General features: G+C 56.0%; 101 protein-coding genes and 7 tRNA genes (2 of these 108 cut by a window edge). 51 read left to right on the top strand and 57 right to left on the bottom strand.

The window, feature by feature from the left end:
- The 6 genes from E0L35_RS05830 to E0L35_RS05805 form a co-directional block, all read right to left on the bottom strand.
- On the bottom strand, window positions 1-852 hold the 5' portion of the coding sequence (locus tag E0L35_RS05830) for a CoA transferase (protein ID WP_027958125.1). It extends 336 nt beyond the left edge of the window; only the first 852 of its 1,188 coding nucleotides appear in the window; its start codon is at window positions 850-852; its stop codon lies beyond the left edge, outside the window.
- A 41-nt stretch (window positions 853-893) separates the two neighbouring features.
- Window positions 894-1,700, bottom strand: coding sequence for an enoyl-CoA hydratase/isomerase family protein (locus E0L35_RS05825; protein ID WP_027958126.1), 807 nt, complete (start codon window positions 1,698-1,700; stop codon window positions 894-896).
- Window positions 1,701-1,769: 69 nt separating this feature from the next.
- Entirely contained in the window at window positions 1,770-3,053 is a 1,284-nt protein-coding gene (locus tag E0L35_RS05820; protein ID WP_027958127.1) for a TRAP transporter large permease, read from the bottom strand.
- Window positions 3,054-3,062: 9 nt separating this feature from the next.
- Window positions 3,063-3,623: a TRAP transporter small permease gene (locus tag E0L35_RS05815; protein ID WP_027958128.1), complete on the bottom strand. Its 561-nt coding sequence runs from the start codon at window positions 3,621-3,623 to the stop codon at window positions 3,063-3,065.
- Window positions 3,624-3,689: 66 nt separating this feature from the next.
- Window positions 3,690-4,667, bottom strand: coding sequence for a TRAP transporter substrate-binding protein (locus E0L35_RS05810; protein WP_027958129.1), 978 nt, complete (start codon window positions 4,665-4,667; stop codon window positions 3,690-3,692).
- Window positions 4,668-4,980: 313 nt separating this feature from the next.
- Window positions 4,981-5,442 (bottom strand): heme-binding protein, encoded by a 462-nt coding sequence (locus tag E0L35_RS05805; RefSeq protein ID WP_027958130.1) that lies wholly within the window; start codon window positions 5,440-5,442, stop codon window positions 4,981-4,983.
- A 193-nt stretch (window positions 5,443-5,635) separates the two neighbouring features.
- Between E0L35_RS05805 and E0L35_RS05800 the strand changes: the two genes are divergently transcribed.
- Complete coding sequence (locus tag E0L35_RS05800) at window positions 5,636-6,319, top strand: GntR family transcriptional regulator (protein ID WP_027958131.1); 684 nt, start codon at window positions 5,636-5,638, stop codon at window positions 6,317-6,319.
- A gap of 2 nt (window positions 6,320-6,321) precedes the next feature.
- On the opposite strand, the gene glcC is transcribed toward E0L35_RS05800, so the two are convergent.
- The gene (gene glcC / locus E0L35_RS05795) at window positions 6,322-7,101 is read right to left on the bottom strand and encodes a transcriptional regulator GlcC (protein ID WP_035537821.1); all 780 of its coding nucleotides are present in this window, start codon (window positions 7,099-7,101) and stop codon (window positions 6,322-6,324) included.
- Between the two features lie 205 nt (window positions 7,102-7,306).
- Between glcC and glcD the strand changes: the two genes are divergently transcribed.
- The 4 genes from glcD to E0L35_RS05775 all read left to right on the top strand — a co-directional run bounded on the left by glcD (window position 7,307) and on the right by E0L35_RS05775 (window position 11,712).
- The gene (gene glcD, locus E0L35_RS05790) at window positions 7,307-8,806 is read left to right on the top strand and encodes a glycolate oxidase subunit GlcD (protein ID WP_027958133.1); all 1,500 of its coding nucleotides are present in this window, start codon (window positions 7,307-7,309) and stop codon (window positions 8,804-8,806) included.
- 74 nt (window positions 8,807-8,880) lie between these two features.
- The gene (gene glcE / locus E0L35_RS05785; protein WP_022522233.1) at window positions 8,881-9,975 is read left to right on the top strand and encodes a glycolate oxidase subunit GlcE; all 1,095 of its coding nucleotides are present in this window, start codon (window positions 8,881-8,883) and stop codon (window positions 9,973-9,975) included.
- A 14-nt stretch (window positions 9,976-9,989) separates the two neighbouring features.
- Window positions 9,990-11,222 carry a glycolate oxidase subunit GlcF gene (gene glcF / locus E0L35_RS05780; RefSeq protein ID WP_027958135.1) on the top strand — a complete coding sequence of 411 codons (1,233 nt, stop codon included), beginning with the start codon at window positions 9,990-9,992 and terminating at the stop codon, window positions 11,220-11,222.
- Window positions 11,223-11,307: 85 nt separating this feature from the next.
- Entirely contained in the window at window positions 11,308-11,712 is a 405-nt protein-coding gene (locus E0L35_RS05775) for a heme-binding protein (protein ID WP_022522231.1), read from the top strand.
- 110 nt (window positions 11,713-11,822) lie between these two features.
- Here the strand turns inward: E0L35_RS05775 and E0L35_RS05770 are convergent.
- From E0L35_RS05770 to E0L35_RS05745, 6 genes are all read right to left on the bottom strand, one after another.
- Window positions 11,823-11,899 (bottom strand) — tRNA-Asp (locus E0L35_RS05770).
- Between the two features lie 77 nt (window positions 11,900-11,976).
- A tRNA-Val gene (locus E0L35_RS05765) sits at window positions 11,977-12,052 on the bottom strand.
- Between the two features lie 66 nt (window positions 12,053-12,118).
- A tRNA-Asp gene (locus E0L35_RS05760) sits at window positions 12,119-12,195 on the bottom strand.
- 40 nt (window positions 12,196-12,235) lie between these two features.
- Window positions 12,236-12,312 (bottom strand) — tRNA-Asp (locus E0L35_RS05755).
- 73 nt (window positions 12,313-12,385) lie between these two features.
- A tRNA-Val gene (locus tag E0L35_RS05750) sits at window positions 12,386-12,461 on the bottom strand.
- Window positions 12,462-12,532: 71 nt separating this feature from the next.
- Window positions 12,533-13,300 (bottom strand): alpha/beta fold hydrolase, encoded by a 768-nt coding sequence (locus E0L35_RS05745; RefSeq protein WP_027958136.1) that lies wholly within the window; start codon window positions 13,298-13,300, stop codon window positions 12,533-12,535.
- Window positions 13,301-13,464: 164 nt separating this feature from the next.
- Between E0L35_RS05745 and ccoN the strand changes: the two genes are divergently transcribed.
- The 11 genes from ccoN (at window position 13,465) to fnr (ending at window position 24,623) form a co-directional block, all read left to right on the top strand.
- Window positions 13,465-14,889, top strand: a complete 1,425-nt coding sequence (gene ccoN / locus E0L35_RS05740; protein ID WP_022522229.1) for a cytochrome-c oxidase, cbb3-type subunit I — start codon at window positions 13,465-13,467, stop codon at window positions 14,887-14,889.
- 19 nt (window positions 14,890-14,908) lie between these two features.
- The gene (ccoO, locus tag E0L35_RS05735) at window positions 14,909-15,517 is read left to right on the top strand and encodes a cytochrome-c oxidase, cbb3-type subunit II (protein WP_022522228.1); all 609 of its coding nucleotides are present in this window, start codon (window positions 14,909-14,911) and stop codon (window positions 15,515-15,517) included.
- A 3-nt stretch (window positions 15,518-15,520) separates the two neighbouring features.
- Window positions 15,521-15,745 (top strand): CcoQ/FixQ family Cbb3-type cytochrome c oxidase assembly chaperone, encoded by a 225-nt coding sequence (locus E0L35_RS05730; RefSeq protein ID WP_022522227.1) that lies wholly within the window; start codon window positions 15,521-15,523, stop codon window positions 15,743-15,745.
- Window positions 15,742-16,671: a cytochrome-c oxidase, cbb3-type subunit III gene (gene ccoP / locus E0L35_RS05725; protein WP_027958137.1), complete on the top strand. Its 930-nt coding sequence runs from the start codon at window positions 15,742-15,744 to the stop codon at window positions 16,669-16,671. The genes E0L35_RS05730 and ccoP overlap by 4 nt, the downstream gene beginning before the upstream one ends.
- A gap of 221 nt (window positions 16,672-16,892) precedes the next feature.
- Window positions 16,893-18,329, top strand: coding sequence for a cytochrome c oxidase accessory protein CcoG (gene ccoG / locus E0L35_RS05720; protein WP_009287409.1), 1,437 nt, complete (start codon window positions 16,893-16,895; stop codon window positions 18,327-18,329).
- A 6-nt stretch (window positions 18,330-18,335) separates the two neighbouring features.
- Window positions 18,336-18,869 (top strand): FixH family protein, encoded by a 534-nt coding sequence (locus tag E0L35_RS05715; RefSeq protein ID WP_009287410.1) that lies wholly within the window; start codon window positions 18,336-18,338, stop codon window positions 18,867-18,869.
- Window positions 18,866-21,349, top strand: a complete 2,484-nt coding sequence (locus E0L35_RS05710) for a heavy metal translocating P-type ATPase (RefSeq protein ID WP_138799869.1) — start codon at window positions 18,866-18,868, stop codon at window positions 21,347-21,349. Before E0L35_RS05715 ends, E0L35_RS05710 begins: the two co-directional genes overlap by 4 nt.
- Window positions 21,346-21,591, top strand: coding sequence for a cbb3-type cytochrome oxidase assembly protein CcoS (gene ccoS / locus E0L35_RS05705; protein ID WP_027958139.1), 246 nt, complete (start codon window positions 21,346-21,348; stop codon window positions 21,589-21,591). The genes E0L35_RS05710 and ccoS overlap by 4 nt, the downstream gene beginning before the upstream one ends.
- Window positions 21,588-22,280, top strand: coding sequence for a sulfite exporter TauE/SafE family protein (locus E0L35_RS05700; RefSeq protein ID WP_027958140.1), 693 nt, complete (start codon window positions 21,588-21,590; stop codon window positions 22,278-22,280). The genes ccoS and E0L35_RS05700 overlap by 4 nt, the downstream gene beginning before the upstream one ends.
- Window positions 22,281-22,358: 78 nt before the next feature.
- Window positions 22,359-23,792: an oxygen-independent coproporphyrinogen III oxidase gene (gene hemN, locus E0L35_RS05695; protein WP_027958141.1), complete on the top strand. Its 1,434-nt coding sequence runs from the start codon at window positions 22,359-22,361 to the stop codon at window positions 23,790-23,792.
- Between the two features lie 84 nt (window positions 23,793-23,876).
- Window positions 23,877-24,623 (top strand): fumarate/nitrate reduction transcriptional regulator Fnr, encoded by a 747-nt coding sequence (gene fnr / locus E0L35_RS05690; RefSeq protein ID WP_022522221.1) that lies wholly within the window; start codon window positions 23,877-23,879, stop codon window positions 24,621-24,623.
- Here fnr and ttcA read toward each other — a convergent pair.
- The 3 genes from ttcA to E0L35_RS05675 form a co-directional block, all read right to left on the bottom strand.
- The gene (gene ttcA, locus E0L35_RS05685; protein WP_027958142.1) at window positions 24,616-25,536 is read right to left on the bottom strand and encodes a tRNA 2-thiocytidine(32) synthetase TtcA; all 921 of its coding nucleotides are present in this window, start codon (window positions 25,534-25,536) and stop codon (window positions 24,616-24,618) included. The genes fnr and ttcA overlap by 8 nt on opposite strands.
- 262 nt (window positions 25,537-25,798) lie before the next feature.
- A complete protein-coding gene (locus E0L35_RS05680; protein WP_035537845.1) occupies window positions 25,799-26,452 on the bottom strand; it encodes a DNA polymerase III subunit epsilon in 654 nt (217 codons plus the stop codon).
- 5 nt (window positions 26,453-26,457) lie between these two features.
- Window positions 26,458-28,305 (bottom strand): DUF294 nucleotidyltransferase-like domain-containing protein, encoded by a 1,848-nt coding sequence (locus E0L35_RS05675; RefSeq protein ID WP_138799868.1) that lies wholly within the window; start codon window positions 28,303-28,305, stop codon window positions 26,458-26,460.
- 709 nt (window positions 28,306-29,014) lie between these two features.
- Between E0L35_RS05675 and E0L35_RS05670 the strand changes: the two genes are divergently transcribed.
- From E0L35_RS05670 to E0L35_RS05655, 4 genes are all read left to right on the top strand, one after another.
- The gene (locus tag E0L35_RS05670; protein ID WP_007113808.1) at window positions 29,015-29,275 is read left to right on the top strand and encodes a DUF4212 domain-containing protein; all 261 of its coding nucleotides are present in this window, start codon (window positions 29,015-29,017) and stop codon (window positions 29,273-29,275) included.
- A gap of 6 nt (window positions 29,276-29,281) precedes the next feature.
- Window positions 29,282-31,063 carry a sodium:solute symporter family protein gene (locus E0L35_RS05665; protein WP_009287414.1) on the top strand — a complete coding sequence of 594 codons (1,782 nt, stop codon included), beginning with the start codon at window positions 29,282-29,284 and terminating at the stop codon, window positions 31,061-31,063.
- 135 nt (window positions 31,064-31,198) lie between these two features.
- On the top strand, window positions 31,199-31,708 hold the full coding sequence (locus tag E0L35_RS05660) for a hypothetical protein (protein ID WP_022522135.1): 510 nt from the start codon (window positions 31,199-31,201) through the stop codon (window positions 31,706-31,708).
- Between the two features lie 106 nt (window positions 31,709-31,814).
- Complete coding sequence (locus E0L35_RS05655; protein ID WP_027958145.1) at window positions 31,815-35,756, top strand: NahK/ErcS family hybrid sensor histidine kinase/response regulator; 3,942 nt, start codon at window positions 31,815-31,817, stop codon at window positions 35,754-35,756.
- A gap of 38 nt (window positions 35,757-35,794) precedes the next feature.
- Here the strand turns inward: E0L35_RS05655 and E0L35_RS05650 are convergent, their stop codons facing one another.
- The 3 genes from E0L35_RS05650 to E0L35_RS05640 form a co-directional block, all read right to left on the bottom strand.
- Window positions 35,795-36,457, bottom strand: a complete 663-nt coding sequence (locus E0L35_RS05650) for a response regulator transcription factor (protein WP_007113812.1) — start codon at window positions 36,455-36,457, stop codon at window positions 35,795-35,797.
- 276 nt (window positions 36,458-36,733) lie between these two features.
- Window positions 36,734-38,683, bottom strand: coding sequence for an acetate--CoA ligase (gene acs / locus E0L35_RS05645; protein ID WP_009287416.1), 1,950 nt, complete (start codon window positions 38,681-38,683; stop codon window positions 36,734-36,736).
- Window positions 38,684-38,876: 193 nt separating this feature from the next.
- On the bottom strand, window positions 38,877-39,425 hold the full coding sequence (locus E0L35_RS05640) for a SprT-like domain-containing protein (RefSeq protein WP_027958146.1): 549 nt from the start codon (window positions 39,423-39,425) through the stop codon (window positions 38,877-38,879).
- A gap of 63 nt (window positions 39,426-39,488) precedes the next feature.
- Here E0L35_RS05640 and E0L35_RS05635 point away from each other — a divergent pair, with 63 nt between their 5' ends.
- Window positions 39,489-40,148 carry a YecA family protein gene (locus E0L35_RS05635; protein ID WP_022522130.1) on the top strand — a complete coding sequence of 220 codons (660 nt, stop codon included), beginning with the start codon at window positions 39,489-39,491 and terminating at the stop codon, window positions 40,146-40,148.
- Between the two features lie 49 nt (window positions 40,149-40,197).
- Here the strand turns inward: E0L35_RS05635 and E0L35_RS05630 are convergent, their stop codons facing one another.
- The 7 genes from E0L35_RS05630 to ampD all read right to left on the bottom strand — a co-directional run bounded on the left by E0L35_RS05630 (window position 40,198) and on the right by ampD (window position 49,597).
- Window positions 40,198-41,319 carry a phospholipase D-like domain-containing protein gene (locus E0L35_RS05630; protein ID WP_138799867.1) on the bottom strand — a complete coding sequence of 374 codons (1,122 nt, stop codon included), beginning with the start codon at window positions 41,317-41,319 and terminating at the stop codon, window positions 40,198-40,200.
- Between the two features lie 40 nt (window positions 41,320-41,359).
- Complete coding sequence (locus tag E0L35_RS05625) at window positions 41,360-42,079, bottom strand: class I SAM-dependent methyltransferase (RefSeq protein ID WP_009287419.1); 720 nt, start codon at window positions 42,077-42,079, stop codon at window positions 41,360-41,362.
- On the bottom strand, window positions 42,076-42,774 hold the full coding sequence (gene tsaB, locus E0L35_RS05620) for a tRNA (adenosine(37)-N6)-threonylcarbamoyltransferase complex dimerization subunit type 1 TsaB (protein WP_027958148.1): 699 nt from the start codon (window positions 42,772-42,774) through the stop codon (window positions 42,076-42,078). The genes E0L35_RS05625 and tsaB overlap by 4 nt, the downstream gene beginning before the upstream one ends.
- Window positions 42,775-42,907: 133 nt before the next feature.
- Complete coding sequence (gene adk / locus E0L35_RS05615; RefSeq protein ID WP_009287421.1) at window positions 42,908-43,561, bottom strand: adenylate kinase; 654 nt, start codon at window positions 43,559-43,561, stop codon at window positions 42,908-42,910.
- 272 nt (window positions 43,562-43,833) lie between these two features.
- Window positions 43,834-45,879 (bottom strand): pyruvate dehydrogenase complex dihydrolipoyllysine-residue acetyltransferase, encoded by a 2,046-nt coding sequence (gene aceF / locus E0L35_RS05610; protein WP_138799866.1) that lies wholly within the window; start codon window positions 45,877-45,879, stop codon window positions 43,834-43,836.
- Window positions 45,880-45,937: 58 nt separating this feature from the next.
- Window positions 45,938-48,610 carry a pyruvate dehydrogenase (acetyl-transferring), homodimeric type gene (gene aceE, locus E0L35_RS05605; RefSeq protein ID WP_009287423.1) on the bottom strand — a complete coding sequence of 891 codons (2,673 nt, stop codon included), beginning with the start codon at window positions 48,608-48,610 and terminating at the stop codon, window positions 45,938-45,940.
- A 405-nt stretch (window positions 48,611-49,015) separates the two neighbouring features.
- Complete coding sequence (gene ampD / locus E0L35_RS05600) at window positions 49,016-49,597, bottom strand: 1,6-anhydro-N-acetylmuramyl-L-alanine amidase AmpD (protein WP_022522123.1); 582 nt, start codon at window positions 49,595-49,597, stop codon at window positions 49,016-49,018.
- Window positions 49,598-49,709: 112 nt separating this feature from the next.
- Between ampD and nadC the strand changes: the two genes are divergently transcribed.
- On the top strand, window positions 49,710-50,564 hold the full coding sequence (gene nadC / locus E0L35_RS05595; RefSeq protein WP_041159389.1) for a carboxylating nicotinate-nucleotide diphosphorylase: 855 nt from the start codon (window positions 49,710-49,712) through the stop codon (window positions 50,562-50,564).
- 3 nt (window positions 50,565-50,567) lie between these two features.
- Here nadC and E0L35_RS05590 read toward each other — a convergent pair whose 3' ends face one another.
- Entirely contained in the window at window positions 50,568-51,092 is a 525-nt protein-coding gene (locus tag E0L35_RS05590; RefSeq protein WP_022522121.1) for a GNAT family N-acetyltransferase, read from the bottom strand.
- 140 nt (window positions 51,093-51,232) lie between these two features.
- On the opposite strand from E0L35_RS05590, the gene tsaA reads away from it, so the two are divergent.
- The gene (gene tsaA, locus E0L35_RS05585) at window positions 51,233-51,970 is read left to right on the top strand and encodes a tRNA (N6-threonylcarbamoyladenosine(37)-N6)-methyltransferase TrmO (RefSeq protein WP_138799865.1); all 738 of its coding nucleotides are present in this window, start codon (window positions 51,233-51,235) and stop codon (window positions 51,968-51,970) included.
- A 15-nt stretch (window positions 51,971-51,985) separates the two neighbouring features.
- Here tsaA and purC read toward each other — a convergent pair whose 3' ends face one another.
- The 3 genes from purC to dapA form a co-directional block, all read right to left on the bottom strand.
- On the bottom strand, window positions 51,986-52,702 hold the full coding sequence (gene purC / locus E0L35_RS05580) for a phosphoribosylaminoimidazolesuccinocarboxamide synthase (RefSeq protein ID WP_022522119.1): 717 nt from the start codon (window positions 52,700-52,702) through the stop codon (window positions 51,986-51,988).
- A gap of 32 nt (window positions 52,703-52,734) precedes the next feature.
- Window positions 52,735-53,718 (bottom strand): outer membrane protein assembly factor BamC, encoded by a 984-nt coding sequence (bamC, locus tag E0L35_RS05575; RefSeq protein ID WP_027958659.1) that lies wholly within the window; start codon window positions 53,716-53,718, stop codon window positions 52,735-52,737.
- A 77-nt stretch (window positions 53,719-53,795) separates the two neighbouring features.
- Window positions 53,796-54,680 (bottom strand): 4-hydroxy-tetrahydrodipicolinate synthase, encoded by an 885-nt coding sequence (dapA, locus tag E0L35_RS05570; protein WP_138799864.1) that lies wholly within the window; start codon window positions 54,678-54,680, stop codon window positions 53,796-53,798.
- A gap of 270 nt (window positions 54,681-54,950) precedes the next feature.
- Between dapA and E0L35_RS05565 the strand changes: the two genes are divergently transcribed.
- Complete coding sequence (locus E0L35_RS05565) at window positions 54,951-55,427, top strand: peroxiredoxin (RefSeq protein WP_022522116.1); 477 nt, start codon at window positions 54,951-54,953, stop codon at window positions 55,425-55,427.
- Between the two features lie 87 nt (window positions 55,428-55,514).
- Here E0L35_RS05565 and E0L35_RS05560 read toward each other — a convergent pair whose 3' ends face one another.
- Both E0L35_RS05560 and E0L35_RS05555 read right to left on the bottom strand, forming a co-directional pair.
- Window positions 55,515-56,624: an AI-2E family transporter gene (locus E0L35_RS05560; protein ID WP_022522115.1), complete on the bottom strand. Its 1,110-nt coding sequence runs from the start codon at window positions 56,622-56,624 to the stop codon at window positions 55,515-55,517.
- Window positions 56,621-56,884, bottom strand: a complete 264-nt coding sequence (locus E0L35_RS05555; protein ID WP_138799863.1) for a sulfurtransferase TusA family protein — start codon at window positions 56,882-56,884, stop codon at window positions 56,621-56,623. Before E0L35_RS05555 ends, E0L35_RS05560 begins: the two co-directional genes overlap by 4 nt.
- Window positions 56,885-57,060: 176 nt before the next feature.
- On the opposite strand from E0L35_RS05555, the gene E0L35_RS05550 reads away from it, so the two are divergent.
- Window positions 57,061-58,524, top strand: a complete 1,464-nt coding sequence (locus tag E0L35_RS05550) for a M48 family metalloprotease (protein ID WP_138799862.1) — start codon at window positions 57,061-57,063, stop codon at window positions 58,522-58,524.
- A gap of 575 nt (window positions 58,525-59,099) precedes the next feature.
- Here the strand turns inward: E0L35_RS05550 and nadA are convergent.
- The 7 genes from nadA to E0L35_RS05515 all read right to left on the bottom strand — a co-directional run bounded on the left by nadA (window position 59,100) and on the right by E0L35_RS05515 (window position 65,381).
- Window positions 59,100-60,128 carry a quinolinate synthase NadA gene (gene nadA, locus E0L35_RS05545; protein ID WP_027958657.1) on the bottom strand — a complete coding sequence of 343 codons (1,029 nt, stop codon included), beginning with the start codon at window positions 60,126-60,128 and terminating at the stop codon, window positions 59,100-59,102.
- A gap of 267 nt (window positions 60,129-60,395) precedes the next feature.
- Window positions 60,396-60,471: transfer RNA gene (locus tag E0L35_RS05540), tRNA-Lys, on the bottom strand.
- Between the two features lie 100 nt (window positions 60,472-60,571).
- Window positions 60,572-60,647: transfer RNA gene (locus E0L35_RS05535), tRNA-Lys, on the bottom strand.
- Window positions 60,648-60,829: 182 nt separating this feature from the next.
- The gene (gene rluB, locus E0L35_RS05530; RefSeq protein WP_009287431.1) at window positions 60,830-61,705 is read right to left on the bottom strand and encodes a 23S rRNA pseudouridine(2605) synthase RluB; all 876 of its coding nucleotides are present in this window, start codon (window positions 61,703-61,705) and stop codon (window positions 60,830-60,832) included.
- Entirely contained in the window at window positions 61,692-62,543 is an 852-nt protein-coding gene (gene scpB, locus E0L35_RS05525) for an SMC-Scp complex subunit ScpB (protein WP_009287432.1), read from the bottom strand. The genes rluB and scpB overlap by 14 nt, the downstream gene beginning before the upstream one ends.
- Window positions 62,540-63,490 (bottom strand): ScpA family protein, encoded by a 951-nt coding sequence (locus E0L35_RS05520; protein WP_009287433.1) that lies wholly within the window; start codon window positions 63,488-63,490, stop codon window positions 62,540-62,542. The genes scpB and E0L35_RS05520 overlap by 4 nt, the downstream gene beginning before the upstream one ends.
- Window positions 63,491-63,590: 100 nt before the next feature.
- The gene (locus tag E0L35_RS05515; protein ID WP_027958655.1) at window positions 63,591-65,381 is read right to left on the bottom strand and encodes a DEAD/DEAH box helicase; all 1,791 of its coding nucleotides are present in this window, start codon (window positions 65,379-65,381) and stop codon (window positions 63,591-63,593) included.
- Between the two features lie 115 nt (window positions 65,382-65,496).
- On the opposite strand from E0L35_RS05515, the gene E0L35_RS05510 reads away from it, so the two are divergent.
- Entirely contained in the window at window positions 65,497-65,736 is a 240-nt protein-coding gene (locus tag E0L35_RS05510) for a hypothetical protein (protein ID WP_138799861.1), read from the top strand.
- 98 nt (window positions 65,737-65,834) lie between these two features.
- Here E0L35_RS05510 and purL read toward each other — a convergent pair whose 3' ends face one another.
- Window positions 65,835-69,785, bottom strand: a complete 3,951-nt coding sequence (gene purL / locus E0L35_RS05505) for a phosphoribosylformylglycinamidine synthase (protein WP_009287435.1) — start codon at window positions 69,783-69,785, stop codon at window positions 65,835-65,837.
- 208 nt (window positions 69,786-69,993) lie between these two features.
- On the opposite strand from purL, the gene mltF reads away from it, so the two are divergent.
- Complete coding sequence (gene mltF, locus E0L35_RS05500) at window positions 69,994-71,457, top strand: membrane-bound lytic murein transglycosylase MltF (protein WP_009287436.1); 1,464 nt, start codon at window positions 69,994-69,996, stop codon at window positions 71,455-71,457.
- 10 nt (window positions 71,458-71,467) lie between these two features.
- Here mltF and tadA read toward each other — a convergent pair whose 3' ends face one another.
- Window positions 71,468-71,938, bottom strand: coding sequence for a tRNA adenosine(34) deaminase TadA (gene tadA / locus E0L35_RS05495; RefSeq protein ID WP_022522109.1), 471 nt, complete (start codon window positions 71,936-71,938; stop codon window positions 71,468-71,470).
- A 113-nt stretch (window positions 71,939-72,051) separates the two neighbouring features.
- Between tadA and E0L35_RS05490 the strand changes: the two genes are divergently transcribed.
- On the top strand, window positions 72,052-72,870 hold the full coding sequence (locus tag E0L35_RS05490; protein WP_022522108.1) for an acyl-CoA thioesterase II: 819 nt from the start codon (window positions 72,052-72,054) through the stop codon (window positions 72,868-72,870).
- A gap of 71 nt (window positions 72,871-72,941) precedes the next feature.
- On the opposite strand, the gene E0L35_RS05485 is transcribed toward E0L35_RS05490, so the two are convergent.
- Both E0L35_RS05485 and rpmE read right to left on the bottom strand, forming a co-directional pair.
- Complete coding sequence (locus E0L35_RS05485; RefSeq protein ID WP_022522107.1) at window positions 72,942-74,213, bottom strand: malic enzyme-like NAD(P)-binding protein; 1,272 nt, start codon at window positions 74,211-74,213, stop codon at window positions 72,942-72,944.
- 356 nt (window positions 74,214-74,569) lie between these two features.
- Window positions 74,570-74,785 (bottom strand): 50S ribosomal protein L31, encoded by a 216-nt coding sequence (gene rpmE, locus E0L35_RS05480; protein ID WP_081742600.1) that lies wholly within the window; start codon window positions 74,783-74,785, stop codon window positions 74,570-74,572.
- Between the two features lie 280 nt (window positions 74,786-75,065).
- Here rpmE and E0L35_RS05475 point away from each other — a divergent pair, with 280 nt between their 5' ends.
- The 13 genes from E0L35_RS05475 (at window position 75,066) to tatC (ending at window position 87,926) form a co-directional block, all read left to right on the top strand.
- Window positions 75,066-77,264: a primosomal protein N' gene (locus E0L35_RS05475; RefSeq protein ID WP_138799899.1), complete on the top strand. Its 2,199-nt coding sequence runs from the start codon at window positions 75,066-75,068 to the stop codon at window positions 77,262-77,264.
- Between the two features lie 277 nt (window positions 77,265-77,541).
- Window positions 77,542-79,227 (top strand): arginine--tRNA ligase, encoded by a 1,686-nt coding sequence (gene argS, locus E0L35_RS05470; protein ID WP_009287439.1) that lies wholly within the window; start codon window positions 77,542-77,544, stop codon window positions 79,225-79,227.
- 3 nt (window positions 79,228-79,230) lie between these two features.
- Window positions 79,231-79,965: an SPOR domain-containing protein gene (locus E0L35_RS05465; RefSeq protein WP_022522105.1), complete on the top strand. Its 735-nt coding sequence runs from the start codon at window positions 79,231-79,233 to the stop codon at window positions 79,963-79,965.
- Window positions 79,966-80,103: 138 nt separating this feature from the next.
- Entirely contained in the window at window positions 80,104-80,637 is a 534-nt protein-coding gene (gene hslV, locus E0L35_RS05460; protein ID WP_007113850.1) for an ATP-dependent protease subunit HslV, read from the top strand.
- Window positions 80,638-80,688: 51 nt separating this feature from the next.
- A complete protein-coding gene (gene hslU, locus E0L35_RS05455; RefSeq protein ID WP_009287441.1) occupies window positions 80,689-82,011 on the top strand; it encodes an ATP-dependent protease ATPase subunit HslU in 1,323 nt (440 codons plus the stop codon).
- Window positions 82,012-82,123: 112 nt separating this feature from the next.
- Window positions 82,124-82,507, top strand: a complete 384-nt coding sequence (locus E0L35_RS05450) for a DUF971 domain-containing protein (RefSeq protein ID WP_027958645.1) — start codon at window positions 82,124-82,126, stop codon at window positions 82,505-82,507.
- Window positions 82,508-82,656: 149 nt separating this feature from the next.
- Window positions 82,657-83,412 carry a bifunctional demethylmenaquinone methyltransferase/2-methoxy-6-polyprenyl-1,4-benzoquinol methylase UbiE gene (ubiE, locus tag E0L35_RS05445; protein WP_009287442.1) on the top strand — a complete coding sequence of 252 codons (756 nt, stop codon included), beginning with the start codon at window positions 82,657-82,659 and terminating at the stop codon, window positions 83,410-83,412.
- A 94-nt stretch (window positions 83,413-83,506) separates the two neighbouring features.
- Complete coding sequence (locus tag E0L35_RS05440; RefSeq protein ID WP_027958644.1) at window positions 83,507-84,163, top strand: SCP2 sterol-binding domain-containing protein; 657 nt, start codon at window positions 83,507-83,509, stop codon at window positions 84,161-84,163.
- Window positions 84,160-85,782 carry a ubiquinone biosynthesis regulatory protein kinase UbiB gene (ubiB, locus tag E0L35_RS05435; RefSeq protein WP_138799860.1) on the top strand — a complete coding sequence of 541 codons (1,623 nt, stop codon included), beginning with the start codon at window positions 84,160-84,162 and terminating at the stop codon, window positions 85,780-85,782. The genes E0L35_RS05440 and ubiB overlap by 4 nt, the downstream gene beginning before the upstream one ends.
- Window positions 85,783-85,813: 31 nt before the next feature.
- Window positions 85,814-86,188, top strand: a complete 375-nt coding sequence (locus tag E0L35_RS05430; protein WP_027958642.1) for a phosphoribosyl-ATP diphosphatase — start codon at window positions 85,814-85,816, stop codon at window positions 86,186-86,188.
- 173 nt (window positions 86,189-86,361) lie between these two features.
- On the top strand, window positions 86,362-86,640 hold the full coding sequence (gene tatA, locus E0L35_RS05425; protein WP_022522099.1) for a Sec-independent protein translocase subunit TatA: 279 nt from the start codon (window positions 86,362-86,364) through the stop codon (window positions 86,638-86,640).
- Between the two features lie 3 nt (window positions 86,641-86,643).
- Window positions 86,644-87,138, top strand: coding sequence for a Sec-independent protein translocase protein TatB (gene tatB, locus E0L35_RS05420; RefSeq protein WP_138799859.1), 495 nt, complete (start codon window positions 86,644-86,646; stop codon window positions 87,136-87,138).
- Window positions 87,135-87,926, top strand: coding sequence for a twin-arginine translocase subunit TatC (gene tatC / locus E0L35_RS05415; RefSeq protein WP_009287443.1), 792 nt, complete (start codon window positions 87,135-87,137; stop codon window positions 87,924-87,926). Before tatB ends, tatC begins: the two co-directional genes overlap by 4 nt.
- Window positions 87,927-88,007: 81 nt before the next feature.
- Here tatC and elbB read toward each other — a convergent pair whose 3' ends face one another.
- Entirely contained in the window at window positions 88,008-88,667 is a 660-nt protein-coding gene (elbB, locus tag E0L35_RS05410) for an isoprenoid biosynthesis glyoxalase ElbB (protein WP_138799858.1), read from the bottom strand.
- 200 nt (window positions 88,668-88,867) lie between these two features.
- Between elbB and hemB the strand changes: the two genes are divergently transcribed.
- Together hemB and ppk1 are read left to right on the top strand one after the other, a co-directional pair.
- Window positions 88,868-89,878, top strand: a complete 1,011-nt coding sequence (gene hemB, locus E0L35_RS05405) for a porphobilinogen synthase (RefSeq protein WP_022522097.1) — start codon at window positions 88,868-88,870, stop codon at window positions 89,876-89,878.
- 107 nt (window positions 89,879-89,985) lie between these two features.
- The gene (ppk1, locus tag E0L35_RS05400; RefSeq protein WP_138799857.1) at window positions 89,986-92,175 is read left to right on the top strand and encodes a polyphosphate kinase 1; all 2,190 of its coding nucleotides are present in this window, start codon (window positions 89,986-89,988) and stop codon (window positions 92,173-92,175) included.
- A 64-nt stretch (window positions 92,176-92,239) separates the two neighbouring features.
- Here the strand turns inward: ppk1 and metE are convergent, their stop codons facing one another.
- Window positions 92,240-94,537, bottom strand: coding sequence for a 5-methyltetrahydropteroyltriglutamate--homocysteine S-methyltransferase (gene metE, locus E0L35_RS05395; RefSeq protein ID WP_138799856.1), 2,298 nt, complete (start codon window positions 94,535-94,537; stop codon window positions 92,240-92,242).
- A 115-nt stretch (window positions 94,538-94,652) separates the two neighbouring features.
- Here metE and E0L35_RS05390 point away from each other — a divergent pair, with 115 nt between their 5' ends.
- Window positions 94,653-95,591: a LysR family transcriptional regulator gene (locus E0L35_RS05390; RefSeq protein ID WP_022522094.1), complete on the top strand. Its 939-nt coding sequence runs from the start codon at window positions 94,653-94,655 to the stop codon at window positions 95,589-95,591.
- Here the strand turns inward: E0L35_RS05390 and E0L35_RS05385 are convergent.
- Together E0L35_RS05385 and E0L35_RS05380 are read right to left on the bottom strand one after the other, a co-directional pair.
- Complete coding sequence (locus tag E0L35_RS05385) at window positions 95,554-97,149, bottom strand: ATP-binding protein (RefSeq protein WP_138799855.1); 1,596 nt, start codon at window positions 97,147-97,149, stop codon at window positions 95,554-95,556. The two genes, E0L35_RS05390 and E0L35_RS05385, sit on opposite strands and share 38 nt — an antisense overlap.
- 20 nt (window positions 97,150-97,169) lie before the next feature.
- On the bottom strand, window positions 97,170-97,928 hold the full coding sequence (locus E0L35_RS05380) for a winged helix-turn-helix domain-containing protein (RefSeq protein WP_007113866.1): 759 nt from the start codon (window positions 97,926-97,928) through the stop codon (window positions 97,170-97,172).
- Window positions 97,929-98,158: 230 nt separating this feature from the next.
- On the opposite strand from E0L35_RS05380, the gene E0L35_RS26235 reads away from it, so the two are divergent.
- Window positions 98,159-98,299, top strand: a complete 141-nt coding sequence (locus tag E0L35_RS26235) for a hypothetical protein (RefSeq protein WP_162836279.1) — start codon at window positions 98,159-98,161, stop codon at window positions 98,297-98,299.
- A gap of 162 nt (window positions 98,300-98,461) precedes the next feature.
- Here E0L35_RS26235 and E0L35_RS05375 read toward each other — a convergent pair whose 3' ends face one another.
- The 3 genes from E0L35_RS05375 to E0L35_RS05365 form a co-directional block, all read right to left on the bottom strand.
- Complete coding sequence (locus tag E0L35_RS05375; protein ID WP_022522092.1) at window positions 98,462-98,641, bottom strand: PLDc N-terminal domain-containing protein; 180 nt, start codon at window positions 98,639-98,641, stop codon at window positions 98,462-98,464.
- A 72-nt stretch (window positions 98,642-98,713) separates the two neighbouring features.
- Window positions 98,714-99,241 (bottom strand): retropepsin-like aspartic protease, encoded by a 528-nt coding sequence (locus E0L35_RS05370; protein ID WP_022522091.1) that lies wholly within the window; start codon window positions 99,239-99,241, stop codon window positions 98,714-98,716.
- Between the two features lie 8 nt (window positions 99,242-99,249).
- Complete coding sequence (locus tag E0L35_RS05365) at window positions 99,250-100,641, bottom strand: MFS transporter (RefSeq protein WP_022522090.1); 1,392 nt, start codon at window positions 100,639-100,641, stop codon at window positions 99,250-99,252.
- Window positions 100,642-100,841: 200 nt separating this feature from the next.
- Between E0L35_RS05365 and E0L35_RS05360 the strand changes: the two genes are divergently transcribed.
- Genes E0L35_RS05360 through E0L35_RS05350 form a run of 3 tightly spaced genes read left to right on the top strand, consistent with a single transcriptional unit; the run spans window position 100,842 to window position 103,576 of the window.
- Complete coding sequence (locus tag E0L35_RS05360) at window positions 100,842-101,567, top strand: transporter substrate-binding domain-containing protein (protein WP_223828111.1); 726 nt, start codon at window positions 100,842-100,844, stop codon at window positions 101,565-101,567.
- A 6-nt stretch (window positions 101,568-101,573) separates the two neighbouring features.
- Window positions 101,574-102,287, top strand: coding sequence for a transporter substrate-binding domain-containing protein (locus E0L35_RS05355; RefSeq protein ID WP_022522088.1), 714 nt, complete (start codon window positions 101,574-101,576; stop codon window positions 102,285-102,287).
- Window positions 102,284-103,576 (top strand): sensor domain-containing diguanylate cyclase, encoded by a 1,293-nt coding sequence (locus tag E0L35_RS05350; protein ID WP_138799854.1) that lies wholly within the window; start codon window positions 102,284-102,286, stop codon window positions 103,574-103,576. The genes E0L35_RS05355 and E0L35_RS05350 overlap by 4 nt, the downstream gene beginning before the upstream one ends.
- A gap of 278 nt (window positions 103,577-103,854) precedes the next feature.
- Here the strand turns inward: E0L35_RS05350 and E0L35_RS05345 are convergent, their stop codons facing one another.
- The gene (locus E0L35_RS05345; RefSeq protein ID WP_009287453.1) at window positions 103,855-105,480 is read right to left on the bottom strand and encodes a BCCT family transporter; all 1,626 of its coding nucleotides are present in this window, start codon (window positions 105,478-105,480) and stop codon (window positions 103,855-103,857) included.
- A gap of 186 nt (window positions 105,481-105,666) precedes the next feature.
- Here E0L35_RS05345 and E0L35_RS05340 point away from each other — a divergent pair, with 186 nt between their 5' ends.
- Window positions 105,667-106,050, top strand: a complete 384-nt coding sequence (locus E0L35_RS05340; RefSeq protein WP_041159402.1) for a hypothetical protein — start codon at window positions 105,667-105,669, stop codon at window positions 106,048-106,050.
- Window positions 106,051-106,097: 47 nt separating this feature from the next.
- Here E0L35_RS05340 and E0L35_RS05335 read toward each other — a convergent pair whose 3' ends face one another.
- From E0L35_RS05335 to E0L35_RS05310, 6 genes are read right to left on the bottom strand one after another with little or no spacing between them, the layout of a single operon-like run.
- Window positions 106,098-106,991, bottom strand: a complete 894-nt coding sequence (locus E0L35_RS05335; RefSeq protein WP_022522084.1) for an AEC family transporter — start codon at window positions 106,989-106,991, stop codon at window positions 106,098-106,100.
- Window positions 106,992-107,047: 56 nt separating this feature from the next.
- Window positions 107,048-110,020: a bifunctional [glutamate--ammonia ligase]-adenylyl-L-tyrosine phosphorylase/[glutamate--ammonia-ligase] adenylyltransferase gene (gene glnE, locus E0L35_RS05330; protein ID WP_138799853.1), complete on the bottom strand. Its 2,973-nt coding sequence runs from the start codon at window positions 110,018-110,020 to the stop codon at window positions 107,048-107,050.
- A 49-nt stretch (window positions 110,021-110,069) separates the two neighbouring features.
- Window positions 110,070-110,441: a diacylglycerol kinase gene (locus tag E0L35_RS05325; RefSeq protein ID WP_022522083.1), complete on the bottom strand. Its 372-nt coding sequence runs from the start codon at window positions 110,439-110,441 to the stop codon at window positions 110,070-110,072.
- 34 nt (window positions 110,442-110,475) lie between these two features.
- Window positions 110,476-111,951: a D-alanyl-D-alanine carboxypeptidase/D-alanyl-D-alanine-endopeptidase gene (gene dacB / locus E0L35_RS05320; RefSeq protein ID WP_138799852.1), complete on the bottom strand. Its 1,476-nt coding sequence runs from the start codon at window positions 111,949-111,951 to the stop codon at window positions 110,476-110,478.
- A gap of 9 nt (window positions 111,952-111,960) precedes the next feature.
- A complete protein-coding gene (locus tag E0L35_RS05315) occupies window positions 111,961-112,290 on the bottom strand; it encodes a multidrug efflux SMR transporter (protein WP_022522081.1) in 330 nt (109 codons plus the stop codon).
- Complete coding sequence (locus E0L35_RS05310) at window positions 112,287-112,952, bottom strand: tRNA (Guanine-N(7)-)-methyltransferase (protein ID WP_022522080.1); 666 nt, start codon at window positions 112,950-112,952, stop codon at window positions 112,287-112,289. The genes E0L35_RS05315 and E0L35_RS05310 overlap by 4 nt, the downstream gene beginning before the upstream one ends.
- A 221-nt stretch (window positions 112,953-113,173) precedes the next feature.
- Here E0L35_RS05310 and E0L35_RS05305 point away from each other — a divergent pair, with 221 nt between their 5' ends.
- Together E0L35_RS05305 and coaD are read left to right on the top strand one after the other, a co-directional pair.
- Window positions 113,174-115,057 carry a beta-ketoacyl synthase gene (locus tag E0L35_RS05305; protein WP_138799897.1) on the top strand — a complete coding sequence of 628 codons (1,884 nt, stop codon included), beginning with the start codon at window positions 113,174-113,176 and terminating at the stop codon, window positions 115,055-115,057.
- Window positions 115,054-115,343, top strand: the 5' portion of a protein-coding gene (gene coaD / locus E0L35_RS05300; protein ID WP_027958630.1) for a pantetheine-phosphate adenylyltransferase. Its footprint extends 205 nt past the window's final position; only the first 290 of its 495 coding nucleotides appear in the window; the start codon lies at window positions 115,054-115,056; the stop codon falls past the right edge of the window. The genes E0L35_RS05305 and coaD overlap by 4 nt, the downstream gene beginning before the upstream one ends.

The raw sequence follows: 115,343 nt of genomic DNA, 5'->3' as shown, positions 1-115,343 counted from the left end.
CTCTTCAACGTGCTGACCGCGATCCTGATTGGTAATAAAGCGGGGATCCTGCATTAGCTCATCGCGCTTTAGTACTTCCTGGCAGAAGCGCTCCCAGGTGCGTTGGTTGGCGCAGCCGAGCATTAAATAACCATCGCTGGCTTTAACGGCCTGATAAGGCGCGGAAACACGATGGCGCCAGCCCGTTGGCCCAGGCACGGTGCCTTCAGAGAAATAGGCCGCAGCTTCCCAGGTAAACCAGGGCAAACCACACTCGGTGATGGCGATATCGATATGCTGGCCGGCGCCGGTTTTCATCTTGTGGATACACGCCGCCAGAATCGAGTAGACCGCCGTCAGCCCACCGCCAATATCGTAAACCGCAATACCGGTTTTCAGCGGGCGTTTGCCCTCTTCCCCGGTCATCGACATCAGGCCTGTCATCCCTTGCGCCACCAGGTCAAAGCCCCCTTTGTGGCTATAGGGCCCGGTTTGACCATAGCCTGAAATGGAGCAGTAGACGATGCCAGGATTGATTGCCTTGATGGTGTCATAGTCGATCTCAAGCGACTTGGTCACCCCAGGCCGATAGTTCTCAACGATGACATCGGCATCAGCGGCTAAGCGGTAGAAGATCTGTCGCGCCCGTTCGTCTTTAAGATTCAGCGAGATACTTTTTTTGTTGCGGTTAATCTGTGAAAAGCAGGTCGATTCGCCATTCACGTAAGGGCCCATTTGGCGGCTGTCGTCTCCGCCATTAAGCTTCTCAACTTTGATAACTTCTGCGCCCATGTCGGCCAGTACCATGGTGCAGTATGGGCCAGCCATTATTTGCGACACGTCCAGTACTTTTATGTCTTGTAGGGGAAGCATGCGCTTTCCTCCCAATTAGTAGTTTTAGGCTATGTCCGAAACTAGTGGCCAGACCACTCAAACGGCGTTTTATTGACGAACTTATCCACCGCCGCGGCAAAATCTCGACTCATATAGCAAGAGGTTACCCAGTCGTCGCTGGCATCCGCTGGAAGGCGACGCTGCTCAATCGCACGGCCAATCAGGGCCTTGCTGGCCTGAAGCGTCAGTGGCGCTCGTTTAGCAAAGGCCTCAGCCAGCGCAGCCACTTCGGCGTAAATTGCATCAGCGTCAAACAGCTGATTTATCAGGCCTGCCGCATGGGCTTCTTCAGCACCAAACAGCCGCGCCATCATCAGCGCTTCCTTGGTACGTGCAACGCCAAGCATGTCGATCATGCGTGAGACGTTGCTAATCGAGAGTGTATTGCCCAGCGTTTTGGCAATCGGCACACCAAACTTCAGCGTTGGGGTCGCATAGCGAAAGTCGCACACCAGCGCAATCGCAGCACCGCCCCCCACGCAGGCCCCTTCAATCAGCGCCAGGGTTGGCTTGGGAAAGGTTTCCAGCTTGCCCACCACGCGATCAATGCGCCGTTCATAGCCAATCGCGTCTTCAGGCTGAGCAAAACCCGAAAACTGGCTGATATCGGTTCCTGCCACAAAGGCTTCACCACCGACACCGTGCAAAACCACGGCATACACAGTGTCATCCTCTGCCAATTGATCGCAGTACTTTTCCAGGGCGTCATACATCTCCCAGGTCATGGCATTGCGGCTCTGGGGCCGGTTAAAACCAATCCAGGCCACACCGTTGCGAACCTCATAAGTGACGCTGTCGATAGACGGTATTACGTTTGTGTTGCTCATCAGCTTCTCCTTTATGGTGCGCTATACCGGAGGACATCTTCCGACGAAAAACGCACACATCTCGCATACTTAGCCATAAACAAAGTTCACTAATGCCAGCGCAAACGCGGGAATATAGGTGTTAATCATTAACACGGCGAACAGAACGGCAATAAACCACAGGTTGGTTTTAGATGTGGCCCATACATCTGACTTAGCGATTGAGCAAGACGCAATGAGTACGCTGGCCACCGGTGGCGTTTGCTGACCGATTGCCAGGTTCAGGGTCACGATCAAACCGAAGTGAAGAGGGTCAATACCTACCTCTATAACCAGCGGCAACACAATGGGGACTACCAGAATAATCGCCGCTGCTGAATGCAGAAAAATACCCAAAATCAGGAAGATGACATTGAGGAGCGCCAAAATAAGATATTTATTGTTGGTTAGCTCACTGATCTGCATGGCGATTTCTTGAGGCACTCGGGTTTCAGTAAGGTAGCCACCTACCACTGCAGAGGCAGCCACCAGCAGCATAACCACCGCTGTTTGCACACCAGCACTTTTACAAGAATCAATAAAATTCCTGAGAGTGAATTCGCGATAAACCACCGCACTGATAAAGATAGCGACGCACACGGCCAGCGCCGCACCTTCGGTCGCCGTGACGAAACCACCAAAGATCCCGCCTAGAATAATGACTGGAATCAACAGCGCCCAGATCGCCTCTTTAAAGGCTACCCAAAGCTGCGATGCCCGGAAGCGCCCCTCTGAAGGGAAGTTGTGCTTGCGTGCTAGGTAGTAGCACATCGCGGCTAAACCCATCGCACCCAACAAGCCTGGCAAAATACCAGCCACAAACATCTGTACTACCGACTCACCCGACATCACCGCATAAAGAATCATCGGTATAGAGGGCGGGAGAATGATCGCAAGACTTGCCGCAGAGGATGAGATGGAGGCCGAAAACTCTTTTGAGTAGCCTTTCTTGCGCATAGCGGGGATCAGGATACTACCGATCGCCGATACACCCGCCACTGCCGACCCAGAGATTTCAGCAAAAAATACCGATGCACCAATCGTAACCATGGCGAGGCCACCCTTGATGAACCCCACCATTGCCATGGCCAGGTCGATCAAGCGCCGCGATATACTCGAGGCGTTCATTATGGCGCCAGCTAAAATAAACAGCGGTATGGCGATGAGCGGAAAATTAGTCGCCCCTTCAAACATGGTCATGCCCACCGTAGGCATTGCCATGTTGCCGTATGTCATAAAGGTGGCAATCGTTCCGACCAGCGCTAAGGCAACAGCTACCGGTACGTTAATCAGAATAAGCAGTATCAGCGCTAGAAATATGTAGAGTATGACCATGATATTTACTTATCCTCGCTGATGCGTGCTAACGGTGGCGACTTCTTCAGCGTCGATACCGGCTTCTTCAAGCTCATGGTCAATAAAGCCCCTACCCCGGGCGCTTTTGATAACGTCAGGGAGCCGCAACAGTTCAGCAATAATGAACAGTACGGAGGCAACAGGAATCGCAGAGTGAACAAGCTGCATGGAAACCTCTGGGAGGCTGACCATGCCAACGTCTTGGAGAATCAACATGACTTGGTAGCTGGCAAGCCCCAAGAAAACGAAGAACCCGATAGTGATAGCTTCAGCTAACAGTGCGAGCGGCACCCGAATAGTGGGAGGGCACATGTTCAATACACTTGGACAAGTAATGTGTGCCCCTTTGGCGGCGGCTAAAGCCGTTCCGTAGTAGGTCACCCAGGCGAGTAAAGCGGCGGCAAGCTCGTCATACCAGCTTAACGGTGAGCCCAAGTAGCGGGTCACAAAACCAAGTGTGACGACGACGGCAAGCGCGATGACCAGAAAGACCACGATGCCTTCAAGAAACGCGAAATACGCGTTCTTGAACTTTGTAAAAGTACTCATTGAGACCTCCGAAAGTCGAGGCGCCTCGCCATACAGCGACGCACCTCTGTTAGAGCGACGCTTTGCTTACTCGCGTAGAGCAGCCACGGCGTCAATCATTTCCTGGCCACCATCCACTTCGTCAGCGAACTTGTTATAAATGGTCTCAGAGGCCTCAACAAAGGCTTCGAAGTCGACTTCATTAACTTCCATGCCTTCATCGCGCATTTTCACGAGAGTTTCATCATCCAATCGCTGACCTTCTTCTAGCACGAAGTCCTCCATTTCGACGGCGACTTCTTCAAGTACCTGCTGCACTTCCTCGGGTAGGCGATTCCAGCTAGCACCTGCGGTCAGGTATGCCGGGGTATAAACGTGGTTGGAGATGGAGAGGTAGTCCTGCACTTCATGAAAACGTGAAGAGTAGGTTTGGATAAAGGGGTTTTCCTGGCCGTCCATTGCGCCTGTTTGCAGAGCAACAAACACTTCCGACAGCGACATTGGGGAAGGTGCCGCGCCATAGCTGCGGAACATATCAATGCGCCATGTGCCACCAGGAACGCGCAGTTTTATACCGTTGAGATCCTCAGGTGTGACAATGGGGCGTACGTTGTTGGTAATCTGGCGAAAGCCGTTTTCCCACACACCAATGATCTTAAAACCACGCGCTTCCGCGGCGTCATATAGGGGGCCACGAACGATTTCTTCACGCACGCGCTTCATATGCTCACGGTTTTCGATCAAATAAGGCATCTCGAACAGCGCAAACTGATCTGACTCAGAGCTCATCACCGTTGAAGGCAGCGAGAGGTCTAGAGACCCTAAGCGTAAGCGACGCATCATCGATTCATCGCCACCCAGTTGACTATTTCCATAGACGTTAACTTCCGCCACGCCTTCCAGGCGTTCGTTGGCCAGCTCAGCAAAGCGGTTTGCACTAATTTCGAACAGTGAACCAGGACCACCCACATGGCCTAGTCGAATTTCAGTGTTTGCATTAGCAGCGGCGGCCTGCAAACCAAACGCCACAACGGCGGTTGCGAGTACTGTTTTGAGCAATTTCATAGTGAACTCCAGGTGAAGCATTTGTTGTTGTTAGCAATGTCACCACCGTGGCTCTGGCACCCGATGGCACCTGCAAAAGGAGCCGCTTGAGCAGGCCTACTTATTATTAACGGGCGCTTACTCTAGGGTTATCCTCCACTTCAATTTGAATTCAAAATTCAAAATTAGGTATTAAACTTTCGTCTCGTCGTACAAATTACTTTTCAAGCAACTGATTATTAAAGAAGTTATTAAAATTTTGCCGTAAATAAAAAAACGGGCAGTGGCTGAATAAGCCAACTGCCCGCTTTTATCGGCACTTCCTGCTCATTACCTAGCTCGGCTCAAGCCCCCAGAGCAATCCAGCCAACTCAATACCAGCAATGGCTGCCTGCTGATCTTCTTCTGACGAAGCGCCGCTAACCCCCACTGCACCAATCAAGCAGCTTTGTTCATTAAGAATGGGCACCCCGCCTGCCACTGCCACAAAATGCCCTTGGGAGGCTGCTGCAACACTGGCAACAAACGCTGTACGTTCAGCGTTACGTGCGCCAATCACCCCACTGGCAATGCCTATGCCCAGTGCGGCGTAGGCCTTACCCTGGGCAACGGGGAAACGCAACGGAGCACAGCCATCTTCGCGTTCAGCGGCAACCAAGTTCCCACCGCCGTCCAGCACAACGATCGTCAGCGGAGGCAACTCCAAATCACGTGCTTGTTGCATGGCGCCATCGATTATCTTTCTGCTCTGCTCTCTGGCGAGCTGCACGCTGCAATGAAATACTTGTCCGGCCATCGGTGTTTCCTTTGTCATTGTTGTAGGCAGTGGTTGGCAAAAGTGCCACCAAAGGAATATTGAATTCATAATTACTTTTGCAGATCATATACACAATAGCCACTATACGAATACGGCATCGTGCTCAAATCGATCCAGGCGGTCTGGGTAGCTTGGCAGTAAACCGAGCGCACCACTGACAAGGAACTAACTAATGACAAAGATACTGCAACGCAATTTGTATCGTGAAGTGGCCGATAGAATTGGCGACCTGATTGAGCACGGAGAGCTTGCCCCCGGTGAACGCATTTCTGAAAAGCAGCTGTGTGACCGCTTTGGCGTATCGCGCACCCCGCTGCGCGAAGCACTGAAAGTGCTCGCCACCGAAGGGCTAATTGAGCTGCTTCCCAATCGTGGCGCACGCGTGGTACGGCTAACCCTGAAAAACGTTAAAGATACTTATGACCTGATGGCGGCACTGGAAGGCCTGTCGGGTGAGCTTGCCTGTCAGCATATTAGCGACGCTGAAATTGCTGCCATTCGGCAACTGCACAATACGATGCTAGAGCACTACCGCAACCGCGATTTAATGCCTTATTTCCAGGTTAACCGACAAATTCACGAAAGCATTCTGGCAGCCTCCAATAACGATGTACTGCAAGAAATGTATAGCAATTTAAGCCAGCGCGTTAAGCGCGTTCGTTACTCCAAGAAAATGACCGAGCGCTACTGGAGCCAGGCGGTAAAAGACCACGAAAATATGATGGCGGCACTGGAGAAGCGCGATAGCCAATTGCTCGGCCAAATTCTCCGTGACCATCTGTGCAACAAGATTGAAGCGGCCACCTTAGCGGGCGTGATTGACACAGAAGACGATAAGAGTGTGGCCAATAGCTAAAACTACTGCCACTCTTCAAGGCGCATGGAGGAGCGTTCTAGCCGTTCATGCTCCTCTTCTAAATCGCGCAGCAGTTGGCTAATGCTGGAGAGGTGCTCTAGTGCCACCTGTTCTGCCTGCTCCGCCTCGCCGTTGACTACGGCCTCATGCAACTGCGCATGCTGCTGATTGATCATCGTCCTGGGGGCAGGCAAGTGATAAAGGTGCTTGACCGAGGCAAACACCGAGCTGAGCAGTAAATCGGTCAGGCTCTGCAGTGTATGCACCAACACCGGGTTGTGGGACGCCTGGGAGACCGCCAGGTGAAAGGCGTGATCAAGTCGCGCTAGACGCTCGACATCAATGCTTTCTGCACTTTCCGCGTAGTCGGCCATTTCGCGATAGCGTCGAGTGATCAGCACCCGATCGGCGGATGTGCCGCGGCTCGCGGCTAACCGCGCCGACTCCCCTTCCAGCAGGGCGCGCACTTCTAACAGATCAAACAGCGTGCGCGGGTGATCTTTAAACAGATGCATCAATGGGCTTTGGTTACCCACCGGCAACAGCGTCGCGACCGTCGAGCCGTGGCCCTGGCGGGTATCGATAATTCCTTTACTGCGCAGAATTCTCAACCCCTCACGCAGCGAAGCACGTGAGACGCCCAGCCGATCACACAGCCGCCTCTCAGAAGGAAGCAGTTGGCCGGGCCGAAAAACGCCATCAAGAATTAAACGCTCAAGCCGGGTAGCCACCTGATCCGGCATTCGCAGCCCGGGTGACAAGGCTTGATTCTCCTCTGGCATGTTAGCTCTCCTGATGGGCTTTATGTCCAGCTTGCCAGTACTTAACCCAGTACTAAACAAAGAAGACAACACAGTCGACTAATTACTGGTCAGACCAATGCACCACAGCCTAGACAGGCGGGTAAAAAAAGCCCAAATTGAGGCCATGTTATCTACAGACCGTTTTAGCATTTACCTTTAACGATAATAAGCATGGGATGTCTTAATGAATATCCTCTTTGATGAGCGCCTGGACGGTGCACTGGTTCGGCGCGATAAAAGCGAAGTCTTAACCGACCTGCAGCAAGCCGTTCCTGATATGACGCTGCTGCATCGCGAAGAAGACCTGCGCCCCTTTGAGTGCGATGGGCTGGCGGCCTATCGCGTGCTGCCGATGCTGGTGGCGCTGCCTGAAACCTTTGATCAGGTGAAAGAGCTGCTCAAGCGCTGCCATGCGCTTGGCGTGCCTGTGGTCACTCGCGGCGCGGGTACTGGACTTTCCGGCGGTGCGCTGCCGCTGGAACAGGGCGTACTTTTAGTAATGTCGCGTTTTAACCAAATTCTCAAAGTCGACCCTGAGGCCCGCTTGGCGCGAGTTCAACCCGGTGTGCGCAACCTGGCGATTTCCGAAGCAGCTGCGCCTTATGGCCTTTACTACGCGCCGGATCCCTCCTCACAAATTGCCTGCTCTATCGGTGGTAACGTGGCCGAAAACGCCGGCGGCGTACACTGCTTAAAATATGGCCTAACGGTGCATAACGTGATGCGCGTCGATGTGCTCACGATCGAGGGCGAGCACATGACGCTGGGCGCTGAGTCTTTTGATGCGCCAGGCTTTGACCTACTGGCATTGATGAACGGCTCTGAGGGCATGCTCGGCGTGGTCACCGAAATTACCGTCAAGCTACTGCCCAAGCCGGAAACCGCCAAAGTACTGATGGCAAGCTTCGACGATGTCGAGAAAGCCGGTCGCGCCGTCGGTGATATCATTGCCGCAGGCATTATTCCTGGTGGCCTGGAGATGATGGACAAACTCGCCATCAAAGCCGCCGAGGATTTTGTCAAAGCTGGCTACCCCCTCGATGCCGAGGCGATTCTACTCTGCGAACTGGATGGCGTTGAAGCCGACGTGGACGACGACTGCGACACCGTTCGCCGCGTACTGGAAGCCGCCGGGGCCACCAATATCCAACAGGCCCGGGATGAAGCCGAGCGCGCCAAGTTCTGGGCTGGGCGTAAGAATGCCTTCCCTGCAGTGGGCCGTATGTCACCGGATTACTACTGCATGGATGGCACCATCCCCCGCCGAGAGCTCCCCCGCGTGCTGAAAGGCATTGCCGCACTTTCAGAAGAGAGTGGCCTGGCGGTGGCCAACGTGTTCCACGCCGGCGATGGCAATATGCACCCGCTGATCCTGTTTGATGCCAATAAAGAAGGCCAGTTGGCGCTTGCCGAAGAGGTGGGCGGCAAGATTCTTGAGCTATGCGTGGCCGCGGGCGGTTCGATCACCGGCGAACATGGCGTTGGGCGCGAAAAGATCAATCAAATGTGCAGCCAATTCCAGGCGGATGAAATCAGCGTTTTTCATGCCTTGAAGGCTGCCTTTGATCCACAGCGACTGCTTAACCCCGGAAAGAATATTCCGACGCTGGCCCGCTGCGCCGAGTTTGGTGCTATGCATGTGCATAATAACGAACTACCGCATCCGGAGCTACCGCGCTTCTAGCAGCGAGCCAAGCCGAAGCTAAGACAATAATTAGCCAAAACGAATAATGGAAAAGACCAATAGTGGGAAAGACCATGACCGAACGAGCGATTGCTGACCGCGATATCGCTGATGCCCTGTGTGAACAGGTACGCAGCGCCTATGACGCACGCACACCGCTTCGCATTGTAGGCGGAGATACCCGCGCCTTTTATGGCCGACCGGTGGAAGGCCAAGCACTGCAGATGGCCGAACATAGTGGCATTGTGAGCTATGACCCAGTGGAACTGGTAGTGACCGTGCGCGCTGGCACTCGGCTTAGCGACCTGCAGGAAGTACTGGCAGAGAAACACCAAATGCTGGGCTTTGAGCCGCCCATGTTTGGTGAAGCGTCTACCATTGGTGGTGCCGTGGCCACCGGCCTCTCTGGCCCACGCCGTCCCTGGGCAGGCGCAGTCCGTGACTTTGTGCTGGGCACGCGAATAATCACCCAAGAGGGTAAACTCCTCCGCTTTGGCGGCGAAGTGATGAAAAATGTCGCCGGTTACGACCTGTCGCGCCTGATGGCAGGCGCTCAGGGCACGCTCGGCGTATTGACCGACATCTCCTTTAAAGTGCTGCCTATTCCCACCGCGACTCACAGCCTGCGCTTAACCATTGGGCTGGATGAGGCGCTTAAAAAACTCGCCGAACTGGGCCGAAAACCGCTACCGATTACCGCCGCCGCTTGGCACCACGGCGAACTGTTTTTGCGCTTGGAAGGCGGCAAAAGCTCTGTGGCCGCAACCCAGGCAAGTCTAGGTGGCGAGCCACTTGATGCCAACTTCTGGCAAGAACTACGCGACCATACTCACGCATTTTTCACCTGTAGCGCCGACCAATCGCTGTGGCGGCTGTCACTACCGCCCAACACCGCGCCGCTGGCGCTGGATATTCCCGAGGCCGATATTTTTTACGACTGGGCGGGCAGCCAGCGCTGGCTGAAAACCACCTTGGATGCCAGTACCCTGCGCGATGCCTGTAGCGCAGTAGGCGGCCACGCCACTTGCTACACACCTCAGCTCCAGGGCGGCGCCGCAGATCCATTCACACCGCTCAATGCAGTGGTCGAGAAATATCATCGCAATCTAAAGGCGGAGCTGGATGCCCATGGCATTTTTAACCCCGGTCGTCTTTATGCGGCGTTTTAATCAGGAGAGCTGACATGCAGACGCACTTTACCGATGCCGACCTTCAGAAGCCGCATATTCAAGAAGCAGATCGCATACTGCGCACCTGCGTGCACTGCGGTTTTTGTAACGCCACCTGCCCGACGTACCAGTTGTTAGGCGATGAGCGCGATGGCCCTCGTGGGCGTATCTATCTAATGAAAGAGCTGCTGGAGAGCCGCGACGATGACGATCAGGTAACCGATGAGACGCGCCTTCATCTTGATCGCTGCCTTACCTGTCTTAACTGTGAAACCACCTGCCCTTCCGGCGTGGAGTACCACAAGCTGCTCAACATTGGCCGTGCCGAAATTGAGCGGCGCGTTCCTCGCCCGGCAGGTGAGCGGGCCCAGCGCTATGCGCTGCGAAAAATGATGGTCGAGCCCAAACGTTTCCAAGCGCTGCTAAAGCTGGGGCAAACCTTTAAACCACTGGTGCCTAGCAAGCTGCGTAATAAAATGCCCGCAGCGCCGATAGATGCAGGCGCACGCCCGGATGCCAACCGCCATACCCGGCGGGTATTGATACTGGAAGGCTGCGTTCAGCCGGGGCTATCACCCAATACCAATGCTGCCACCACGCGGATTCTTGATCGGCTTGGTATAAGCGTAACGCCGGTGGCTGAAGCGGGCTGCTGTGGCGCCGTTGATTTCCACCTTAATGCCCAGAACGATGGCCGTGCACGCATGCGCGCCAATATTGATGCCTGGTGGCCGTACATTGAGCAAGGCACCGAAGCCATCGTTCAAACCGCCAGTGGCTGCGGCGCCTTTGTCAAAGAGTATGGTTACATGCTCAAGGATGACCCTGACTACGCCGTTAAAGCGCAAAAGGTGAGCACTCTAGCCAAAGATATTGTCGAAATCCTGCGAGATGAGCCGCTGGACGCCTTGAACGTTAACGCATCGCAACGACTGGCGTTCCACTGCCCCTGTACGCTGCAGCATGCCCAAAAACTTAACGGTGCGGTCGAAGGCGTGCTGGGCAAGCTTGGCTTCGCGCTAACCCCGGTGCAGGATGCGCATCTTTGCTGCGGTTCGGCGGGTACCTATTCGATCACCCAACCCGAACTGGCCACCCAACTGCGCGACAATAAGCTCAATGCGCTGGAGGCCGGAGACCCAGAGATGATCGTGACGGCTAATATCGGTTGCCAAACCCACTTGGCGGGCGCCAATCGCACTCCGGTACGCCACTGGGTTGAGATCGTCGATGCAGCGCTCACTTAACGCTTCACCACTAACCCTTAACCCCAAGCCGCGCAGGTTTTAACAGCGCGGCTATTTTCACTCCTCCCTTAACAAGGATTCAAACATGCAAACAAAAGCCATTCTCGCTCAGAGCGATGTGATCAACGTACTCGACGCCGCTCAGAAAGAGGCTGACAGCAACAGCTGGCCGGTGACCATCGCAGTAACCGACGACGGCGGCCACCTGTTAGCGCTGCGGCGTTTGGATGGCGCAGCCCCTTTCAGCGCCGAAGTCGCTACGCAAAAAGCGCGCAGTGCGGCGCTAGGTCGTAAAGAGACCCAGGTGTTTGAAGAGATGATTAATGGCGGCCGCACTGCGTTCGTCACCGCACCGCTGCAAGGCCTGCTTTCAGGTGGCGTGCCGATTACTGTTGACGGTCATGTGGTAGGTGCCGTGGGCATTTCCGGCGTAAAACCCGACCAGGATGTGCAGGTTGCCAAAGCAGGCGTTGCCGCGATTACGGGCTAACAGCTGCAACTTAAGATGCAGACATACGAAAAAGCCCGGATCAATGATCCGGGCTTTTTTTGAATTCGTTCGGCCAATGCCGATATATTGCTAACAACTCAAATGCTTAATGGCGGACCGGACGAGACTCGAACTCGCGACCTCCGGCGTGACAGGCCGGCATTCTAACCGACTGAACTACCGGTCCACGTTAAAGCACTTTTAAAACAACCATCGAAGCTAACATTTATAAGCGGTTCAGAGGCGCTTCCAAAGGGTAGACGATGGTGGGTGGTACTGGGTTCGAACCAGTGACCCCCAGCTTGTAAGGCTGGTGCTCTCCCAACTGAGCTAACCACCCAATCCATTGGTAAATAATTGCTGTGCTTACCAACTTTTTCTTACCAGCTTAGCTTAGCAGTTATCGTGGCGGACCGGACGAGACTCGAACTCGCGACCTCCGGCGTGACAGGCCGGCATTCTAACCGACTGAACTACCGGTCCGAATTGCGATAACAACTATTAGCAGACGTTGATTTGATGATGGCGGACCGGACGAGACTCGAACTCGCGACCTCCGGCGTGACAGGCCGGCATTCTAACCGACTGAACTACCGGTCCGTTATGCACATCAAATACAGGTCGTACTAGGTACTACTTTCACACTTCCAGACCATCTTTCAAAAACTTAAGATGGTGGGTGGTACTGGGTTCGAACCAGTGACCCCCAGCTTGTAAGGCTGGTGCTCTCCCAACTGAGCTAACCACCCGCTGGTCACGTGGCGCTGCATTCTACAGAAGGCTTACCGAATGTCAACATGCCGCGTTTAAAAATCGTATTCTAAACCAGCGCGTTACTCTCTTGCGTAAGGCCTGTGCCATGAGCGCGGACGAAGGATGCCGCAACTTGGGTAGCCTCGTCAATCAAAACCGTTTGGGTCAGGCCAGAAAATCGCCGCGGCTTAAAGTCATGGTCGCCATCCGTCAGCCAAGCAAGCTGCGCGTTTGGCGGCAGTATATAGCCGGCTACCTCGTCTCGAGTACCGAAAGGATCACGCTCACCCTGTAAAATCAGCATGGGGCAGGCAATCTTGGGCCAGTGATCCAAACGAAGCTTGTCAGGCGCTTTAGTAGGATGAAATGGGTAACCTGCTATCACTACACCCGGCGCAGTGCCCTTGCATGGCTGTTCACTGGCAAATAGGGTCGCCACTCGGCCGCCCATCGATTTGCCTCCAATCCATAGCGGTTCGTCAAATAGGTCAGCAAGTAGCGCATACCATTGGGCAAACTGATCAAGGGTCTGGGCGATAGGCGGCGGCGGTCGACGTTTGCCGGTTTCCTGCATCTGCTGCATATAGGGGAAATCAATACATAAAACCTGAACACCCTGAGCCGCCAGCGAGGTGACAAATTGACGCATGAAGGGTGACTGCTGACCAGCCCCTGCGCCATGGGCAAACAGCAACCGACCTAGCTTGGCGTGACCATGAACAGTTAACGGCCCCATGCCCTGCACCAGAAAGGCGCCATTTGGCTGGCGCTTAAGCGTCTCTTTTAACCCCTTGGGAGGCACCTCGATATACCCAGACAAAACGTAATGTGACACCTATCGCTCCTGATAATTCAGTCTTTAACCAATTGGTGTGTTCAGGTTAAGCCCTGGCTGCGCTAGAATCTTGGTCGGATCTTGACCTGCATCATCAAGCGGGTGGTCGCACCCGTGCAAAATGCCACGGGTTACCCCCTAACCGCGTTCGATGGGAACATGACATGAGCACAGCATTTGAACACCCGACCTACAACTACAAGGTGGTTCGGCAGTTCGCGATTATGACCGTTGTGTGGGGCATTGTGGGAATGACAGTGGGTGTCATCCTCGCCTCGCAACTGGTTTGGCCGCAACTGAACCTTGGCCTACCTTGGACTAGCTTTGGGCGCCTGCGTCCGTTACACACTAACGCCGTAATTTTCGCCTTTGGCGGTTCGGCGCTCTTTGCCACGTCGTACTACGTTGTCCAGCGTACCTGTCAGACACGGCTTTTCTCTGACAAATTAGCGGCCTTTACCTTTTGGGGCTGGCAAGCGGTCATTATCTCAGCGGTAGTGTCCCTGCCCATGGGCTACACCACGACCAAGGAGTACGCTGAGCTTGAGTGGCCGATCAATATTTTGATCGCGGTCGTATGGATCAGCTACGCCATTGTGTTCCTAATGACGATCAAAAAACGCACCACGTCGCACATTTATGTGGCGAACTGGTTCTTCGCGGCGTTTATTTTGACCGTTGCGGTGCTGCATATCGTCAACAACGCGGCCATCCCAGTGACCCCCATGTACTCCACCTCGATCTATGCCGGAGCAGTGGATGCGATGGTGCAGTGGTGGTATGGACACAACGCGGTAGGCTTCTTCCTAACTGCAGGCTTCCTGGGCATGATGTACTACTTCGTGCCGAAGCAGGCTGAGCGTCCGATCTACTCCTACCGTCTTTCAATCGTCCACTTCTGGGCATTGATCATGATCTACATGTGGGCAGGCCCTCACCACCTGCACTACACAGCGCTGCCGAACTGGGCACAGTCGCTGGGCATGGTTATGTCGATCATCCTGCTGGCTCCCTCCTGGGGTGGCATGATCAACGGCATGATGACCCTGTCAGGAGCTTGGCATAAGCTGCGCACGGACCCCACGCTACGCTTCTTGGTGGTTGCTCTGTCGTTCTACGGCATGTCTACCTTTGAAGGCCCTATGATGGCGATTAAGACCGTCAACGCGCTTTCGCACTACACTGACTGGACCATTGGTCACGTTCACTCTGGTGCGCTCGGTTGGGTAGCGATGATCACCATCGGCTCGATGTATCACCTGATTCCGCGCGTCTTTGGTCGCACTGAAATGTACTCGATCAACCTGATCGCCGTGCACTTCTGGCTGGCCACGATCGGCACCGTGCTATACATCGCCTCCATGTGGGTTAACGGTATTCTGCAAGGCTTGATGTGGCGTGCGATCAACCCTGACGGCACCTTGATGTACACCTTTGTTGAAGCCGTTGAAGCCAGCGCACCGGGCTACTTTGTTCGCTTAATCGGCGGCCTCTTCTGGGTCACCGGCATGCTGATCATGGCGTTCAACGTTTACATGACCGTTAAGCGTCGTGAGGCCATCAGCCATTCAGCGCCACAAGCTGCTTAAACCGGGGAAGTTGAGACCAATGAAACACGAGATTGTCGAAAAGAACGTTGGCCTGCTTGCCGTGTTGATCCTTGTCGTGATCAGTTTCGGCGGCTTGGCGGAGGTGGTTCCACTGTTTTTCCAGAAGCAGACCACCGAGCCGGTTGAAGGCCTGGAGCCGCTGTCAGCCCTGGAGCTGGAAGGCCGTGACATCTATCGCCGCGAAGGTTGCGTGGGCTGTCACTCGCAAATGGTGCGCCCGTTCCGTGCGGAAACCGAGCGCTATGGCCACTACAATGTGGCGGGCGAGCAGGTATATGAGCACAACTTCCTATGGGGCTCCAAGCGCACCGGTCCAGACCTGGCGCGTGTTGGCGGCCGCTATAGCGATGACTGGCACCGTGCTCACCTCTACAACCCCCGGGATGTAGTCCCTGAATCGGTAATGCCGGCTTACCCCTGGCTGTTTGAAAACACCCTCGATGGTGATGCCACTCCCCAAAAGATGCGTACGCTGCGTCAACTGGGCGTGCCCTATACCGACGAAGATATCGCCAACGCTACTGACGACGTACGCGGCACCCAGGAAATCACGGCCCTGGTCGCGTACTTACAGCAGCTCGGAACCGTGCTCGAGGGCACTCGCTAAGTTATGGATACGGGAACTTTTCGCGGTCTCATCACGCTGATCTTGATTTTCGCGTTTATCGGTATTGCCCTCTGGGCGTACTCCAAGCGACGCAAGCCAGATTTCGACGAAGCGGCTAATTTGCCCTTTGCAGACGACGATGAGCAACCGACCAGTGACAAGCACGCTTCGCGTGAACGCGACAGCGAAGCGCATTCCCGCGACGACAGGGGAGATAAGAATATATGAGTAATCTATGGGGTGACTCCCTATCCGGCTTCTGGAGCGCCTGGATCATTATCATTACGCTGGGCACGATTGCGCTGAGCGTATGGATACTGCTGGCCAACCGTCGTACCGATAAAACGCCTGACACGGACGGTAACGTTGAAACCACCGGCCACGCCGCCGATGGCATCGAAGAGTATGACAACCCGCTGCCAAAGTGGTGGTTCCAGCTTTTCGTCATAACAGTAATTTTTGCACTGGTCTATTTGGTACTCTATCCCGGCCTGGGCAACTACGCAGGTATCTTTGGTTGGTCGCAGGAGGGTCAATGGGAAGAGGAAGTGGCTCAAGCCGAAGAGCGCTTCACACCTATTTTTGCCCAGTACCAGGAAGTACCCATTCCTGAGCTTGCCGAAGATCCGGAGGCGATGCAGGTTGCCGAGCGTGTTTACCAGAACAACTGTGCGGTGTGTCACGGCTCCAACGCTCAGGGCGGTTATGGCTTTCCCAACCTGACCGACGACGATTGGCTATACGGCGGTGAGCCAGAAAATATTTTGACCACTCTCAATAATGGCCGTAACGGCCTAATGCCCTCCTGGCAGCAACTGGGTCAGGAGAATATTGAGAACCTGACGCAATACGTACTTTCGCTGTCTAATGAAGAACATGACGAGGCGCAGGCTGAACAGGGCGAAAGCACCTTTATGGCGGTGTGTGCTGCCTGCCACGGCCCCAGCGGCACGGGTAACACGGCTCTCGGCGCACCCAACCTGACCGATAACACTTGGCTTTATTTGGCACCCGGCCAGGAAGTCGGTGACTCTATCCGTCAAACGCTGCGTAACGGCCGTAACGGTCATATGCCTGCGCAAGCGGCCTATATTGGTGAAGAGCGTGTTCATCTGGTTGCCGCCTATGTGTATAGCCTGCGCTTAGCGGACTGATTGACCGCTGACAGATAGCAGTTACCGTCAGCAACGCTAGCCAAGCAAGGGTGCGGCCCCAAACCGCACCCTTTCTTTATACCCAACCCGATACAATATTAACGAAACACATAAGACCGCGACTAAGCATCATATTTAACAAAGCACTTCCTTTAATTGAGCATTTCGTCTAGTTGAAGAAAGGTGCCACCTCTCCTGCCTTCTGAGCCGGGAATATCGCCATGGAAAAGATACCAAGCCAAGACGTCACGCCGAATCCGGTGGGACATCACGTTCCCTCTGAAACGGTTACCCAAGAAATGTACGCCAAGCGGCGACACATTTACGTGCGCGAAATTAAAGGCGTTTTCCAAAAGCTACGGCGCAGTGCCAACTGGGCGTTAATGCTGGCATTTTTTCTTTTACCGTGGATTAACATCGGTGGTCGGCCGTTAATTCTATTCGACCTGCCTAACCGTGAATTCCATATTTTTAGCGCCACATTTTACCCGCAGGAGTTCATCCTGCTGTCATGGCTGCTGATTATCTGCGCCTTTGGGCTATTTTTTATTACCGTTTTTGCGGGTCGGGTCTGGTGTGGCTACACCTGTCCGCAAAGCGTTTGGACATTTCTATTCATTTGGCTTGAACACCGTATCGAGGGCTCGCGCAATCGGCGCATCAAACTCGATAACCAACCGATGACCGCCGACAAAGCTTGGCGCAAGGGGGCTAAACACACGGCCTGGCTGCTCATTGCCCTCGCCACCGGCATTACCTTTGTGGGTTACTTCACGCCGATTCGTGATTTAGTGACAGAGCTCCCCACCCTTGAAGCTCACGGCTGGTCCTACTTCTGGGTTGGTTTTTTCCTGGTATTTACTTACCTCAACGCGGGCTGGCTGCGCGAACAGGTGTGCATCTACATGTGCCCCTATGCGCGTTTCCAATCGGTCATGTTTGACCGCGACACATTGATCGTCTCCTACGATGAATCACGTGGCGAACCCCGAGGCCATCGCAAAAAAAACCTAAGCCATTTAGAAGCCCGCGAGGCAGGCTATGGCGACTGTATCGATTGTGACCTTTGCGTGCAGGTCTGTCCTACTGGCATCGATATCCGCGATGGACTGCAGTATGAGTGTATTACCTGCGCCGCCTGTATCGATGCCTGCGATAGCGTGATGGATAAAATGGGCTACCCGCGAGGTTTGGTGCGCTACACCACCGAAAATGCCCTGGAGGGCAAAAAGAGCCATATCATGCGCCCACGCCTGCTCGGTTATTTCGCCGCCCTGGTGCTGATGGTGGGCACCTTTGCCTGGGCCATTAACGACCGTATGCCGCTCAATTTTGATGCTGAGCGCGAGCGCACCCAGCTCTACCAAATGACCCGCGACGGTCAGATTAGCAATGTATTTAGCCTGACCATTCGCAACCTGGATGATCAAGACCACACCTACCAGCTAAGCGTTGCAGGATTGCCCAGCCTCACTCTAGACAGCAGTACTATTAGCGTACCCGCGGGGGAGTCGCGCTTCGAAGCCGTCACCGTGACCGCCGATCCCGACGATTTACAGCAACCCAGCCACCCCATTGTATTCACGCTGCAGGCTCAACAGGATGCGGATATTCGTATCGAGCGCGAAACCAGCTTCCTGGGCAATATTAGGAGATAAGCAACTATGTCATCCCTACCCTCTGGCGATAAGGTGACGCCTTGGTATAAGCAGTTTTGGCCGTGGTTTTTAATCGGCATTCTGCTCTCATCCATTATGTTTAGTATTACCTTTGCCGTTATGTCGGTTAAAAGCTTCGATGGCATGGTTGTTCAGGAGGATTATTACAAGCATGGCAAAGCCATCAATATGGTGCTTGCCAAGCAAGACCGTGCCAGAGAGTTAAACCTAAGCGCAGATTTACGCCTTGATCCGCTTACCAGCGATATTGTGATTGATTTAAGCGGCGATGCGCGTCCCGACAAACTCTATTTGGATTTTATCTTCCCTACCGAAGATGATCGTGATCAATCCTTCGTACTTGAGCATGTCCGTGACGGCCGCTATATCACACAAGGCCCTGACAACCTGCGTTACCGCTGGTATCTGCAGATTCAGCCCGCGCTGGAAAATGCCGATTGGCGCCTTACCGGTGAAGCCACATTCCCCGATGAAGACAGCGTCACACTACTGCCGGGAGGACGCAAAGCAAGCGAATGAGCAACGCCGCGCCCTGCTATCACTGTGGTAACCCGGTGCCTGCTGGGGCTCCCTGGTCGATTACCCTTGATGATCATGCCCATCCGCTCTGCTGCCCTGGCTGCGAAGCGGTGGCCCATGCCATCGTGGATGGGGGCCTTGAAAGCTACTACCGCTACCGTACCGAACTGCCCGAACGCCCTGATGAACATCAGGCTGCCAAAGCCGATACCTGGTCGGTGTTTGACGACCCCGGACTTCAGGCACAGTTTGTTCACCCCGACGGCGATGAGGGCAACGTCAAAGCAACCCTCGCCATCGAAGGCATTACCTGTGCTGCCTGCGCCTGGCTGATCGAGCACCGCCTGAATGCCTTAACGGGAATTGCCACCAGCGCAGTGAACTTAACTCACCACCGCCTGCGGGTGAGCTGGGATCCTCAGCAGCTGAAGCTTTCGCAACTGCTGGCCGAACTGGCCGCGATTGGCTACGAGGCCCAGCCCTACGAGCCAGACCAGGCCCAGGCGCGCCTGCAGCATGAAGAGCGCATGAACGTACGTCGGCTGATTATTGCCGCCGTCGGCATGATGCAGGTGATGATGTTCTCGATCCCGATCTATGTCTCCGGCCCCGGTGAAATCAGCGACGTCTTCTACGCACTGTTCCACTGGCTCTCCTTTGCCCTGGCCACGCCAGTGGTGTTTTTCTCCGCCCAGCCGTTTTTCCGCAACGCCCTGCGCGACCTGCGCACCGGCGTACTGGGCATGGATGTGCCGGTGTCACTGGCAATCGGCGGGGCGTATCTTGCCAGCAGCTATGCGGTGCTGTTTGACGTGGGCGAGGTCTATTTTGACTCAGTGACCATGTTCACCTTCTTTTTGCTGTTTGGCCGCTACGTGGAGAGTCGCGCCAGGCGCCGCAGCGGGCATAGCGGCAATGCGCTGAGCGGCGTGCTGCCGATTTCGGCCACACGGCTGGAAAGTGACGGCAGCGAGCGCATTCTGCCCGCCAGCGAACTCACTCCCGGCGATCGCGTATTGATCAAGCCCGGCCATGGCGTGCCTGCCGATGGCATCATCGAGGAGGGTGAATCGAGCCTGGACGAATCAATGCTGACCGGCGAATACCTACCAGCAACCCGCCGAGTGGGCGACCGCATTACCGGCGGTAGCCAAAACATGGAAAACCCGCTGGTGATAAGGGTTACCCACGCAGGGCGCGATGCCCGTGTAGCAGGTATCGTCGATCTGACCGACCGTGCCTTTGCCAGCCGCCCACGGCTGGCCCAGATGGCTGCGCGCATGGCACACCTATTCGTGCTGCGCCTGCTGGTAGTAACGGCTTGCGTGACCCTCGCCTGGTGGTTTATCGACCCTTCACGGATGCTCTGGGTGCTACTTTCGGTGCTGGTGGTGACCTGCCCCTGCGCGCTGGCGCTGGCCACTCCCGCGGCACTGGCAGCTGGCCATGGCCAACTGCGAAAGCGCGGTGTCTTGATCACCCGCGCCGATGCCATGGAGACGCTCTCTAACGTTACCCGGGTGATTTTTGATAAAACCGGCACCCTGACCCGCGGCGAAATGCACCTTACCCAAACCCAGCCCTTTGGTGAATTAACCGCCGAGCATGCACGGGCCATTGCCGCCGCCCTTGAGGCCCACTCGGAACACCCGATCGCCCGCGCCTTTAGGCCGTTCCGGGATGCGACCCTGCAAGCCAAAGATATTCACAGCCACACCGGGCAAGGGCTCGAAGGGAGCCTAAACGGCGCTCGTTGGCGGTTGGGCAAGCCCAGGTTTGCAATAGATAGCGCAATGGATAGCACAATAGATAGCACCGAGGATGACGTCATAGCGGCGCCGGCCAAAGGTCAGTGGCTGCTGCTTAGTGAAAACGGTGCACCCCGCGCCTGGTTTGGCCTGCACGATGGCGTTCGCGACGACGCTGCCGCCACGATCAAAGCCCTCCAGACTCTGGGGTTAAGCGTGGAGCTGCTATCTGGTGACACCGAAGATGCCGTGGAAAGCCTGGCCGATCAGCTCAATATTGCCATCTGGCATGCGGGCACCAGCCCAGAAGGCAAGCTGGCCCGGATGAAAGAGCTTCAAGCCGCAGGCGAAACCGTGGCGATGATTGGTGACGGCATTAACGACGTGCCGGTGTTAGCCGGTGCCGATGTGGCGATTGCCATGAATGGCGCAACGGATCTAGCCCGCACCCGCGCCGACGCAGTGCTGCTCAGCCCACGTCTGATGCGGATTTTTGAGGCCATCGAGATTTCCCGCGCCACCCGGCGTATCATGCGCCAGAACATGATTTGGTCAGTGTGCTACAACTTTTCGGCGCTGCCGCTGGCGGCAATGGGTCTGGTGCCGCCCTGGCTAGCCGCAATTGGAATGTCGCTTAGCTCGCTAGTAGTGGTGGGTAATGCCCTGCGACTGTCGCGCTGGCGACCTCAGCACGCGCCAACGCTCGACACTTCAACACCGGTGGCCGCATGACGATTCTTTATCTGCTGATCCCGCTTTCCCTGATTTTGCTGGGCCTCGCCGTCTGGGCGTTTTTCTGGGCGGTGAAAAATGATCAGTTCGATGACCTAGAAGGCCCAGCGCACCGCATTCTATTTGATGAGGATGAAAACGATCTTAGCCCTGAGCAGCGCCGCCAGCGTCAGCAAACCAAGCAAAAAAACGCTGCGCCATCCGATGCAAACTCACCCGACGACCCAGAGCCCCGTTCATGAATCCGACAGGGCTTGATCTGCCGCCGCTCATGGCGGCGTTTGTGTTCGGCTTGATGGGTGGCGCCCACTGTATCGGCATGTGTGGCGGCATTATGAGTGCGCTCACCTTTGCAGTACCCCCTAGCATGCGCCACCCGGCACGCATGGGGGGCCTGCTGCTCAGCTATAACGCAGGCCGTATTATTAGCTATATGAGCGCAGGCGCGCTGGTGGCGCTGCTAGGCACGCTGTTTTCCCTTTCTGCTACGGCACGCCTGCTGCTGCAGATATTTGCCGCGCTGATGCTGATCTTAATGGCACTGTATATCGCCAACTGGTGGAAAGGGCTGCTCAAAATTGAGGCCGTTGGCCGGCGACTATGGCGCTTTATCGAACCCGTGGGGCGTCGCTTGATGCCCGTAGTGCATATTCCCCAAGCCTTCGCCCTGGGAGCGCTCTGGGGCTGGCTCCCCTGCGGGTTGGTCTACTCCATGTTGGCCTGGAGCTTAGCGATTGCCGACCCGCTTCAGGGCGCTCTACTCATGGGCGCCTTTGGGCTTGGCACCCTACCTGCGCTGCTTGCCACTGGCCTGGCTGCCCGCCAGCTCAGCCATTTGATACGTCACCCCGCGACCCGCAGCGTGGCAGCGCTGACAATTATCGCTTTTGCACTGTGGCAACTGTGGACGCTTTCGGTACACAACCTCTAATAGCATGACGTGGCTCAACATTTACCTCCTAACCACGGGTTAGGCTAGCGGCATTTCCTAACGTCGGAGCGCCCCTTCATGCCCGTTCATACCCCTGCTGCCTTGCCTCTTGCACCCGCTGCTGCCGCAGCCCCTATGCAGCCGGTGTGGGACGAAGCGTTACTGCGTCGCTACGACACCAACGGCCCACGCTACACCTCCTACCCCACGGCGCTGTCGTTTCACGACCAATTTACCCCTGGCGACCTGACCCAGGCATTGGAGCGCAGCAATGCCAGTAAGCGTCCGCTCTCTCTGTACGTTCATGTGCCCTTCTGCCGCAAGATCTGCTTCTACTGCGCGTGTAATAAAATCGCTACCAAAAACACTGCCCTTGCCGAGCCCTATATAGCCCGGCTTGACCGTGAAATGGTGCTGACCGCACGCCACTTGGATACATCACGACCGGTGGAGCAGTTGCATTGGGGCGGCGGCACGCCGACATTTCTCAGTTTGAACCAGATGGGCGACCTGATTGATCGACTGGATGCACGTTTTGGTCTTTCATCGTCTGCTGATCGCGATTACGCAATTGAAATAGATCCTCGCGAAGCGGATGTGTTTACGCTGCGCCATCTCGAATCCCTCGGCTTTAATCGCATCAGCCTGGGCGTGCAGGATTTAAGCCCGCTGGTGCAGAAAGCGATTAACCGTATTCAGCCTCGGGTACTTACCGAAACGCTGATGGAGGAGGCGCATCGCCTGGGCTTTCGCTCGCTCAATCTCGACCTAATTTATGGCTTGCCATTTCAGACTGAAAAGAGCTTTGCCAACACCCTACGCCAGGTGATCGAGCTCAACCCGGCGCGCCTTTCTGTGTTTAATTACGCGCATATGCCCGAGCGTTTTGCCCCGCAGCGGCGCATTAATGTCGATGACTTGCCAGGCGGAGAAGAGAAGCTAGCGATTCTGCGCACCACCATCGAAATGCTCACCGCAGCTGGCTATGTGCATATCGGTATGGATCACTTTGCCCGCCCTGACGATAGCCTGGCTATTGCCCAGCGCGAAGGCTCGCTGCAGCGCAACTTCCAGGGCTACTCCAGCCATGCTCAGTGCGACTTAATCGGGCTTGGCGTATCGGCGATTTCGCGCATTGATGACGTCTATGCGCAGAACCCGAGCGATCTGGCAAGCTACGAAGCGACGCTGGATCAGGGGCAGCTTGCCACCGTGCGTGGCATACGCTTAAGTGATGACGACCTGATCCGGCGGGACGTGATTGAGCGGCTGATGTGCGATATGGGCATTGACCTGGCCGCCGTTAGTCAACGCTGGAACATCGATGCCCCCCGCTACTTTGCGCCAGCGCTTGAGCGCCTGCAGAGCGCCGAACAGGATGGCCTGCTGACCCGCCGCGGTGATCAGCTTAACGCCACGCCGACGGGGCGGCTGCTGATTCGCCATATAGCAATGGCGTTTGATACCCATCTTTCCGGGCAAACGGGACAACAGTATTCTAAGATTGTTTAATCACCTTATTGCAGGCATGCTAAAGCGACTATAATAAGTAAGGATTTTCTAATTGATAAGCGGGACCCTCTCAAGGAGCAAAGCATGTTGGAACCCATGAGCCGTCGGCGCTCGCTACTCCATGAAGCTCGCTGCCAAACCTGCAGTTTGAGCTCACTGTGCCTGCCACTTGCCCTTGAGCTGGACGACGTGGGGCAGTTCGACGCCATTATTCGTCGTCGCGCGCCGCTGAAAAAAGGCGAACCGCTGTTTCGTCAGGGCGACACCTTTACCAGCGTTTACGCAGTCCGTTCGGGCAGTTTGAAACAGATCACCGCCGAAGGTAACGGCAGCGAGCAGTTGACCAATTTCTACCTGCCCAGTGAATTGGTGGGGTTGGATGGCATTGACGAAGAGCATTACCCCGGTAGCGTTATCGCCCTGGAAACGACCACCGTCTGCGAGATTCCTTTTGACCGCCTGGACTTACTCTCGGAGGAGCTACCCGAACTGCGTGGCCAGCTTTATCGTAGCATGAGCAAAGAGTTGCGCGATGACCGGCGTATGATGCGGCTACTTTCGCGTAAAACCGCCGATCAGCGGCTAGCAAGTTTTTTGATTACCCTCTCGGATCGTTTTCGTCGCCGGGGCTACTCGCCTTACAGCTTTCGCCTCTCAATGCCCAGGGCTGATATCGGCAACTACCTGGGCTTAGCGGTGGAAACGGTCAGCCGCATACTAAGCCGCTTTCAGCAGCAGAGCGTGGTGGCGGTCTCCGGGCGAGAGGTCAACATTCTCGATATGCCGCGCTTGATTACCCTCGCCGAAGAGGAAGAGCAAACAGTTAGCTGACGTTAAAGGCTTGGATACGCCCCGCCAGTAGCTCTGCTTGCTTGGCCTCAAGGCCTTCAAAATCGAACAGGCTGCGGTCGGCCAACTGGGAAGGGGCAATGTTGGTGACAGCCTTGAACATGCTCTCCAGGCGGCCAGGAAACTTTTTGTCCCACTCGGCGAGCATCTCTTTGACCACCTGACGCTGCATATTAGGCTGTGAACCGCACAGGTTGCAGGGAATAATCGGAAACGCCATCAGCCGCGAAAACTCGGCGATATCAGCCTCTTTGCAGTAGGCCAACGGCCGAATAACGATATTCTTCCCATCATCGGATAGCAGCTTTGGCGGCATCGCTTTCAGGTTGCCGCCAAAGAACATATTGAGAAACAGTGTTTCGAGAATATCTTCCCGGTGATGGCCCAGGGCTATCTTATTGGCGCCAATCTCTTCGGCAAAGCCATACAACGAGCCGCGCCGCAGCCGTGAACAAAGCGCGCAGGTGGTTTTACCTTCCGGGGTTTTCTCTTTTACCACCGAGTAAGTATCGCGCTCGACAATGTGGTACTCCACGCCCTGCTTATCCAGATACGCAGGCAATACGTGCTCGGGAAAACCCGGCTGTTTTTGATCCAGATTGACCGCTACCAGCGAAAAATTGACCGGCGCATTGCGCTGCAAATTGCGCAAAATCTCCAGCATCGTGTAGCTGTCCTTTCCACCGGAGAGGCAGACCATTACGCGATCACCTTCATTGATCATTTGATAATCAATGATCGCATTGCCCACTTCTCGGCGCAGACGCTTTTGCAGCTTGTTAAATTCACGCTTCTGCTTCGCATCAGCCAGCTCAGGCTGGTCGTGCTCAGCGTCAGCTGGGGTGGCTCCAACCGTATCAAGGTGAGCAGGATCAAAGTGATCAAGAGTTTGCATGGTATAAGCACTGCCGAGGGTAGAAGGCGTGAGAGAAAAAAGTAATAACTATTCTAACAACACTCACCGCCTGACCCAACTAATCAGACGTAGCCACACAAGATATCGCAATTGGAAGTGACTATTTTGACCGCTGCACCATACCTCGGTGCGAGGGCAGCTTGGAGCGAGGGTCTTTTGTCATGGATGACAAAAGTAGCGCCCAGGGAGGGGTTCACAGCGCCCTCGCGGAAAGCTGTCCTCGCCACGACGAAAGAGACTACTATGCCACCTGCGCCATAATACGCTGCAGGCGCATATACAGCAGTGCGCTGGCGGTGGCCTCTCCAAGCACACTCTGCATGCCCATGACGGGTACTTGCCAGCATGCCAACGCCTGGGCGAAGCTGCTGGGCGCTTCGACCTCCGGGTGCAAACGGCGCAGTTGGCGCTGATGCAGTTTTGCCACATCGACCTGGGCGTTGGGCAGGGCAAAATTCAGCCGCTTACTGAGTAGTGCATTCAATGCTCCAATGCGCTTCTCTAACTGCCAGCCAACGATGGGCCGATTGCCGATAAATTCTACTAGCGCGCTCAAGTTATCACTATTTGGTGGCAGTATCTCCCCCGCCTCGCACAGCAAGTGATGACGGCGCAGCGTTGCGCTCTCGGGCTGCTTTGCGCTACCAAGGGTGATCACAAAAGCACGACTGGTATGCACCTGCTGATGGCTCAGCACCACTGCCGCCACGCTGATCACAGGTGATGATTGCGTGGGCGTTGCTGTGCAGGCGAGCGCCACCAGCTCTTCGCCCATATAGGGCTGAAACAGCCAGGCATAGGGGGAATCTGCACAACGACGCCGGTCACTTTCACGCCTTAACAAGGTGCGCAGCGAGCCGCTAAATAGCGTCACATGTCGATCTAACAGCCGCATTCCGCTCACGAATACTCCAAATGGTAACGGTGGGAAAGCCGCTGCTTAAAGTCTTTGACAATATGCATCGCTTCGCGCAGTAGGTCGCGCTCCAGGGAAGAGAGGTTCTGCACCACGACACGGTTAGCGCGTCTGCTGCTTTGGGCGTTAGTTTCTTTCGCATCCGCAGAAGTTTCCAGCGTACTTAGCTGCTGCTTGAGGCGCAGCTCAGAAAAGAGCGCCAACGCTTCGCCCAGGTCATCGGCAAAACGGCGATCCAACCGGCCGTCAGTAACCAGGGCATCCAAGCGATCAAACGTCGAGGTGGCTTTGATGCGCCGCTCAAGCGCCATGGTGCGCACACCGTGCACGATAGGGAAAATACCGCCTTTCTTGATATCGATACCGTGCTGAGGCTTTTTCAGCGAACCAAACAGCGTCAGCGGCGTCGAAAAGCGCAGCGCCGTGCGGGCAAAATAGGAAAGCAGCAGCTCATCGCCCGAGCAGCGTTCAAACAGCTCATCGCGCACGCTCTCAAGCAAGCTCGGGTTGCCCGCCACGCCATGAGCATCGAGCATAATGGCCAGCTTCATCAGGCTATCGCCATCACGCTCCCTGGCCCACTTGGCAATATTACCTTTCCATTGGGATACCGTGGCCACCCACTCGGGGTTAGACACCATAATGTTGCCGGGGCACGGCGGGTAACCAAGCTGAATCAGGGTATCGGTGAGCGTTTGCATATGGCTGGCAAGATCAGGCCACTGGGTTTCATCGGCAAGAATCAAGCCGTTATCCTGATCCGTTTTTAGAATCTGCTCACCGCGCCCTTCGCTGCCCATCACCATCATGCAGCTCTGCTCGTGATAGCGCTTATCGACAGTGAACTCCCAGGCCTTGCTAATAATACGGCCGTTTAGTGCCGCAAGCAGATCCATCGCAAAGCGCAGCTTAACGCCCTGGGCCATCAGCGCTTTGGCCAGCTCCGGGGTGCGCTGACTGGCAGCTGAAAGCGCCTCTAAGTTGGTCGCCTGCTCGATCTGCAGGCTCACCACATAGCTGCGGCTTGAGAAGTAGCTAAGCACGTCGGTGAGCTCTACAACGCCTTTCAAGACGTTTTGCTCCATCACTACCACCCGCGCCACTTTATGGCGGGTCATCAGCACCAATACTTCAAATAAGTACTGATCCGGTGCGACGGTCACCAAGTTAAAATGGGCGATCTTATCCACCGATGATGTTACCGCGCTGCCCTTTAGCACTAAGGCGTTGAGCAGATCGGTTTTGGTCACCATGCCGAGGGTGTCGTCCTGGGTCGACACCAGCAGGCTGTCGGCGTGACTTTCGTTGAGCTGTTTTACAGCGCTAGCGATATCGGTCGTCGCTGCCATCAGCAGTGGCGCACGCATGCACTCGCTTACCTTGGCCAGCATAAAGCCTGCCATGGTGACGCCACCTTCGGCGCGCTTTTCGGTCATCAGGCGCGCCTTATGGGTCAGCGATTGGCGAAAAAAACTGCTGAAATCAGGATAGTGGCGACACAGCTGCTGAAACAGTGCTTTAGGCATTAGGTAACACAGGCACTCCTGTTCAGCCTTAAAGCGGTAGCGGCTTTTACCGTTGAGAATACTGATCGCGCCAAACAGGTCCCCTGCCGTGTAGTGACCAATACGCGCGGTAGATGAGGGCAATGTAGGATCGATTTCCGCCACTTCGCCTTTATGGATCAGATAAACGAACTCACCCGCTTGGCCAGTCTCTAAAATGATTTCGTCACGATCAAAATAGGCCAGGTCAATGCCACGACGAATGTGGTCACGCCCCTCATCGTCAAGGAGCGTAAACGGCAGTTGGGATAGATCCACATCGACCATGGGGTATAACCTCATTAAACGGGCTGCGACTAACCGGGTTGTGTCTTAAGGCGCGCTAGCAGACATAAGCAAAAATAAATAAACGTCGTGACTCGATACTGGCCCACATAAATTGGCCCACACCAGCGCTTCAAAAAAAATGTTATCGATTATTATATGAAGGTGGCTGTACGGGTATAAAGGATTCACTTCCCAAGTAGCAAGTATAACCTTGTTATACCTTTAGCTATCACGCTAAAGTCGAAGCGACTTTTGATACACGACCAAAGTATCGACACTTACTAACCGTGCTTCCGGCAAAACCCAGGACATGTATTTAAAGTAGCCAATAACTGCTTTTATTTGCTCACTAGACTATCGTCCTATAGCTCTTCAAACGCCTACAAAATTCGCTTAAACAGCCTCTAAAAACTCGTATTTTCAATAACATGCATCTTACCAAAAGCCAATTCGTCGTTTATTGATACCAAAGTCTGGGATTTATTTTTTGACGTTTATTGCCCAGTATTAACAATGAGTCATGCAGGGTAATCGCACGTCACTAACTAACTCGACATTTCATATCGAATAATAAGGTGATGTGCTAACAGAAGCTGACTCACCACTCCTATCGATAGGGTGGCTTTAGACGTGCGATTGCCCTGATGGGTCACACGCTATTCCTCGTGAACTTTCCCAACCTTAAAAATCACAAGTGGAGAGCAACACAATGGCAGATGACAAAACCAACGCTGCTGAATACTGGAAAGCAAACGTCCGCTTAATTTTCGGATGCCTGGCTGTTTGGGCATTTGTTTCTTACGGATGCGCTATCCTTTTTCGCCCGCTGCTCGCCGGTATTCCGGTTGGCGGTACCGATCTTGGCTTCTGGTTTGCACAACAGGGCTCAATCCTAACGTTTATCGTGCTGATCTTCTTCTATGCCTGGAAGATGAACAAGCTCGATCAAAAATTTGGCCTTGGGGAGTAAGCCGGTATGAGCCAGTTTGCAATTAACTTACTGTTCGTCGGCGCCTCTTTTGCCTTGTATATAGGCATTGCGATTTGGGCGCGCGCCGGCTCAACGAAAGACTTCTATGTCGCGGGGGGCGGGGTTCACCCGATCACCAATGGCATGGCCACCGCAGCGGACTGGATGTCAGCTGCATCGTTCATTTCCATGGCGGGCCTGCTAGCCTCAGGCGGCTACGCCAACTCTACTTTCCTAATGGGCTGGACTGGCGGCTACGTTATCCTCGCGATGCTGCTAGCACCTTACCTGCGTAAGTTTGGTAAGTTCACCGTGCCTGACTTTATCGGCGACCGCTTCTACAGCAACACCGCTCGCTTAGTGGCTATCGTCTGCTTGATTGTGGCGTCGGTTACCTACGTTATCGGTCAAATGACCGGTGCGGGCGTAGCGTTCTCTCGCTTCCTTGAAGTCAGCAACACCTGGGGTATTTGGTTAGCCGCGCTGATCGTTTTCCTCTACGCCGTATTTGGTGGTATGAAAGGCATTACCTATACCCAGGTAGCCCAGTACATCGTTCTAATCATCGCTTACACCATTCCTGCGGTGTTTATTGCCTTCCAACTAACCGGCAACCCGATTCCGATGTTCGGTATGTTCAGCACGCATACTGAATCCGGCATTCCGCTGCTGGCTAAATTGGATGACGTGGTTAGCGCACTTGGCTTCCGCGACTACACCGCCGATGTGGACAACAAACTCAACATGGTGCTGTTTACCCTGTCGCTGATGGTCGGTACTGCCGGTCTACCCCACGTTATCATTCGCTTCTTCACCGTCCCGAAAGTAGCCGATGCTCGCTGGTCTGCTGGCTGGGCGCTGGTGTTCATTGCCCTGCTTTACCTCACGGCTCCTGCGGTCGGTTCAATGGCACGTCTGAATCTGGCGACCACCGTGTACCCAGAGATGGCGGGGCAGGTTGAAAACTACGAAGAGGCTGCGCAAAACCCGATTCTGTACGAAGAACGCCCTGATTGGGTTCGTACATGGGAAGAAACAGGCCTTATCACCTTCAACGATCTCAACAATGACGGCCGTATCCAAATGTATAATGATGCTGCCGACTACTCTGATCGTGGCTGGGAAGGCAACGAGCTAACCGTCAATAATGACATACTGGTACTCGCCAACCCGGAAATTGCCAATCTTCCCGGCTGGGTTATTGGTTTGATTGCAGCGGGTGGTATCGCCGCAGCACTCTCGACAGCTGCAGGCTTGCTGCTGGCGATCTCGTCGGCGATCAGCCACGACTTGATCAAGACCATGATCAATCCCAAGATCACCGAGAAAGGCGAGATGTTGGCAGCGCGAATCTCCATGGGTGGTGCCATCCTGTTGGCCACTTACCTGGGGCTTAATCCGCCGGGGTTTGCAGCACAAACGGTGGCATTAGCCTTTGGTATCGCCGGTGCATCACTGTTCCCCGCGCTGATGATGGGTATCTTCTCCACGCGGATGAACAGCTCAGGCGCGGTCGCCGGTATGCTGGCGGGCTTGATTTGCACCCTGCTTTACATCTTTACCTACCTGGGCTGGTTCTTCGTGCCGGATACCAATATGCTGGCAAACACGCCGGATAACTGGATCTTTGGCATCTCGCCGCTCTCCTTCGGTGCCGTAGGCGCGATGATCAACTTCGCCGTTGCCTTTGCGGTTTCCAGAGTGACAGCTGCACCGCCGCAGGAAATTCAGGATCTGGTGGAAAGCGTTCGCTATCCGAAAGGTGCTGGCATGGCGATAGACCACTAAGTCATACTCCTTCCTGATGCGTTATCGCCATACGGCGATAACGCTTTGGAATCGACCTCATCATCGGGCTTCCTTAGGGAGGCCCGATGGCTTTTATAGATAGCTTTTATAGACGGCTTTTTGAAAGGATAAATTATGATTTGGCACTTGATCGCCGCCGTTTTTGCAGGCCTTGCGGCAGCCGGGATTGGCCTGATACTGCGCAATTTGAGCGGCAAACGTTTACCCAAATGGATAGTCCCGGTGTGTGGCGGACTGGGTATGCTGGGTTATCAAGTTCAGGTGGAGTACAGCTGGTTTGACCACAAGCAGGCACAACTGCCCGAGACCGCCACGGTCATTTCAACCGAAAGCAGCACGGCGGTATGGCGCCCATGGACTTTTGCCATTCCGATGATCACCAAATTCAGCATGGTGGATAGCGAGAACATCCGTATTACCGAGCAGGATGACACCCGTTTAGCGGAATTTATCCTTTATCAGTTTGAGCGCCATCACACCGATATTTTGATCACCCAGCCCTATCTACTCAACTGCGAGAGCCGTGAGCTAGTGCCCCTGGATAAAGACTCCCGCGACCCTATCCTCGAAGAGATACGCACGCTGCGCGAAACATCACCGCTACTCAACAACGTATGCGCCTAGACAAATAAACAGCCCGTGGTACAAACGGTCGTACACGACCCGTTGTTTCGCCTAGAATGAAGCCTTTTGACTGGCGCACGTTAAACACTCTGGCGGGGAGAAAGGCATGTTTCACGGCGGGCTACTGGTAGCGGTTTCGTTACTCTACATTGCCGTTCTATTCGGTATCGCTTGGTACGGTGATCGCCGCGCGCGTACCCACGGCGCCACCCGTCGGCGTCCGATCATCTATAGCTTGGCACTGGCCATTTACTGCACCTCGTGGACGTTTTACGGCGCGGTTGGCCAGGCAGCCACCGCGGGATGGTCGTTTGCGAGCATCTTCGTCGGACCGATTTTAACGTTTTTACTCTTCTGGCCGGTGCTGGCCAAAATGATCCGCGTTGCCAAACATCAAAACGTCACCTCGATTGCCGATTTTATTGCCTCCCGTTACGGCAAAACCCAGTCGCTGGCCGCCTTTGCCAGTCTGGTTGCCCTGGTCGGTACCCTGCCCTACATTGCCCTGCAGCTAAAAGCAGTTTCCACTACTTTTAGCGTTCTTACCGATGCCACCGATGTGACCCATACGCCGTTGTTTGGCGACACGGCCTTCTATGTGGCCATTGTGATGGCAATTTTCGCGATTCTATTCGGCACCCGCCACACCGATGCCACCGAACACCACGAAGGCTTAATCCACGCCGTGGCATTCGAATCGCTGGTCAAGCTGCTCGCCTTCGTGGTGCTTGGCGCCTTTGTTACCTGGGGTATGTTTGATGGCCTGGGTGAGCTGATGGGGCATGCCGAAAGCCAGCTCGAACTCCAGCGCCAGCTGGCCAACCAGGATTTTGGCCAAAGTTTCTGGGCCCAAACGCTGCTCGCGATGCTGGCGATTCTGTGTCTTCCCCGCCAGTTCCATGTGGCAGTGGTGGAAAACATTCACCCTGACGACGCCACGAAAGCGCGCTGGCTGTTTCCACTTTACCTGTTGGCCATTGCCTTTTTTGTGGTGCCCTTAGCCGCCGCTGGTCTGCTGCTGTTTTCCGAAAGCGGCGTAGAGCCCGATACCTACGTACTGGCTCTATCCATGGCCTCGGGCCACCAATGGTTAACGCTACTCACCTTTATCGGCGGTTTCTCGGCGGCCACGGGCATGGTAATTGTCGCCGCCGTGGCCGTGTCGATCATGATCTCCAACGAAATCGTTATCCCTGCGCTGTTCCGGCTGCGCTGGTTTGATACCAAGGCACGGGATTATGGGCGCTTGGTGCTACGTGCGCGGCGTTTAACCATTGTTGCCGTACTGGCCATGGCCTACGGCTTCTACCAGCTGATTGCCGAATTTACCTCGCTGGCCTCGATTGGCATGCTCTCGTTTGCCGCTGCCTCGCAATTTGCCCCAGCGCTGATTGGCGGCCTCTACTGGAAGCGCGGCAACCGGCTTGGGGTGATTGTCGGTATGAATGCGGGCTTCGCCATCTGGGCCTATAGCCTGCTTATGCCCGCGATGATCAATGCTGGTGTACTGCCGACTGGCTGGCTTGACGGCGGCCCGTTGGGGCTCAATTGGCTATCGCCCACGACGCTATTCGGCCTTAACTTAGGTGACAGCTTTACCCACGGAGTGATGCTGTCACTCGGGGTAAACCTGTTCTGCTACATTTTCGTTTCCCAAGTTACCTCACAGCGAGTGGTCGAGCGTATTCAGGCCTCACTGTTCGTGGATAGCGTGGAAACACGCCAGACCTCGGTCAACCGCCCCTGGACCGGGGCGACCACCGTGGGCGATTTAAAAGTCCTGTGTGAACGTTTTCTAGGCGCGGGCCAGGTCGATCGCGCCTTTGAAGACTACGCCCGCCGGGTGGGTAAACCGCTGGACGACGGCACTCGCGCCTCAATCGATATTATTCAGTTCACTGAACGCTTTCTGGCTTCAGTGCTTGGCGCTTCATCGGCACGCATCGTGGTCAACTCGGCACTTCAGGGGCGCGGTATCGGCATCTCGGATGTGATTTCGATTGTCGATGAAGCCTCCCAAGTGCTGGAGTTCAACCGGGCGCTGCTCCAGGCCACCATTGAAAACATTAACCAGGGCATCAGCGTGGTCGATCAGAACCTTCGCCTGGTGGTGTGGAACCAGCGCTACCTTGAGCTTTTCCGCTTCCCTGACCACCTGATTCGCGTTGGCGCCCCCATAGACCGTATCTTTCGCTATAACGCCCACAACGGCGAGTATGGTCCGGGTGACCCGGAAGAGCACGTGCAGCTACTGCTCGACAATATTCGCGAAGGCCAACCCCACCGCTATGTGCGCTACCGCCAGGACGGCAGCGTGCTGGAAGTGCAGGGCAACCCAATGCCTGGCGGCGGTTTTGTGTATACCTACCAGGATATTACCCAGCAAAAGCGCATCGAAGAGGCTTTGATTCGCTCGGAAAACAATATCCGTATCTATACCGATAACGTGCCCGCGTTGATTGCCTACTTCGACAAAGAGTGCCGCTACCTATTTACTAACCGAGCCTACGAGCAGGCGTTCAATATTGACCGCAACGCGGTCATTGGTCGCCGCTTTGAAGACGTGCTGCCAATTAAGCAGGCGGAGGAGCGCGCGCCATGGGTCGCACGCGCCTTGAACGGCGAACGGGTCAGCTTTGAAGTCTCGCTGCGGGTGAATGAAGCCATGCGCTATATGCTGGTCACTTACACGCCGCACTTTGGTGACAGCCAGGCGATCCTGGGCTTCTTTGCGCTCTATCAGGATATTACCGAACGCCGTCAGGCTGAAATTGCCCTTAAAGAGACCAATGAAACCCTGGAAGAGCGCGTGCGTGAGCGTACCCAGGCGCTCTCTGAAGCCAACGCGGCGTTGCGCCAGGAGAACCGGGTACGCGCCGAGGCAGAGCTCGCCCTGCGCCAGGCTAAGCAGCTCGCAGAAGATGCCAACGCTTCCAAAACGCGCTTTTTGGCCGCGGCCAGCCACGACTTGCTGCAGCCGCTTAACGCGGCACGGCTATTTACCTCCGCGCTGATGCAGAACGTGACTACGACCGACACCCAGCGCATCGTTGGCCATATCGATAACTCGCTGCAGGCCGCCGAGGAACTGCTAAGCACCCTGCTGGATATCTCCAAGCTGGACGCAGGAGCCCTAACGCCCCGCCGCAGTCACTTTGCCCTAGCGGATATCTTCCGCCCGTTACGCGCCGAATTTGAGGTGATGGCGGATGATCGCGGGCTGGACTTAGAAGTCGTGCCTACCCAGCTTTGGGTCGACTCAGATCCTCAAATGCTGCGCCGTATCGTGCAAAACTTCTTATCCAATGCGATTCGCTACACTCAAGAGGGGCGCGTGCTGTTGGGCTGCCGCCGCCAAAACGGCTGGCTCTCTATTGAAGTGTGGGACAGCGGCCCCGGCATTCCCGAGTCTAAATTGAGCGAAATTTTTCAGGAATTCCGCCGATTGGATCAGGTCTCCCGCCACAAAGAGAGCGAGAAAGGGCTGGGGCTAGGGCTCTCCATTGCCGACCGTATGAGCCGGGTGCTGGATCATCCTATCAAGGTACGCTCGACGGTAGGCAAAGGCGCGGTTTTCTCGGTTAGCGTACCGATTGTCACCGCCCACGAGTCAACCAGCACCGAGCTTGAGCCGCATGCGCGGCGCGGCAGCCATAAGCTGAGCGGTACGCGGATTGTATGCATCGATAACGAGACGCTGATTCTGGAAGGCATGACCGCCATGCTTAGCGGCTGGGGCTGCGAGGTGTTTACCGCCACCAGTATCGGCGGGGCCAAATCGATCCTACGCAATATGGATGGCGACCCTGACGCTATTCTGGCGGACTACCACCTGGATAACGAAGTCACCGGCTTAATGGCGCTGGAAGCACTCAGCGAACGTTTTGAGGGGGCGGTACCAGGGATTGTGATTACCGCTGACCGTACCGAAGCGGTGGCTGAAGAGATCAAGCGGGCGGGCTATCAACTGCTGCTGAAGCCCGTTAAACCGGCGGCACTACGGGCGCTACTGACGCGCACGTTGCAGGCCAACCGGGCGGCGCGCTAAGCGCGCCGCGGTTAACACAGTCGTTGCTTGCTACTTGCTTAGGAAACGACTTTCGGCGGCTCGACTTCAAGCTTCTGAGCCGCGATAACCGCCTGGGTACGTGAGTGTACGCCCAGCTTGCGTAGAATCGCGGTCACGTGGGCTTTGATCGTGGCTTCAGAGACGCTCAGTTCATAAGCGATCTGTTTATTCAGCAGGCCTTCGGTCAGCATATTCAAGACGCGGAATTGCTGGGGCGTTAGCGAAGCAATCGCCTCGGCAAAACGCGACTCCTCTTCGCTGGTCTCTTCCAGCACGTTGGCCAACGCCTCAGGTAACCACACCTCGCCCTGCAGAATTTCGCCGACGGCTTCAGCAATTAGTTGTAGAGACGATGATTTAGGGATAAAACCCGACGCGCCGTAGTCAATAGCACGACGAACCACGTAGGGTTCATCACTACCAGACACTACCGCAACGGGGATATCAGGCATTTGACCACGCAGTTGGATTAAACCAGAGAAGCCATGGGCTCCCGGCATATGCAGATCCAGCAGAATCAAATCGGCATCTGGGTGGCGATTCACCACGTCAGTGGTGGCTTCCATGGTGTCCGCTTCGACAATTTCCGCCTGGGGGGCCAACTGGCGTAACGCTTGGGTCAGCGCTGCACGAAACAGCGGGTGATCGTCAGCGACGATAAACTTATGAGCTACTGCCATGGATATTCCTCCGGTTCCTCGAGCAGCGGGGTTGTCTGCCGCCGCGACGCTAGGCTCTTACGGTTGTGAAGCATGGTACCCCATGGGCTTCATCATGCCCAAGCATCACATGCACAATTTATAATAGATCGTTCACACAAGTGAAACACGTGTCCATAAACGCTTATCTATAAACGCGCCTCTATAAACACAACCGTGCCGACCTACTCAGGTCGGCACGGCTTTGAGTCGGCACACAAGCTCTATTGGGCTAAACAGCCTATCGCGTTGTCGCCATTATTGGTTGGCGCGATGCTCAATCAGCTCATCGACCACCGACGGGTCGGCCAGCGTACTGGTATCACCCAAACCATCACACTCATTGGCGGCAATCTTGCGCAAAATGCGGCGCATGATTTTACCCGAGCGGGTTTTCGGCAAACCTGGCGCCCACTGGATGACATCCGGCGAAGCAATCGGGCCAATATCTTTGCGCACCCACTGGGTCAACTCTTTTTTGAGTTCGTCTGTCGCCTCGATACCGTCACTCAGGGTGACATAGATATAGATGCCTTGTCCCTTAATATCGTGCGGGAAACCAACAACGGCTGCTTCTGCAACGGCGCTGTGCGCTACCAGAGAGGACTCTATCTCGGCGGTGCCCATGCGGTGACCCGACACGTTCAGCACGTCGTCCACACGTCCGGTGATCCAGTAGTAGCCATCCTCATCGCGGCGACAGCCGTCACCCGTGAAGTACATACCGTCGTAGGTCGAGAAGTAAGTCTGAACATAGCGCTCGTGGTCACCCCAAATAGAGCGCGCCTGACCCGGCCAGGCGTCAAGGATGACCAAGTTGCCTTCAGTGGCACCTTCCAATTTATTGCCTTCGTTATCGACCAGCGCGGGCTTCACACCGAAAAACGGTACGGTCGCAGAGCCAGGCTTAAGCGGGGTAGCGCCCGGCAGCGGCGCAATCATGATGCCGCCGGTTTCGGTTTGCCACCAGGTATCTACAATCGGGCATTTTTCGTTGCCGATAACGCGGTAGAACCACTCCCAGGCCTCCGGGTTAATCGGTTCGCCCACGGAGCCCAACAGCCGCAGGCTATCGCGTTTGCTGGAGTCCATGACGTTTTCGCCATGGGCCATCAGAGCACGCACCGCGGTGGGCGCAGTATAGAGAATATTAACGTTGTGCTTATCAACGATATCACCCATACGGCCATGGGTGGGATAGCTGGGCACGCCCTCAAACATCAGGGTAGTCGCACCGTTGGCCAAGGGGCCATAAACGATATAGCTGTGCCCGGTAACCCAGCCAACGTCCGCGGTGCACCAGTAGATTTCACCCTCTTGATAGTCAAACACGTACTGGTGGGTCATGGCGGCGTAGGTCAGGTAGCCGCCGGTGGTGTGCTTCAAGCCTTTAGGCGCACCGGTAGAACCCGAGGTGTAGAGAATGAATAGCGGGTCTTCGGCGCCCATGGCTTCCGGTTCACACTCGTTGGACTGCTTGTCGACCAGCTCGTCAAACCAGACATCGCGACCCTCTTTCCACTCGATCTCACCGCCGGTGCGCTTCACCACCAGGACGTTTTTGCACACATCAGTGCCGTCACGGGTCAGCGCGGCGTCCACGTTCTCTTTCAGCGGTACGTGCTTACCACCGCGCACCGACTCATCAGCGGTAATCACCAGCTTGGAGTCGGCGCCAATAACCCGCTGGGCAACGGCGTCCGGCGAGAAGCCACCAAAGACAACCGAGTGAACGGCCCCGATGCGCGAACAGGCCAACATAGCCATGGCGGCTTCGGGAATCATAGGCATATACAGCGTAACGGTATCGCCTTTATCGATACCCAGCTCTTTCAGCGCGTTGGCTAGCTGGTTCGTGCGTGCATAGAGTTCGCGATAAGTAATGTGTTTGGACTCATCGGGGTTGTCGCCTTCCCAAATGATCGCTGTCTGGTCACCGCGCTTATCCAGATGGCGGTCAAGGCAGTTGGCGCTGACGTTAAGCAGGCCATCCTCAAACCAACGAATATCGACATTGTCACGCGCAAAGGAGGTGTTTTTGATTTTGCTGGGCGCTTTAATCCAGTCGAGGCGTTTGGCTTGCTCAGCCCAGAAGCCTTCCGGGTCGTCTATCGACTGCTGATACATGGCCTCATATTTGGCTTTATCGGCCCAGGCATTGGCGGCGAAATCGTCGCGCACCGGATAGACCTTCTGTTGATCGCTCATAAAATTGCCTCTGTCCGTGAAAATGCACTCTCTAAGAAACTGTAGTCGATACGATTATTTATGGGCTTATTGACCATTATCGGGCGTATCGGCTGCCATTAATGTTCCCCTAGCATAAACCTCCTCGCGCAGGCTTCCCTTTAGACATTGGTATTATCATTTTTTATTTAAAAAACAAACATTTATAAACAAATCACGAGACGACTTCCGGCCTGTAGACCAAGGTCTTAGCGCAGTGTCGGCAACGATAATGACGCCCGTTTACCACTAAAGCATGACGTCTTGGGGTAAATTGATGAAAGCGGCAATCGCATTGGTAACGATAAGGTGCGGACTGCGCCTGCTTAATATCAAACCGATGGGTAACACTGGGAACTAAACCAAAAAGGTCGCGCATGACCGTTTTCCACTCGCGGCCGTGGGGTTTTAAACGCGGGCCGTTGTCCAAATGAAACACCAGCCAGTGAGCCATTTCGTGGGGAATCACCTCATCAAAAAACGCCGTGCGGTTCTCTCTCAGTAACACCGGGTTCAAGCGTAACCCGCCGTGGCCAAGATGCGCCTGGCCGGCCGAAGCGCCGCGCAGGTTAAACCACACATTTGGGGCTGGCAGCGCTGGGCACACTTCACAGCAGCGCTGCCACGCTTGTTCGACGCGAACTCGCGCGGCCTGATGCAACTCTGTTTCCGACATAGCCGCCAATTCAGTGGCAGGCCAAGGAGGCAGTGGTGACGTCTTCATTAGTGATAAACTAGCCGTTATAGGTAACCATTGATGAACGTTTGTATTAACGAGGCTTTACTCATGGCAGAGCGCAGCGATACGCCTGAAACGAACACGCCACCGCAGCCACTGCTCGAGGATGAGCAGTTGGATAGATTGGACGACTTCCTTGACTCGGATCAAGTGGATGAAGACGCCCTGGATCTTATTTCCACCCATGGCTTTTTAGTGGCCCTTGCCGTGGCACCCAGCGAAGTACCGGCGACCCAGTGGCTGACTGAGCTGTTTCAGGGTGAGCCTCGCTACGCCGATGACGCCGAGCGTGATGAGATTATTACCCTGCTCACACTGTTACGCGACAACGCGGTGGCGGTACTCGAGCAAGGCGGCTTACCGGAACTGCCGTTTGAACTAACGTTGGGAGGAGAACCCGCCGAGGAAACCCCTATAGGCGACTGGTGTGCGGGCTTTATGGAAGGCGTCTTCAGCGACGAGAGCGCTTGGTTCCAGGACGATGAAGAGGCCGCCGCCGCCCTGCTGCTACCGTTTATGCTGCTCTCCGGACTGTTCGACGATGAGCCGGACTTGGCCGAGCTGGCTAAAGATCAAGAACGCCAGGAGTCGCTGGTAGTGCAGTTGCCGGAACTGGTTTTGGATCTTTACCTGCATTACCGCGTGCCACCGGAAACGCCCAAACCCAAACCGCGTAAAAAAACGCCTGCAAAAGGTAAAAAGCGCTAGGTACTTAGGCTAAGTAGTTAGCGTAGACACTATTTAAGTCGCGTTACTCTTATTTAAGTCGCGTTACAACGGCATCCAGCACGCCATAGATCCACTCACGGGCGCGCTGCCTCCAGGGGCGCGCCGCCCAGGCCGCGGCGTCTACCTCCTGGCTGGCGGCAAAGTTTCGCTCGAACAGTTCGCGCACGTCCGCCGCGAGCTTCGGATCCATTGCTTCCTGGTTTGCCTCTAGGTTCCAGTGCAGATTCCAGTGGTCAAAGTTACACGAACCAATGCTCACCCACTCATCGGCGAGCACAAATTTAGCGTGGATAAAGGTCGGCTGAAACTCAAAAATGCGCACCCCAGCCTTGAGCATGGTGTGATAAAAGCGCTGACCGGCAAAGCGAACGCTGGGATGATCATGCTTTGCCCCCGGTAGCAGTAAGCGTACGTCTATCCCTCTGCGAGCCGCCCGAACCAAACGCCGACGCAGGGCAAAGGTGGGCACAAAATAGGGTGTGCATAACCAGAGTCGTTCATTTACCTGGCTGACCCGATAATGCAATGAGTGGCGAATCGCTTGATAACGATAGCCACGCGCCGACATCGCCCGTCCAGGCACGCCATTGGCAAGCGCCTGAGGCTCACGACGCTCTGGGAGAGCCGCCGCACGTCTATCGCCCTTCTCGACGCGGGTCAGCCGCGAATGCCATAGGCGCCGAAACAGCAGTTCCCAATCGGCCACCACCGGCCCTTCAATACGCAGGGCAATTTCGTACCAGGCATTCAAAAACTCATCCACCGCGCCAAAGCCACCGGTGAACGCCAGCTCGCCGTCAATAACCATTATTTTGCGATGGTCACGACTCAGGTTCAGCGCTAAAGAGTGGAAACCAATGGGGTTAAAAAAGCGCAGCTGAACATCGCCCTGCTTCAGGCGCTGGCGATCACTCCCGGAGAGGCCCATCGAGCCATAGCCATCCAGCAGTAAACAGACGCGAACACCGCGCTGCGCTGCATCAGTCAATACCTCAATGACTTGATCTGCAAGCTCCCCTGATTCCATCAAGTAGAGCTCTACCAGCACATAGTGCCGCGCATTATGCACCGCTTCAAACATAGCGGGCAGAAAGCGTGAGGCCTCCGGCAGCAGCGTAAATCGATTACCTTCTCGCCACGCGTTCTGCATGGGTGCTCCTTGCTTAGCCACTGATAAGTACACTAACGAGCTACCGTGCTAATGAGCGATGTACATACAGATCGTAGCGGCTGGTTTTACCCTCAAGGGTATGTTGCGGCACTGGCCCCGCAATAGGCGGCGCCTTACGGGGGCGCTTAACCACCACGCGATGAGTGGCCACATCCAACGCCGCTTCTAGTAATCGCGGGGCATCGTTATCATCACCAGCCAACTCGCGGAACAGACGCATCTCTTTTTTCACCAACGCTGATTTCTCACGATGGGGAAACATCGGATCCAGGTGTATCACCTGCGGTGAAAAGTGAGCACTGGCAACCAATTCAGCCAGGAATTGAGCCGCATCCCCATGACGCAGTGTCATGCGGGCAACAATATCCACTGTATCGCTATGCCTGGAGGCACGTTTCAGGCCATCCTCCAGCAGCGCTGCAATCGCTGCAACCCGCTCAATTAACAACACCTGGGCACCTAGGCTGGCCAATACAAACGCATCCCGCCCCAACCCTGCCGTAGCATCAACGATGCAGGGCGTCACGCCCTTGGAAAGCCCACAGGCCTTTGCGACCAGCTGACCACGCCCACCACCAAAGCGGCGCCGATGGGCCGCTTTGCCCGCCACAAAATCAACGCTGAGCGGCTTGCCGTAGCGTTTTTCATCACCGACCAGCGCCAACCCCTCATCGCCCTGCACCAAGCGCAGGCCGTCAGGCAGAACGATGCTCTCAACATCGGCCTCAACATCGCTCATGCGGGCTTTTTCCAGGCAACGTCGTTGCGCAGATAAACCGGCTGAACCAAGTGCGCGGCCTGCCCCAACCCAGCGGCAAAATCACGCGCCGCCAGCCACGCCATCTCTTCGGCGCGGGGCTCTAAATCATCCAAATGCTGGGGCATGCTAAGCTGTACATCGACAGTGAAGCGCTCCCACAGCGTAAAGCCGCTGCCTACACCTACCCAGTCGGTTTCGTCGCCTGGCAGACGCAGCGACTCAGGGGCCAGCACCGCCTCGGCGCTCATCGGAGTAATAGTGTCTTTTAGGCAGTGCCACGTCGCGGCGTACACCTCGCCCATGCGGGCATCTAAGGCAGTCACCACGTGGCGGAGGTGATAGCGACGATGGGCCTGAAGGGCCAGCGCCTCTAAAGTAGACACCCCCAGCAACGGGCAGTCCAAACCAAACGCCAACCCCTGGGCTGCCCCCGCCGCGATACGCAGTCCGGTAAACGAACCCGGCCCCCGGCCAAACGCAACGGCATCAAGCTGGGAAGGGGTTACCTGCGCTTCGGCAAGCACTTCGTCCACCATCGGCAGCAGCCTGCGGGTATGGGCGCGGGGCGTCATCTCGAAGCGCGCCAGGCACTCAGTGCCCGAATCACCCTGGCGCAGTAAGGCTGCAGAACAGGCGCTTGAAGAGGTGTCCAGGGCAAGCAGATGTAACGGCATAGCAAGTGGCCACTCGAAAGAAAGGTTGCGGCATTATACCTTTGTCACGCCAATACGACGATGACCCGCATTAGGCGGGCCATCGGCAAAGGCGTAAAATCAGCTAAAGGTTATTATCAACTGAGGGCTCTTATCAGCTAAGGGCTTCTTTAACCTGGCGGGTAATATCCGTCACACTGCCAACGCCTTCAATGCGGTGGTACTGGGGCGCGCTCTGGGGATCCTGCTTGGCCCACTGCTGATAGTAATCGACCAGCGGGGCCGTTTGATCGTGGTAAACGGATAGGCGATTACGCACCGTGGACTCTTGGTCATCTTCACGCTGAATAAGCGTTTCACCGGTCACATCATCCTTGCCTGGCTCTTTGGGCGGATTGTGCTCAACGTGATAAACCCGGCCCGATGCTTGGTGCACACGGCGTCCCGCCAATCGACTGACGATCTCTTCATCGGGTACGGCAATTTCCACCACGTGATCTAGCTTAACGCCGCCCTCTTTCATGGCGTCGGCCTGGGGGATCGTGCGTGGGAAACCATCGAACAGAAAGCCATTTTCGCAGTCAGGCTGACTGATGCGCTCTTTGACCAAGTCAATGATGATGTCGTCGGACACCAGGCCACCACTGTTCATGATCTCTTTTACTTTCAAGCCCAGCTCAGTGCCATCTTTAATGGCCGTGCGCAGCATATCCCCGGTGGAAATCTGAGGAATCTTAAATTGCTCACAAATAAACTGAGCTTGAGTCCCCTTCCCCGCGCCGGGGGCACCCAACAGGATTAAACGCATGGCACTGCTCCTTGAAGTTCTTGGTATGAAAAAAGAGTTCGAAAAATGAGTATGTGAATTCTGTTAACTGACAATAACCGCGCCTCTCAAGCGACACAACTCCCCAAAAGCCTGAGAAACCCGCTTTTGTTTCAATTTTTTTAAATTAAAACAGCCAAATGCCCTAAATCTACCACTTTGGTCGCCCTGCGAGAGGTTTAGGCAGCATTTACGTTTAGTAAACACAAGCGGCGCCCCTAGGGGCGCCGCTTGTGAAAGCACATCGCTACCAATTACAGCAGTAAGCGACGAATGTCGGTGAGCACATCGGCCAGGAAGGCGGTAAAGCGTGCCGCATCGGCGCCGTTGATCGCACGGTGATCGTAGGAGAGCGACAGCGGCATCATCAGGCGCGGCTGGAAGGCACTCCCATCCCAAACCGGCTTCATCTGCGCTTTGGACACGCCCAGAATAGCCACTTCCGGCGCGTTAACGATCGGTGTAAACGCCGTGCCACCAATCGAACCGAGGCTCGAAATGGTGAAGCAGCCACCGGTCATCTCGTCACGCTTGAGCTTTTTGGTCTGGGCTTTCTTGCCTAGCTCCGCCATCTCCTTGGCAATCTCGATCAAGGATTTGTTATCGGCGTTGCGCACTACTGGCACCATCAGACCGTCAGGCGTATCCACGGCAATACCGATATGGACGTAGTTCTTCCATACCAGGGTTTCACCGTCACCCTTCAGACTGACATTGAACTGCGGGAATTTACGCAGCGCAAAGGCACAGGCTTTGACCATAAACGGCAGCGGCGTTAGCTTGGCGCCCTGGGCTTCCGCTTCCGCCTTCATCGCCTTGCGGAAAGCTTCCAGCTCGGTGATGTCCGCTTCGTCGAATTGCGTAACGTGGGGCACATTGAGCCAGCTACGATGCAGGTTGGTCGCGCCCATCTTGAGCAGACGCCCCATCGGCTTCTCTTCCACTTCACCAAACTGGCTGAAGTCGACTTCCGGAATGGGCGGAATACCCGCGCCGCCAGTAGCCGCGGCTGCCGCACCTGGCTGGGCTTTACCCTGATTGGCAATCGCCTGCTTCACATAGGACTGTACGTCCTCTTTGAGCACGCGATCTTTCGGGCCGCTGGGTTTAACGAGTCCCAAGTCGACGCCTAGTTCACGAGCCAGCATGCGTACCGCAGGGCCGGCGTGCACCAGCTTGCCATCCCGGGGCTTATGGGCAGCCATCTGTGCTTCCGGGCTGGGGGTACCGGCCGGAGATTCAGACGGTTTAGCGCTGTCCTTGCTGTCACTGCTCTGCGAGGCTTTTTCTGGTGCGGCCTTTTTCGGTGCCGCTTTTTTGGCACCCGCCACTTCCATATAGCCGATCACATCGCCTTCAGAGACGGTGTCGCCCTCTTTAACGGTCAGCTCAAGAAGCTTGCCTTTGTAGGGGCTGGGCACGTCCATAGAGGCTTTATCAGACTCTAGGGTGATCAACGGGTCTTCTTCATTGACTTCGTCACCCGCCGCTACGCCGATCTCGATAATCGGCACGTCAGAGGAGCCAGAAAGATCCGGTACGCGAATCTCTTTGCGCTCCGGCTCGCCACTGGCGGCCTCTTCCTGATCATCTTCAGCCGTTTCTTCCGGCTCGCTACTGGCTTGGCTAGAGGACGGTTCTGGAGAAGAGCTCTCTTCCGATGCGTCTTCGCTGTCGCCGCCTTTGCCGACGATCTCCATCTGGCCGATCACATCGCCTTCAGACACCGTGTCGCCCTCTTTCACGGTAAAGCTGACGATCTTACCGCTATGGGGGCTGGGCACGTCCATGGAGGCTTTGTCAGACTCCAACGTGATCAAGGTGTCTTCGGCCTCAACCTCATCGCCTTCGCTGACCGCGACTTCGATAATTTCGACGCTGTCCGAGCCGCCGAGATCGGGCACTGTGATATCCACCGTCTGCTTACCGCCGGCTGACTTTTTAGCCGCGGGCTTCTGCTCTTGAGACGGCTCTTGGGTTTTTTCTTGCTTCGCTGGGGCCTCTTCAGGCTGGCTGTCAGACGAGCTCTCTTGCTTCTTCTCTTGCTGCTCGTCGCCACCACCTTCGACTTCCAGCTCAACGATATCGTCCCCTTCTGAGACGCTATCGCCTTCTTTGACCAGCACTTTGAGTACCTTGCCGCCTTTCGGGGCCGGTACGTCCATGCTGGCTTTGTCGGATTCCAGCGTGATTAGGGTGTCTTCCGCTTCAATGACGTCGCCTTCTGACACCGCAATCTCGATGATTTCGACATCGGTATCGCCGCCGATATCGGGAACTTTGATGATTTCGCTACTCAAGGTCGCGCTCCTTCCAAATCGGATCGAGCCGGTGGGCCACCGCCCACCGGTCAGCGGTTTAGCTAGTCAGCGGGTTAGGCTTATGGGCATCAATGCCGTACTTCTTAAGCGCTTCACCAACCTGCTTGCGATCAATCTCGCCACGCTCAGCCAGCGCACGTAGCGCCGCCACGGTCACGAAGTAGCGATCTACTTCGAAGAAGTAGCGCAGCTTCTCGCGGGTGTCTGAACGGCCAAAGCCATCGGTACCCAGTACAGTGTAGTCACCCGGTACCCAGGCACGCACTTGATCGGCATACAGCTTCATGTAGTCGGTCGACGCGATCACCGGGCCGTCGCGCCCTTCCAGGCACTGTGTGACGTGAGGCTTGTTGGCCTCGGCGTCTGGGTTCAGGAAGGCTTCACGATCCAGCAGCAGCGCTTCACGACGCAGCTCGTTAAAGCTGGTCACGCTCCAGATGTCGGCGCCGATGCCCCAATCGTTCTCAAGCAACTCAGCGGCAGCTTCCACTTCGCGCAGAATGGTGCCAGAGCCCAGCAGTTGAACGCGGCCCTTGTCACCCTTGGTTTCGCGCAGTAGGTACATGCCTTTAACGATATCGTCGGCGGGCACATTTTCCAGCGCGGGGTGCTCGTAATTCTCGTTCATCACCGTCAGGTAGTAGAAGCAGTTCTCCTTGTCGGTGAACATGCGCTTCAGGCCATCCTGCAGAATGACGGCGACTTCATGGGCATAGGTCGGGTCGTAACTGCGGCAGTTGGGGATGGTGGAGGCCTGAATCAGGCTGTGGCCATCCTGGTGCTGCAGGCCTTCGCCGTTGAGCGTGGTGCGCCCGGCGGTGCCGCCGACCATAAAGCCACGGGCTTGCAGGTCACCCGCCGCCCAGGCCAGATCGCCGATACGCTGGAAGCCAAACATCGAGTAGTAGATGTAGAACGGCAGCAGCGTGACGTTGTTGTTGCTGTAGGAGGTCGCCGCGGCGATCCAGGCCGACATGGCGCCGGCTTCGGTAATGCCCTCTTCGAGAATCTGACCTTTCTGATCCTCGCGGTAGAACATGATCTGGCCTTTATCTACCGGCTCGTACTTCTGACCTTCCGAGGTGTAGATACCCAACTGACGGAACATGCCTTCCATACCGAAGGTACGTGCTTCGTCAGGGATAATCGGCACCACCTTCTTGCCCAGCGTCTTATCTTTGACCAGGCCGTTAAGCACCCGCACAAACGCCATGGTGGTCGAGACTTCACGCCCTTTCGAGCCGCCCATTTGCGAGGCAAAGGTCTTGTCTTCGAGGCTGGGGATTTCCAGCGCCTCGAAGTCGCTTTGACGGCTGGGTAGGTAGCCGCCCAGACGCTCGCGCTGCAGGTGCATGTACTTGAGCTCGGGAGAGTCGTCTTCCGGCTTGTAGTACGGCACATCTTTGAGCTGCTCGTCGGTTAACGGAATACCGAAGCGATCGCGGAAGGTCTTGAGCGCTTCATACTCCATGCTCTTGACCTGGTGCGCTTCGTTGGCCGCTTCGCCATCACCGCTACCCATACCGTAACCTTTAACGGTGTGCGCCAGGATGACCGTGGGCTTGCCGTTGGAGGTGTTAACCGCCTCGTTATACGCCGCGTAAACCTTGAACGGATCGTGGCCACCGCGGTTGAGCTTCCAGATATCTTCGTCGGAGAGGTCTTTGACCATCGCCTCGGTTTCTGGATATTTGCCAAAGAAGTGCTCACGGGTGTAAGCGCCGCCGTTGGCTTTGTAGTTCTGGTACTCGCCGTCGACCGCTTCGTCCATGCGTTTCTGAAGGATGCCTTTCTTATCCTTCTCGAACAGCGGATCCCAGTGACGCCCCCAGACGACCTTGATCACGTTCCAGCCCGCACCACGGAAGACGCCTTCGAACTCGTCCATCACCCGCGAGTTGCCGCGCACCGGGCCGTCAAGGCGCTGCAGGTTGCAGTTGATGACGAAGATCAGGTTGTCGAGGTTTTCGCGACCGGCCAGTGAAATGGCGCCCAGGGATTCCGGCTCGTCACACTCGCCGTCGCCCATGAAGCACCAGATCTTGCGGTCATACATATCCTTCAGCTCACGGTGATGCAGGTACTTCATCACGTGCGCTTGATAGATAGCCTGAATCGGGCCCAGCCCCATGGAGACCGTGGGGAACTGCCAGTAGTCCGGCATTAACCACGGGTGCGGGTAGGAAGAGAGGCCATCGCCATCGACTTCCTGGCGGAACCTGTCCATCTGCTCTTCCGATAGACGCCCTTCCAAATAGGAACGTGCGTAGATGCCCGGTGCTACGTGGCCCTGAATATAAATCAGGTCACCGGCAAAATCGCCCTGAGGCGCGCGGAAGAAGTGGTTAAAGCCCACGTCATACAGGGTAGCCGAGGACATAAAACTAGCAATGTGGCCACCCAGGCCCGGCTTGGCGCGGTTATTACGAATCACCTGGGCAATGGCGTTGTAACGGATCAAGGAGCGGATACGGCGCTCCATGAACAGGTCACCAGGCATCGGTGCTTCGCGGTGAACCGGGATCGTATTACGGTGCGGGGTCGTCACCGAGAAGGGCACCTTCATGCCGTCCCGGCGCAGGCGATCCGCCAGGCGGGTCATCAGGTAGCGGGCACGATCTTCGCCCTCACGATCCAATACCGATTCCAGGGAATCAATCCATTCCGTGGTTTCGATCGGATCGAGATCTTCTCTTGTCTCCAGACTCATAGAGGTCTCTCCGAATGACGATAAATGACAAAAATCCCCGCTACCCTGAAGGGCCTGGGGCGGCGGCGTGGCACTACACCACGCGCCAACATTCAGCCGGTGATTAAACGCCGGATAGGGGTTTTAGCTCTACATTCAACAAGCTACGTAACTATTGATGTAGTAAAGCTACACAATTCTCTTAGAAGTTAGCCTTTTGTATGGGCGAAGATACCTCAAAGTCGCCACGCTGCCAATTCCGTCGCAGCGGAAAAGCCTATCGAAAACAAACTACTGCACTGCAACATAAGCAATTCATAGAGCATTTGCCATTGCGACCAAATAGTCATCCGATGTAATTAAACTACCGTTTTATTGCGTTATTAGTGAAATACTTAGCACACAGGGAAAAACGTAATCGAACCGCTAACGCTCAACACGCGATGTCAGCAGTTGCTGGAAATACGCCCAATCAAACGCCGGACCAGGATCCGTTTTGCGCAGCGGCGCCACATGGGCATGGCTGGTAATACGACTGCTATCTAGCTGAGGGTTGCGCGCCATTAGCCACACCACTGCTTCCACCAGAGTGTCATACTGTGCTTTGCGATAGGGGGTAACGTCATCCCCTTCAAGTTCAATCCCCACCGAGAAATCGTTGAGCGCCTTTCGCCAGCTTAGCTGGCGAGCATCCCACCAGTTGGAGCGCCCAGCATGCCAAGCACGCTGATCTGTATCAACAAACTGCACGCACTCACCATCGCGACGGATAAGCAGGTGTGCGGAGACTCTTAAGTGGGCAATTTCGGCGAAAAATGGATGTTCGTCTACCGCCAATTGATTGGTAAATAGCGCTTCAATAGCATTACCACTAAACTGACCAGGCGGAAGACTGATCGCATGAATCACTAGCAACGACACCTCACCGGTGGGCCGAGGGTCACAGTTCGGTGAAACGACTTTACGCGCGCTTTCCCACCACCCGTCAAGGGGTTGTTTATTTTCCACTGGCAAGGGCTCCTTTACGTTAGCGCTTTCTTTCTCTGTTCTCTTTCACCTTCACCGCTGTTTTTCACTACAATGCCCGTCATCGAAGACGACGTTCAGGGAATCCACGGCCATGCATTATCAATCCGCTCTTGCTGAAGAAATCCGCGCCAGCGCCGCCCGCTTGCTGTCAGAAGACGTTGGCCCGGGTGATATTACCGCGCAATTGATCCCTGAGCACCAGTGGGCCTGCGCCGACGTAATTACCCGTGAAACCGCAGTGCTGTGTGGCGCACCCTGGGTAGATGAGCTGTTTCGCCGCCTGGATAGTCGGGTAAGCCTGACCTGGCACGCCGCTGACGGCGATAAGCTAGAGGCTGAACAGTGTTTCTTAACCCTGGAGGGCCCCGCCCGTGTCCTGCTTACCGGCGAGCGGGCGGCGCTTAACGTATTGCAAACGCTGTCTGCCACCGCCACCGCCACCCGCGCATATGTCGACCTGATTGAAGACACCGGCGTTCGCCTGCTTGATACGCGTAAAACGCTGCCCGGCATGCGCTTGGCGCAGAAATATGCGGTCACCTGCGGCGGCGGCCACAACCACCGCATTGGCCTATGGGACGCGTTTTTGATCAAAGAGAACCATATTGCCGCCTGTGGAGGCATTCAAGCGGCGGTTGCGCAAGCGCGCAAGTTAGCCAACGACCTGCCCGTGGAAGTCGAGGTAGAAACCTTTGAAGAGCTGGATCAGGCATTGGCCGCGGGAGCTGATATTGTCATGCTCGACAATTTCGCCATCGAAGACCTGCACGTTGCCGTGGAAATTAACGGCGGCCGAGCCACCCTGGAAGCTTCAGGCAATGTGGATGCTGCCACCCTGCGGGCAATTGCCGATACCGGTGTTGACTGTATATCGAGCGGCGCACTGACCAAGGACATCGCCTCGATCGATCTTTCCATGCGCATTACCCGCAGCTATAGCGTTTGATGATTAGGTTTCGACAGCATTAAGCGATTTGGAAAGTTTATAACGCAGCAGTCGCTCCCCGCTTCGCTCGACCCACTCCTCGCCGTGGTTTTTCCAACCACGGCGCAGCAGGCGCTCATAGAGCATTGAACTCGCCTCTATCTCGATTTGCCCCTTTCCCTGCTCAAGCAGCAGCCGTTCGGCATGTACCAGCAGCGTGGTACCGATACCGCGACCGGCTAATGAGGGCCATACGTAGAGTGTTTCAACCCGCCCAGCGACTAAATCCAACTCCAGGAACCCCACGCAGCGACCATCACAGGTAGCCACTAGGGTTGTGTAGAGCGCTTGGCGCACTCCCCATGCACTGCCTTCGCGGGGCAACGCATTGGCCCACGCACGCCGCTCATCCAGCGTGTAATGCGTGGCCGCTCCCTGCATAACAGCGTGATAAAACACTTCCGCTTGGTCGGCGGCATCCCGTGCTAGCGCCGCGCGATAGGTTATTCGCGTACTGGTTGGCGCTTGCTGCTCCTCGGTATTGGTCATGCGTCACCTCTGAGCTGTTCAGCTATCATTTGATCAAGACACATTCGATCACGCCCCATTTGGTCACGCTTAAGCCATTGGCCTGCTTTATACTACTTGGATCAATTCTACGCGAATCAACCCCAGCAGAAGGCAGTGTGATGGACGATGCCCCTAACAGCGAGCACTTTACGCTGACGCCCATTGGTCATGTGGTTAGCGACTACCCCGATAAATTCGGTATTCCCCGCCAGCCGGGGCTCGCCCCTGCGGCCGATGCCCGGCTTGTACTCACTGCGCCCTACAACGACCCACTCGCGGTGCGCGGTTTGGAAGACTTCAGCCACCTGTGGCTGAGCTTTATTTTTCATCAAAGCCCCGAGCGCTGGTCGCCGCTGGTAAGGCCGCCGCGCTTGGGGGGCAATAAAAAGGTGGGGGTTTTTGCCAGTCGCAGCACCCACCGCCCTAACCGCCTGGGGCTCTCACTGGTGAGATTAGTCGGTATCGACACCCAGCACGGCGTTACGCTGCAGCTCCAGGGCTGCGATTTAGTCAGCGGCACCCCAGTGATTGATATCAAACCCTACCTGCCCTGGGCCGAATCCGAGCCTAACGCACAGGCCGGTTTCGCCCCTGAAACACCGCCATTCATGGACGTCACCTTTCATCCAGCGGCACTGGATACGCTTGCTCAGCGCCACGACAGCGCCACACTGCTGGCATTAATTGAGCAGGTACTCAGCCAAGACCCCAGGCCCGCCTATAAGCAAAAGGACAGGGATTCTGAGCGTCTTTACGGCGTACGCCTGCGCGACGTGGACGTTAAGTTTTGCCCTCGCCAAAATGGCGAAGCCACCACCTTAGAGGTGATGGCTATCGAACCTTACGCCGAGCAGTAAATCTGACGCGCCGGCTTAAGCAGGAAAGGTAATGCCCAAACGGCGGCCAACTTCCTCATACGCTTCAATCACACCGCCCAACCCCTGACGGAAGCGGTCTTTATCGAGCTTCTCACGGGTGTTGGCGTCCCAAAGACGGCAACCATCCGGAGAGAACTCATCCCCCAGCACCACCTCGCCTTTGAATACACCAAACTCAAGTTTGTAATCCACCAGTAGCATATCGCCCTCAGCAAACAGCGCTTTGAGGATATGGTTAACCTTGAAGGTCAGCACCTTCATCTTGGCTAACTGCTCAGGCGTTGCCCAACCGAAAGTCTCCGCCAGCGACTCATTGATCATCGGGTCGCCCTTCTCGTCGTTCTTCAGAAACAACTCGAAGGTGGGTGGCGTCAGTGCAATCCCCTCTTCAACGCCGAGACGTTTTACCAACCCACCCGCAGCGATATTGCGCACCACACACTCCACCGGGATCATCTGCATCTTTTTGACCAGACTCTCAGTGTTGGAGAGCTGTTTTTCAAAGTGGGTGGGGATGCCCGCTTCCTGCAGCCGCTCCATAATGAAGGCGTTAAAGATGTTATTGACCATTCCCTTGCGGGCCAGCGACTCGACTTTTTTGCCATCGAAGGCGCTGGTGTCATCACGAAAATTGAGCACCAACAAATCCGGATCGTCGGTGGTGTACACAGATTTCGCCTTACCGGCGTAGAGTTCTTGGCGCTTTTCCATGGGGGCTCCGTAAGGGGTCAAGGATCAACAAATTAACGTAAATAGCCGGAGACACGCTCAAGCAGCTCGCGCTGATCATCGGCGCTGAATGCCCGCTCGCTGGCATTGATGGCACGCAGAATCGTCTGGTCGCCGTTAGGCTGCAGGGCAAGACGAATCTGCTGGGACATTTTGCGCACATCCGGGCTGAAGACGATTTGCAACGGGTTGCGGTTGCGCTCGGTTTCAGTCATGTACTCAACCATAAACTCATGACTGGCAGGGTCGACGGCCAGCAAATCACGCTGACCTTCCTGAGCAAAATCCAGCTCAAGATAGTGGTTCAACTCTGCCCATACCCGATCGACCGGCTGCGGGATCACCACTTCCCACTCGTCGTCCTGCTGGCGGATTTGCAGCGTTTGCTCACCGGTGAGGCGCTGAGCGGTCCAGGAAGAAGAGACACTGGCAGATGCACTGCGCGCGCTTAAATGGCTCTCTAACGCATCGAGGCAGCTCGCCATGGTTTGCCCGCCGCGTTCGCAGCGAACTTCGCTACTGCCTGCGCGTAGTGCACTTTGCAGGCGAATTTCCGCCTGGGGCGTGACGATAACGCCCTGAGAAGCACTGCTCTGCAGCACCTCCAACTGACGACTACGTACAAACTCTTCCAACTGCGGCCAGACCGTACCGGTGTCGGCGGCCACTACTAGCCAAGTTTGATCGCCCACTTCGCGACGCTCGACATACTCAGGTTCCATCCCACTGCCAATCGCCAATGACTGTGGCGGGCGAATCTCTGCTGCTTCGTCAAGCCGTGCACCTTGGGTGGCGGCTTGAGGAACCGGCAGCGCATCGCGATAGCGCTGGGTGTTGCGGGTCTCTGGCAGCACCAAAGGCGGCGCTGGAGCGGCCTCGGTGTAATCCAAATTACGGTCGTGGTAAAAACCATCCCGCGCACAACCAGAAAGCGCGACAGCCGCTGCGAGTGCCAGCGGAACCCATTTAAGCGCACGTATTTCAAGCACAGAGCTCATCAAGCCACCTTAAGTCAACAATTCGGGTACCCAGCTCAACGGTAAGCGAGCTGGGTAGCAAAGGGTATTGCGTCGGACTACTCCTCTACGACACCCGCCAACTGCAGCGCTTCGCTCACCGTGGCGTGGTACTTTTCCGACAGCCAGGTTAGCGGTAAGCGAATACCCGCATCCGCGTACCCCATACGGTTCAGCGCCCACTTCACTGGAATAGGGTTCGACTCTATACCCAGGTTGGTATGCAGCGGCATCAAAAGCGTATTAATCTGGTGCGCCTTATCGGAGTCGCCGGCCACCGCTGCCGAGCAAAGCTCATGCATCGCCCAGGGGGCAACGTTGGCGGTGACGGAGATATCCCCATGACCACCCATCAACATAAAGTCGCAGGCGGTCGCATCATCACCGGAGTAGAGCATAAAACCACTGCCCTTCAGGCGAGTGATTAGATCTTCCGCACGCTCCAGGTTCCCCGTGGCGTCTTTTAAACCGATAATATTATCGACTTCGGCCAGGCGTAATACGGTCTCGTTGTAGATATCCGAGCAGGTGCGACCGGGCACATTGTAAAGAATAACCGGCAGGTCGCTGGCCTCGGCTGTGGCCTTGAAGTGCTGAAACAGGCCTTCCTGAGTAGGCTTGTTGTAGTAGGGAGCCACCGTCAGACAGTAATCTGCACCCACCTCTTTCGCGTAGCGGGTCAACTCCACTGCTTCGGTGGTGTTGTTCGAGCCGGTACCGGCTATGACCGGTATACGGCCATTGACCTCTTCCACCACGCTGCGAATCACGTCAAAGTGCTCCGCAAACGACATGGTAGTCGGTTCGCCCGTGGTGCCAGCGGCGACAATGGCATCGGTGCCATTTTCGAGATGGAAGTTCACCAGACGACGAAGCGCCTCCCAGTCGATGTCGCCATTGACCTTCATAGGCGTCGCCAGGGCGACGATGCTGCCTGTGATCATCCGTTTATTCCTCACCAGCCAAATTGTGATATCAACTATCTGTGTTTTTGAATACGAGAGTTTTTTTCAAAACCGAGCGCGATCACGCTATTTTGCATCAAGCGCCGACACCGCACAGAGGCCAAATGGTACTCAGGCGATTCGAGCCTGTACAGCGTAAAGCGGTGTGAGTTTGTCGTCACCCTGTTTTGAGCTTTGACAACGGCCGCTGGCTTACGTGTAATCACGCGTAACAAGCAATATTAACACCCACCCTTAAAAGGATGCCTTATGCCTGTTGAAATTGGTCAACCCGTTGCTGACTTCTCCGCTACTGCCACGGGTGATACCACCGTGACACTGTCGGAAATGCGTGGCAAACAAGTGGTCATATACTTTTATCCCAAAGCCAGTACACCTGGCTGCACCACCGAGGGCGGTGACTTCCGTGACCGCAAACCCGCCTTCGATGCCGCTAATACGGTCATTCTTGGTGTTTCTCGAGATGGCTTGCGCGCCCAGGAGAATTTTAAGGCCAAACAGGATTTTAATTTCGACCTTATTTCAGATAAAGACGAAAACATCTGCACGCTATTTGATGTTATCAAGCTCAAGAAAATGTACGGCAAGGAGCACCTGGGCATCGAACGCAGCACCTTCCTGATTGATAAGGAGGGCAAGCTAGCCAACGAATGGCGCGGCGTTAAAGTACCTGGCCACGCGGAAGAAGTACTTGCTGCGGCTGAAAAGCTGAACGCTTCCAACTAACTCAACCAGAGCTCTATCTCAACCAGGGCTCAATTTCAGTTCAGCCCACTGCCCGTAGTGACCTCTTGCGCGGGCAGTGGGTGAGCGCTATTCGGCTTCCTGGCTAGCTGTGGCTGGTATACTCCGACGCTCCTCCCGCTCATGCATGCTACGTGGCCAGGCGTAAATCAATGCCTTGAGCAGTGTTGCCAAGGGAATCGCAAAGAAGATCCCCCAGAAGCCCCAAATCCCACCGAAGAACAGTACCGCCACAATAATCGAAACCGGATGAATATTATTGGTCTCAGAGAACAATACCGGTGCCAATACGTTGCCATCCAGGGCTTGAATCACGCCATAAGCCACCAGCACATAGACAAAATCTTCACTAAGACCAAAATAGAACCCCGCTACCGCGGCGACCGGTAGTGTAGCCACAGCAGCACCGATATAAGGCACTAACACCGAAAGGCCGACCAACACCGCTAGCAGCGCTGTATACGGTAAGCCAAAGAACGCAAAGGTAAAGAACGCCACGGTGCCAACGATGATGATTTCAATAAATTTGCCGCGGATATAGTTGGCAATCTGATCGTCCATTTCGCGCCAAATACGCGATAGCAGCGTACGCTTTTGGGGCAGCAGCGAAAGCATAAAACCGACCAACACGTCGCGATCCTTGAGCATAAAGAACACCAGAATCGGCACCAGTACCAGGTAGATAATCAGCGACATAATATTGCCGAGCGAAGCCAGCGAAAGCGTTAAGGCGCGCTGGCCTAGCTGGCTAATCTCACGGCTCGCCACGCCTATCCAGCTTTGCATCTGATCCGGCGTAATAATATTCGGGTAGCGCGCCTGCAGTTCATCCAACCAGCCCTGGCCACTGGCGAACATCCGCGGTGTCTCTTGCACCAGCCCCACTAGCTGATTCCAGATCAACGGCATCAGAATAAACGCCAGAGTGAGCAGCACGCTGATAAAGGCCAAAAAGACCAGGATGACCGCTAGTAGGTGCGGTACCCCTCGCCGGGTAAACGCACTCACTACGCCTTGCAAAAGAAACGCAATCACCAGTGCAGTAAAAAACGGCGCCAGCATGCGTCCAAACCAGATAATCGCGGCAAAGCCCGCCACCAGCACTATCAGCAGGATGAGCGCCTCCTCATCCGAGAAATAGCGTTCAACCCAGCTTTTTAAAATCGTGCGCAGGGTCATGAGTGCGCATCCCCAGCTTTTCTAATCCAATAAACATACACCTCGTCGCGCTGCTCACGACCTTCCAGCGTATGTGCACGTTGGTCGGTAAACGACGCCATATCACGCCACGAACCCGCATCGGTGGAACGCACTTCCAGTAACTGACCAGCCGCCAAACCTGCCAAGGCCTGCTTAGCCTTCAGCAAAGGCAGCGGGCAATGCAGCCCGCAAGCGTCAAGCACCGTGTCGGGTTGAAAGCCCTCGGATTGCTCAGACATATACACTCCCTCAAAATGACCTACATACTCACGGCATTGTTACATAAACTATCTTTTTAGCGATTGATTTCACTAGGCAGTCGATTTAACGGCACTTCCCTGTGTTTATCAATGTCACACTCTTCACCAATGCCATACCCTGACCACTGTACTTATTCATTATTTATGAGGATGCCATGCCAACCCTTCGTATCGCTTACCCAGGCTGGATATGTGCGTTTGCTTGTGCCTGTGGCAGCCTACTGTTTAGCCCACCAAGCATTGCCTCCAGCGATTACGGCTTGCCGAGCTTAGGGGCGGCGTCTACCTCTGTCAGCAACGAAGAGTACCGCTTGGGCCGCGCCTGGTTGCGCCAGTTTCGTGCCCAAGCCCCCCAGTGGCAAGACCCCATAACCAATGATTATTTGCAAAGCCTGATTGCCCGGCTGGCCCCGCATAGTGATATTAACGGTCTGCGCACGATCACCGTCATGGTCGATAACGCTTCATTGAACGCCTTTGCCGTCCCTGGCGGCGTAGTAGGGATCAATTCAGGACTTTTCGCGTTTGCCGAAGATGAAGGCGCTTTTGTCTCGGTGCTAGCTCACGAACTGGGCCACCTCTCTCAACGCCACTATGCCCGAGGCAGTGCCCGCGCGGCTCAGACCCAACTGCCCGCCATGGCAGCCATGCTGGCGGGTATGCTGATTGCCGCCAGTGGCGGCGGCGACGCTGGAATGGCGGCCGCCATGGGCTCACAGGCGGCGCTGATCCAGGATCAGCTCAGCTACTCACGGCTGTTTGAACAGGAAGCCGATAACATCGGCCTTCAGGCCATGGCCGATACAGGCTATGACCCCGAGGCAATGGTGCGCATGTTCTCAGCCATGCAGCGTATGGCGCGCCTTCAGGGCGATACCCCACCCGAGTTCCTGCTGACCCACCCGGTCACCGACAATCGTTTAAGCGCCGCACAAGCCCGCGCTGCCCAGCTCAATGTTGCCGATGCATATACCAGCGACACCCTCTACGACATGATGCGCGCCCGGGCGCTGCTAAGCATTTACACTAATACGCCGCAGCAAGCTGCTTCGCGCCTTGCTCAGGAAGGCGCCGAACAAGCCGCTCAGGACTACTTAGCGGCACTGATCGATGCTCGCAACGGCCAAACCGATAGCGCCCTGGAGCAACTGGATAGGCTTGCCAACGAGCATCCCGACTTTGCCATGCTGCCCGCCTCTTCGGCTAGCGTCGCCCTGGAAGCTGGCCGCTACGATCAGGCCATTCAGCGCAGTCAGCAATTGCTACGTTTTATGCCCAACTACCTACCTGCCCAACTGATCTTGGCCGAAGCACAGCTGCAGCGCGACCCGCAGGCGGCCTATGACCTGCTGCGCGACATCACTTCCCAAAACCTGGAAAACCCGCAGGTCTTTAACCTGCTGGCCGAAGCCGCCGGGCGCAGTGGGCATGATAGCTGGGGGCACTTAGCCCGCGCAGAGTATCTTCAACTGACCGGCCGCGTCGATCGCGGCATTCGCCAACTTTCTATCGCTCGGGATGCCGCTGAGCGGGAAAATGATCAGCAGGCGCTGGCAAGAATCGAGCAGCGCCGCGAGGACTTCATTGAGTATCGCGAAGCGCTGGATGATTTTAACTAAACCTGTGTCATTGCGAGGAGCGCAGCGACGCGGCAATCTCAGCCAGCGGTGGCAGTAACCCCGAGATTACTTCACTTCGTTCGCAATGACACACCACATGTCATTGCTAGGAGCGCAGCGACGCGGCAATCTCAACCTGCGGTGGCAGTACCCCCGAGATTGCTTCACTTCGTTCGCAATGACACACCACATGTCATTGCGAGGAGCGCAGCGACGCGACAATCTCAGCCAGCGGTGGCAGTACCCCCGAGATTGCTTCACTTCGTTCGCAATGACACACCACATGTCATTGCGAGGAGCGCAGCGACGCGGCAATCTCAGCCAGCGGTGGCAGTACCCCCGAGATTGCTTCACTTCGTTCGCAATGACACACCACATGTCATTGCGAGGAGCGCAGCGACGCGGCAATCTCAGCCTGCGGTGGCAGTAACCCCGAGATTGCTTCACTTCGTTCGCAATGACACACCACATGTCATTGCGAGGAGCGCAGCGACGCGGCAATCTTAACCAGCAGTGGCAGTCACCCTGAGATTGCTTCACTTTGTCCGCAATGACATTCGGTTAATCTTTTCTCGCTAAGCATTGAAGTTAAGCATGCGCTCAAGGGGCTTTAAAGCCTGCAGACGCAGCGCTTCATCCACCTGAATTTCTCCACTTCCCTCACGCAACGCACCGGCTAGATTATCCAGCGCGTTCATGGCCATCCAGGGGCAGTGTGCACAGCTACGACAAGTGGCGCCGTTGCCTGCCGTCGGCGCTTCAAACAGCGTTTTATCCGGCACTGCCTGCTGCATCTTGAAGAAGATGCCACGATCAGTTGCCACGATCAGCTTATCGTTGGGCAGCTCTTTCGCGGCCTTGATCAACTGCGAGGTGGAGCCTGCCACGTCCGCCAGCTTCACTACTGGCTCAGGCGATTCGGGATGCACCAGTACTGCGGCATCTGGATAGATGCGCTTCAGATCTTCAACGCCCTTGGCCTTAAACTCTTCATGAACGATACAGGCGCCGTCCCACATCAGCATATCGGCGCCGGTTTTGTTCTGGATATAGCCGCCCAAATGCTTATCGGGCGCCCAGAGAATTTTCTCGCCTTTGGCCTGCAGGTGCTCAATCACCTCGACTGCAATCGACGAAGTCACCACCCAGTCTGCCCGCGCCTTAACGGCTGCAGAGGTGTTGGCATACACCACTACGGTGCGGTCAGGATGGGCATCACAGAAGGCGCTGAACTCATCGGCGGGGCAGCCAATATCCAGCGAGCAGGTGGCTTCCAAGGTGGGCATCAGCACGCGTTTTTCAGGCGAAAGGATCTTGGCGGTTTCGCCCATAAAGCGGACACCGGCGACGACCAGCGTGGTGGCTTCGTGGCGAGCACCAAAGCGTGCCATCTCCAGCGAGTCAGCGACACAGCCACCGGTCTCTTCCGCCAGTTGCTGAATGGCATCATCGGTGTAGTAGTGTGCGACCAAAACGGCGTTATGGGCCTTCAACAGTCGTTTGATCTCTTCAACCCGTGCCTGATCTTCCGCCGGAATGCGGGTCGGGCAGTAGGCTGTGGGTAGCGGGGCCTCAAGCTTCGCTTGAGTAGTCATAATAGTCATTGTGTCTACCACTGTGACGAACAGGGAATCCCCCTGTTAAACACTGGGCTACGGCGCAGTGCGTCTTGCACATGCACCGCTCGTTGGAGCGATGAGCCGCTGCGTCTCTCGCGATGGCCATCGCTTAAAATCTATTCTAGACAGATTTATTCTAAACCATTTTGGCGGGAAATAGCGTTTGACTGCAAACAGATTGTCACACATAGAGTTCTTTCTAGACACATAGCAAAACGCCCCTGGCAGCTAAACTGCCAGGGGCGTTGAATTTGGTGGGTCGTGCAGGATTCGAACCTGCGACCAATTGATTAAAAGTCAACTGCTCTACCAACTGAGCTAACGACCCAAACTTGCTGTGCTGATCACTTTCCAGCGTTACTACACATACTTTAAACGTTCACCACTGCATTCAAACTGACTTTATTCAAACTGATCAGTCGTTTGAATGGTGGGTCGTGCAGGATTCGAACCTGCGACCAATTGATTAAAAGTCAACTGCTCTACCAACTGAGCTAACGACCCGCCTGAACGGATGCATATCCTACGCTTACACCTTATTGATAGCAAGCGTTTTTTCGCTTTCACTCTACAATAATGAACCATTTGCGTGCCCGCTGGCGTCACTCAATGCTGACAGGCACGCTTATCAGCCTAACCGCTAACGGCTGACCACCAAGAGGTTCAACGGGCTCTGCAAGCCGCGCTTAGCGAGCCTTGCTTTTCGGTTTGCGCAGTGCCTGTACCGGCTTACGCTTGTGCTTATCGCGGTTCCAGCGATTCTTCTCATCCGGTGTCAACGCGGGCACTTTACGTGTTTCCAAGTTAGCCAGCGTGGCCAAGTCATCCACCTCATCCTGGGTAAGTTCGACCCATTCGCCGGCTTTCGCCCGCTTATCGAGGAAGATATTGCCGTAGCGCACGCGTTTAAGACGACTAACCGTCAGCGCCTGGGATTCCCAAAGACGACGCACTTCACGGTTGCGCCCTTCGAGAATCACCACGTGGAACCAGGTGTTGATGCCTTCGCCACCAAACTCCTGAACATCGGTAAAGCGCGCCGGGCCATCTTCAAGCATGACCCCATCGACCATGGCCAGGATATGCTCGCGCTTCACTTCACCCATCACGCGAACCGCGTACTCGCGCTCCACCTGGGTAGAGGGGTGCATCAAACGGTTGGCCAGCTCACCGTCGGTAGTGAACAGCAGCAAACCACTGGTGTTGATATCCAGGCGACCGATCGCAATCCAACGTTCGCCTTTCAGGCGCGGCAAGCGGTCAAACACCGTGCGGCGACCTTCTGGATCCTTACGGGTGCATAGCTCGCCTTCCGGCTTGTTATACATAATCACTCGGCGTGGCACTTCTTCTTCTGGGCGCAATGCCACCGGACGGTCATCAAAACTGACTTTATCCCGCGCTTCAACGCGGTCGCCCAGCTTAGCCACCTGGCTATTCACTTTAACACGGCCGGCGGAAATCGCCGTTTCCATCTCACGACGCGAGCCAAGGCCTGCACGGGCCAAGACTTTTTGCAGCTTTTCGCTGGTGGGGGGCGTGGTGTTATTACTCTGACTCATGGTCGTCTGACCTCACATCGGTAGTCTCCGTGCTTTCGCGCTCATCTTGTTGGCGCTTGGCACGTGCCGCGAGCCGAGCCTGTAGGTCGGCAAAACTCAGCGGCTGGGTTAACGCCGTCTCGGCGTGCGTGTCGGCTATCTCAGCCGAGGTTATCTGTTCTTTCTGAGGTGGCGCATCCTGCACCGTTTTGATCGTTTCGTCCAGTGCTTCATGGTCTGTACCGGGGCCATTTTCTTCCTGAATGTCAGTATCCATCGTCATCCCCGGTTCTTCAGATATCTCGTTTTCATCCCAGCTTGCCAGGGTGTGCATGGGCGGCAATGCATCGAGGGTTTTTAACCCAAAATCGTCTAAAAAGCTGCGTGTGGTGGCATATACCGCTGGTCGGCCAGGCACATCACGATGACCGACCACCCGAATCCAGCCGCGCTCAGCCAAGGTGCGCATAATGGAACTACTCACGCTGACACCGCGCACTTCCTCAATGTCCCCACGAGTAACCGGCTGCCGATAGGCAATTAATGCCAGTGTCTCCAGCAGCGCCCGCGAGTAGCGCTGGGGGCGTTCATCCCATAACCGCGACACCCACTGGGAAAGCCGCGGACGAATGCGCAGTTGGTAGCCTGAGACCGTTTCCAGGAGCTCCAGTGCACCGCCAGAATGTCGCTGCTGCAAACGTTCCAGGACGTCACGAAGCTCTTTGCGCGGGGGGCATTCGCCCTCAAGAAAGAGTGTCTCCAACCGCTCAAGGGGCAAGGGTTCGCCAGCGGCCAGCAGTGCGGCTTCAACAATATCATCTAAAACAATGTCATCTAACGCGGTGACGGTGTTACTCATGGCGTCTCCTCGTCAGGTTCAAAAGCGGACTCGCCATAGGCATCATCTTCTATCTCGCCCTCATCAAAAGCGCTCTCCTCGCCGTCAGCAAGGGCAGCGCGTCGCGCGCGCACGTGAATTGGCGACAGCGGCGCATTTTGGACAATTTCAATCATGGCTTCTTTGGCCAGCTCAAGAATCGCCATAAACGTGACCACCACGCCTGCGCGCCCCTCCTCTAAAGTAAATAGCGCTTCAAAGGGGGTATAGCGCTGATGGGCGTCGTCGTAACTTAGCTGCTCCATGATCTTGAGCATGCGCTCGCGGGTAGAGAGAACCTCGCGGCTGATCTGGTGGGCCTGCACCAGCTCGGCACGCTTGAGGATATCGGAGAGCGCGCTGAGCAATTCATCCAATTCCACCTCGGGGTGAATCACACGGGATTCCAGTGGCGGTAAGCCCGCCTGCACGCTGAACCAGTCACGCCCCATACGCGGTAATGTGTCCAGCGTCTCTGCTGCCTCTTTAAGGCGTTCGTACTCTTGCAGACGGCGGATAAGCTCAGCGCGGGGATCCTCCTCGTCATCGCCCTCAGCCTTCGGCGGGCGGGGCAACAAAGTGCGCGACTTGATCTCAGCCAGCATAGCGGCCATCAACAGGTATTCCCCCGCCAGCTCGATCTCCATGGCCTTCATCAGCTCCACGTACTCGATGTACTGGTGGGTGATGGTCGCCACGTTGATGGTCAGAATATCCAGGTTTTGGCGGCGAATCAGATAGAGCAGCAGATCCAGCGGGCCTTCAAAGGTCTCTAAAAAGACACGCAGTGCTTCCGGGGGAATATACAAATCCTCCGGCATTTGCGTAATCGGCTCATTAAACAGACGCCCAAGCGAAGCTGCCACTGGCTCGGTGGGTTCGGAATCAGGGCTTGCTAAATCAACAGTAACGCTTGGCGTCTCGCTCACGCGGGTCGGCTCTCTTGGAAAATGGAAATCGGCACAAGCGAACAGTTTAGCAAAGTCGTTAGCATTCGCGTTGCTCTATTAGAGAGTAAGCACAAGCGTACTACCCCGCCTCCACCGCTTTGCGGTAGCGGCCAGTATAGTCAAACAGCTTGTCACGGATTTGGAAATGGCGCCCCACTTTGCGGCCTACGACAAAATCCGGGTGGCGTAGGCGGCGCTGTTCGGCGACGACGTCCTCGGCGCTTAGCGGCTGCCATTTACCTCCCGGTGCGCGCAGATGGTAGCGCAGAAAGGCGGCATAAAAAGCGCGCCGTTGAGCGGGGGTTTCCAGCGCGTACCACTCGGAAAGATGGGTGCCATCTTCGTCATGATAGGTGACTTTTAAGCGCGGCAGGCCACGGCCGTTAGTGGTCGCTTCCAGCTGCATACCGCTTACCCGCAATACCTTGGCGTCTTTCAGCTTTAGGGCGTCCTTGAGTTTATCATCCGCGTCCACCAGTAGTTTTTCGCAGCCGTGGCAGCGGCGGGCGGCAATATCATTCTCGGCGCCACACTCCTCGCAAACTTTAAAACGGAACCGAAACTCACACTGGCGCCGCTTTCCTTCATCATCTTCAATTAGCCCCTGACAGCGGCGGCCAAAGTGCTCAATCACTAAATCACCGTCGCGCTTACCCCAGTAAAGATTGGCATGACCGCAGTCGGGGCACTCTATCTGAACCGGTTCGCTGTCACTATCGGGCTTCGGCTCCCCCACTTCCGGCGCGAAGATATCCCAGGGGTTGCCGGCATAATCCAGAATCAGGCAGTCGCTCTTGCCCGGCGACAGGCGCAGCCCTCTGCCCACCATCTGCTGGTAGAGGCTCACCGATTCGGTAGGCCGCAAAATAGCGATCAAATCCACGTGGGGAGCATCGAAACCGGTGGTCAGCACCGCGACGTTCACCAGGTATTTTAGTTTCCGCGCTTTAAAAGCATCGATCAGCGCAGTGCGCTCTTGGGAAGGTGTTGCACCGGTAATTAAAGCCGCCTCTGCTCGAGGTAAATAACCGATAATTTCTTCAGCGTGGGCCACGGTGGCGGCAAAAATCATCACGCCCTGGCGATCAACCGCACGTTCGACGATTTGCCCGATAATGCCCGGCGTCGCTCGACTGCCCGCCACCACGCGATTCAGCTCTTCCTCTTGGAACAGACCGTTTGAAGAGGGTTTGAGTGCGGAGAAGTCATAGCCCTCAATCGCCATATCCAGGCGCTTGGGCGCAGCCAGATAGCCCTGCTTCACCATCAGACGCAGCGGCTGCTCGAAGACGCAGTCACGAAAAAAACTCTCTTCACTGCCCCGCACCATGCCGTGATGGTGGCGGTAATAAATAAACCCCTGCCCCAAACGGTACGGCGTCGCGGTGAGGCCGAGTATTTTAAGCTGTGGATTGTGCTGGCGCAGGTGCTCAATCACCTGACGATAGCTAGCGTCTTCGTTGAGTGATACACGATGGCTCTCGTCGATGACCAGCAAGGTAAAATTAGCGTCGTTAAAGCTCTCCAGGTTACGCACCACCGACTGCACCGAGCCAAATACCACTTGGCGACTCGCCTCTTTGCGCTTTAAACCGGCGCTAAAAATATCCGCCTCAAGCCCATAAGCCTGGTACTTGGCATGGTTCTGCTCCACCAGCTCACGCACATGGGCCAGCACCAATACCCGCCCACGGGCCAAGCGCGCTAGCTCAGCTATCACCAGGGATTTACCACTGCCCGTGGGCAGCACCACCAGCGCAGGCTCGCTTGAGGCTCGGAAATGGCCCACCACGCGCTTGACCGCTTCCTGCTGATAGGGGCGAAGCTGGGGCGTTGGTGAGTTAGCTAGTGAGGAGCTAGGTATCGACAAATTAATTAGCCCGCTATTGAACTATTACGACTTTCGTCGCGTCGTAGTAGTGATGGTTTAAATAATCCCAGAAATCGCAACGTTTATCAGCGAGAAGATACTAGTGAGGTGAGCAATGACAACCAACCATTTCAGCCCAGAGTGCCCGGAATGCGGCAGTCGTTTAAAACGCCTTCCCGCCACGCGGCGTGGTAAAGCCTATGTGTTCTGCATGGATTGCGGACATGATTTTGGGCGCTTCGAATACCTCGTTGAGCGCTACCGGTTAGAGCTTGAAACGCTGGAGGCCAAACTAGGATTGCCACCCGAAGGGGCTGATAAAACACCGGCTAGCGCTCCCGAGCGGCACTCTTAATAACTGTTGTCACGACTCGCGTAACTGTTAACGGCGGAAAAAAATCCGCCGTTAACATGGGCGCTATGCCCAACGCACTATCTGGAGCATTACTGGAATCAGTTGAGCCAAACCCGAGCGTTGCGGAATAGTCGCAGCCAGGCGCCATCTTCAGTCCACTCTGCCGGGCGCCAGGAGTTGGTAACCGCCCGAGCAACGCGCTCAGGGTGGGGCATCATAATGGTCACCCGGCCATCCGGCGTGGTCAGACCGGTAATGCCCGCCGGTGAGCCGTTGGGATTTGCCGGGTAGCGCGTGGTCGCCTGGCCGTAGTTATCGATATAGCGCAGAGCAATTTGGTTGCTCGATTGCATGCTGCGCAGATGAGCGCTGTCTCGGAACTCCGCCTGCCCTTCACCATGAGCAACGGCGATGGGCAGTTTTGAGCCCTCCATACCGGCGAGCAGAATCGAGGGGCTCTTTTCAACCCGCACCATGGAAACGCGGGCCTCAAATTGCTCGGACTCATTGCGCACAAAGGTCGGCCAGTTTTCAGCGCCAGGAATCAGCGATTTCAACTGCGAGAGCATTTGGCAACCGTTACATACGCCCAGCGAGAAACTATCGTCGCGGGCGAAGAACGCCGCAAACTGCTCCTGGGCGCGCTCATTAAACAGCACCGACTTGGCCCAGCCACCGCCAGCACCAAGCACGTCGCCGTAGGAGAAGCCACCGCAGGCCACAAGCCCTTTGAACTCTTCCAGCGAAACACGCCCCGCCAGGATGTCGCTCATATGCACATCCACCGCCTCAAACCCGGCCTTATCGAAAGCCCAGGCCATTTCTACCTGGCCATTGACGCCCTGTTCACGCAGCACCGCCATGGCAGGCTTAGCTGTGTTGACATAAGGCGCGCTGATATCTTCATTAATATCAAAGGTGGGCGTGGCAGATAGCCCCGGGTCGCGGCCATCGAGCAGATTGTCGTATTCGTTCTTGGCGCATTCGGGGTTGTCGCGCAGCGCCTGCATACGGTAACTGGTTTCTGTCCAGGTACGCTGGGTAAGCTGACGAGTGGTTTCCAGCAAAGGCTCTTCAAACAGCGTGACGCGCACCTGGTCATCGTAACGCGGGCGGGCGATGACGCCACAGGTTTCGATACCCGCCACGGCAAACTGCGCCAGCACTTCTTCAGTGTGTTCACGATTGACCTGAATCACGGCACCCAGCTCTTCCGAGAACAGCGCGTTCAACGCCTCCACTGGCTCGTCGATCATCCAGTCGAGCTTGATCTCAAGCCCGGCGTGGGCAGCAAAGGCCATTTCCAGCAGCGTGACCAGCAGGCCACCATCGCTACGATCGTGATACGCCAGCAGCTTGCCGTCGCGGTTCAGGCCTTGAATGACTTCGAAGAACGCTTTGATATCTTCCGGGTCGTCCACATCGGGGCAGTCATTGCCCACCTGGCCATACACCTGCGCCAAAGCGGAGCCGCCCAACCGATTCTGACCGTTGCCCAGGTCGACCAAAATCAAATCCGACTCGTCTTGATCCAGGTTGATCTGCGGCGTGAGCGTCGCCAGGGCGTTGGTCACCGGAGCAAAACCGGTCACCACTAGTGAAAGGGGCGACGTCACGCTCTTCTCTTCGTATTCGCCCTGCTCGTTCTCATCCTGCCAAGCGGTACGCATCGACATCGAATCTTTGCCCACCGGAATCGCAATGCCCAGCGCCGGACACATTTCCATACCTACCGCATAAACCGCATCGTAAAGCGCCTGATTTTCACCTGGGTGATCCGCCGCGCTCATCCAGTTAGCGGAGAGCTTGATATCGCTCAGTTTGGCAATCGGTGCTGCCGCCAAATTGGTAATCGCTTCGGCCACCGCTAAGCGAGCGCTAGCAGCAGGGTTGATCAAGGCTACCGGGGGACGTTCCCCCATGGCCATGGCTTCACCGGTGTGGGTATCAAAGCTTGCCGTGGTCACCGCTACATCGGCTACCGGCACTTGCCAGGGGCCAACCATTTGGTCGCGAGCCACCTGGCCGGTGATAGAGCGGTCACCAATGGTGATCAGGAAGCTTTTGGAGGCCACGGTAGGTAAGCGCAGTACGCGATCAAGTGCTTCGCGCAGGTCAAGATTATCCAGCATCATGCCGGAGAGCTCCGGATTGCGACGCTCAAATTCGCGCTGCATCTTGGGTGCTTTGCCGAATAGCACGCTCATCGGTAGGTCAACCGGCTTACTCTCAAAATGGCCGTCGCGCACTTCAAGATGGTGCTCTTCCAAGGCTTCGCCGACTACCGCATAGGGGCAGCGCTCGCGCTTGCACAGGGCATCAAATGTATCCAAATCCTCTGGTGCAACCGCAAGCACGTAACGCTCCTGGGCCTCATTACACCAAATCTCCAGCGGGCTCATACCCGGCTCGGCGTTGGGCACCGCGCGCAGATCAAAACGACCACCACGGTTGCCATCTTTTACTAGCTCGGGCAACGCATTGGAGAGCCCACCCGCGCCAACATCGTGGATAAAGCGAATCGGGTTGTGATCCCCCAGCGCCCAGCAGCGGTCGATCACCTCTTGAGCACGGCGCTCAATCTCAGGGTTTTCACGCTGCACCGAAGCGAAATCCAAATCGGCACTGGAAGTGCCGGAGGCCATGCTGGAGGCTGCACCGCCGCCCAGGCCAATCAACATCGCCGGGCCACCCATCACAATCAGCTTGCCGCCGACAGGGATATCACCCTTCTGAACATGGTGGGCACGGATATTGCCATAACCACCGGCGAGCATAATCGGCTTATGGAAACCGCGCCGCTCGATACCGCCGTCGTTAAGTGACTCCTGCTCGTAGGTGCGGAAATAGCCGGTTAGATTGGGGCGGCCAAATTCATTGTTGAACGCGGCGCCCCCAATGGGGCCCTCGAGCATAATATTGAGCGCCGACTCCATACGCCCTGGCTTGCCGTAATCAAAGGCTTCCCAGGGCTGTACGAATTCTGGAATGCGCAGGTTGGAAACCGTAAAACCTGAAAGACCCGCTTTGGGCTTGCCCCCAATGCCGGTAGCACCTTCGTCACGGATTTCTCCACCGGAGCCGGTCGCCGCGCCTGGGAAAGGGGCAATCGCTGTGGGGTGGTTATGGGTCTCTACCTTCATCAGGATATGAATGGGTTCCTGATGAGTGGCGTAGAGTGCGCGCTCGTCGTCAACGCCTGTCAGCGGCGTGGCAAAGAAGCGCCCAGCCTGACTGCCCTTGATCACAGCGGCATTGTCGCTGTAAGCCGAGAGAACATTGTCCGGCGACGACGCAAAGGTATTCTTGATCATCTTAAACAGCGAGTGGCTCTGCAGCTCGCCGTCGATCATCCAATCGGCGTTGAAGATTTTGTGACGGCAGTGCTCAGAGTTGGCCTGAGCAAACATCATCAGCTCAACGTCGCTGGGGTTACGCCCCAACTCATTGAAAGCATCGACAAGATAGTCGATTTCATCTTCTGCCAGCGCCAGCCCCAGCGCCTGGTTGGCCGTTGCCAACGCATCCCGGCCACCCTCAAGAATATCCACACTGCCCAGCGGTGCCGGGTCGTGTTGAGCAAACAGCTTAGCGGCGTCCGAGGCATCGGCTAGCACGGTTTCGGTCATACGGTCGTGTAGCAGTGCCGCCAGCGCGCTCAAACTCTCTTCGTCCGGCATCGCGGTGAAGCTGACCCGGTAATCGATGCCGCGCTCGATGCGGCTAATTTGGCGCAAGCCGCAGTTGTGGGCGATATCAGTCGCCTTGGATGACCAGGGCGACTGGGTGCCTAGGCGCGGCACCACCAAAAAGCGCTGGGCGCGCTCAGGAACCTCTACGCTCGAGTGAGTACCGTAATCAAGTAACTGCACCAAACGTTCGCGGGCAGCGTCATCCAGTTCCTCGCGGCGCTCATGGGAGTGAACATCGATAAAATGAACATAGTGGGCAGACAGCGCTTCCACCTCGGGAACACGTTCACGCAGCACCGTTAACAGCCGAGCATGACGGAAGGCAGAAAGGGCGGGCGCGCCTCGCAGTTCGAGCATATCCTGAAGCCTCTAGAGCAGGGAAATTCGAGCAGGGAAATCACCGGGCCGCTAGGCGGCCGTGCTTTTATGGTGCCGGAAAACACAGATAATGTGGTACCGGAAAACGCCTATGATACTGGAAACCAGCCGTCACACGAAATCAACAAGGTGACAGCCTGCCCCTGGCTGGGTATCGTGGCAGCTTGTTTCATGCCGACAAGACGCCATGCTGACGTTGATTTGCCGACATTTTGTAGCCCGTGCCAGCGCTTATTATGCGCTAATAGCGATTACGCTTCTGACTCTGGTGCCCACCCTCTCCCTGGTTCCTCCCGGCGAGCATCTGACTCAGATCACTGCAAAAGATTTTATTACCGTTCACACCCGTAATACACCCACCACTTATTACCAAGGTCGCCAGGGCCCTACCGGCTTTGAGTACGAGCTAATGCACCGCTTTGCCGACTATCTAGGGGTGAGTCTTAACCTTAACGCCCGCCATCACCCTGAAAGCGTGCTGCCGGCGGTACGTGAGAGCGGCGACCTGGGCGCGGCAGCGCTACCCCTGCTGCCTAATCCCTCTGGTGTTTACTACACCCGTCCGATTATCAAGATGCAGCCGCTGGTAGTATACCGGCGCGGGCTTAATGGTATTAGTGAACCAAGCGACCTTGTCGGCCTGGAGCTTGGTACGCTTAGCGAAGCGGGTACCAGCGAAGCACTGCGCGATCTCCAGAAACGCCACCCCACCCTAAGCTGGAAAGAGTCCCATGAGTTGGAGGTCGCCGAACTGCTGGCCCGGGTTGAAAACGGCACCCTGGACGCAGCGGTTATTTTTGAGCATCAATTTCGGTTAAACCGGCTGTTTTTCCCCAACGTTGAGCGTGGCTTTATCCTCGGCGACCCGCTCTCCATGGCATGGGCAGTGCCCAGCGGTCGCGGTTTGGGGTTACTCGAAGCTGCTAATCGCTTCCTCCAAGACCTGCAGGAGAGCGGCACGCTAGATCAGCTAGTCAGCCGCTACTTCGGTCATGACGACTACTTGGAGTATGTCGGTACCCGCACCTTTCTTGACCATCTGGATGCACGCCTGCCTCGCTATACTGAATTATTCCAGCAATCCGCCCAGGAAACAGGTTTTGATTGGAAGCTACTCGCGGCCGTGGGCTACCAGGAGTCGCACTGGGATCCAGATGCGGTCTCGCCGACCGGGGTGCGTGGTTTAATGATGCTAACCAACCCCACTGCCAGCGAGATGGGCATCAGCGACCGCACCGACCCGGCCCAAAGCATTGATGGCGGTGCCCGTTATTTGCGCAGCATCAAAGACCGCCTACCGGAAAGCATTACCGGTGATGACCGGCTTTTTATGGCCATGGCTGCCTATAATGTGGGGCTAGGGCATTTATACGACGCCCGTAAGATTGCCGAGATGCGAGGCGGTGACCCCGACAGCTGGACGGATGTACGCGCCGCACTGCCCCTGCTACAGCAGCGTGAATGGCACAGCCAAACGCGGCATGGCTACGCCCGTGGTGGCGAGCCAGTAATATACGTACGCAATATCCGTCGCTACTACGAAATGATTGAGTATGTTGAACGTAGCCGCCAGCAGTTTTTCCAACTAGAACAAACGTCAGTCAACGATGATCCACTGCTATTGTTCGAACTTGTGCCGCCGCTTGATTAACACTTCTTAACTATTTCTGGCTAAGTTGATCGCGTCGCGCGGTGAAAAAACGCTTCAGTAATTTTTGCGAGGGTGCTGCTAATACACCGCCAGTCACCGCGACCTGATGGTTGAACCACGGCTGCGCCAGTAGGTTAGCCTTTGATTCAACCATGCCAGCCCGAGGCTCAGCAGCACCGTAAACCAAACGGGCTAGGCGAGCATGTATCATCGCCCCTGCGCACATCATGCACGGCTCTAAGGTGACAAACAGCGTGCAGCCCTCAAGCCGATAGTTCCCCTGCTGCTGCCCCGCCTCGCGCAGCGCACGAACTTCCGCATGGCCGCTGGGGTCGCAACTGGCTACCGGGGCGTTGCAGCCAGCGCCTATGATCTCCCCCTGCGCATCGACGACAACCGCCCCCACGGGCACCTCACCTGCCGCAGCGGCCAAGTGTGCTTGGTCAAGCGCCCGGTGCATGTAAAATTCATCGCTGCGCATAAACGTAAACTCCGCTAAGGTAGCTAAACGATCGTATGAAAGGGTTGTCCCCCGTCGTAGCAACTCACTTTCATCGACAGCATTCGATTGAGACAGCCGCAAGGATACCGAGAATGACAGACGCGCTGAACAAACTGGTAGCGTTACTGGAGCTAGAAACGCTGGAAGAGACGCTATATCGTGGCCAGAGTCAGGATCTAGGCTTTCCTCAGCTCTATGGTGGTCAGGTACTCGGCCAAGCGCTTGCAGCCGCTGCGCGCACAGTGCCCATTGAGCGCCGCCCGCACTCTCAGCACGGCTACTTTCTGCGTCCTGGTGACCCACATCGCCCCGTTGTCTACCAAGTGGATACCATCCGCGATGGCGGCAGCTTCACGACCCGTCGTGTCACTGCCATTCAAAAAGGCCGGCCAATCTTCTTCTGCAGCGCCTCCTTTCAAAGCGCTGAGGCGAGCTTTAGCCATCAGCGCACCATGCCGGATGTGCCGACACCCGAAGCGTTAATCGAGAACGGCGAGGCCAAGCATGACCGCTTTCCCGGTCACCCGATTGAGTTTGTGCATCTACCCGGCAACCCCGACAACGGTACACCTGCTGGCCAATGCTTATGGTTTCGTCTTTCCGGCACGCTGCCAGACGACCCGGCGTTGCACCGCCACTTGCTCTCTTACGCCTCTGACTTCAATCTGCTGACCACCAGCCTGATTCCCCATGGCATTGAGTACCGAGACCCCAAGCTACGCATTGCCAGCCTTGACCATGCCCTGTGGCTCCACCAGGACACCCGCCTTGACGATTGGCTGTTATACGTCATCGACTCACCCTGGACAGGCGGCGCTCGCGGGCTGGCGCGGGGGCATATTTACAGCCGCGATGGCCGCTTAGTGGCCTCCACCGCTCAGGAAGGGTTAACACGCTATTCTCAAAGCTAAATAAATAATCTCTCAAAACATTTACGCCCGCTAAGCAGCGGGCGTAAATCGACTAACCAGGGCGCAGTGCCTTAGCCGCCATAAACATCATTAATTGACTGCAGCGGGTAGTGCGCCGGGAAAGGCTTACGGGCGACACCAGAATCAACCGCAGCTTGCGCCACCGCCGAGGAAACCCGCGCCAGCAGGCGAATATCGACCGGCGTGGGAATGATGTACTCGCGGCCAAAACTCATCTCGGTGCGCTCGTAGGCGTCCAGCACTTCCTGAGGAACCGGCTCGCGGGCCAAGTCTTTCAAGGCATGCACCGCGGCCAGCTTCATCTCTTCATTAATGCGCGTGGCGCGAACATCCAAAGCGCCGCGGAAGATAAACGGGAAGCCCAGCACGTTGTTGACCTGGTTCGGGAAGTCCGAACGGCCGGTGGCCATGATCACATCCGGGCGCGCTTCCCGGGCAACGTCAGGATGGATCTCCGGATCCGGATTGGTGCAGGCAAAAATCACCGGATCTGGCGCCATTTTCTTCACCTGATCAGCGGACAGCAGCCCCGGGCCTGACAGGCCGATAAAGACGTCAGCATTGTCGATGGCATCGTCCAAGGTGCGCATCTCGGTATCACGGGCGAATTCAGCCTTATATTCGTTGATACCTTCGCGATCAGTATGAATAACGCCACGCCGATCCAGCATTACCAAGTTCTCTTTACTCGCACCACAGGAGACCAGCAACCGCATGCAGGCAATCGCCGCCGCCCCTGCGCCCATGCAAACGATCTTGACGTTCTCAATTTTTTTGCCCGCGATATCCAAGGCATTAAGCATACCGGCCGCTGTCACAATTGCGGTGCCGTGCTGGTCATCGTGGAAGACCGGGATGCTGCAGCGCTCAACCAGTGCTTTCTCAATTTCAAAACACTCCGGCGCCTTGATGTCTTCAAGGTTAATCCCGCCCCAGGTATCGGCAATGCGCGCGACGGTATCGATAAACGCCTGGGGGCTTTCCGCATCCACTTCGATATCCACCGAATTGATGCCTGCAAAGCACTTAAACAGCACGCCCTTGCCTTCCATCACTGGCTTGCTCGCCAGCGGGCCCAGATTACCCAAACCCAGAATAGCGCTGCCATCGGTAATCACGGCGACCAGATTGCCCTTGCCGGTATAGCGGTAGGCATTTTCCGCATCCCGGGCAATTTCAAGTACTGGCTCAGCCACGCCTGGACTATACGCCAGTGCCAAATCCCGTGCTGTCGCGGTGGGTTTGGTCAACTCCACCGAAAGCTTACCGGGAATCGGTTTCGCGTGATAATCCAAAGCAGCCTGCTTATTTGCATCCGTCATGGTCAGAGTCCAGTTAACATAAAGTAGATAAGTCGTTTCAGAATATAGAAAAAACCATAGCGCCTCAAGCGCGCCGTCAACTTACGACAAAACGCTCGTTTAACCGAATTTTATCTTCACATTCGTCACTTTTAGCCACTATTTGCAGAAACTTATGCAAACAGGCTTTACTCATAATGCTTTACTTATTGCTGCATAACAGAATTTATGGAAATTTTTTTCACATAAAATTCATGCAGCAAGCATATCCAGCTCACAAAAAACCCACGCCGAGGCGTGGGTTTTGCGCGAGCATAGCCTTATAGGAATAGCCTGATATGAACAGGCATGCTGGCGATATGGCTATCCGACTGGGATTAGCCGCGCTTAACAGCAGCGCCGAAACGCTTGTTGAAACGCTCTACGCGGCCACCAGTGGTCGCTTGCTTCTGCTTACCAGTGTAGAACGGGTGGCAGTTAGAGCACACATCCAAGGAGAAGTCCTGACCAGAGGTCGTACCTACCTGGAAAGTGGCGCCGCAAGAACAGCTGGCGGTGACCGTGTTGTAATTCGGGTGAATACCTTGTCTCATTTCGAGCCTCACGAAGCTATATGCCGCCACCTGATCTCGTGCCAGGTACCGCATACGGGTTTGGAAAAAACGACTAACCGGTTAGCCGCTCTGTCGTTACGATAGGTCTTTACAAATAGATCGATAAAGATCGTTAGGATTCAGAGCGGTCGCATATTCTAGCAAAACTAACGCCGGAGGCCAATTGGCTGACTCTTTTTCTTCGCAGGCATACTCTCAAGGACAGTCTCAAGGGCAGTCTCAAAGACCGTCCCAAAGATCTTCCCAAGCACTCGATCAAGTGCTCAAGGTAGCGCTGCCTTCGCCGCTGCGCCGCCTGTTCGACTACCTGCCTTCCAGGGAAACGCCTCCCTGCGGCTGGCAGCCGGGGCTGCGAGTGCGAGTGCCCTTTGGGCGCCGCGAAGTCGTCGGCGTGGTCGTCGAATTGGCTGACCACAGCGACCTTCCGCGCAGCCAACTGCGTAGCATCAGCGAAGCGCTGGATGATGCCCCGTTGCCGGAGGATTGGCTATGGCTATGCCGTTTTGCCGCCCGTTATTATCAGCACAGCCTAGGCGACACCCTGCACCACGCCATGCCTGCACGGCTACGCCAGGGGCACCCCATGGCTGGGCGCACCCAGACTCTCTGGCTTGCCCAAGGCGAAGGCGCAGAAGAAATACTCAGCCGAGCGCCCAAGCAAGCCGAGCTGCATGCGCTGCTGCGCCAACACCCTCATGGGTTGCCTGGCCGTGCGGTTAGCGCCCACGGCTTTGCCCGCGACCAGCTATTAGCGCTGGAGAAGAAAGGCCTCGCATCCAGCCAGGAACACATCCTCACTGCCCCAACGCCACCCAGCGGCAACTTACTGGCAACACCGGCCCTGCCGCTTAACCGTGAACAGGCGACGGCGCTAGCCACACTGCATGAAAAACTCGATGGCTATCACCCCTGCTTACTCGAGGGTGTCACCGGCAGCGGCAAAACAGAAGTCTACCTGCAGCTTATTGAAGCCGTCGCCGCCAAGGGGAAACAGTCGCTGGTACTGGTACCGGAAATTGGCTTAACCCCACAGACACTCGCCCGCTTTAGAAGCCGCTTTCGGGTACCCGTGGTGGCGCTGCATTCAGGCCTCACCGACCCCGAACGGCTAGATGTGTGGGAAGCCGCCGCCAGCGGCCGGGCGCTCATTATCATCGGTACCCGCTCGGCGATTTTCACCCCGCTGGCCAACCCCGGTGCGATTATTGTCGATGAAGAGCACGACGGCTCCTACAAGCAGCACGACGGTTTGCGCTACCACGCCCGCGACTTAGCCGTGGCTCGGGCCCACTACCATAAAATCCCGCTGCTGATGGGCAGTGCCACACCCTCCCTGGAGAGTCTGCACCAAGCGCTTAGCGGCACCTACCGCCACCTACGCCTGACCCAGCGCCCCAGCCAGCACCCGCCAGCCAAGCTGGAGCTGATTGATCTACGCCACCAGCGCCGCCAGGGCGGCCTGCTGCCCGGTGCCATCAAAGCGATTAAAAGCACCTTGAGCACTGGCAAGCAGGTGCTGATTTTTATCAACCGGCGCGGCTTTGCACCAACACTTGCCTGCCACGCCTGCGGCTGGATGGCCGATTGCCACCAGTGCGATGCGCGCATGACGCTACACCGCCAGCCCCCCCTACTGGCTTGCCACCACTGCGATAGCCGCCGCGCCCTGCCGGACGCCTGCCCCGAGTGTGGCAGCGGCGACCTGCGCGCCTTGGGTAGCGGCACAGAACGCACTGAAGAAACGCTGCAAACGCTGTTCCCGAAAACCACTATCCACCGCATCGATCGCGACAGTACTAGGCGCAGGGACAGTTTTGAACAGGTACTAAAAGAGATTCAGCGCGGCGAATCCTGCGTGTTGGTCGGTACTCAAATGCTCGCCAAAGGGCACCACCTACCCCACGTCACACTTGTCGTGGTCGTCAATGCCGACGGCGGCCTCTACGCCGCTGATTTTCGCGCTCTGGAGCACAGCGCCCAACTACTTGAACAAGTAGCGGGCCGTGCCGGTCGCGCCGCCCACCCAGGCCGAGTGCTGGTGCAAACCCTCCACCCCGACGACCCACACTTGGGCCAATTGGCTGAACATGGCTACGGGGCCCTTGCGCGCAATATGTTGGAAGAAAGGCGCATTTCCCAGCTGCCCCCGTTCTGTTTTATGGCACTGCTACGCATCGAAAGCCCCAAAGAGGAGGCCGCTTTGGCCATGGCGCAACAGGCCGCTCAAGCCCTGCGCCAATGGTTAAAAGAGACCGGCGTAGCCACCCGCTGCCTGGGGCCTGTGCCCGCGCCGATGGAAAGACGCCAGAACCGCTACCATTTACACGTTATGCTGGCAGCCGATAAACGCAGCCAACTACACCCGGCCGTTAGCTGGCTGGTGCAGTGGCTTGAAGCCAATCGAGAGGCCCGCAAGGTACGCTGGTCGATTGATATCGACCCACAAACCCTCGCTTAGTACTTGTATATAACAGTTAAAACAGCGATTTACATAACTGGTGTCAGGGCAGGTTGTAGTGAGGGTCTTTTTCCATGGACGGAAAAAGTAGCGCCCAGGGAGGGGTCAACAGCGCCCTCGCGGAAACCTGTCCTCGACACCAATACATGTACAGAACCGTTTGTTTAGCAACACGCCTTTGAAACTGCGGCTCAATTGCCGATAATAGCCGCTTTGCCGACGCACCTTTACTGCTGCGCGTTAGCACACGCCGCCACAGACGTAACCGGATACCCACATGAAAGATACGATAGTTTCTCTGCTCGAAGGCGCGATCACCGCGCTCAAGCACCAAGGCGTGCTGCCAAACGACCTTCAGCCCACCATCAAAGTGGATCCTACCAAAGACAAGGCCCACGGCGATTACGCCACCAACTTGGCGCTGATGTTAGCCAAGCCGGCAGGCAAAAATCCGCGTGAATTAGCCAACGCGCTGGTTGCAGCGCTACCCGAAAGCGACGCTATCCAAAAAACCGAGATTGCGGGCCCCGGCTTTATCAACTTTTTCGCCGCCGCCGATGCCGCAGCGCAAATCGTTGCCCAGGTACTCGACTGCGGCGACACCTTTGGCCGCAGCATGGTCGGCAAAGGCGAGAAAGTGCAGGTCGAGTTCGTTTCCGCCAACCCCACCGGCCCGCTGCACGTAGGTCACGGTCGGGGCGCAGCGATTGGCGACTGCCTATGCCGCCTTCTCGAAGCCACCGGTTTTGATGTCACCCGCGAGTTCTACTACAACGACGCTGGCGCCCAGATCGCCAACTTGGCGCGTTCGGTACAAGCGCGGGTGAAAGGCTTAGGCCCTGACGACGATAGCTGGCCCGAAGACGGCTATCGCGGCGAGTATATCGTCGATGTGGCCAACGACTACCTGGCAGGCAAAACGGTCAGTGCCGATGACCGCGAAGTCACTGCCAAAAAAGACCCGGATGATTTAGACGCCATTCAAGAGTTTGCCGTGGCGTGGCTGCGTCGCGAACAGGATCTGGATCTAAAAGCCTTCGGTGTGGAGTTTGACGTCTATTTCCTAGAGTCCTCACTCTATGAAGATGGCAAGGTGGACGCCACTGTTGAAAAACTGGTGAGCGCAGGCCACACCTATGAAGAAGATGGTGCCATGTGGCTACGCACCACCGACTTCGGTGATGACAAAGACCGCGTGATGCGCAAACGCGAGGGTGGCTACACCTACTTCCTGCCTGATGTGGCCTACCACCTGGACAAGTGGCAGCGCGGTTTCAAAACCGTGATCAACGAGCAGGGTGCCGACCACCACTCCACCGTCACCCGCGTACGCGCCGGTTTACAGGCACTGGAAGTAGGCATTCCCAAAGGCTGGCCCGACTACGTGCTCCACCAGATGGTCATGGTTACCCGCTCAGGCGTCGAGGTAAAACTCTCCAAGCGCGCCGGCAGCTATGTCACTGTGCGCGACTTGATCGACGAAGTGGGCCGCGACGCCACGCGCTTCTTCCTCGCCGCCCGCCGCGCCGACTCGCAGCTCACCTTTGATATCGACCTGGCCCGCTCCCAGTCGAATGACAACCCGGTCTACTACATCCAGTACGCCCACGCCCGGGTCTGCAGCATGCTGCGCAAAGCCCAGGATGCCGACCAGCCGTTTGATCACGCCTTGGCACTGGCCAACCTAGCGCTGCTGGACAGCGACCAGGAGAAAGCCGTACTTAACCGGCTAGCGCGCTTCCCTGAAGTAGTGGAAACCGCCGCCAGAAACCGCGAGCCACAGCAGGTTGCCCAGTATTTGCTCGACCTTTCCGGCGACTTCCACACCTGCTACAACGCCGTCAAAGTAATGGTCGAAGACGACACCCTGCGCAATACGCGCCTGGCACTAGGCCTCGCCACCCGTCAAGTGCTGCGCAACGGGCTTGACTTAATGGGGGTTAGCGCCCCAGAGGAGATGTAAGCAATGGCTAGCCCGCGCAAAAAGCCCGCCCCCCGCCGCGGAGCCACATCGCAGCGCAAGTCCAAACGCAGCTCAGGCGGCGGCTTCCGCCTACCCGGCTGGCTGTGGGGTCTTGCCGGTATGGCGGCGGGCTTCTTTTTGGCTCAGCACCAGCACGGCACCGCCCCCTGGCAAGAGCAGAACGAAGCGCCTCAAGCCACGGTACTGCCCAAGCCCTCGGGTAGCGAAGAGCGCGCCGCCGCTCGGGAAACCGAGGAAGCCGCTGAACCGTCGATGCCGACGTTTGAATTTTATACCCTGCTGCCGGAAACCGAGGTCATTGCCCCCGGCGTCTCTCTGCCTTCAAGCGTTGTGCGCCCGGAGGCTCCCGAACCGACAGCCGATAGTGCTGCGGCCTCTGGCGCTGCAGGCGACGACCCCATCGCCCAGGTGATTGCCGCCAACACCCGACCTGAAGATCAGGTATCGGCGGCTCAGGAGAATGAAGCGGCCACCAATACCCCAGGGCGCTATATGCTTCAGGCGGCCTCGTTTCGTGAAGCCAGCGACGCCGAACAGCTGCGTGGCCGACTGCGCAATTTAAGCCTGCTGGCGGAAATCAGCGAAGTAAAGGCGGATGGCAATACCTGGCACCGGGTACAAGTGGGACCTTACGAGGACACCCGTGAGTTGAACCGGGCCCAGGATTTAATGAATACCCAAGGAATTGAGCCGCTGCTTATCCAACTGCAAAACTAATAATCCCTCCTGGATTACCCTGCGGGCGGTTGATTTTTTATCAGCCGCCCGCATTTTGTTGTGAACGCTTAAACAATGGTCGCTTATTGAGTGGCCTGCCAGTCATCGGGAGCTCGCCTCCCCCAAGGAGTTATCTCCATGACCACTATTGTCTCCGTTCGTCGTGGTAATCAGGTCGCCCTCGCTGGCGACGGCCAAGTATCGCTGGGCAATACCGTAATGAAAGGTAACGCCAGCAAAGTACGCCGCCTCTACCGCGGTAAGGTACTGGCCGGGTTTGCAGGTGGCACGGCGGATGCGTTCACGCTGTTTGAGCGCTTTGAAGCGCAGTTGGAAAAGTACCAGGGCCATTTGACCAAGGCAGCGGTTGAGCTTGCCAAAGATTGGCGCACTGACCGGGCGCTGCGCCGCCTGGAAGCGCTGCTCGCCGTTGCGGATCACAGCGCCTCGCTCATCATTACCGGTAACGGTGACGTAGTCGAACCCGAGCGCGGCATTATTGCCATTGGCTCTGGCGGCAACTTCGCCCAAGCCAGCGCCCGGGCGCTACTGGAAAATACCGAGCTGTCGGCGCGTGAAATCACCGAGAAGTCGCTTTCGATCGCTGGTGATATCTGTGTATTCACCAACCACCACGTGACCCTCGAAGAGCTGTCGATTGACGATCGCTAATCAACTCACGCGATCCCCAAGCGCCGCTCACTGCACACTAAGGTTACTTATATGACTCAGATGACACCCCGCGAAATTGTTCACGCTCTAGACCAGTACATTATTGGCCAGCAGGATGCCAAACGCGCCGTGGCAATTGCTTTGCGTAACCGCTGGCGCCGTATGCAGCTCGATGACGACCTGCGCCCAGAAGTCACTCCTAAAAATATTTTGATGATCGGCCCCACCGGTGTGGGTAAAACCGAGATTGCCCGCCGCCTGGCCAAACTGGCTAAAGCGCCGTTTATTAAAGTCGAGGCGACCAAGTTTACTGAAGTTGGTTATGTAGGCCGTGATGTAGAGTCGATTATCCGCGACTTAATGGAAGCGGCGATCAAGATGGTGCGCGAACAGGCCAAAGAAGAAGTTAGCCACCGCGCCGAAGATGCTGCAGAAGACCGCGTGCTAGACGCCCTTCTGCCGCCGCCCCGTGGCCAGGAAGACAAGCCGCGGGAAGACAGCGGCACCCGCCAGACCTTCCGCAAGAAGCTTCGCGAAGGGCAGTTGGACGATAAAGAGATCGATATCGAAATCTCTTCCCAGGGCCAAGGCATCGATATCATGACGCCACCAGGTATGGAAGAGATGACCAGCCAGCTGCAGAGCATGTTCTCCAACATGGGCCAGCAGAAGCGTGAAAACCGCCGCGTAACAGTCAAAGAGGCGCTGGTACTGCTGCGCGATGAAGAAGCGGGCAAGCTGGTCAACGAGGAAGAGATCAAATCCCGCGCGGTCTACTCGGTCGAGCAACACGGCATCGTATTCCTGGATGAGATCGATAAAGTCGCCAAGGGTAGCGGCCAGTCCAGCGGTGGCGAAGTCTCCCGTGAGGGCGTCCAACGAGATCTGCTGCCGCTGATAGAGGGTTCCACCGTCTCGACCAAGTACGGCATGGTTAAAACCGATCACATCCTGTTTATCGCCTCCGGTGCTTTCCACCTGTCGCGCCCATCGGATCTGATCCCTGAACTACAGGGCCGCTTGCCGATCCGGGTTGAGCTTGACGCGCTAACGCCCAACGACTTTAAGCGCATTCTCACCGAGCCCTCCGCCTCGCTGACCAAGCAGTACCAAGCGCTGCTGGCCACCGAAGGGCTGGACGTAGAGTTTACTCCCGACGGTATCGAGCGCATCGCTCAGATCTCCTGGCAGGTCAACGAAGGCACTGAAAATATCGGCGCCCGCCGCCTACACACAGTGATGGAGCGGCTATTGGAAGAAGCCTCTTTCCGAGGCGGCGATATGGAGAGCCCGCTGGTAATTGACGGCGACTATGTCAATGCTCAGCTTGGCGAACTGGCGGTCGACGAAGACCTGTCGCGGTATATTTTGTAAGCTGCGTCTGCTGTTATTATCTGCATTGGTACCGTCAGCAACAGCAAGCCCGCTCTTTGCGGGCTTGCTGCTATGTTCATAAGCCATGGACACTTAGCGATGAGGTTTCATCATGAATGCGCCCACCCCCACTAGGGTTCACTACCATAAACAGGCCCGCGAGCTGGAGCTTGGCTACGCCAATGGGGAGAGTTTTCACCTCCCGGTTGAGTTTTTACGCGTCTATTCGCCTTCCGCCGAAGTGCGTGGCCACGGCGGCGACACCGCGGTACTGCAAGTGGGTAAAAAAGATGTCGGCCTGCAAAATATTACTCAGGCGGGCAACTATGCACTGAAACTGCACTTCGATGATGGCCATGACAGCGGGCTATTTAGCTGGAACTACCTGTATGACCTCGCGACCCACCAAGAAGCCTACTGGAACAACTACTTGCAGCGTTTAAAAGAGGCCGGTGCCTCGCGAGAGCCCGCCAGCATTCAATTCAAGCAACTGTGACTACCTGACTCATATCCTATACAAGAAGCCAGGCAGACAAGCCAGGGTGGACAAGGCTACAATGGCGTTAACTTTTAATCGCGTCGATCTCAGGGTCAAAAGACCTAAGGTCGATTTGCCATCGCCTCGAATTCGGGAGCTACTGCCCAATGAGCCCCACAGAAAAACGCACCACTGACTTTGGTTTTCAGGAAGTCCCAGTTGATGAAAAAGCTTCACGAGTGGCCGATGTTTTCCACTCCGTGGCTGCCCGCTACGATGTGATGAACGACCTGATGTCTATGGGCATCCACCGAGTCTGGAAGCGTCTTACCATTGAACGCGCAGGGGTGCGGCCTGGTCACCACGTGCTGGATATCGCGGGCGGCACAGGGGATTTAACGCTTAAGTTCTCCCGTTTGGTTGGCCCCCGGGGCAAAGTCGTACTTGCCGACATCAACGCCTCGATGCTCAAAGTGGGCCGCGACAAACTGATGGATAACGGCGTAGGCGGCAACGTCGAGTATGTTCAAGCCAATGCCGAAAGTCTGCCGTTTCCCGACAACAGCTTCGACTGCATCACCATTGCCTTTGGTTTACGTAACGTCACCGACAAAGACGCCGCGTTGCGCTCCATGGCCCGTGTGCTCAAGCCCGGTGGTCGCCTTTTGGTGCTGGAGTTCTCCAAGCCCAATAACCCGCTGCTCTCCAAGGCCTACGATGAGTACTCTTTCCGCCTGCTGCCCAAAATGGGTGAACTGGTGGCGGGGGACGGCGACAGCTACCGCTATCTGGCGGAGTCGATTCGCATGCACCCAGATCAGGAAACGCTTAAAGCCATGATGGAAGAGGCGGGACTTGAGCGGGTTGAGTACACCAACTTGACCGGTGGTATCGTTGCGCTGCACCGCGGCATTAAGTTATGACATTTCAAAGCAGTGCGACATTGCAAAACAGCATGACGTCCAAAAGCCAGACAACGTCCCTGCGGCCGATGACGCTATCTACCAAGAGGTCAGCATGCTGGTAACCCCGACCCTGCTGCTGGCCGGTTGTGAACGCACGCTCAACGCCCTGCTCTCCCGTGACCCCGCTGCTCCTGAACGGCTAGCGGCACTGGCGGGCAGCCGTCTACTGGTGCGCCTTGAGCAGCCCCACTTAGCACTGGTCATTCACTACCATCACGCCGGGCTCGACCTGATGCGCGGCGATGACGTTGATGAAACCGACGTAGACGCAGTGGTAGAGCTCACTCCGGAAACGTTTTCCGAGTGGATCAGCGGCGCCTCGATTGAACGCCTTATGTTTGACGGCAAGCTGGCGGTGCGCGGGCGTATCCATCTGCTTGAAGCCACTCGAGACCTGCTCTTCGACCTGGACATCGACTGGGAGAGCGAGCTGGCCCGCTGGCTGGGCGATATGCCCGCCCACTCCCTGGCCGAGGGACTGCGCCGCGCTGCCCGCTGGGGGCTGCGTGCCAAAGACGAGCTGATGCAGGATGTTTCTGAATATGTCTTTGAAGAGGCACGCCTGCTGCCAGGGCGGCAGCAGCGTAGCCTACTGCGCGAGCATCTGACCGAGTTAGAGGTGGCGACCGATCGCCTGGAAGCGCGACTAAACCGCTTACAGCGACGTCTAGAACAGCTACAGCTTGCGCCACAGGAGTCGCGCCCATGAGCCTGCGTCTGCTGCGGATAAGCTGGGTGATCAGCCGCCACCGGCTTGACACACTGCTGCCGCTAGAGCGGCTGCCCTGGTGGCTCCAGGCGCTGCTATGGTTTTCTCCGCTACGTTTGATCCCCGTTGGCAAGCGCTCGCGGGGCGAACGTCTGCGCTTGTCGCTGGAAGCACTGGGGCCGATTTTTATTAAATTCGGCCAAATGCTCTCGACCCGTCGCGACCTGCTGCCAGCGGATATCGCCGATGAGCTGAAACGCCTGCAGGATCAGGTGCCGCCCTTTCCCGGTGATCAAGCCGCCGACCGGGTCGAGAAAGCGCTGGAAATGTCGCTGGAAGAGGCCTTTGCTGAGTTTGACCGAGTGCCATTGGCCTCGGCGTCGATTGCCCAGGTGCACGCGGCAAGACTGCACGGCGGTGAAGACGTGGTGGTGAAAATCATTCGCCCCGGCATTGATCGCGTGATGCGTCAGGATATGGCGCTGATGTACCAAGTCGCCAAGCTATTCTCCAAAATCCCCGAGGCGCGTCGCCTGCGTCCGGTGGAAGTCATTCGCGACTACGAAGCCACGCTGTTTGACGAGCTGGATCTCTACAAAGAGGCCGCCAACACCTCGCAGCTCAAGCGCAACTTCAAAGACTCTCCGCTGCTGTTTGTGCCCACCATCTACTGGCCCTTCACCCGCCGCCATGTGATGGTGCAAGAGCGCATTCGCGGTATTCCGGTCGCCGATTTAGATACCCTGATTGCTCGTGGCACTAATTTGAAGAAGCTTGCAGAGCGCGGCGTCGAGCTGTTCTTTACTCAGGTATTCCGTGACAACTTCTTTCACGCGGATATGCACCCAGGCAATATTTTCGTCAACTGTGACAACCCCGAAGATCCCCAATACATTGCCATCGATTGCGGCATCGTCGGCAGCCTGACCCGGGAAGATCAGGACTACTTAGCGCGTAACCTACTGGCGTTTTTCCACCAGGACTATTATGAAGTCGCTGCGCTGCACATCGAATCCGGCTGGGTGGGCGAAAACACCCGCGCTAACGAATTCGCAGCGGCGATTCGCACCGTTTGTGAGCCCATTTTAGAGAAGCCGTTGAAAGATATCTCCTTCGGCCAGGTGCTATTGGGGCTGTTTCAAACTGCGCGGCGCTTTAATATGGAAGTACAGCCGCAGCTGGTACTGTTGCAGAAAACGCTGCTCAATATTGAAGGCCTGGGGCGCCAACTCTACCCGGATCTAGATCTGTGGAGTACCGCCAAGCCCTATTTAGAGCAGTGGATGAAAGAGCGTGCCGGGGTCAGCGGTTTATGGGAGTCGCTGAAGCGCCAGGCGCCGGAGCTTTCGCACCAGTTGCCCGAACTGCCCGTACTGGCTCACCAGGCGCTAAGCCGTATGGAGCACGAGCATCGCCAGCGCCACCAGCAAGTCGAATCGATCAACGACATGCGGGTGCAGATGGCGCGCCAGGGCAAACGCCTCTACCGCCTTCGGCTTGGCTTGATTCTGCTGGCGCTGGCACTGGCGTGGCAGCCATTAAGCGGTTGGATTGCACTTCAGGAGTGGCCGATACTAGCGGCCGCCGCCATTGGCCTACTGCTACTGGTATGGCAATAGAGTGACGCACTAAACGTTTACGAGGATTCCCATGGACAGCAACGCATTATCGCCTAACAATTCGACTAGCCATACTGATGTGCTGGATACGCTCAATGAGGTGCTAAAGCAGCGACGCCATGCAGCGGCAGAAGAATCTTATGTTGCCTCCTTGCATCATAAGGGTTTGAACAAGATACTCGAAAAGGTAGGCGAGGAAGCAACAGAAACAGTGCTTGCGGCAAAAGATGCCGAGCATGGTAGCGAGGCTGAACGCCAAGCATTGATTTCTGAAACCGCCGACCTGTGGTTTCATAGCCTGGTGATGCTGTCACACCTGGGGATGGATCATCAGGCCGTTTTAGACGAACTGGCACGGCGTTTCGGCATTTCCGGACACGAGGAAAAAGCCGCCCGCCAGCCATAGTTGCCACATAGGGCTGTCGCATAGTGGTAACGCGCGTACTGTAGTACTGCTCCTAGCCATAGGGCTTGTATTCATTGGCTCAGTGGTAAAAGAGATAGCGCTAAAATAGGTAGCACTCACTAAAATAGATAGCACTCAATCGATAGTTAACCTGCTCGCAAGAGGACACGCATATGTTAGGTGGTATTAGTATTTGGCAGTTGCTGATTGTGCTGGGCATCATCATTCTGGTTTTCGGCACCAAAAAACTGCGTAACGTGGGCACCGACCTAGGCGGGGCGGTCAAGGGCTTCAAGAAAGCCATGCACGACGAGGAGAAAAATAAAGAGGCGGACAAAGAGGACGCCGACCAACCCCATGCCAAAGTGAGCCATGAAGAGCCGGGCAACACTTACGACGTTCAAGCCGAAGAGAAACAAGCCGCCCACGACCGCAACGAAGAGCGCAAATAAACCATGCTGGATATCGGCTTTCTTGAACTGATGCTGATTGGGGTCGTCGGGCTGTTGGTGCTTGGCCCGGAGCGGCTGCCCCGCGCCGCCCGTACGACGGGCATGTGGATTGGTAAAATCAAGCGTACGGTATCCGGTATGCAGCGTGAAATCAGCGCCCAACTGGAAGCAGAAGAGCTGCGCCAAAAGCTCAATGAACAGCAAAAGAAGCTCGATGACAGCTTGAAGAAAGCGAAGCTGGACGTAGAGAGCATTGCCGATAGCCCGTCAGACGCAGCACCAGCGAAGCAGAGCGACACTGATAAGAGTGACACTGAGCAGCGCGTTGCCCAGGCCAGCTCTCGATTGGATGACGCCCTGCAAACGGTGCGAGAGGAAACGGTGCGTGAAGAAACACCTCCGTCATCATCTGCCTCGACTGCGCCCACCCGCGAGGCCGAACCTGAAACGCCTAACCCTGAGTCGGCTGCACTTAATAAGGATCGTAATCACCAATGAGCATGTCTGGCGATTCAAAGGAGCCGCGGGAAGAGCAGAGCCAAGCCCCCCTGATTGAGCACCTGATCGAGCTGCGCTCACGGCTAATGCGCGCCGTGATCGTTATCCTGGTGGTCTTTTTGGGCCTCTACTCCTTTGCCAATGATATCTACACCTTTGTTGCCGAGCCGTTGATGGCGCTGCTGCCCGAAGGCTCGCAGATGATCGCTACGGAAGTCGCTTCGCCATTCTTAGCGCCGTTCAAGCTCACTCTGGTAGTCGCGGTATTTATCGCTATTCCGTTTGTGCTACACCAAGCCTGGGCGTTTATCGCCCCGGGGCTTTACGACAATGAGAAAGCGCTGGCGATTCCGATTCTGGTTTCGAGCATTGCGCTTTTCTACGGCGGCGCGGCGTTTGCCTATTACGTTGTTTTTCCGCTGCTGTTTGAGTTTTTCACCCAAACCGGGCCGGAAAACGTCGCCGTGATGACCGACATTAACCAATATCTGAACTTCGTTCTTAAGCTGTTCTTTGCCTTCGGTGTAGCGTTTGAGATTCCTATTGCGACCTTTTTGCTTATCTTATCTGGCGCTACGTCGGTGGAAAGCTTGTCTAAAAAGCGCCCGTATATCCTACTAGGCTGCTTTGTTGTCGGCATGCTGCTAACGCCCCCGGATGTGATTTCACAGAGCCTACTGGCGGTACCGATGTATCTGCTTTATGAAGTCGGGCTGTTGTTTGGTCGCCTGGTGCGCAAGCGCAAAGAGGAGAAAGAGACTGCCGAAGAGCAAGAAGCAGACCTCTAAGCACTGGGATCAACGTCCAGATATTTAAAAGCCGCCGCCATGATCAATGGCGGCGGCTTTTGTATCAGCACAGTGGCGAGCTTAATCCATCATTTCTGCAATGCGATCCACCAGTTTAAAAATACCAGTTGCGGCTTCGCTGATCCGCGTTGCCAGCATATAAGCGGGTGTGGTGACCACCCGGTGCTCAAAATCCACCACGATATCTTCTACGCTACAGGTGCGGTGTAGCCCACCCATGGCGCTTATCGCCCCGGAAACCGCCGGGTCATTGCCCACCGTTACCGCAATGCCCTCATCCAATAGGCGTGGCACAAGTACGGGGGAAATACACATCAAACCAATCGGCTTGGCCTCTTGGTGAAAGCCCGTCAGCGACTCTTTTAGCGCTTCTAACACCTGCATATTGTCGCTGGCACTGGCAAAGTCCGAAAGGTTCTTGGCAACGCCAAAACCACCGGGCACAATCACTGCGTCAAAATCATTAGCCACTAATTCACTCAGTGGGCTGATCTCCCCTCGCGCCAAGCGAGCGGACTCCAGCAACACGTTACGCTGCTCGCCCTCCACTACTTCTTGGGTGAGGTGGTTAACCACATGGTGCTGCTCAATATCGGGGGCAAAACAGCGGTATCCAATGCCCAACTGATCCAAGCGCAGCAGGGTTAGCGTGGTCTCATATATTTCCGAGCCATCGTAAACGCCGCAGCCAGCTAAAATCACTGCCACCTGTTTGGTCATGCCTATCTCCTTATCCCAGGGTCTGCCGAACGCAATACAGCAAAGCTGTCGCTCACTTTAGTCAGTCTGCCGTGTCGCCACAAGACGGCTTTCGCCGCAGGGCATGGCTGATATACTGATTCCAGGCCTTCGGGCATGTTGATTTGCGATCCTTAATGTTCACGATCACTGATTTTTACGACCTCTAATGGAGAGCCCTCTTGAGTACACCCACTGCCCGCCACTTTCCCGCCACGCGCATGCGCCGTATGCGCCGCGACGATTTCTCACGCCGATTGATGCAGGAAAACAGCCTGAGTCCATCCGACCTGATTCTGCCCGTTTTTGTGTTGGAAGGTATCAATCAGCGCGAAGCCGTCGCCTCCATGCCCGGCGTTGAACGGCTGTCTATTGATCTGCTGATCGAGCAAGCTCGCGAAGCGTATGAACTGGGCATTCCAGCACTGGCACTCTTTCCTGTGGTTGGCTCCGAGCACAAGAGTGAGTTTGCTGAAGAGGCCTATAGCGCTAGCGGTTTAGTTCAGCGCAGCGTGCGTGCCCTTAAAGAAGCGCTACCCGAATTAGGCATTATCACGGACGTGGCGCTGGATCCTTATACCAGCCACGGTCAAGACGGCATTCTTGACGAACACGGCTATGTCCAGAATGACCGCACAGTGGATACCCTGCTCAAGCAGGCGCTCTCCCATGCCGAAGCGGGGGCCGATGTGGTCGCCCCTTCCGATATGATGGATGGCCGGATTGGTGCGATTCGCCAGGTGCTGGAGCAGGAACATTTACATAATGTGCGTATTATGGCCTACAGCGCCAAGTACGCCTCGCACTACTACGGGCCTTTTCGCGATGCGGTCGGTTCGGCTGCTAACTTGGGCAAAGCGGACAAGCGCACCTATCAAATGGATCCCGCTAACAGCGATGAAGCGCTCCATGAAGTGGCCATGGATATCGCCGAGGGCGCCGACATGGTGATGGTCAAGCCCGGCATGCCCTACCTAGATATCGTGCGGCGGGTAAAAAGCGAACTACAGGTACCCACCTTCGCCTACCAAGTCAGCGGCGAGTACGCCATGCACCGCGCGGCCTTCGACAACGGCTGGTTAGAAGCGGAGCCGGTAATACTGGAGTCGTTGATGTGTTTCAAACGGGCAGGCGCAGATGGCATTCTGACCTACTTCGCCCTAGATGCAGCGCGGTTACTTCAGCAACGCTAAGATGACAACCTGGTGACACCTTTTTGTCATCTTCTCCCCGCATACTGCACTGATATACAAGTATCAGGCTATGATACCTTCGAGCTATCAACGCGGGGAGATCCACTATGGACGAGCAAGCTTCAGATTCCTTACCACTGTCGTCTACCGATCACACCAGCAGCGACGGCGATACGCCGCTACGGATTAACCGTACCCCGACCGGCGTCCAGGCACGTGAAGCACAGCCTGAAACCGACCTCGACGATACCCAGCTCTACTTCAACCGCGAGCTATCGCATCTACAGTTCAATATCCGCGTGTTGGAGCAGGCGTTAGATGACGCCCACCCACTGCTCAATCGGCTAATGTTCCTGCTGATTTTCTCCTCCAACATGGATGAGTTTTTCGAGATTCGAGTGGCGGGCTTGAAGCATCAAATTGCCCTGGGCGACGACACCACCGCCGCCGATGGCCGCCTGCCCAAAGCGGTGTTGGCGGAGATCTCGCAGCTTGCCCACGCGCAAATTGATCGCCAGTATCAGATACTCAACGACACTTTGTTACCCGCGCTGGAAACCCATGGGCTGCGTTTTCGTCGCCGCGATCAGTGGACTGATGAGCAGAAAGCCTGGGTTAAGGCGTTTTTCGATAATGAAATTATGCCGGTCATTAGCCCGATCGGCCTCGACCCCTCGCACCCTTTCCCGCGTTTAGTGAATAAAAGCCTCAATTTTATTGTTGAGTTGGAAGGCAAAGATGCGTTTGGTCGCGCCGGGGGGATGGCGATTCTTCCCGCGCCGCGCTCGCTACCGCGTCTGATGGCACTGCCCAAGGAGCTCTGCGAGGAGGGATTCTCGGAATATGTTTTCCTCTCTTCGATGATTCATGCCCATGCCGAGGAGCTGTTTCCTGGCATGAGCGTACGCGGCTGCTATCAATTCCGGCTGACCCGCAACGCGGATATGAGCGTTGACCCAGAGGAGGTTTCGGATCTCGCCTCTGCGCTGCGCGGTGAGCTGCTGGCACGCCGCTACGGCAGCGGTGTGCGCCTGGAAGTTGCCGACAGTTGCCCTGATGACTTGACCAACTTTTTACTGCGCCAGTTTGAACTGGAAAGCGACGACTTATATCGCGTCAAAGGGCCGGTTAATTTAACCCGTATGATGTCGGTACTGGGGGACGTGGATCGCCCCGAACTACTCTATCGGCCGTTTACCCCCAGCATTCCCAAAGCGCTCAAAGCGGGTAGCCTGTTTGAAGCCATCGCCAAGAACGACATTCTACTCCATCACCCTTTCCAGTCGTTTACGCCGATTGAAGACCTGCTGCGCGAAGCCGCCCGGGATCCAAATGTACTGGCAGTGAAGCAGACCCTTTACCGTACCGGCGCAGACTCGGCCATTGTTAACGCACTGGTGGAAGCGGCCAGCCAAGGCAAAGAAGTCACTGTGGTCATTGAACTGCGCGCGCGCTTTGATGAGGCCGACAACCTACAGCTGGCTTCACGCTTGCAGGAAGCGGGGGCAATCGTTGTCTACGGCATTATGGCGTACAAAACCCACGCCAAAATGCTGCACATCGTTCGTCGCGAAAAAGGTGAACTTTGCTACTACGCGCACCTGGGCACCGGTAACTATCACTCTAAGACCGCCAAGCTATATACCGACTACAGCCTACTGACTGCCAACAAAGCGTTGTGTGCCGATGTTCATAAAGTGTTCCAACAGTTGTCTGGAATGGGCCGCGCACGCAAAATCGACACGCTGTTGCACGCGCCATTTACGCTGCATGAACGGTTGGTAGCAATGATCGACCGGGAAGCGCAGATAGCGCGTAAGGGTAAGCGCGGGCACATCATTATTAAGTGCAACTCGTTAACCGAGCCCAAGCTTATCAAAGCGCTCTACCGGGCCTCACAGGCGGGGGTAGAGTGCGATTTGATTATTCGCGGTATGTGCTGTTTGAAGCCAGGAGTACCGGGCGTTTCCGACAACATTCGCGTGCGCTCGATTATTGGTCGTCTGCTGGAGCATACCCGGGTCTTCCATTTCCACAATGACGGCAAGACGGAGACCTGGTGCTCAAGCGCGGACTTTATGGCGCGCAATATGTTCCACCGTGTAGAGACTTGCTTCCCGCTGCTGGATAAGAAGCTCGCCACCCGGGTACGCAAAGACCTGGAGACCTACCTGGTGGATAACTGCCAGAGCTGGCTGCTCCAGACCGACGGCAGCTACCTACTCCAGAATCCGGGCGACAGCGATGCCATTAGTGCCCAGGAAACCCTGCTCTACGCCTATGCATCAAAAAGCTAGGCATCGAAAAGTCAGCACTCCCCCGCTGCTTAGGGCAGCGGGAGGGATTCTGCCCTCTGCCCGTTTACGCATAGCGTTGGCGTAACACCTTAGCTGCTTCCACCATATTGGCCAGCGCTGGCTCTACTTCCGCCCAACCACGGGTTTTTAAGCCGCAGTCCGGGTTTACCCACAGCCGTTCGGCGGGGATTTTTTCCAGGGCTTTCTCCATCAAATCGACCATCCAGCTCACCTCGGGAATATTGGGGGTGTGGATATCGTAAACCCCTGGGCCGATTTCATTGGGATAAGCGAAGTCCTGGAAGGCATCCAGCAGGTGCATATCCGAACGCGACGTTTCAATGGTGATGACATCGGCATCAAGTGCTGCAATCGCGCCAATGATGTCGTTGAATTCCGAGTAGCACATATGGGTATGAATCTGGGTGGTGTTGGCCACACCTGCAGCGCTTAGCTGGAAGCTCTCTACCGCCCAATCAAGGTATGATTGCCACTCATCTTGGCGCAGCGGTAACCCTTCGCGTAGCGCTGGCTCATCGATTTGAATAATTTTGATCCCGGCTTTTTCCAGATCCAACACCTCATCGCACAGTGCCAAAGCAATCTGGCGGCAGGTGGTTTCCCGCGGCTGGTCATCACGCACAAACGACCACTGTAGAATCGTCACCGGCCCTGTCAACATGCCCTTCATGGGCTTATCGGTCAGGGTTTGGGCATACTCGCTCCAGCGCACCGCCATCGGGGCGGGGCGCGATACGTCACCGAAGATCACTGGCGGTTTCACGCAGCGTGAACCGTAACTTTGTACCCAGCCAAAACGGGTAAACGCAAAGCCTTCCAGCTGCTCGCCAAAGTACTCCACCATATCGTTACGTTCGGCTTCGCCATGCACTGGCACATCGATCCCCAGCGCCTGCTGGCGCTCAACGGCGTAGGCAATTTCAACTTGCATACGGGCTTCGTAGTCGGCTAATGCCAATTCACCGGCCTTAAAAGCACGCCGGGCGGCACGAATCGCATCGGTTTGCGGGAAAGAACCAATCGTCGTGGTGGGGAATAGCGGCAGCTTAAGCGCGCGACGCTGAGCCTCAGAACGCACACCATAAGGCGCCCGGCGCTGGCTATCGGCGGGGCGAACCGCCGCCAAACGCTCACTGACCTCAGCTTGGTGAATACGCGTTGATTCACGCCGGGCATCCAGCGCCCGTGTGGCCTGATCCAGTCGCTGCTCATCGGCAGGCGTGGCGCGGTTATCGATCAAGCGCGCCAAGGTGACCACCTCGTCAAGTTTCTGCCGCGCGAAAGCCAGCCAGCTGATCAGCTCATCACCAAGCTCCGTCTCCTGGGCCAAATCCACCGGCACATGCAGCAGCGAGCAGCTGGGTGCCAACCAAAGCCGCTGCCCCAGGCGCACTTTCAACGGCAGCAGGCGTTCTCGCAAGGCAGCCAAATCGGCCCGCCAGATATTGCGACCATCGACAAACCCCACCGATAGCACCTGATGGGGGCCAAGGCGGTCAATCACACCCTCGACTTGCTGGGGGGCGCGCACGGCATCAATGTGCAACCCTGCCACGGGCAAACGGGTCGCCAATGATAGGTTATCGCCCAAGCCGCCGAAGTAAGTGGCTAGCAATAGTTTTAGCGGCGCAGACTGAAGGCGATGATAGGCACGCTCATAGGCCTGCTGCCATGCCAGCGGCAGATCCTGCACCAGCGCAGGCTCATCCAGTTGCACCCACTCAATGCCTTGGGTGGCAAGCCGCGCTAATATTTCGCTATACACGTCGAGTGCGCTGTCGAGCAGCGTCAGGCGGTCAAAATCACCGCCCTTGGTTTTGCCAAGCCATAGCCAAGTCAGCGGCCCCGTCAGCGTTACTTTCGGGGTAAAACCCGCACGTAACGCTTCATCCACTTCGTCAAACAGCCGGTTGGATGCCAGAGTAAAGGTTTGCCCTTCGTGCAGTTCGGGGACGAGGTAGTGGTAGTTGGTATCGAAGTATTTGGTCATTTCACAGGCTGCGGCGGGCTCACCGCTGGGGGCTCTACCGCGGGCCATACGAAAGGTGGTGTCGAGATCGATATCGCCACCTGCCACTTCATTATTGGCGTTAAAGCGGGCAGGCACCGCCCCCAGCGCCACTGAAACGTTCAACACTTGGTCGTAAAATGCGAAATCGCCCACGCTAACGAAATCCAAACCCGCGTCCTGCTGTGCCTGCCAGTGGCGCAAACGCAGCTCGCGACCGGTGTTTTCCAGCTCGCTACGCGTACACTCGCCTTTCCAGTATGCTTCAGTGGCTTTTTTTAGCTCGCGCTGAGCGCCGATGCGGGGATAGCCGAGAATATGAGAAACTGTCATGATGAACCCTACCAACGTGAAATAATTCACACAGTCTGGGCACCAGGCCTTGATGAATCAAACTAAAGTTTCTAATAGTAAAGATGAAAAACACTCACGATGATTGAGCCACTACATGATTGAGTTACGACACCTACGCACGCTGCTGGCTCTGCGCGAAACCGGCTCCCTGGTCGATGCTGCCGATCGCGTGCATTTGACCCAATCGGCGCTTTCGCACCAGCTTAAAGATCTTGAGAGCCGCGTGGACAGCGCGCTTTTTGTGCGTAAAACCCGCCCGGTGGAATTCACCCGCGCGGGGCTGCGGCTGCTCGCCCTAGCCGACCAGGTACTGCCTGAAGTACGCAAGGCGGAGCGTGATTTGGCGCGCCTGGCAGGCACCGAGCAGGGGCGTTTGCATATGGCCATTGAGTGCCACAGCTGCTTTCAGTGGCTAATGCCCACAGTGGACTATTTTCGCGATCACTGGCCGGAAGTGGAAATCGACATTCCCAGTGGACACCACTTTGACCCGCTTCCGGCGCTTGCCCGAGAGCAGCTGGATCTGGTGATCACCGCTGACCCCCAGCCCCTTGAGGGCATTCACTACGCCCCGCTGTTTCGCTATGAAGGGTTACTGGCCGTCGCCCGCCAGCACCCTTTTGCTGGCCGGGGGTTTATAGAGCCCCAGGCACTGGCTGAGGAAACGTTGATTACCTACCCCGTTGAGCAGTCGCGATTGGATATTTTCACCCAGTTTTTGCAACCGGCGAACGTGCGTCCTCAGGAGATTCGTACCGCCGAATTGACGATTATGATGATGCAGCTGGTGGCCAGCGGGCGTGGCGTGTGTGCACTACCCAACTGGGCACTCACCGAGTATTTAGAGCGCGATTACGTTAGCGCGGTGAAGCTAGGCGAGCATGGGGTATGGAGCACGCTGTATGCGGCGATTCGCGAAGAGACCCGCGAAGCGCCATGGATGCAGGATTTTTTACGCACGGCGCGGGAGACCTCCTTTGCAGTGCTATCCGGGGTCAAGCCTGCGGATCGCGACGCGGAACCAGCAGCGTAAAGCGCGCGCCGCCCAAAGAGGGACTGGTATCGATGGTCACGCTACCACCGTGCCCGGCCATGATTTTCTGCACAATCGAAAGCCCTAACCCGTAGCCACCAGAGCTGCGAGCACGGCTATCGTCCAGACGGGCAAACGGCTTGAAAATATCCGCCCGCGCTTCCGGCGGAATGCCGGGGCCGTCGTCTTCAACGTCAATACGCACCAGATTGGGCTCATCCCAGAGGTGAATCATCACCTGGGACTTGGCATGGCGGCAGGCGTTGCCGACTAAATTCTGCACCGCACGCTGAAGATAGCGCGGCTCCGCCAGCAGCTCGATTTCAGGACCAGGCGCAAGCGCCAACGCTAAGCCCCTATGCAGCGGCGACAGCGTATCAATCACCCGTTCCGCCATGGCCCGACACTCTACCAGCGCCGTTTCAAGCTCAGCGCCATTAACCGTTTCTCCACCCAGTCGTGCATAGGTGAGAATTTCATCAACTAACTCATCGAGCTCGGCAATGTCCGCATCGATCCCCTGAAGCTGGCGGCGAATGGCGGGTTGGTCGGTCATATCCTCGACCATCTGCACGGCAAAGCGAATACGCGCGACCGGGGTGCGCAGCTCGTGGGAAACCGCCCGAATCATCTCCTGTTGACCGCGCAGCAGGCTCTGCACCTGATTGGCCATGCCATTAAAGGCCATCCCCAGGCGGCCTAAAAAATCACCGCTCTCTACCTTTACCCGGGTTTCCAGGCGGCCACTGGCAATCCGCGTGGCAGCCAGCTCCAGCCGCGCCATGCGGGCTTCGATACTGCGCATAATCAAATAAATAATCAGGCTGAGAACGATCATCAGCCCCATCAAAAGGGGTAAGTGCAAATTCAGCGGTAAGGTGTCGCCGCGGGAAATAGGCCCCGCTTGCAGCCATTGTGACTCGCCTGGCAACTGATAGAGCAGTGTAATTGAAAGCTTATCAGAAACGAGTTGGGTGATGACGTTGCCCCTGGCCAGCTGAGCCTGCTGCGCCGCCGTTAGTCCCGCAGGCAACGAAGGCAAAAGCTGCAACGGCCAACTCCCTGGGCGCAATTGGGCAATGCGGCCATCACGCTCTTCCGCGGGCGCTGCCGCGAGCCACCCACCAAGCAACTCAATGCTGCCATGCCACTGGTGCTCACTCCAGTCATCGAGTCGTGCTTGCAGCAGCCAGGTGTCGCCGGGCAAACGCTGTTGCAGTAGCCAGGGGCTTTCAGCGACCAGTATTTTGCCCTGCTCCAGGCGCGACCGTTCGAAAAATCCCAAATCCGCATCGCCGATAGGCTGCAGGGTCAGCTGTAAATCGAGCTGTTCCGAAAAATGCTCAAGCAGAGCATTTCGCTGTTCAGCCGGTGCGTCGGCGAGCTGTTGCGTCATCAACGACATAGGCAGCGCGGCGAGCTGCTCACGATAGTCTTCACGGCGCACCTGTTCGATAAAGGAGCGCCCCGCTAAGGCGATCACAAAAACCACTAATAGCGCGATGCCCAACAGCAAATAGAAGCGTAAAAACGAGCCGTTACTGAGCACCCGCCGCATGATGCCATCCCTCTGAATGATCAACTGTCTTTGACGAAAAGATAACCTTTGCTGCGCACGGTTTTGATCCGGTGAGGCTGATTCGGATCATCGCCAATTTTGGGTCGAATGCGCGATACGCGTACATCAATCGAGCGGTCTTGGCCGTCGTACTTAATGCCCCGTAAGTCGCTGAATATCTCTTCGCGGGTGAGTACTCGGCCAGCGTTACGGCCCAGTAACCAAAGTAGGTCAAACTCAGCGCTGGTTAAGTCAATTCGCTCGCCTGAAAGCCAGGCTTCACGAGTGGCGTTATCGATCTCCAGGTTTTCAAAACGCAGCCGCATTTCGCCGTCTGGTGCCGGCCCGTCGGCACGGCGCAGCAGCGCGCGCATACGCGCCAATAGCACCCGCGGTTGAACCGGCTTCGGCACGTAGTCGTCGGCGCCCATTTCGAGCCCCAAGACCTGATCAAGATCATCGGTGCGAGCGGTCAGCATCATGATCGGGCCGGCAAAATTGGGTCTAACACGACGACAAATCGCCAGGCCGTCCTCCCCCGGCAGCATTAAGTCTAAAATCACCAGATCGGGCTGTAGGGTTAAAATACGGTCGACCCCTTTCGCACCGTCAGCTTCCAGCGTTACTTGGAAGCCGTTCGCTTCCAAGTAATCACGGGTCAGCTCGGCTAAACGCTGGTCATCCTCAATGATCAGGACATGATCTTGATCAGGATAGTCAGGCATTACAGACTCTTGCGACTCAAGCGCCTGAAATTGCTGTTCCAAATGATCTACCATCCTCTTTATGCACTCCGCTTAGGCTGTTTATTTTTTCACCCGCTCACCCAATACCAACGCAGGCGCCCTATGATTGGCACTCAGGATAACTCAAAACTATCAAAACACCCGCTTCTGTCGTTACAATCATGCGCATTGATCGGTAGACAAGGCCCGATACTTGATTCTCGCACCTGCGGAAGCTACTGTTAAGGCGCGAACTGTCGACAATTTGACAGGAGGAACCTGCCATGGGAAGTAGCAAAACGAAAAGTGTCATTAAGCGTGTTTACGTTCCAGCCCAAGTGCGCGACCTGCCCAATGGGGAGAAGTTAAAAATCCCAGGGCATTACAAGGCGCCGCCAGGGGAAGAAAACGACACCATTGAGTAATGTTTGGTTAAGTACATCTATTGCTAAAGCATACTTAAAAAGGCAGACCACCAGTGGCCTGCCTTTTTTTACTTAGCTACTTTTTTACAACTACTTTTTTCGACTACACATTTTGACGCAATTGCACGAGGCGGGCTTTTCAACAACTTTGCTTTTCAGCGGCTACCCTTTGGGCCCAAACAGAAACCATGCAATTAAGCCGACTAACGGGAAAAACAGCAGCACCAGGATCCATATCAGCTTAGCAAGACCACCCGCGCCGCTTTTGGCTACTTTCACAATGGCCCAGATCACAATGATGAGCCAAATTAGCCCTAATAAACCACCTACTTCAATGCCCATAGCAACTCCTTAGCATGTTGGCACTCGTATTAATTTAGACAATCATATCAGTGGCACATTCACAAGCCGAACTCACTGCTCGGGAAGGCTCAACACCATCTCACCCGACTGTATTTCAATCGACAATAAATTTAAAAAGCTCATGCCGAGTAGAACGGTGTCACGCTCCATGCCGGGGCTGATAGACCCCTGCACATTCTGCACTTTTAGACCGCCCAGAGAAACCTCATCGAGTTCGGTTAAAGTACCTTCAACTCGACCATTGGCGGTATTGAACCAAGCGCGGCGTCCCGGTTTTAGGCCTAACTCGCTAGCCAAATCGACCGGTATGGCGACATAGGTGGCGCCAGTATCGAGCAAAAAGGTCACCGGCGTGCCGTTGATGCGTCCCGGCGCTTCAAAGTGCCCTGCCCGGTTACGTTTTAAGGTAACCGGCTCACCTGCAGGTAGCGTATGCACAATATTCGCGTTCGGGCGCATCATCTCTTCGAGACCACCGTGAATCCACCAAGTGCCCACCGCCATTAACAGCACCCAAAACAGCAGCATCATAACGATACCACCGCGTTGCGCTGTTTGACCTGCTAGGTGCGTTGCCATGCTCCACCTCACTGAGGTAAGGATGCCTCGTTAGCGTTATTAGTGTTGCTATAGCTGTTGGCTTCCCAGGCGAGCGCCGCCTCCCGACCACGGCGCTCGTTGACCCTGGCGCAAATCAGCATCGCGATAACGAACAGGGCAACACATAATAGAATAGACGCTTGCAAACCAACCAGCGTCTGCAACACCCCCAGCATGACGATCCCCAACACCCCTGCCAACTTATTCGCCAGCCCCCAGAAGCCGAAGAACTCGGCTGATTTCTCCAAGGGTGAAAATAGCCCCACCAGAGCCCTGCTGGCAGATTGGCTGGAACCCAGGCTAAGCCCCGCCAGGCAGCCGACTATCAAAAATACGTACTGTGCCTGCCACTGCAGGTCAAACTGCCCGTTTACCCACTGCGTCATCTCCGGCGTTGCCCAGATAGCAATAATCGCCAACACCCATAGCGCCAGGGTCATTTGGTACGTTCGCTTGGCACCTAGCTGATCCTGTATCCAGCCAAACCCCAGAGCCCCTGCTGCAGCGGTCACTTGGACAATAATAAACATGATATTACGTACGCTTTCATCCCAGCCGATCACTTGAGCACCATAAATAAAGGCGAACGCGATGATGATGTAGACGCCGGCCATCGAGAACAGCAGTGAAATCAAAAATACCGTCAGATCTTTAAAATAGCGCAGCTCGTGAAGGGTGGTGGTGACGCGGTTCAGGGCAATATGCCGATAAGAGACGCCACGGGGCTGAGGGGTGCCTCGCTCTTTTAGCCATAAAAACGTAGGAATAGCGGTAATCAGAAAAAAGCCGGCCGCAAAGGGCCCCACCCAGCGTATGCGCTCAAAGTTTTCCGCGCTGGCCTCGCCTAGCACCACCAGGGTAAAACCTGCCGCAAACAGTCCACCGATGTAGCCGAGCGCCCAACCAAAGCCAGAAATTTTGCCCAGCGACTGCGGCGGCCCAAGTTCAGGTAAAAATGCAGCAATAAATGACTCCCCCATGGAGTACGCGTAGTTAGACAGCACGATCAATAACAAGCCGATAACGACATAGCCCGGCTCAACGAAGTAGAGCATACCCGTAGTGACCACGGTGGCGAGATAACTAATCAGCAGAAAGCGTTTTTTCTCCGCTCGGTAATCCATCACCGCTCCGCACAACGGCGCGGTAATCACCACCATTAGATAACTAATCGCCAAGGCCAGGCTCCACAAAAAGTTGGCCAACCGGAAATTATCGCCCCGATCCCCCACAATGACTGTGGTGAAAAGTTCGCCAAATACCACGGTAATAATCAAAAGCGTGTAGGCCTGGTTGGCAAAATCAAACATCGCCCAGCCGAAAATTTCTCGACGCGATGCGTAGCCATCCGTCGCCTTAGCAGTGTTAGCAGGCAGCATTAGTTTTCTCTCACAGGGGAAGCCGTAAGGCTAGCAGATAGAACCGCCAAGGCGCCACGGCTTGCGTTGGCAGATTAGAGATGACAGCCGACCAGCGTTGCTCTAAGTTTGATTGATTGATCAGTAATACGGATAGAACTGCGATGGGATTAGCCCAGCCATCTCTACGGCCAGTGTACCGACAACCCTTAACCAGGTTGATGGCCACGCTATGCCTCTGGCTGGCAATCGTCGCAAGCGGACAGGCTGATGAGCCCGACACCTTGGCGGCATTAACCTTTATTACTGAAGAGTACCCGCCCTATAACTATATCGATAATCAGCAATTAACCGGGATATCGATTGATTTGTTGGAGGCTATTTTTGCAGCGACAGAAACACCATTAAGCCGTAATGACGTCCGTCACTACCCTTGGATTCGCGGCTATGAGCTGGCGCGCAGCCAACCTAATACGGTGCTATTTTCCACTACGCGTACGCCCTCAAGAGAGGTCAATTTCCACTGGGTGGGGCCGATTGCTCAAGACCGGGTCGTACTGCTAGCCCACCGCGACGCACCGATTGTGGTTGATTCTTTGGCTCAAGCGATTGATCGCGGCCTGACCGTAGCGGTCATTCGGGAAGATATCGGTGCCCAGGCACTGTTGGAAGCTGGCTATCCTGAGCACTTACTCGTATCCGCTATTGATAACCGAAGCGCACTCAATATGCTAACCCGCGGGCGAGTTGACCTATGGGCTTACAGTCAGAATGTGGCTGGCTGGATAGCGGAGTCAGAAGGTTATCCTAAAGATATTTTAACCCCCACACACACCCTCAGCGAATCTTCGCTATACTTTGCCATCAACAAAGCCACGGATCCACGTCTGGTAGCGCTGATGCAGCAGGCCTTAAACAGGGTGCAAGCGGGACGAGTCGAGAGGTAGTTGACGATGGCTAACGACCTAACTCGCCGATGGCAATACTGCATGGGCGTTGCCCTGATCACCGTTATCGGTAGCTGCAGTCTGCCACTTCATGCGATGCCGCTGACGATCAATACCGAAGAGTATCCACCGTTCAATTATTCGGACGACCAAGGGCAAATAATCGGTAGTGCGACGCGACTGCTACGTGATGCGCTTCGCCAAGCTGACATAGAGGCTAATTTTCGGCTGCTGCCTTGGGCACGCGCTTACACCGAAGCACGCTTAAGGGAGAACCATTGCGTCTACTCCACCACCCGCACCCTTGAGCGTGAAGCGCTGTTTCACTGGGTGGGGCCACTGGTCGACAATGAATGGGCAGCGTTCAGTTTAGCCGAGCGTGGGCTCAATGTTGATTCACTTTCCGGGCTGAACGCTTGGCGAGTGGGCAGTTTTAGGGAAGATGCCATAGGCGATTACGTCGCTGATAGCGGCATTAATGTGCTACTTGCTCCTTCGGAGCGAGAAAATATCGCGCGTTTAAAGGCGGGGCTACTAGATGTGATTGTGACAGGCAAAGCAACCGGTGAATTTATGGCACATGAACAGGACATCGCGCTAGCGCATTTATTTACTTTTTATCGCGCACCGCTTTATCTCGCCTGCCACCTCAACGTTTCGAAAGCACTGCTGGAGCGACTGCAAGCCCAGCTGGATGCCCTGCAGGGGGAGAGCCAGTGATAAGCCCCCGCCCTCGCTTTCCTATGTTGACCACTGGCGTCGCGCCTAAAAAAGGCAGCCTGACCACTAAGCAAGCGCTACTCACCCTGCTCATTGCTATGCTGATTAGTGGTGTAGCAGGAAGTATTGAACTTCTCAGCCACGCTACCAATATGCGCCAGGAAACCGAGCAACGCATTACTCAACAGTTGGCGGTCGTTAACGGCGCCGCAGCAGAGGCCGCTTTCCAGCTTAACCCCGACCTCGCCCACCAAATCGCCTATGGGCTATTTAATGCTGACGAGGTCGCATGGGTGTCGATTCGTGACGATTTTGGGCGCGCTCTGGCTGAATTTGAGAGGCCAAAACAGGCTGATTCGACGTGGCTCAGCCAATATTTATTTGGCGATATACTGCACCACCAAACCGACCTCGCCTACTACATGGGCAGCGACATGCCGGAAGCGGTCGTCGGCGAGATTGAGCTGATGCTGGCAGAAGGCTACTTAACCCAGCAGTTCCTCGCGCGTATTTACACGGTGGTCGGGGTGAGTATTTTAGAGGCGTTTATTTTAAGCCTAGTGGTGATCGCTTTTTTTCATCTATTTATTACTCGCCCATTGCTCAAGGTACACGCAGCTATTGCCCAAACCGATCCCAATCGTCCCGGCCAGTGGCCCAAGCCAATGTTGCGAGGACATCAGCATGATGAGTTAGGGCATCTGGTGGATAGTTTGGATCATTTGTTAAACGCGTTTCAGCAAGGCTTGGAGCAGCGCGACCAGCTCCATCATCTCTCTAATATGGATGGCTTGACGGGCGTGGCGAACCGACGCCACTTCGATGAGTTTTATCAACAACACTGGCACTTGGCGCAGCAAACCCAGCAGCCGCTATCGGTGATTTTTATCGATATCGATAACTTTAAGGAATTTAACGATCATTATGGGCACGCCATGGGCGACGACACCCTGCGCGCCGTAGCAAAAGCGCTCAATCAGTGCATTGCCCCCGCCAGGGATTTACTCTCCCGCTACGGCGGCGAAGAATTTGTCTGTGTACTGCCAGGTCAGGATCATGACGACGCTGTGGGCGTTGCCAACTGCTTGCGCGAAGCAGTGCTGTCACTGGCCATTCCTCATGCTTTTTCAAGCACCCATTCAGAGCTTACCGTTAGCATGGGTGTTGCCAGCATGTCGCCCGGCTTATCAATTAGTGCTGAAGCGCTGATTGAGCGTGCCGACCAGCACCTTTACCACGCCAAACGGCTGGGCCGAAACCGGGTCGAAACACGCAAACGCCCGGCATAAAGCCGGGCGTTAAGCACACATATTGCACAGAGCTGGTACTTTAAAGCAGCCAGTGAGCGGCCACAGCAGCCAGACCAATGATCATCGCCGTTAGCACCGCTACTGTGACTACCCTATCTAGCCAGCGATCGAAAGCAACTCCTTTAGCCTGCCGTCGTGTCGCTCCATGGCGCCCTTGCCGCGCCATCAGCATTTTCGCTTCATGTGTCGCTGCTCCCCAACTACCTTGCCCCGCAATCGAAGGCTTGGTTACTTTTTATTAGTGCTGATGACTGATGCTAACTATTAATGCGCCGATTGACCACACTCGGTGCACGGCGCAAGCGCTCTTCTTCACCTAACAGCTCGGCTTCAAAGGCGTCCGCACCCACCGGCGTTTCGCCATGGCGGCGATAAAGCTGCGTTAGCATCGCCTTGCGGTCGGCGCGTAGTTCCTGAACTAATACGAACACCATCATATACAAGATAAAGGTGAACGGCAGTGCCGACAGCACCGAAGCCGATTGCAGCCCCGTTAAGCCACCTGAGGCAATTAACGTCAGGCAAATAGCGGCGATCAGCACACCCCAAATGACGCGCTTATAGAGCGGCGGATTGATCGAACCATTATCGGTCATTTGCGCCACGATATACGAGGCCGAGTCAGCGGAGGTGACCAGGAAAATAAAGATCAGCAGCATCGCAACGACCGACAGCACGCCGGTAAAGGGCATCAACTCAAACATCTCGAATAGTGCGACGGTTATATTATCCTGGGTTGCGGCAGCAAGACCGATATCGGTACCGTTCAACTCCATGTGCAGCGCCGCGCCACCGAATACGCCAATCCATAAACAGGCCAGCAGCGGCGGTACGAACAGCACCCCAAACACATACTCTTTGATGGTACGCCCCCGTGATACCCGGGCAATAAAGGTACCTACAAACGGCGACCAGGCAATCACCCAGGCCCAATAGAAAATCGTCCAGTTGCTTGCCCACTCATTATCACCATAGGGAGAAATGCGCAGGCTCATGCCGATAAAATTCTGCAGATAATCGCCAATCCCCACCGTGATGGTCTCTAATATCGCCACGGTGGGGCCAGTGAACAGCACATACAGCATCAACCCGATACATAAAATCATATTAAGGTTAGAGAGGCGTTTAATGCCTTTATCCAAACCCGACCAGGTAGAAGCCATATAGGCGCAGAACATCACGAAAAGAATCACAAACTGCCAGAAACCGTTCTCCGGCAGGCCAAACACAGCGTTTAAACCGCCATTCATCTGCAGCACGCCTAACCCTAACGAGGTAGCCACCCCCATTACGGTGGCGACCACGGCAAATACATCCAGCCAGGAAGCGTAAGGACGAATTTTAGGATTCTTAGCCGTTATCGATGACAGTACGGACGACACCAGTCCTGCCTGCCCTTTTCGGAACTGAAAATAGGCAATGATCAAACCGACAATCGAGAAAGCTGCCCACTGGTGTATCCCCCAGTTAAAGTAGCTGTATTGAATAGCGTAGCGGGCGGCCGCTTCGGTTTCGGCGGTTCTGTCGCCATAGGGCGGCTCAATGAAGTGAAACATGGGTTCCGCCATGCCATAGAAGACCAGTCCGACACCAAAGCCTGCGGCCAGCAGCATGCTGATCCACGAAAAGAATGTATAGTTGGGTCGACTGTCCTGGGGGCCTAAGCGCACCTTGCCATACTTGCTTAGCGCCAGACCAAACAGAAAAATGACAAAACCAAAAACCGAAAATAGATAAAACCACCCGAATAGCCCGGTAACAGTAGTCAGTGCGCCCTCTGCAACGTTGGCAAATCCTTCAGGAAATGACGCCCCCACAACTACCAAGCCAAAAATAATCACCACCGATGCGATGAATACCGACTTGCCTCCATGATTCGCCATATAACCGTCCTGTTAAATGAGCTCTGTTTAGGTAAGCACTGCGTATTAAGCGCATGCTTGTACAACTAAACTTGCCTTGTACAGCTTAATGGTAACAGTTGAAAAATCTAATCGCACTGTGGCCAAGCAGTGAACTTGCTAGAGCTACTGTGTTCCAATGGGTGCGAATAACCGATGGAGGCTCTCATGCCACAGATGAATCGCGACCAACGCAACGCTGCATGGCAAGCGGCTAACCAATGGCGCGCCCGTGCTGCGCAAACTCAACCCAGCGGAGTGGCGGGCAGCTTGAAGCTGCTGCTCACGTGGCTGGCGTTTGGCGCGTTAATGATAGTCGGCGTGGTACTCGGCCTGTTTTTCTTGCTGATTGGCTGGGCAATGATGCCGTTTATGCGCCATAAAATGAAAAAGCGTATGGAGCAGATGCGCGCCCAGCAGGCACAGGATATAGGTGGGGGATATTCTCAAGGGCATTCTCACGGACATGCTTCCCCGCATACGTCTGCGCAAAACCGTCCTGGTCATCAGGATGTCTTGGAAGGCAGCTATGAAGTTAAAGATGATCGTTAATTAACCCGTTAGTCACTTTTTCGCGCCACCTAGTGCCGTATACTTTGTTACAGCGGCGCGTAAACCCAGGTAAATGCCGCGGCCAAGGTCAGCGGCATAACGACCAGACTGCCCAGGTTACCAATCAGCACCAGCGAAGCCACTTTTTGTGGCGCCAGCTTATACTGCTCTGCGACCAAGTAATTCAACACCGCAGGCGGCAGTGCCGCAAATACCAGCAGCACCGCCGCCTGAAGCGCATTTAGTGGCAGTAGCCACATCAACGGCAAAGCAATTACTAATCCGGAAATCGGACACAGCACCGCCCCCAGTATCCCCATACGCCAATCGCTAAAGTCGATCTCCAAGAGCCGCACCCCTAACGCAAACAGCATTAGCGGAATACATACCCCGCCTAGCATATGCATCGCCTCCAGCAGCCAGCCAGGCAGCGGCAGGCCACTGATATTCACCGCTAAACCCGCCAGACTCGCGAGTACAATTGGCATGCGCAGCATTCGCCATAGCGAAGTGCGCGGGTTAAGCATGTAAAGCCCCACCGAAAAGTGCAGCAGCATTTCAACGATAAACACCACCACCGCCGCAGGAAGCGCCTCAGCACCAAATGCCAACACCAGCAGCGGCACGCCCATATTGCCCGCATTGTTGAACATCATCGGCGGAAGGAAGATCTTGCTATCCAGCTTTAGCCACTTTGCCAGCGGCCAAAGTACAAGCCCCGACCCCAGCACTACTGCTATCGCTGCCGTGGCCAGCCAGGCGTACTCAGCTAACGGCGCTTGCCGGTCAGCCAGCACGGCGAACACCAATAGCGGAACGAACAGCTCCATGTTGAGGGTATTGAGACTGCGAATATCCGGTGTACGGTAGCGCCCATAGGCTGCGCCACAGCCAGCGATTAAAAATACTGGCAATAGCGTGGCCAGAATATGTCCAATCATACGGACCGCCCAGCCCTATTCCTTGTTATCACTGTTGCGTCCTGGTTACCGTCTGACTAGCGGTTATCGGCGGTGGAAGGTTCAAGAAAGCGCTGCCAGAGCGCGGTGACTATATCGCGATGCGCACGGAATTCCTCACCATCGCTGAGTGCTTTCTGACCGGTGAGCGCCGCTCGGTGCGTAGCGCTGCGATAAGCCAGATAAGCCTCGCGAAGACGCTCTGCCTCTTCAGCTGGTAAGTACCCACTCTCGGTCAGGCTCTCTAGAATGCGGATATTATCGCTGTAAGTAAGTAACGCAGGCGTTTGGTGAGCAAGCGCTAACACCGCGTATTGGCAGAGAAACTCGATATCCACCATACCGCCCGCATCGTGTTTGACGTTAAAGGTATTGCTGGTGGTTTTACTGCCCAGATGGTCGCGCATTTTCTGACGCATCTTGACCACCTCTTCGCGCAGTGCAGCTTTATCTCGCTCACCACCTAGAATATCGCCCCGTAACTGACTGAATTTCTCGGCCAGCGAATCGCTACCCGCCACCACCCGGGCGCGCACCAATGCCTGGTGCTCCCAGGTCCAGGCATTCTGACGCTGATACTCGGCAAAGGCTTTAAGCGATGTCACCAATAGTCCTGAATTACCCGAAGGCCGCAGGCGCATATCCACTTCATACAGCGTGCCGGTGGGCGTTACCGCGGTGAGCAGGTGAATAATACGCTGTCCCAGACGGGTAAAAAACACTGGCGTATCAATGGGTCGTGGACCATCAGTTGTGCCCTGACCATCGCTATCGTGAAGGAAAACAAGATCTAAATCGGAGCTGTAGCCCAGCTCAATGCCGCCCAGTTTGCCGTAACCAACGATCAGAAAAGCCGCTTCCCCGGCATTCAGCCCCTCAGGAACACCGTGCTTGCGGGTAATATGCTTCCACGCCATCGCCAACACGGCATCGAGAATGACTTCGGCGATATAGGTTAAGTAATCGCTTACTTTCATTAGATGCCGAGTACCCACGATATCCGACGCCGCTACGTGCAGGGTTTGAGCGTGTTTAAAAACGCGCAATGCCTCTAGCTGGGCCTCTTCATCATCCTCTGGCAAACGATTCAGCGTTTGGCGCAGCTCATCGGCAAGGCGCGCTTTATCGGCGGGGGTATACAGCGTTTCTGGCGTCAGCAGCTCGTCGAGCAGAATGGGATAACGCGACAGCTGTTCAGCTATCCAGGGGCTCGCGGCGCACAAGCGCATCAGGTGTTCGAGCGCCTGGGGGTTTTCGCGCAGCAGCGCAAGGTAAGCTGTACGCCGCAGTACGGCCTCAATCAGCGGCTGTACCCGTTCAAGCGCGGTATCCGGTGCTTCATTGCCCGCCACCGCATCCAACAGCAGCGGCATTAACGCATCCAAGCGCTCGAAGCCAATCCGCTGCATGCTTTGCACTTGCCGAGAATGATAAAGGCTATGCAGCCGCTTCAAGGCTTTTTCTGGCTCGTTAAAACCCGCCTCGGCCAGGTACGCGCTGGCCTCCTGCACTTCTAACTCGCCGCGCCAAATAAGCCGCCACTGAGCCAAGCCAAGCTGGCTATCATCGTTGGCCTCATCGACATCCTCTTCGGGGTCGGCAATCACGGCATCAAAGTGTTGGCGCACCCGCTCGCGCACTTCGTCAAGCTGAGCTATCAACCCCGGCCAATCTTCATGCCCCATGGCGAAGGCTACCCGTTCACGATCAGCATCATCGCTGGGCAAGGTCTGTGTCTGACGGTCTTCCAGTGCTTGGAGAGCGTGTTCGACATCGCGCAGAAGAGCATAATCAGGCAGCAGCTCATCGACCACTTCCTGCGGCAACAGGCCCAGCTCGGGCAAACGATTGAGCGCCGTTTTTAGCGATGTCACCTGCAGCTCCGTATCGCGGCCGCCGCGAATCAGTTGGAACGCCTGCACGACGAACTCAACCTCACGAATGCCGCCGGAGCCAAGTTTGATATTGCTCTGCATGCCTTTGCGCTTCACTTCGCGGTTGATCATCGCTTTCAGTTCACGCAGCGACTCAATGGCGCCAAAATCCAGGTATTTGCGATACACAAAGGGGCGCAGCCCGGCCAACAGCTCATCGCCCGCGTCCAGATCCCCCGCGACCGGGCGCGCCTTGAGCATGGCGTAACGCTCCCATTCGCGGCCTTGATCCTGGTAGTAGCTAGAGAGCATGGCAAAACAGCCCACCAGCGGCCCGCCGTCGCCCAAAGGCCGCAAGCGCATATCGACACGGAAGGCGAAGCCATCGGCGGTCATGGCATCCAGGGCGGCAATCAGCTTTTGCCCCAGCTTGGTAAAGTATTCCTGGTGCTCTAACGGTTTGCGCCCACCTTGCGTCTCACCTTTTTCAGGGAAGGCAAAGATCAGATCGATATCGGAAGAGAGGTTCAGCTCCCCAGCACCTAGTTTGCCCATACCCAGAATCACCAGACGCTGGGGCGTGCCGTCTTTACGTGGGGCAGGTAAGCCCCAACGCGGCGCGTAAAAACGTTCAAGCCAGGTTAATGCCGCTTCCAAGCATATTTCGGCAAGCTCAGACACCGCCGTGGCGGTACTCCACATGCTATGGCCAGAGGCACGGTTAAGGTCACGCCAGATAATCCCCAGCATACGCTTGCGACGAAAACGGCGGATTACCCGCTGCATCGCCTCTTCGTCTTCGGCACTCTCAAGTGACTCACTCAGCCAGCTAGCCAGCTCATCTCGACCTGGGTTTACGTCCAACTCACCGGCAATATCCAACTCGGCCAACCACTGGGGGTAGCGAACCAGGGTATCCAGCGCGAAGGTCGAGATGGTCAATACTTTAGCAAGCGCCTCGCGACGCTGCTCCGAAAGCCCTTGCCAATTACTGGAAGGCAATTCCTGCTTGGTCATCTCGGCGACATTATCGGCTTGAGCAAGCGCCTCGCGTAGCCGCTTCCAGGCGGATTGGGTGGCGGTATGTAACGACGCTGGCAGCGTCGACAACGGTAAGAAATCGTCGTTCACTTGCATAACTACCTCGCTGACAGCGCGTCAAAAACGTTCGCTTTCAATTACCTGCTTAGCTAAAGAATTTTTCCCAGCCCAATAGCCCCCAGGTAAGCCCGGCCATGATCAGCGACAGCATCACCGCCGCCGAACCAATATCCTTGGCCCGCCCTGAAAGCTCATGGTGCTCGGTACCAATCCGATCCACCACGTTCTCAATCGCACTATTAAGCAGCTCCACTATCAGTACAAAAAACAGACTACCCACTAGCAGTAGCCAACTGATAGGTCCTTCACCGATCCACCAGGCAAGCGGCAGCAGTACTACCGTAATGCCGACCTCTTGACGGAAAGCCGCCTCGTTTCTGAACGCCGCTTTCAGGCCTTTCCACGAATAGCGCGTGGAGTGAACCAAATGTGTTAAACCGGTATGCCCAGGTTTCATGCAGATCGCCTCACCTTGTGAGCGTAGAGTTTGTTCAATTCGCTAACATCATTGCTTCTAGATCCTGTGACAACGGATCCAGCACTTCAGTCCAGCTTAAATAAGGCGTACTGCCGTTACCATTGACCATGACACTAAACACCCCCCAGCGCCCTTGCGCAGTGCGAAAATAGCCCGCCGCGGCGCGTACTGCAAAAGGTTGGTTAAGCGTGCCGGTTTTGATCATGACATTGTTTTGAAACGTGGAGGAACCTCGCCGAATGAAGCGCATTACCCCGTTAGCGGGTGACTGAAAGGCCGCCACAAAGCTGGGAAACAGGCTACTTTGACGAAACATGTCCTCCAGCATTACGTTAACGCCCTGGGCCGATGTGCGGTTTTCAGTGGTCAGTCCGCTACCACTATACAATGTTAACGGCCCGTGCCCGGGCAGGCTGTGGGCGTAAGTTTCAATCGCCTGGCCCGCCTGGCGTAGCTGTGCCTGAGGTGTCTCGACGAGATCCAGCGCCAGCACATCGGCCATATAGTTATTGGAGTAGTTCATGATGCGCAGCAATAGCTCTTGCAGTGGCTGGCTGTCCACCGCCGCCAGACGCTGGGCGCTGCTAGGCGGCTGAGACGAGCTAACGCGCCACGGTTCGCGCACCTGTATACCCGCCTGGTTCAACATGCCCATTAGCACTTGCGCGGTTGTTTCGGCGGCATCCCCTGCGCCACGGTAGACATCGCGTGCAGTGGCATTGGTGGAGATCTGCCCCGTCAAGCGCATCACGTCGCCACGCTCATCGGTAATTCGTTCAGCGCTAATCTCAGTACCGCTATTGGCGGGGCGGGTGATTACTTGGTTATCAATGGTGATCAGCGACGTCTGGCTATCGCATAGCCCCACTTGGGCGGGCTCACCCGCGTTCGTCGCTGGTGCGACATTAACGCACCAGCTACCAAAGTTAACGCCAGCTGAGGAGAGCGGCGCGCTATAGGCATTGGCAACCCGAGTCAGGGCATTACAGCGGTCCGTGGTAATACAGTCCACTGACCCAAAGCGCCACTGGCTGACCACCAACGCCCCCTCTACCTCACGCACCCCGGCTAAGTGCAAACGCTGCACCAAACGCCAAAGGTTCTCAGTGGTTAGGCCCGGGTCCCCGCCGCCCTCAAACACCAAGTCACCGCGTAACACCCCATTTTCAATGCTAGCGGAGCTGACCAGTTGGCTGGTAAAGCGGTGCTGGGGGCCAAAACGGTTTAGCGCCGCCGCCGACAAGTAGGCTTTAGTGACTGAAGCGGGCGACAGCTGGCGATCCGGGGTGATGCTGCCCAACAACGCATTGGCGCCTGCATCAGCATCCAAAAGGCGTGCTTCTGCACTAATCGAAAAGCCTTTGCTCTGCAGTTGGCCCAGGCGATTGAAATCGGCGAACAGACTGGTGCTGGCACACAGCGCCAATGTGGCTACACCTGTCACCAGCGACCAGCGCTGCATGCGCTTAACAGCAAAAAAACACCCCATTACAGCTCCTCAATGCACATTCATTTTTGAAAACATTTGCAGCATTACCACGCCTGCTACTATCAAACTAATTCCTATCACCGCCGGCAAATCAGGCTTTTCACCGAATACCACTATGCCGACCAAGGTGACCAGCACAATGCCCAGGCCTGCCCAAATCGCATAGGCAACCCCTACCGGCAGCGTGCGCAGCACCAGGCTGAGCAAATAAAAAGCTAACCCGTAACCCACTACCACCACCACGCTGGGTAGCGGGCGCGTGAAGCCCATGGAGGCTTTTAAGGCGCTCGTGGCGATCACTTCGGCCACAATCGCCAACACCAAATAGACAAACGTCATGTTCGCTCCAACTCAACGCATAAACGCCACAGAACCTGACCACTCTGAGCATACTTAGCTTCGAAAGGGGTTAAATAGTCCCCTTTAGGCGCAATTTCAGTCACCGCTGCCTGTTTGCCGGTTACCTGTGCCACTGCCAAAGCAAACTCTTCAACGTAGAGGAACCAGTTGGAGCGCAACTCAAGACACCCGCCAAGCGCCAACAGTGTGGGTAAAACCGCATGGCCATGCCAGCGCATTTTTAGGTGCCCCGCCTTGGGGTAAGGGTTCGGATAAAGGAGAAAGTGATACTCTGGCGCCCAGCCAGCCTGATAGGCCAAGCGCCAAAAGTCGACCAGATCCGCTCTTACCAGCAGCGCATTGTCAGGCAACTGGCCATGGTCACGCCCCAAACGATCCTCGCTGCGATCCACGCCGATTACCGCATGGGCAGGGAACTGCACCGCCAGTTGGCGGGTCGATATCCCCACGCCACAGCCCGAATCGAGTATCAACGGTGCCTGACGGCCCACGAACCACTCTGCCGCCAGGGCGAAACTGCGCTGCGTGTGTTCGGCGATTGGTTTACGTAGCGGATGCGTTAACGCTCGGCTCACTCGTCGGGCGAGATCCTGATGTGGGCCTGGCTGATTAGAAACCACTGGTCGAGAAGTATGCTGCATGCCATTACTCGGCTGAAAAGCGTGATTCTATCAGTCTCGAACGCTTGCGGCATGACGCCGTTGCTCAGCCGGTGCTATGATCACGCATAACGTGCTTCTTAGCGTACTTATTAAGCGCATGGTACTAGGCATCATATACCGAGTACTTTTGCCGATAATTGTTATTACCACCACCGCACCACGAGGAACCCGGCTTGTCACACTTACCGGTGATTGTCGGCATGGGCGGCATCAATCCCGCTGGCAGAACCTCTGGCCATCAGGCCTTCCGCCGCACCGTGCTTGATGCCCTTCCTGCTGACCAGCAACGCCAGACACTGGAAGGCTTGGCCGCGCTTATGCGTCTAGTCGAGCACTCCGAAGAGGGGTGGCACGATAGTCAAGGTCAGCCCGTAGAGGCTCCAGCGCAGTCGCTGCGCGATCAGGTGCTGAACCACACCCTGATCCGACGCAACGAAGACCCTCGCTTTCTCGACCCTGGCATGCCGTCAAACCGGCAAGCCAGTATGCAGTTGGCCGAGCCGCTACGCTTTACCCTGCGCCGCCGCCAGTTACCCGAACACCTGCCGGAGGATTGGCAGGTGCGCGACATTGATGTCCGCGAGGTAGAGGTGAGCGTACCTGCAGGGGTGTTAGAGGTACTGCTTCCCGACGCGCAGTTACCCAAGGTACGCGCGGCGGCCCAGCTACCCAGCGGCTTTGACCCCGCAAACCTCTACCGCAGCGTGCACCACCCCCGCGGGCTATCGCTGGCGGTATTTGGTGCCAGCGACTGCCTGGGCGCCAGCGGTCTTTCTTGGGAGACGCTGCGCCAACAGTTAAATCCGGATCATATTGCCGTGTACGCCGGGAACTCCATTGGACAGCTAGACGATCAAGGCTGGGGCGGCTTACTGAAAAGCCTGGTGAGTGGTCAACGCGCCACCTCCAAGCAAATGCCTCTGGGCTATGGTCAGATGCCCGCCGACTTTTTGAATGCCTATGTACTGGGTAGCGTAGGTGGCACAGGCGCAGCGTTAGGCGCCTGTGCCAGCTTTCTCTATAACCTGCGCCTGGGTATTGATGACATTCGCGCCGGACGCCGTCGTGTGGTGATGGTGGGTACTGCAGACGCTCCCATCACCCCGGAAATCATCGAGGGTTTCCGGGCCATGGGTGCGCTAGCTGACGACGCTGGTCTGAAAGCCCTGGATGCTCTGGAGCTGCTCACCGACAGCGATTATCAGCGCGCCTGCCGTCCGTTTGCGCGCAACTGTGGCTTTACCATGGCGGAAGCCAGCCAGTTCGTGCTGCTGATGGACGATGCCCTAGCGTTGGAAGTCGGCGCGGATATTCTCGGTGCGGTGCCTGATGTGTTCGTTAATGCCGATGGCTACAAGCGCTCGATTTCGGCGCCGGGCATCGGCAACTACATCACCCTCGGCAAAGCGACTGCGTTGGTGCGCGATATGCTGGGCGAAAAATCCCTTAAAGAGCGCAGCTTTTTGCACGCTCACGGCACCAGCACACCCAAAAACCGCATTACCGAATCCCATGTGTTCGACGAAATTGCCCGCGCCAACGGCATTAGCGACTGGCCCGTAGTGGCGATTAAAGCCTTTATTGGCCACTCACAAGGCTCCGCGGCGGGCGACCAGTTGGCGAGCGCACTGGGTAGTTTTGCCCACGACTTGCTGCCGGGCATTCCCACGCTGGATACGGTGGCTGACGATGTCTATGCTGAGCGGCTGCGCTTTTCTCAAACGGCACAAACTTTTCGCGCGGACGCTGCTTTTATTAACGCCAAGGGCTTCGGCGGCAACAACGCCACCGGCGTGGTGCTTTCACCTGCGGTGACCGAACGCCTGCTGACGCAGCGCCACGGCGCGGCGGCGGTGAACGCCTGGAAAACCCGTCGCGAAATCACCCGCGAAGCGGCAGCGGCCTACTTGGCCCAGGCAGACCGTGGCCACTACGCTCCACGCTATCAGTTTGGTGAAGCGGTGCTGGAGGGCCCAGAGCTGGATATTCACGCTGACCGGATTCATATCCCCGGTTACGACCACGCCGTCTCCTTAACCAGCGATAACCCGTTTGGCTGCCTGGACGAGGAGAGCGAGGAATGACCACGCGCAAACTGAATATCGCCGTCTACCCCGGCACCTTCGACCCTATCACCAATGGCCATTTTGACCTGATCGAGCGCGGCGCACGGATGTTCGACAAAGTGGTCATCGCGGTGGCGGCAAGCCCTGGCAAAAGCCCCCACCTCGACTTGGAAACGCGCATGAGCTTAGTGAAAGCGGTCTGCGCGCCGCTGCCCAACGTTGAGGTGATCGGCTTCTCGACCCTGCTCACAACCATGATGCACGAACAGGGTGCGACAATCATTCTGCGCGGCCTGCGCGCGGT

The sequence above is a fragment of the Halomonas sp. ATBC28 genome (assembly GCF_005937175.1).
Taxonomy (GTDB): Bacteria; Pseudomonadota; Gammaproteobacteria; order Pseudomonadales; family Halomonadaceae; genus Vreelandella; species Vreelandella titanicae.
Note: the sequence above shows the minus strand (reverse complement) of the source record. Positions and strands in the feature narration are given on the sequence as shown.

Bases quoted from the DNA above. Each gene is read 5' to 3' on its own strand.
- glcD (WP_027958133.1), top strand. From the start codon at position 7,307: ATGAATATCCTCTTTGATGAGCGCCTGGACGGTGCACTGGTTCGGCGC.
- E0L35_RS05380 (WP_007113866.1), bottom strand. From the start codon at position 97,928: ATGGTAGATCATTTGGAACAGCAATTTCAGGCGCTTGAGTCGCAAGAG.
- E0L35_RS26235 (WP_162836279.1), top strand. From the start codon at position 98,159: ATGGGAAGTAGCAAAACGAAAAGTGTCATTAAGCGTGTTTACGTTCCA.
- rpmE (WP_081742600.1), bottom strand. From the start codon at position 74,785: ATGAGACAAGGTATTCACCCGAATTACAACACGGTCACCGCCAGCTGT.
- E0L35_RS05730 (WP_022522227.1), top strand. From the start codon at position 15,521: ATGGATACGGGAACTTTTCGCGGTCTCATCACGCTGATCTTGATTTTC.
- purC (WP_022522119.1), bottom strand. From the start codon at position 52,702: ATGGAAAAGCGCCAAGAACTCTACGCCGGTAAGGCGAAATCTGTGTAC.
- E0L35_RS05375 (WP_022522092.1), bottom strand. From the start codon at position 98,641: ATGGGCATTGAAGTAGGTGGTTTATTAGGGCTAATTTGGCTCATCATT.
- E0L35_RS05360 (WP_223828111.1), top strand. From the start codon at position 100,842: ATGGCCACGCTATGCCTCTGGCTGGCAATCGTCGCAAGCGGACAGGCT.
- E0L35_RS05450 (WP_027958645.1), top strand. From the start codon at position 82,124: ATGAATGCGCCCACCCCCACTAGGGTTCACTACCATAAACAGGCCCGC.
- argS (WP_009287439.1), top strand. From the start codon at position 77,542: ATGAAAGATACGATAGTTTCTCTGCTCGAAGGCGCGATCACCGCGCTC.
- E0L35_RS05310 (WP_022522080.1), bottom strand. From the start codon at position 112,952: ATGCAGCATACTTCTCGACCAGTGGTTTCTAATCAGCCAGGCCCACAT.
- E0L35_RS05590 (WP_022522121.1), bottom strand. From the start codon at position 51,092: ATGACCAATACCGAGGAGCAGCAAGCGCCAACCAGTACGCGAATAACC.
- ppk1 (WP_138799857.1), top strand. From the start codon at position 89,986: ATGGACGAGCAAGCTTCAGATTCCTTACCACTGTCGTCTACCGATCAC.
- glnE (WP_138799853.1), bottom strand. From the start codon at position 110,020: ATGCAAGTGAACGACGATTTCTTACCGTTGTCGACGCTGCCAGCGTCG.
- tatB (WP_138799859.1), top strand. From the start codon at position 86,644: ATGCTGGATATCGGCTTTCTTGAACTGATGCTGATTGGGGTCGTCGGG.
- E0L35_RS05510 (WP_138799861.1), top strand. From the start codon at position 65,497: ATGACAACCAACCATTTCAGCCCAGAGTGCCCGGAATGCGGCAGTCGT.
- E0L35_RS05650 (WP_007113812.1), bottom strand. From the start codon at position 36,457: ATGGCAGTAGCTCATAAGTTTATCGTCGCTGACGATCACCCGCTGTTT.
- bamC (WP_027958659.1), bottom strand. From the start codon at position 53,718: ATGAGCTCTGTGCTTGAAATACGTGCGCTTAAATGGGTTCCGCTGGCA.
- E0L35_RS05565 (WP_022522116.1), top strand. From the start codon at position 54,951: ATGCCTGTTGAAATTGGTCAACCCGTTGCTGACTTCTCCGCTACTGCC.
- fnr (WP_022522221.1), top strand. From the start codon at position 23,877: ATGTTGGAACCCATGAGCCGTCGGCGCTCGCTACTCCATGAAGCTCGC.
- scpB (WP_009287432.1), bottom strand. From the start codon at position 62,543: ATGAGTAACACCGTCACCGCGTTAGATGACATTGTTTTAGATGATATT.
- dapA (WP_138799864.1), bottom strand. From the start codon at position 54,680: ATGATCACAGGCAGCATCGTCGCCCTGGCGACGCCTATGAAGGTCAAT.
- glcC (WP_035537821.1), bottom strand. From the start codon at position 7,101: ATGCCAGAGGAGAATCAAGCCTTGTCACCCGGGCTGCGAATGCCGGAT.
- adk (WP_009287421.1), bottom strand. From the start codon at position 43,561: ATGCGTTTAATCCTGTTGGGTGCCCCCGGCGCGGGGAAGGGGACTCAA.
- nadC (WP_041159389.1), top strand. From the start codon at position 49,710: ATGCATTATCAATCCGCTCTTGCTGAAGAAATCCGCGCCAGCGCCGCC.
- E0L35_RS05430 (WP_027958642.1), top strand. From the start codon at position 85,814: ATGGACAGCAACGCATTATCGCCTAACAATTCGACTAGCCATACTGAT.
- ccoN (WP_022522229.1), top strand. From the start codon at position 13,465: ATGAGCACAGCATTTGAACACCCGACCTACAACTACAAGGTGGTTCGG.
- E0L35_RS05815 (WP_027958128.1), bottom strand. From the start codon at position 3,623: ATGAGTACTTTTACAAAGTTCAAGAACGCGTATTTCGCGTTTCTTGAA.
- E0L35_RS05640 (WP_027958146.1), bottom strand. From the start codon at position 39,425: ATGAAGACGTCACCACTGCCTCCTTGGCCTGCCACTGAATTGGCGGCT.
- E0L35_RS05365 (WP_022522090.1), bottom strand. From the start codon at position 100,641: ATGCTGCCTGCTAACACTGCTAAGGCGACGGATGGCTACGCATCGCGT.
- E0L35_RS05325 (WP_022522083.1), bottom strand. From the start codon at position 110,441: ATGAAACCTGGGCATACCGGTTTAACACATTTGGTTCACTCCACGCGC.
- E0L35_RS05800 (WP_027958131.1), top strand. From the start codon at position 5,636: ATGACAAAGATACTGCAACGCAATTTGTATCGTGAAGTGGCCGATAGA.
- E0L35_RS05345 (WP_009287453.1), bottom strand. From the start codon at position 105,480: ATGGCGAATCATGGAGGCAAGTCGGTATTCATCGCATCGGTGGTGATT.
- E0L35_RS05715 (WP_009287410.1), top strand. From the start codon at position 18,336: ATGTCATCCCTACCCTCTGGCGATAAGGTGACGCCTTGGTATAAGCAG.
- acs (WP_009287416.1), bottom strand. From the start codon at position 38,683: ATGAGCGATCAACAGAAGGTCTATCCGGTGCGCGACGATTTCGCCGCC.
- E0L35_RS05635 (WP_022522130.1), top strand. From the start codon at position 39,489: ATGGCAGAGCGCAGCGATACGCCTGAAACGAACACGCCACCGCAGCCA.
- tadA (WP_022522109.1), bottom strand. From the start codon at position 71,938: ATGCGCAGCGATGAATTTTACATGCACCGGGCGCTTGACCAAGCACAC.
- E0L35_RS05490 (WP_022522108.1), top strand. From the start codon at position 72,052: ATGACAGACGCGCTGAACAAACTGGTAGCGTTACTGGAGCTAGAAACG.
- tsaB (WP_027958148.1), bottom strand. From the start codon at position 42,774: ATGCCGTTACATCTGCTTGCCCTGGACACCTCTTCAAGCGCCTGTTCT.
- ccoG (WP_009287409.1), top strand. From the start codon at position 16,893: ATGGAAAAGATACCAAGCCAAGACGTCACGCCGAATCCGGTGGGACAT.
- E0L35_RS05675 (WP_138799868.1), bottom strand. From the start codon at position 28,305: ATGGTCGATGTGGATCTATCCCAACTGCCGTTTACGCTCCTTGACGAT.
- ttcA (WP_027958142.1), bottom strand. From the start codon at position 25,536: ATGCAAACTCTTGATCACTTTGATCCTGCTCACCTTGATACGGTTGGA.
- E0L35_RS05670 (WP_007113808.1), top strand. From the start codon at position 29,015: ATGGCAGATGACAAAACCAACGCTGCTGAATACTGGAAAGCAAACGTC.
- rluB (WP_009287431.1), bottom strand. From the start codon at position 61,705: ATGAGTCAGAGTAATAACACCACGCCCCCCACCAGCGAAAAGCTGCAA.
- E0L35_RS05820 (WP_027958127.1), bottom strand. From the start codon at position 3,053: ATGGTCATACTCTACATATTTCTAGCGCTGATACTGCTTATTCTGATT.
- E0L35_RS05440 (WP_027958644.1), top strand. From the start codon at position 83,507: ATGCTGGTAACCCCGACCCTGCTGCTGGCCGGTTGTGAACGCACGCTC.
- E0L35_RS05710 (WP_138799869.1), top strand. From the start codon at position 18,866: ATGAGCAACGCCGCGCCCTGCTATCACTGTGGTAACCCGGTGCCTGCT.
- E0L35_RS05665 (WP_009287414.1), top strand. From the start codon at position 29,282: ATGAGCCAGTTTGCAATTAACTTACTGTTCGTCGGCGCCTCTTTTGCC.
- E0L35_RS05370 (WP_022522091.1), bottom strand. From the start codon at position 99,241: ATGGCAACGCACCTAGCAGGTCAAACAGCGCAACGCGGTGGTATCGTT.
- E0L35_RS05555 (WP_138799863.1), bottom strand. From the start codon at position 56,884: ATGTCTGAGCAATCCGAGGGCTTTCAACCCGACACGGTGCTTGACGCT.
- E0L35_RS05560 (WP_022522115.1), bottom strand. From the start codon at position 56,624: ATGACCCTGCGCACGATTTTAAAAAGCTGGGTTGAACGCTATTTCTCG.
- metE (WP_138799856.1), bottom strand. From the start codon at position 94,537: ATGACAGTTTCTCATATTCTCGGCTATCCCCGCATCGGCGCTCAGCGC.
- E0L35_RS05775 (WP_022522231.1), top strand. From the start codon at position 11,308: ATGCAAACAAAAGCCATTCTCGCTCAGAGCGATGTGATCAACGTACTC.
- E0L35_RS05810 (WP_027958129.1), bottom strand. From the start codon at position 4,667: ATGAAATTGCTCAAAACAGTACTCGCAACCGCCGTTGTGGCGTTTGGT.
- tatA (WP_022522099.1), top strand. From the start codon at position 86,362: ATGTTAGGTGGTATTAGTATTTGGCAGTTGCTGATTGTGCTGGGCATC.
- E0L35_RS05655 (WP_027958145.1), top strand. From the start codon at position 31,815: ATGTTTCACGGCGGGCTACTGGTAGCGGTTTCGTTACTCTACATTGCC.
- E0L35_RS05315 (WP_022522081.1), bottom strand. From the start codon at position 112,290: ATGACGTTTGTCTATTTGGTGTTGGCGATTGTGGCCGAAGTGATCGCC.
- ccoP (WP_027958137.1), top strand. From the start codon at position 15,742: ATGAGTAATCTATGGGGTGACTCCCTATCCGGCTTCTGGAGCGCCTGG.
- dacB (WP_138799852.1), bottom strand. From the start codon at position 111,951: ATGGGGTGTTTTTTTGCTGTTAAGCGCATGCAGCGCTGGTCGCTGGTG.
- E0L35_RS05680 (WP_035537845.1), bottom strand. From the start codon at position 26,452: ATGCGGCTGTTAGATCGACATGTGACGCTATTTAGCGGCTCGCTGCGC.
- E0L35_RS05700 (WP_027958140.1), top strand. From the start codon at position 21,588: ATGAATCCGACAGGGCTTGATCTGCCGCCGCTCATGGCGGCGTTTGTG.
- E0L35_RS05390 (WP_022522094.1), top strand. From the start codon at position 94,653: ATGATTGAGTTACGACACCTACGCACGCTGCTGGCTCTGCGCGAAACC.
- E0L35_RS05805 (WP_027958130.1), bottom strand. From the start codon at position 5,442: ATGGCCGGACAAGTATTTCATTGCAGCGTGCAGCTCGCCAGAGAGCAG.
- E0L35_RS05630 (WP_138799867.1), bottom strand. From the start codon at position 41,319: ATGCAGAACGCGTGGCGAGAAGGTAATCGATTTACGCTGCTGCCGGAG.
- E0L35_RS05335 (WP_022522084.1), bottom strand. From the start codon at position 106,991: ATGATTGGACATATTCTGGCCACGCTATTGCCAGTATTTTTAATCGCT.
- tatC (WP_009287443.1), top strand. From the start codon at position 87,135: ATGAGCATGTCTGGCGATTCAAAGGAGCCGCGGGAAGAGCAGAGCCAA.
- E0L35_RS05550 (WP_138799862.1), top strand. From the start codon at position 57,061: ATGCCAACCCTTCGTATCGCTTACCCAGGCTGGATATGTGCGTTTGCT.
- purL (WP_009287435.1), bottom strand. From the start codon at position 69,785: ATGCTCGAACTGCGAGGCGCGCCCGCCCTTTCTGCCTTCCGTCATGCT.
- E0L35_RS05465 (WP_022522105.1), top strand. From the start codon at position 79,231: ATGGCTAGCCCGCGCAAAAAGCCCGCCCCCCGCCGCGGAGCCACATCG.
- hemN (WP_027958141.1), top strand. From the start codon at position 22,359: ATGCCCGTTCATACCCCTGCTGCCTTGCCTCTTGCACCCGCTGCTGCC.
- ubiB (WP_138799860.1), top strand. From the start codon at position 84,160: ATGAGCCTGCGTCTGCTGCGGATAAGCTGGGTGATCAGCCGCCACCGG.
- ubiE (WP_009287442.1), top strand. From the start codon at position 82,657: ATGAGCCCCACAGAAAAACGCACCACTGACTTTGGTTTTCAGGAAGTC.
- ccoS (WP_027958139.1), top strand. From the start codon at position 21,346: ATGACGATTCTTTATCTGCTGATCCCGCTTTCCCTGATTTTGCTGGGC.
- nadA (WP_027958657.1), bottom strand. From the start codon at position 60,128: ATGACTATTATGACTACTCAAGCGAAGCTTGAGGCCCCGCTACCCACA.
- E0L35_RS05355 (WP_022522088.1), top strand. From the start codon at position 101,574: ATGGCTAACGACCTAACTCGCCGATGGCAATACTGCATGGGCGTTGCC.
- E0L35_RS05385 (WP_138799855.1), bottom strand. From the start codon at position 97,149: ATGCGGCGGGTGCTCAGTAACGGCTCGTTTTTACGCTTCTATTTGCTG.
- hslU (WP_009287441.1), top strand. From the start codon at position 80,689: ATGACTCAGATGACACCCCGCGAAATTGTTCACGCTCTAGACCAGTAC.
- glcF (WP_027958135.1), top strand. From the start codon at position 9,990: ATGCAGACGCACTTTACCGATGCCGACCTTCAGAAGCCGCATATTCAA.
- hslV (WP_007113850.1), top strand. From the start codon at position 80,104: ATGACCACTATTGTCTCCGTTCGTCGTGGTAATCAGGTCGCCCTCGCT.
- ccoO (WP_022522228.1), top strand. From the start codon at position 14,909: ATGAAACACGAGATTGTCGAAAAGAACGTTGGCCTGCTTGCCGTGTTG.
- E0L35_RS05660 (WP_022522135.1), top strand. From the start codon at position 31,199: ATGATTTGGCACTTGATCGCCGCCGTTTTTGCAGGCCTTGCGGCAGCC.
- glcE (WP_022522233.1), top strand. From the start codon at position 8,881: ATGACCGAACGAGCGATTGCTGACCGCGATATCGCTGATGCCCTGTGT.
- E0L35_RS05625 (WP_009287419.1), bottom strand. From the start codon at position 42,079: ATGAGCGATGTTGAGGCCGATGTTGAGAGCATCGTTCTGCCTGACGGC.
- aceE (WP_009287423.1), bottom strand. From the start codon at position 48,610: ATGAGTCTGGAGACAAGAGAAGATCTCGATCCGATCGAAACCACGGAA.
- E0L35_RS05305 (WP_138799897.1), top strand. From the start codon at position 113,174: ATGGGCGGCATCAATCCCGCTGGCAGAACCTCTGGCCATCAGGCCTTC.
- E0L35_RS05825 (WP_027958126.1), bottom strand. From the start codon at position 1,700: ATGAGCAACACAAACGTAATACCGTCTATCGACAGCGTCACTTATGAG.
- E0L35_RS05485 (WP_022522107.1), bottom strand. From the start codon at position 74,213: ATGACGGATGCAAATAAGCAGGCTGCTTTGGATTATCACGCGAAACCG.
- elbB (WP_138799858.1), bottom strand. From the start codon at position 88,667: ATGACCAAACAGGTGGCAGTGATTTTAGCTGGCTGCGGCGTTTACGAT.
- mltF (WP_009287436.1), top strand. From the start codon at position 69,994: ATGCTGACGTTGATTTGCCGACATTTTGTAGCCCGTGCCAGCGCTTAT.
- E0L35_RS05340 (WP_041159402.1), top strand. From the start codon at position 105,667: ATGCCACAGATGAATCGCGACCAACGCAACGCTGCATGGCAAGCGGCT.
- tsaA (WP_138799865.1), top strand. From the start codon at position 51,233: ATGGACGATGCCCCTAACAGCGAGCACTTTACGCTGACGCCCATTGGT.